Raw genomic sequence first — 99,731 nt, forward strand, 5'->3', positions numbered from 1 at the left:
TTCTTGGACGGCTTCGACGACTCGCCGCCGAAGGTCTTCCTGGGCTTTTCCCGGCAGCGAACGAGCATCTTGTTTTCTCATGACGACACAATAACATAACTTTGCTTACTTGTCATCTATATTATGCTCTGATTAATAATTGGCAGGCGGAGGAATACTCGGGATAGGATTGTCGACTTCCTCCTTGGTTACATCCCACAGCTTGCTGTTGTAAACGGCCCGCACCGTCCACGAGAGTTTTCCACCGGCAATCGGAGGCAGAGACGCCAGGGGAATGGAAAGGTTCACATTCCCATTGCTCAAGTTGATATTCTCAATGTCTGAGATGGCATAGGTCCCCAGCGGGACGATCCCGCGATCAGGACGGGCCGGCGCCTGAGCAAAAGTGGGCACAACGGTGCTCAATAATAAGGCGAGAATTGAAAGTACAGGCCCGCCACGCTGGAGGCATCTCAGAACAAGGACGTTAAGAAGGCGATTGCGGTTCATGGTCGTCCGCTCCTTTCACTGCTCAAACCCAATCCGGTATCATTGGTCAGTCCTATATCGAGAAATCAGCGGCTCGACCCCTACGCGCCGTTGAATTCAACCCCATATGCCGCTTGACTCATACCACCCACAGAGAATGCCTCGATGCGATCCTGGATGGAGACAACCCCAGGCAAGTTCCATCCGATCGGGCGGGAAAACTTGCATACACAGATCTCGTCTCATTGCCTGGGACCATGTCCAATATTATTCAGGCTCAATTCCATGACCAGCTGGCCGCCCCTCATCCAGCGGATCACGGTGGGGTCCTGCTCATCGCCATTGTTTGCCCAGCCGCTGAACTCGGCAACGATGGGGCCGTCCTGATCACTCGATGCGACCTTATCGATCAGCCCCGTCCGGGTGTTGATGTAATATAGCCGCCATCGGCTTTGGACGCTCCTGGCATCTGTCCCTAGCGCTTCTCCAACGCGGACGACGTCCCAGAGAGGACCCGCGTATCCAGGATCAGCGCCCACCTCCTTGGGTCTTACAGATCGGGCCACTACGTAATAGCTGGCCCCTCGCAATTGAGCCAACACGAACTGATCCGGGCTGTCCATCACAATTCTCTCGACAAGGGCGCGGTCATTGCCCGTCGCTGCGGCGGCGCCCAATGCTGCCCCGCTCGCAACAGACCAGGATAAGTCCGCCCCTGGCCCCCCGAAGGAAATCGACACTTGTTCTCCCGTGTCATCCTGCGTCCGGGTGATCTGAACGTGCCGCCGGTCTGACCCTACCGTGAGAAACCCGTTGAGGGTGGTCTTCTCGCGCCCGGCCCCCATAAATCGGTTTCCCAGACGATGGCGAATCTTGTTGGCTTCGGGTTGGAGCGAGAGTCGGGAATGCAAAGAATTACTGTTGTTGGAGCTGCCTTGGGCATAGAAGGGTTGAGGGACTTGGAGGATGCCGAGCAGGAGGAACCCAGCCGCGAACAACCCAACATAGGCTTTTAGGGAGCGAATGTTCTTCGGCCCATGTAAAGCAACCCATTGGTCAATGACAGGTGCAGGTCTGTGTGATTCCGCCCTCTCTCCCACCAAGAATTGCAAACAATCTGTGCCATTATAATTTCGCATTACCTACCTCCCCGACGTGTTATCTCTCGATGAATCTCATTGTTAAGAACCCGCAAATATCCTTCTCCCGTGGTTCCACTGTAAGGTGACTGGATGATGACTTGTCCACGGCGATTCGTACCTCCACCAAAGTTGACTCTGCCATTTTCTCCGGCGAACCCCAAGAATCAATCACGGATACAACCGGTTCTGCGGGATGATCTGCTTGGGTGTGGACGGGCTGCTCCAGGAGAGTTGGGCCTGAGCAGTTCCTGTCGTTTCGTGATACTCCAACTTGATGCTGTACCTCTGATTGGCCGTCAGGGTGATGGTCCCGGTCCATTCCTGTGTCGTTGTGCTGGTCCAGTGGTTGATGATCTGTTGGCCGTTTACCCACAGCCTTGGCCCATCATTCGTCTTGGCGTAAAAGGTGTAAGTCTCAGAGAACTGAGGCTCCACCTGCCCCGTCCAGCGAATGCTGAAATGGTCGGCAGGCAAGTAAGTGGGACTACCTGTGCCCCAATTGAAATTGATTGTCGGATCGACTTGGACATTGACCGCAGGGTCCACCAGATAGTCATTGTCAAAATACTTCCCGGTCAGGCCAATTCCTGTCCCGGGGACAAGGGCGCCCAGAGTCGACGTGAGCGCGCTTTGCGGCACTATCTGATACGGTGTGGAGGGGCTCATCCAGGAAAGTTGAGCCGATGCACCCCCTGCGTGTTCGTAATACTCCATGATGATGTTGTACTTCTGATTGGCTGCGAGAGTTATACTCCGACTCCACGCCGTGGGACCCTGATCAATCCACTCGTCAATCATCAAGACGCCGTTCACCCACAGTCTCACACCATCATCGGTTATGGCGTAGAAGGTGTAGGCCTCAGAGAACTGCGCCTGCACCTGTCCGCTCCAACGCACGCTGAAATTATCATTGGGGATAGCAGGATCCGGACTGCCATTGCCCCAATTGAAGTTGACCGCAGGATCGGTGCGCGTCAGTGTGGGGGTTCCTGAGAGGCTCATGTTGTTAAAGTACTCACCCTTCAATCCTCCTCCCGGAGGAGTCACGGTGAGTGTTGCCGAGTTCGAGGTACCGCCGCCGGGCGCCGGGTTGAATACAGTGATAATCAGGGAGCCTGTTATAGTCACATCGGAACTTGGGATCTGAGCGCTGATTTGACTGGAGCTGGCAAAAGTTGTGGTCCGAGTGTTCCCGTTGACCTGAACCATCGAGGCACCAATGAAATTGGAGCCATTGACGGTCAGGGTAAAGGTGGCACTGCCCGCCGAGACACTTGGGGGTGAAATGCTTGAAATCGAAGGGACAGGGTTGGGCGGTGGAGGGGAATTAACCGTGAATCCACCAGCGCGTGTCCCCGACTGCCCATCGGGGTCGGTCACCACAACATCCCATTGGCCGGGAACTGCGCCGCTGATATTAAGGCTGCCGGTTGAAAGTTGGGTGGAGTTTGAGAGAGTAAAACCTGTACCTCCAATGTCACTCTGTCCGCTCTTGGAGAGTTTCACCCCCCCGGGCCCCGCCGCGGCCATCAGCTGGGTAATCTCGGCCGGAGATAGGGCACGATTATAAAAACGCACCTCATCCAACACCCCGCTGAAAGCATTCATGCCTGGAGACGCCCCAAAATGAAGGCTTGCGGGGTTCACCACCGGGGTGCCATTGATGACTGTAGCAGCAACATCCTGTATGCCATTTACGTACATGGTGAGATTCGGCGCCTCAAAGACCACCGTGATGTAATACCATGTATTGAGACTCAGATTGGTGTTTGGGCAGGCGGTGCCTTGATTGGCGCCACCGGTGGCGTCAAAGCTCGCATACAATTTATTGACGGCGCCGCAGTAGTTGGTGGAAGCAAGCCAGATTCCAGGAGTTCGGGAAACTCCATCCCCCTTCAGAAAAATTTGCGGCCAAAGAGCATTGGCGTTTGCTGAAAGGTTAATCCAAAATCCCACCGTGAAATTCCCCGTCACGTTCAAACCGGGCGCGTCGGGGATTTCCACAGAATCCCCAAGGGTCCCACTAAAACCCCTGGCATTGCTCAGTCCGGATTTCGCGCCGGCAGAGATCGTCGTGCCTGTGACAATCCCTGTATTGTTGTTTCCACTGGAGTCGGCGACCGAGCTTCCACTGCTCTCGTCCATCCGCCAGTTCCCCACCAGGCCATTCTCTTTGTCCCATCCCAGGGCGAAGTTCGAACCGGTGATGGAGGCGATGCTCACCGGGGCATTATTTGTCCCGCTTGATGGGTTGATGGCAGTCACTGTCGGCGGGGAGAGGGCTGCTGTGTATGTATAGGAGACGCTTTGCCAGGAGTGATTTGGGAGCGTCGAGTCGGTCGCTGTTATTGTGAAGTTGAAGCTTCCGCTTGATGTGGGAATGCCGCTGATAATTCCGTCAGCAGAAAGAGATATCTCAGGAGGCAGTGCCCCCGAGGTGATTGCGAACGTATAAGGTGCTGTCCCGCCACTTGCTGTGAGCGTCTGACTGTAAGGGGTTAGAAGGGTAGCACCCGGGAGCGCTGTCGGACTGATCGAAATATACGGGGAGATGTTCAGAGAGAAACTCTGAAAGCCGGTATATGCTGGCGTGCTCGAATCCGTCGCCTGCAACGTGAACTGGAAATTTCCCGCTTGGGTCGGCGTCCCGTACAATCTCCCGCCGCTTGAGAAATGCATGCCATCAGGCAAACTCCCATTTATCATCGTAAAGGTGTACGGAGAGCTGCCGCCCTGGCCACTTATGTACTGGCTATAGTATACATTGCCTATCCCTGTCGTGAGCGTTGGGGGTGTCATCCAAATGGTCCCCCCATTCACAGTCAATGAGTACGCCTTCGTTCCAAAGTTGTTATTTTGATCCGTGGCCTTTACGGTAAAGTTGAAACCCCCGGCAGTGCTCGGTGTGCCGCTCAGTAGTCCTCCATTTGAGAGATTCAAACCGGCAGGCAGAGTCCCTCCGGATATCGTGAAACGATAGGGCGCAGTACCGCCCGCGGCGGTGACGGTTTGATTTAATTGGTGTCGAGTTGTGCAATGGGCAACGACGAGGGACTTAGCGTAATGGTAGAGCTGATAATCGTGATGGTGTAACTTATTTCACTGCTGTATGGGCCCGGCACGGTGGTCGAATCGGTGACTGTTACGGTGAAGCTGAAGTTTCCCCCTGTGTTGGGGGTGCCGCTGATCGTTCCCCCTGAGAGTGACAAACCAGTCGGCAATGTCCCCAAGGTGACGGCAAAGGTGTAGGGTGCTGTGCCGCCACTGGCCGCCAGCGTCTGGGTGTAAAAGACCCCAACGGTCCCGCTGGGGAGGTCGGTTGGAGTAATAGTGATCGGCGAGTTCGTTACACTTAATGTGTAGCTATGTGAACCACTCTTCGCTGATGGTGTGCTTGAATCGGTCGCCTGCACCACAAAGCTCGGACTACCTGTTGCTGTCGGAGTTCCGGTTATGGTCCCCGCGGGTGACAAACTCAACCCTGAGGGGAGGGTGCCTGTTGTGACGGTGAACGTATACGGGTCCGTCCCTCCACTGGCAGAGAGAGCTTGGTTGTACGGGATTCCCAGTCTCGCGTTCGGCAATGTCGAAGGGCCGATAGCGAGGGTTTGTGCGACCGGGCCTTCGATTGCGATGAGCCGTCCGCCGATGTAGATATATTCCTTTGAGGGCTGACTGGGAGACTGGGCGGACAAAACCATCGGCAGGCATAGCCCTGCCAGTGCGCACAACAGGATTAGCCATACCCCCGAGCAATAGAGGATTTCCCTGGCTCTTCTTGCACTCAAAGGAAATCCCTTTGGGTCAGCGCCGAAAAGCCAATGCTGTGTAAGAAAGTCACCGCCAGGTGCATATTTTGTGAAAAATAGTGCAATCTGAGACCGCCGCATGAAAGCCTCCGTCGGTGCGCATCACTCGTTCACATTTCTTGTATTGGCTTATGTTTAGTACTTAGAGAAAGGAGCGTCACGACTCACACAACTGCTGGACCGACCCCGGGGGATGTAAACGCCGCCTTCTCGTTCTTCATTTCTGTGTAGAAGGCTTCAACTGCAGTGGCGCAATCTCTCCCCTTCATCTCATAAAGCGGGACCAGACGAAAATTGGCCCCTCCGCAAAAAATATTTGTCTAATGCTTACGTAGGGTTCGTGTTTTAGAATCAAAATAGGAGGATTGGCGGCGGACCTATTCTTTGTTTCTATTGTGCAGACACGTCGTCAAGTCGGCCGGATGGGAAGAAAGGCCGGACATAGGACAAAGCGGGGCTGTAGGGTGGCGGACACATGCGTTCTCGGCCCGCCGCGGCGGGCGGCCTTCCCTGAGAGAGATCTTGTCAATACGGGAGAGAGCAGATGGGGTCTTCTGCGCACACAGCCCGCCAACGCGGGCGATGTATGCGCCACCCCGTCCCTCCCGGTCTCAGTGAGCAAAAAAATAACCCTCGATAAGCGCCGCCGCTCCAGGAATCTGGAGACCGCTTCTCGAGGGTTCGGAAGGCTGTTTGGATTGGTTCGAATCAATTGCCAGCCCTACAATCTCCCTGCCTGACAATCAACTCGCCATGAGCAGTTCCGCTCGCGGTTCATCGCACCAACGACGCGGATGATCCGCCCTGTGACTGTTCAACTGCTGCTTATGGTAAACGAATCAACCCAAAACTAATCAATGGATGCCCGTCTTCCCTAAGGATTCACATCCCAGAGGATTGGAGGTATCCATCCGCAACGATCTACACATGTGATCGCTGCTAGATTTCAGGCGATTCGGTTTAAACCGCAGTCACCTCACATGGGTCATGGTTGGTACTACATAAATCTTCTTGCAACATGGACCACCTCCTTTCCTGTGTACGCTGACAATACACAATCCAAAAAAGCAAAGTCAAGAAAAAACCCATTAGTTGCGGTGAAATCCCGGGGTTCCCCCAGATGTTCCCCTGGGGGGAGAGCTTGGCGGGCGCCGCAAAACCGGGGTATCTCTGGAAGGAAACCTATCGCAGAAGGGCCAACATTTCCCGCACCGCCTGGTCGAGGCCGACGAGCGTGGCGCGGGCAATGATGTTGTGACCAATGTTGAGTTCCTCGATCTCCTCGACGGCCACGATCGAACGGACGTTCCGGTACGTCAGGCCATGGCCGGCGAGCACCTCGAGACCGGCCTCCGCCGCCATTTCCGCGGCCGCGCGCACCTTCCGGAGTTCTGCTTCAATCGCCCTTTCGTTGGCCGGGGTAATGTAAAGCGATGCCTCCGAATATCGCGCTGTGTTCAATTCAACCATCTTGACCTTCAGGTCGCGCGCCGCTTCGATCTGCTCCCCTTCCGGGTCAATGAACAAGCTGACGGCCATCGCGCCCTCATGTAATTTTCGAAGGGCATCCTTGAGCGGATCAAAGTGGGCCACGCAATTCAGTCCGCCCTGGGTGGTAATTTCATTGGGCTGCTCCGGAACCAGGGTGCACACGTCGGGCCTCACCTCGAGGGCAAACGCGATCATTTCCGTTGTTGCCGCCATCTCCAGGTTCAAGCGCGTCTTGACCACTTCTCGCAGAAGCTCCACATCGCGGTCCTGGATGTGCCGCCGGTCTGCGCGTAAATGGACCGTAATCTGATCGGCGCCGGCATTTTCAGCCACCAAGGCCGCCGTCACGGGATCCGGCTCGTTCGTCTTCCGGGCCTCGCGGAGCGTAGCCATGTGATCCACATTGACACCCAATCGCGTCATGTCACTCCTCCCAGCGGTATTTTCCGCTCAGATGGTTCCAGCGGATCCTCACCAAATCGAAAAACATGGAGATGGCATCCGACAGAAAATGCACCTTGGATCCTTGCACGTGATTCCAGCGGACCGGAATTTCACCCGCCCGAAGGCCCCGGAGCCTGGCCAGGTAGAGCATCTCGGGATCAAATCCAAAACCAAAAATCCTCTGGCGTTCAAACACGGGGATCATGAGATGACGCCGAAAGGCCTTGAAACCGCACTGGGTATCGCTATACGGCAGATGCAGGATGGTCCGGACGAATGCATTAAACACCTTTCCCGATTGCTCGCGCAACCAGGATTGGCGAACCCCGATCAAGCTCCGGTCGAGCGCCCGTGAGCCAATGGCCAGATCGAGGAGTCCCTGGCGAATGGGATCCAGAATCTTCTTCGATTCTTCAATCGGCGACGACAGGTCGGCATCGCTGAACAGCACGATTTCTCCCCTGGCCTCTAACACGCCATGCCGAACGCTGAATCCCTTGCCCCGGTTGCGATCGTTGCGCACCAGCCGCACCCGTGGATCCTTCGCGGCCGTTTCTTTGATCACGTCAACCGTCTGGTCGCTCGAGCCGTCATCCACCACGACGATTTCGACGGAGGATTGTTCGTTGTTGAAGTAAGCCCCGATACGTTCCAGCGAAAGGGAGATCCTTTGGGCTTCATTGTAAGCCGGGATGACAACCGAGATTTCCACAGCGCCTGGGGACATGGGTTTAGGAAGGCTATTGGGTCGGGAGCGCAGGTTTCCCGGCATTCACCCACGCGGTATACCAGTAGGATCCGACATTCTGAATGGCTTCAGAAATCTCGCGCGAGATGATGGAACCGATGTCGTTGTACAATTTCTCATAATACTCGTCGTTGAATCCGCCCGCAGCGGTGAACGCACGCCGGTCGGCCAAGAGGTAATTATCCACCCAAACGTAGTTCTGAAGGGCGAGCTGAAACGCATTTTCGGTGGGGTCTTTGAGATATCCGACCTGTCCCGGCCGCAGCAGCAGAAAGTTCGCATAGCGGTCGAACAAACCCATTCCAATCCGGTCGTCAATCCCATTCTGTCCAGAAAGCTGGCCGTTGAAGTTCTCGGTCAAATGAAACGGGTCGGTGGTATCGGCGACGTAATGGGCCAACCAGGCCGAGGCTTCACGCACGGCGTCCCAGTTATGCGACCGGAAGGCCTGGGTCAGACGCAGATGGTACTCCCCGATGTACCACGGCAGGATCCCGTTCTTGTTGAGCTTGAAGCCGCCGTAAGTTTGCAGGGCAAGGTTGTAATTGTGAGGTAGAAGGGGGAAAGGATACTTGCCGTACCGATCGAAATAGATGAAATGCCGGACCGCTTCTGCCCGGTTCGTCTGCGACACCTTCTTGGCGTCAAAGGAATGCTCTCCGAGGTAGGTCCGGTTTGCGGTGTAGAAAGCCTTGATTTCGGCGGGGAGTTCGTCGACCGCCTTCTCAGAAATGATGCGGTGTGCCCGGGGACCCCACGCGAAAAGAGTCGACGCTGCGGCGAAAACCAGCACTCCAAGCAATAGTGGCGTTTTTTTCATCCAGCGAGCAGTTTCAACAGACGGGGAGTGGACAGGCATTCATCTCTCTTGGATGTATGGCTTTGTCGTCGGACCTCAAGCTTTACCGCTTGGAGCAACAAGCGCCCTTCCTTGGTTCGTGCCTTTAAGGATTGGCCCCAGCCTCAGTTCGTTCCTGCTCTCGGAGTTTACTATTTTTTTGGCTGTATAGGAAATAGATTACGATCCCCAGGAGGAACCAGCCGACAAAGCGGAGCCACGTGACCAGGGGCAAATAGCCCATCAGGACGATGCAGGAAATAATGGCGAGCACCGGAATCACAGGCACCCAGGGGCAGCGGAACGGTCGGACTCGGTCCGGGTCGCTGTAACGCAGAACCATGACCCCCGTCGCCACCAGAATAAACGCAAACAAGGTCCCGATATTGGTGAACTCCACTGCCGAATTGATGTCTACAAACGCCGCAAAGGTCGCCACCGCAATCCCCGTGATGATGGTTGGCACATGGGGAGTTCGAAAGCGGGGATGGACGGTCGAAAACTTACGGGGTAACAGGCCGTCCCGGGACATGGAGAAGAAGATGCGGGGTTGACCCATTTGAAAAACCAATAACACCGCGGTCATGGCAATCACAGCCCCGAACGACAAGATCCCTGAAGCCCAATTCAGATGGATCAAGCGCAAGGCGGTGGAGAGCGGTTCCGCCGTCCCCAGTTCCTGATAGGGAACGATCCCCGTCAGGACCGCGGTCACGGCCACATAGAGGATCGTACAGACGATCAAAGACGCAATCATCCCAATCGGTAGATCGCGCTGTGGATTCCGGCACTCCTCCGCCGTCGTGGAAACGGCGTCAAACCCAATGTAAGCAAAAAACACGAGGGAAGCGCCCGTCAACACGCCGGTCCAGCCGTTGGGCATAAACGGCTGCCAGTGGGCCGGCTTCACATATTTCGCACCAACCACAATGAACCCGACCACAACGACCAATTTAATGGCAACAATGACGGAGTTGAAATTGGAGGACTCCCTGATGCCGACCACGAGCAGCGTGGTAATCGCAGCGACAATCGCAACCGCCGGCAAGTTGATGAATAGGGGGATGCCAAAAATGTGAGGGGCAGAAGAAAGGATCTCCGGGGATCCCATGGCGTTGTTGTAATTGGTGGCCAGCCACTTCGGGAGTTCAATCCCCATCCCGCGGAGCAAATCCTGGAAGTAACCGGACCAGCTCACCGCGACGGCGACGTTTCCCACGGCGTACTCGAGGATTAAATCCCAGCCAATGACCCAGGCGACAAATTCCCCCAGCGTGGCGTAAGCATAAGTGTAGGCACTGCCCGAGATGGGAATCATTGACGCCAGTTCGGCGTAACAGAGGGCGCAAAACCCGCAGGCAACGGCAGTCAAAAAATAAGAGAGGATCAGGCCCGGCCCGGCCCCGACACGCAGTGAATCGCCTGCCGCCGCAGTCCCCGTGGTGGCAAAAATTCCCGCTCCAATGATGGCGCCAATGCCCAAGGCGGTCAGGCTGAGAGGACCCAACACCCGTTTTAATTGATGCTCGGGCTTGTCCGCTTCGCGCAGTATTCGATCGACCGTTTTCTTGTGAAAGAGTGGTGAGGCCACGATCCTCCTTGGTCACATCAAATATTCATGCTCACATTTACTGACAGCACTGCTGCTTGCAAGCCCTGCCGGTCCCGGGCGCCGCGCGGGCAATCTCATGAAGGGCCGCCGTCCGCCGGAGGTGCCTCAAGACTCCGCATTTTCCAAGCCGGCAAATTTCTCTATCAGCTTTTTCAACCCGTACTGTCGAAAGTTGACGCTCAGCTTGAGGGTGTCACCTTCCCCCTCGCTCCGGAGCACTGTTCCAATTCCATACTTGGGATGTCGGACCTGACTGCCGAGCTGGAATTTTGATTTCCACTTGCTTGCGCCCGGCTTGGATAGGGATGAAAACGAGGGAAGGCCCACCGCCCTCCCCGCAGAAGTGTCCTTGCCGCGCCCGCGGAGCGCCTGTCGGATATGGTCAACGGTGTTATAGGTCGGTCCCTCGTAAACTCGCCGAGACCTGGATGACGGAAGCAACGCGGAGAAGTCTTCCACCAGGGAAGGCGGAATCTCGCCCAGAAAGCGCGACGGCTCCGTGACGTCAAAGGACTCCGCTCCATAGAACCTTCTCATCCGGACGCGAGACAGAGACAACAGGTTCTGGGCCCGCGTCATCGCCACGTAGAAAAGGCGCCGCTCCTCCTCCAGTTCTTCCTGAGTCACCATGGAGCGGCTGTGCGGGAACAGGCCCTCCTCCAGCCCCACGACGAAAACCACAGGAAATTCGAGGCCCTTCGCGCTGTGGATGGTCATGAGCGAAACCCCCGCCTTCTCGTCAAAACTATCCTGATCGGACACCAGAGCGGCGCGGTCCAAAAACTCACGCAGCGTCTCCCCCCGCTCCGCCGCATCCGCCGCGGCATTCATTAATTCGTTCAGGTTCTCAATCCTGGATCGAGCCTCATCCGTGTCCTCATCCTGGAGCATCTGCCGATAGCCTGACGCCTCCAGGATGAACCGGATCAAATCAGGCAAGGCACGCTCTTCCACCTTTTCCTGGATCTCTCCGACCAGGCCCTGGAACTTCTTCAGCGCATTCTGGCCCCGCTCGGACAGGGTTTGCCGTTCCATCCGCAGCCCGAGGGCCTTCCACAAGCTGACCGCCTGATCGCGCGCGGCCTGCCCGATCCCCTCCCAGGTCGAGCGGCCGATCCCACGCGCCGGGGTGTTGATAATCCGCTCCAGGCTGACGGAGTCCTCGGTATTCACCGAAAACCGGAGATAGGAGAGGATGTCTTTGATCTCCGCGCGATCGTAGAAACTGAACCCTCCCACCATGTGATAGGGGATCCCCAACCGTCGAAATGCCTCTTCAAAGGAACGCGACTGAGCGTTAGTCCGGTATAGGACGGCGCACTTTGTCTCACCGCGCTTCTCCCGCAAGAGCTGCATCCGACTAGCCACAAACAGGGCCTCGTTTTCAGCGTCCGGAGCCTCAAAAAAACCCAGACGTTCCCCCTCCTTGCGCTCGGTCCACAGGGATTTTCCCTTGCGGGCGACGTTATTGGAGACGACGGCACTTGCGGCGTCCAGAATGACCTGGGTGGAGCGGTAGTTTTGCTCCAGCTTGATGAGCGCAGCGTTGGGATAATCCTGCTCGAAGTTAAGAATATTCTGAATATCCGCGCCCCGCCAGCGGTAGATCGACTGGTCTTCGTCCCCCACCACGCAGAGGTTCTGCCGGGCCCGGGTCAGATGGCGGATGATCCGGTATTGGGACTGGTTCGTGTCTTGATACTCGTCCACCAGGATGTACTGAAATTTTTCGTTGTATCGATCGCGCACCTCAGGAAACTCGCCCAGAAGCTCAACCGTCCGCAACAGGAGATCATCAAAGTCAAGGGCATTGGCCCTTCTCAGCTTCTTCTCGTAGAGTTCGTACAGGATGGCGACCTGCTCCCGCCGTGCATCCGACGCCATCGCGTAAAACCGCTCCGGGGTGATCGATTGATTCTTGGCATAACTCACCTGCGCCAACACAGACCGGGGCGTCAGGAACTTGCTGTCCAGGCCTACCTCCTTGATACACGCCTTCATGAGGCTCTCCTGGTCGGCCTCATCATAAATAGTGAAATTCCTCGAATAGTTCAGCTTTTCGATCTCCCGGCGGAGTATCCGGACGCACAACGAATGGAAGGTGCAGATGAGCGGGCTGCTGGAGTGCCTTCCCTGCATCAGGCGGTAGACGCGCTCCTTCATCTGGTCGGCCGCCTTGTTGGTGAAAGTCACGGCCAGAATGTTCTCGGGTCGTACGCCACACCCTTCAATCAGGTGGGAAATTCGGCAGGTGATGACCCGGGTCTTCCCGCTGCCGGCCCCTGCAAGGATCAACAGGGGCCCGTCGACAATTTCGACAGCCTTCCGCTGGTCGGGATTCAAATCCTCGGATGCCGACAAAGAGGTTTTGGAGGCACTCATCGAAATTCATCTTAACGGAATTCTTAAGACCACGCAATTGCGGAATGGGCGTCTCCCGTCACGCAGGAGCCAATGGAAACACCGGCCCTTGTGAGATCCCAGGCATCCCTCCGGTTCCTCGGCCGACCGAAGGTTGAGCCCATCCAGTTAGATTTTCAAATGGAATGACTTTAAAGGTGGGGGAATCGAAATATCGCCCTGAGGAAGACCCTGCAACCATGCGATCATCAGTTTCACTGACCGAGCAGGCTTCCTTTTTCAGGGAGGGTTCTCTGGCGGATTTCCGACCACTCCCCGGGAGCGATCCTGAGGAAGTGTTTCACGACATACGGATCAAACTGGGTTCCCGAACAACGTACGATCTCCTCCCGTGCGGTCTCGTAGCCAGCCGCTTTTCGATAGGGGCGGTCGGACGTGATGGCGTCAAAGCAATCGATCACCGCAAAAATGCGCGCTCCCGGAGTGATGTCTTCCCCTTTCAGTTTCCGGGGATACCCGGACCCGTCGAATTTCTCTTGGTGTGCCAGCACAATTTCACTTGCCGCTTTGAGTCCCTGAATGCCATCAAGAATCCAGTATCCGGTCTGGGGGTGCTTTCGCATTTCGGTCCATTCAGGCTCTGTCAGCTTTCCGGGTTTGAGGAGGATGTTGTCCGACACGCCGATCTTGCCCACATCGTGGAGCATGGCCCCTCGCGAGACATCCGGAAGCAGGGCGGCGTCCACGCCCATGGTCCGCGCCAAATGGAGGGTGTACTCCCGCACCCGCATGGAGTGTGCCTGCGTCTCGTGTTCCCTCGCGTCGAGGGCGGCGACCAGGGCTTCCAGGGCCGTCTCGGACGAGTCCTGCAAATGTTCAAACGTCTTGCGGAGTTCAAAAGTCTGCTCTTTGACAACCTCTTCCAGCCGCATGATATAGCGGCGCTCTTCCAATTCCTTCTGATGACGATCCAGGGCCCGCTGGATCGTGCTGTTGATTTCATGAAGACGCAAGGGCTTGACAACGTAGTCGAGCGCCCCCATCTTCATGGCCCGGACTGCCATCGAAACATCCTCGCAAGCCGTCAACAGAAGCACCCCCACGTCCTCATGCCTTTTGCCGATCTCGGCCAACAGTCCGAGTCCGTCCATTCCGGGCATTCGCACATCGGAGAGGACGAGATCAAAGTGTTTCAAGGATAGCGCTGTAAGCGCTTCGTCGGCGTTGCTGGCTGCCCTTGTCCGGTAGCCCTGGGTACTCAGCGCCTCTTCTAACAGCAGACGAATGGCTTCCTCGTCGTCGACAATCAAAATCTGTTCTTTCGGTGCTGTATCCATAGCGGTCAAAATCCCAAGTCTCTATGAGTCCTTTCCCGCGGAGGCCAGGACGCCGTTCCCCGCGGATTGTCTTCCTGATTCCTTCTGGGTGCCGGATTCAACTCCCTCATCCGGTGCTCGGGCCATCGCTGCTGGTCCGCCAGGTGCCCGGGGTTCTGCCGGCGGTAAGGTCCGGGAGCTTCCTCTAGCCGGTGACAGGCCACCCCTTGGCCGCTCCAGGATCCATCGGGTTCATATCTCCCGTTATTTCTGGTCATCGGTTCATCCCCTGGATTCGCGCCTGCACCAACCCCCGGCTCGCCCGGGGGTTTCTTAGACCGGCTGGCAGACGTGCGATTCGATGGGCGTCTTCGAGAGATGAAAATCGGCACTCACCACCCGGTTGCGCCCTGCCTGTTTTGCCTGGTACAAGGCGGCGTCGGCGGCGCGCTGCAACTGCTCGATCGTCCTCCCATGGTTCGGGAAACAGGCCACTCCGATACTGACGCTGATACTCGGGAGATCCGGGAGGAATTGCGCCAGGTTCACGTCCGTAGTGACGACGCGTATTTTTTCAGCCAGTTCCATAGCGCCTTTCAAGCTCGTGTTGGGAAGGACGGCCACAAACTCCTCCCCGCCATAGCGCGCAGCGATGTCGCTGATGCGCAAGCTCTCCTTCAACCGGAGCGCGAAAAGCTTCAAGACGATGTCGCCGGACTCATGGCCATAGGTGTCGTTGACCCGCTTGAAATGGTCGAGGTCCAGCATCAAGATGGAGAGCGGATTATGGTAGCGCCGCGACTGCACGATCTGCTGCTGCATGAACTCGAAGAGGAATCTCCGGTTGTACAGGCTCGTCAATGAATCAATGATGGCCCGCTGCTCCGCCTGCCGCAAGGAGTTGAGGCTGGAGAGGATGGGGGCGGTTTGATCAACAAAAGTCTCCGCAAACGTAATCTGGTCGAGGGTCCAATAATGCTCCTTCCGGCTGTTGAGGTGAACGACCCCGGTCACAACGCCCCCGATGATGAGCGGCAAGCAGAGATAGCTTCCCGTCAACTCATTGTGGCAGTTGTGAGGGCACGGGTTGTCCTGGGACATATCATTGACCAGGAGACGACGACTGGAGCGCAGGGCCCGACAGCCATCCGGTTCTCCCAGCACGGAAAAGGTGAAATCCGGCGGGGTGGGTGTTCGCAGATTTCTCAGTTCAAGCTGGCGGCCGGCGGAGGTCTTTTTCATCACGAGGATTTGACTGAGGTCGAACTCCCGGTCCAGGACATGGGTGAGCGCTTTGGTCACCGCACTCTCCTCCTCCGCCATCTGAATCGCGTCGCGGTACTTCTTTAGACCGGCCAGCCGGCGCACACGCTCATTTTCCTGGGCGAACAGCCGGCTGTTGTTCAAAGCAATCGCACTTTGTGCGGCAAACGAGCGGCACAAAGATATCTCATCACCGGTAAATCGGCGGGGATGCATGGTGGCGATCTCGAGGACACCGAGCAGCCTTTCCCCAAAGAGCAATGGAAAGGCCATGTAGGAGACGATTCCCTGCTGCCGCGCGATGTCGCGGAACTGGATGCGTGAGTCCTCCATCACATCCTCCAACACCACCATCTCGCGTCGGGCTGCCACCCAACCGACCAAGCCCTCCCCGACCCTCAGCCGACAGGCCTCCTCGGGCAAGGGGGCAGGAGTCCGGATCGCCCGGGCCGTGAGGTCGTTGGAGGCTTCACCGACCGTCCAGAGAAAGCACATCGGGACATTTAACAGCTGGCAAATCGAGTCCACGACGTGTTCGAGGATCTTCCCGTCCTCGAGTGTCGAAGTAAGCTTTTGAGTCAGGGTATTGAGTGCGGAGAACTTCTCGGCCTTGGAGCGGGCCAGTCTCCCCCGCTCCTTAATCAACTGGGCCAGGACCGATCCAAAGCTCGCCATCAACACCAAGCCCGCCATGTTGACCAGCTGCACAAAACCACCGGTCGTGAGAGAAAAGAGCGAATGATCCGCATACTTGGCCATGAACAGGTAGCAGGCCGCAATTAAAGCCGAAAACATAATGGTTTCGCGGGGACCCAGATAAAGAACGCTGGTCACGATCGCCAGATAATAAAGAAAGAAAAATGGACTTTGATCAAACCCCGAATACCACAAGGCTACGTTAATGAAGAAGACAGCAAAGAGGGTCCCGAGAAGAGTCTTATTGCGGCCGGTGAACCGACTGGGAATCAAGAAATAAAAGATGATGTTGTAGATGACCGCAACAATTCCCCATTTGTAGAAGCCGGCAATATTCAGCACCCGGGATCCGGGAAAATGCGCCATGATCAGAATCAATGCGATGGCAATCGCATAAGCGAAGACGAAGACCGTTTCATATCGCCGGTAGATCCCTTGTTTATTGGTCATCAGCGGCTCTCCTCTGTCACCTTTCAGACGACCGTAAGGACATCCTTTTAAATCCTCTATAAGCTACTGCCAAATCTTCACAAGATGTTTACACTGGCGCAGATGAAAACCTGGAGGGGCTGACCGCATATCGGCACAAAATAACCGCCCTGTCTCGGATTCATCCAAATGTATTCAAATGATCCGAAATTGACTTTGGCTGGATTCGTGTCTAAACTGGCGCGACTTTTGGGAGAGACGGCCACGGAGGTGCAGCCGCGCATGGGTCCCCGGATGTTGGAGCTGAAATGCCCGCAATGCGGGCGGGGGTATACAATTTGTCCGCGCCCCGAGGTGTTCCTTCAGATAGTCCAGACACGAAGGTTTCTGATGGAGTGTGAATTCTGCGAGAAGGAATTGGAATTTGGACTGTCTTCCCTTGAGAAGAAACCGGCGTATTTCTGAATCTCGACTATGCCAAACGATCGGAACGTGACCGCTCAGAAGTTTATGGTGGGAATCACCGGCGGGAGGATCGCGCGGAATCTATTGCTTCTCGGAGAAGAAACCTACTTCCACGATCGGGTCCTCGCCTCACTGAAAGCGACCTTGCTGGGTGCTGAAAAAGCCCCGTTCTCCACGTTTACCTTCAATCTGACGGAAACGCGACTGGAGGATGCCCTCGATGCTGCGGCGACGAGCTCGCTCCTGGCTCCCTGCAAGATCATCGTGGTGCGCGAAATCGATCGGCTGCGGGAGAACCAGATCAAGGAAAAGGATGAAGATTCCCTCGAACATTATCTCCAGGATCCCAATCCTCAGACCTACTTCGTCATCTCGGCAGAAAAACTGGACCGCCGAAAACGGGTCACGCAACTCATTCAAAGGCACTCCTTGACCATCGACTGCGCCCCCCTCCCACGGGATGAGGTGTTCCGGTGGATCGTTGAGACGCTGAAACCGGAGGGTGTGACCATCGAGCCCTATGCGGTCCAGGAAGTGATCGATGCGGTTGGAAATAGCCTGACCTTGCTGGAGCAGGAGATCCGAAAACTCCTCAACTTCATCGGTTCCCGTCGTCGCATCACGGTCGATGACGTGGGGATGTTGATGTTTCGCGCCCGGGTCAACAGCGTGTTTGATCTGGTCGACGCCATTAATCGTCGCGACCGAGTGGGCTCCCTGGTGATTCTCAATAACCTTTTTGAAAACGATATCGAAGGCCCGCAGGTTCTTTTCTGGTTGGCCCGACTGTACCGCCAGCTTCTAGTGCTGAAGGACCAGAAACATCGACTTAATGCCTGGGCGGCCGCTGGGCGGTTGCGAGTCCCTCGTGAGTTTGCCGAACGACTCATCCAGCAGGAACGGAAATTCTCCCGCCAGGAAATCATCGAGGGATTCAGCAAATTCGCTTCCCTGGATCGCTCCATCAAGAGTACCTCTGTGGATCCCCGCCTGTGGTGCGAATTCTTTGTGTTTGAACTTATCCCCGACCAGCCCCCGCCGCAGCCTTCATGACCCGCGCGGTTTCGACGGCAAGCAATGGAGACTTTCAGGCCGCAAGGCCCCTGCGCGATGATTTCAAGGCGGAGGCGGGCCCGGAAGGAGTGTTTTCAAAAACACGGCTCCCCTTCCCCCACTCTCATGGGGTTCCGTGTGTCCGGTGGAAGGTATGGTCTGAAAACAGAGGAGATTTGACCCGGGAGGAGTGTGCAGGCTAGCTCATCATGCCGCGGACGGAGCTTTCTGACGAAGTGCGTTGACCCTCTTGGTCAGGCGTGATTTATAGCGATTCGCCGCATTTCGATGAATCACACCCTTGGTCACAGAAGCATCGATCAGTGCGATGGTCGCCTTCAAATTCTTGCTGGCATCGTCCGCTTTACCCGAGGCCAGGGTCTTGCGTAAAGATTTAATCTGTGTCCGCAGCCGGCTCTGGTTGCGACGATTGACCTGTGTTCGACGCAGGGTCTGTCTGACCCTTTTCAAGGCAGATTTGTGAGTTGCCATTTCCCAGCTTTATCCTTTCATTATTCAGCGACTTAGAGATATCGTTCGTTCCACATCCGTTGAGGCTCGATAACCTACAATAGAATTAAACTAAAGTCAAATGAACACATCTTCGAACACATTTTCGTTGACACTCCCAGTGCCGTGGTGTAGCCTCGATTGACGACTGGTTGACGCGCATTTCAACTGAAACCAAGAGAAGCTTTGCGGTCCGCCGACCTTCCAGTTTCAGCGAAGAAGTATGTTGACCAGCGAGGTGCCGCGCGTCTGATTCGATGAAGAAAAGCATTACTATCACGCAAGGACTTCAGTCCTTGTTCGGCACATTCGATCGCAATATTCGCTTCCTCGAAAAGTCCTTCGGCGTTCAAATTCAAACCCTGGATGGCAATCTTGAGATTGTCGGCGACAACGGGGGCGTGGCTGCCGCCGAGGAGATTCTCCGCGGGTACGCCCAGCTCGCCACCGACGGGATTCGTCTTGACAACGGAGAGGTCGAATCCCTGCTCAAGATTGCAGTGGACGATCCGACGCGTTCCCTGCGCGAAATCGCTTCCAGCCTTCGGACCCGCGCCTTTGGAAAAAAGCAAGTAACCCCGAAGAGTTTGAACCAGCGGCTCTACGTGGAAGCGATCGAGGGCCATGACATCGTGTTTGGCGTTGGGCCCGCAGGCACAGGCAAGACGTATCTGGCCGTGGCCTTGGCCCTGGCAGCCCTTCAGAACCACACCGTCAGCCGGATCGTTCTCGCCCGGCCCGCCGTGGAGGCGGGAGAGCGCCTGGGATTTCTGCCCGGGACTCTGCAGGAAAAAGTCGATCCCTACCTCCAGCCCCTCTACGATGCGCTCTACGATCTATCCGAGCGCGACAAGGTGGACCGGCTCCTGGAAAAGAACGTCATCGAAGTGGCGCCGATTGCATTCATGCGCGGCCGCACCTTGAACGAATCATTCGTCATCCTGGATGAGGCCCAGAACACCACCCATGAACAGATGAAGATGTTTCTCACCCGCATCGGGTTTAATTCCAAAGCCGTCATCACCGGTGACATCACTCAGATTGACCTGCCGAGCGGCAAACGATCGGGTTTGGTCGAAGCCATTGACGTGGTTTCCAATATTGCCGGAATCGCCTTCGTCTGGTTTAACGAAAAGGACGTCGTCCGCCACGCCCTGGTCCAGGAAATCATCAAGGCCTATGAAGCCTATAATCTCTCGCGGGCCCTGACCGGGGTGGGGAGTCATGCCCAACCCGGGGAGGGCGCCCACAACGAGTCAGGCGAGCCTTCCGATCATCCGGTTTCCCCGAGACGCATCCATGAGTGATCCCCCGTCCAACCCTGCCGACAAGAAAAGGGACCCGGCAGGGAATGAATTCCCCTTCCCCACAAGCCTCTCGGCCTTGCAGAAGCAATCCCGGGCGCGCTCGCCGTTCCCGGCCCGGATTCTGCAAAGCCTATCCATCCCGATTACTTTGCGGGACGCCATCGTCGCGATGCTGCTGATCGGTCTGGTTGTTCTCTTGCTTGCAAAGATCTCTCTGACTCCTATCCCCCACTATCAGGTTGGGGAACTGGCCACCAGCGATCTTGTGACATCGGATGAGCTGATCATTACCAACCAGGATCTCACCCGCTTGCAGCGGGATGAGGCCGTATCAAAAGTGCCGGTGGTTTTTGATTATGATCCGACCGTATTGAACGCCACGCTCCTCCGTCTTCATGAATTTTTCAGGGAATCTCGTAGGACTCTGGCGGCCTCCAATCCGGAGGCGAACAAGCGGCCGATCCTCGCCCAAGCCTTCGAAGCCGAATTCGGACGGCCGTCGTCCGCGGCCCTGCTCGCCGCCTTATCGGCGCGTCACTATGATGAGGCATTGGAACAGCAATTGAGCGGTGCACTCCAGCAACTCCTGCATGAGAGCGTCTTGAACAACACTGAAATCCTGGAGATGGCCTCCCCCACCACCCGGATCGCCTTGCTCAACATCGACAAGAGCGGTGAGACGATCCTCCCGGGCCTGCCTCCCCACGCTTCTCTCACGCGCTCCCGGCAGTGGCTCCGCGAGCAACTGCTTCAATCGAATCTCTTGCCGCGCGAAGTGAGGGAGGAGTTTTCTGCCGCCGCGGAGAATCTGATTGCCATCAACGGCCTGTACAACGCCCGCGAGACCCTGGCCCGGCAGAGGGCGGCCGTTGAAGAGGTGCGCCCCGTTCAAATTCACATTCCCGGCCGAACCCGACTGTTGCGCTCCGGCCAGGCGGTCACCCCTGACGTCGTCGAGGCCCTTCAGGCGATGCGGGAAATGGAATCGCGCCGGCGCCGACCTGAGTACTTCGCCGGCCTCTACATGGCCGTCGTGCTGTTGTCATTTTTCCTCTGGCATTTCCTCACCCAGCGGCGCAGTGACGGGCTGAGCCCGCAGCGGCAGTTTCTGCTGGTCATGGTGTCCTTTGCGGTTCTGCTCATCCTCACCCGGGTCCTTCTGTTTACGTTCGATGTGATCAATCAGAATTTTGCCCTTCCGCCCTTCAATGATCTCCTTTCGTCAAAGTTCTCCATCCCCTTTGCCGCGGGGGCGATGCTCGTCACGCTGCTGCTGGACGGCGGCGTCGGCATGATTTACGCAGTCGTCTTTTCGATGTTCGTGGGGTACCTGGGACGCTCCCCGCTGCTGGCGATCTACGCCCTGGGCTCCAGTCTCGCGGCGATCTACGCGGTGCGCCAGTACCGTGACCGGAGCGCCGTCCTCAAAGCCAGCGTGATTGTCGGCGCCTCCAATTTTGTGATCGTGGCCGGATTGACGCTGCTCGGAGAACGGCCGAATGGCTGGGAGATGCTGCTCTTTGATTTTGGAAACGCCATGGTGGGGGGATTCTTCGTTGCCGGGCTGGTTTCCCTGCTGTTACCCATATTCGAGAATGCCTTCGATATTTGCACCGACGTCCGCCTGCTGGAACTTTCGAATCTGAATCTGCCCATCTTACGCAAGCTTGCCGCCGAGGCCCCCGGGACATACCACCACAGTATCCTCGTCGGCATTCTCGCCGAGGCGGCGGCTGAAACCATCGGCGCCAATCCTCTTCTGGCCCGAGTGGCCTGCCTTTACCATGACATCGGCAAGATGGGGAAGTCCGCGTACTACATCGAGAACTCCAAGGAGGCGACGCTGCGGCATTCAAAGCTGGCCCCGAACATGTCGAGCCTGGTAATCATTGACCACGTCAAGGAGGGTTTGGCGATCGCCAAACAGCTCCACCTCCCGCGACGTGTGACGGATATCATCCCGCAACATCATGGGACCAGCCTGGTCGCTTATTTTTACCACAAGGCCAAGACGGACCAGGATGCCGACGAAGTCGGAATCTCGGAGGAACAATTCCGATACCCGGGACCTCGTCCGCGATCCAAAGAGGCGGCCCTGATCATGCTGGCCGATTCCATTGAGGCGGCGGCACGGACCGTTGAGAGCCCGAACCCGAAGCGGTTGCAGAATGTAGTGGACCGCATCGTTGATCGATTTTTGAGTGACCATCAACTCGACGAGTCCCAGCTCACTTTGAATGAGATCGCCGTGGCGAAGCAGGCATTCACTCGGACTCTGTCGGGGATTTACCATGAGCGGATCGCCTATCCCGGATTCGACTTCAGCCAGGTGGCTATTGATGATGCTTCGTCGGGGTAGAGGACTCTCGAAGGGGCCCAATAGCCTTTACGGGGTCAGACGGATAGCCGCAACCCGCGTGCCCCGGGATGGAGGCGGAAGGCCCTGCACCGGGCGGCCGGTTTCATGATGTCTTTCCTCTCCCCGAGAACCCCAAACTCCAATCTATGAGATAATGTGGCGGCAGGTTCTGGGTTCCGCCACTAAAGACGGATCATGCCTCTTTTTAACCGACAAAGACGCGTTCGAATTGATGTGCGGCCTTTCGATCCATTCTTAGAACGGCTTGCGGAGGCCCTCGGACATCAGGAAACCGAATTCATGATTACTCTGGTCAGCGATCGTGCGATGCAGGAGCTCAATCGACGCTTTCGAGGAACGGATCGGCCGACCGATGTGCTTTCATTCCCCGCGGAGGAGGACAGCCGTCTCTGGAAGCACCTTCCCGGAGAAGAGACCCCCGGACTCGGAGAGATCATCATTTCGGCGGAGACGGCCCGGCGCCAGGCCGATGAAGAAGGACATTCCCTTCAGGAAGAGATCAAGTTACTCATCATCCATGGCGCCCTCCACCTGAAGGGATTCGACCATGAATCGGATGGCGGAGTGATGAACCGAAAAGAATATGCGCTCCGGGCGCGACTCCTATGAATGTCTTGCAGATTATTCTGTTTCTCCTCGTGTTGATGCTGTGGTCTCTGATCGCCGTGATGGAGGTGGCACTGGCCTCTTTCGGGAAGATCAGCGCCCGGCTCCTGGCCGAAGAGGAAAAGAACCCCCGCACGGCCTTCCTTCTGCAATTGGTTGAACAACGCGAGCAGCGGCGAATAGCGCTTTCCATGGGATCGCAGACCTGCCTGGTGCTCATTGTGTACCTGCTCGCCTCGCTCTATTTTACCCACCAACGCCTCTTCCACCTGGCCTTCCTGGAGACCTTTGGCACGCTGGTTTTTTTAATCGCAATTTTCCACCAGTTCCTCCCCCGACTCGTCGCCACGCGGCATCCCGACCGGGTCCTGTTGAGGCTCTTCCCTCTCCTCCAGGGCTTCTTCGCGCTTACCCTTCCCATCTCGGAGCTTCTCCTGAAGACCCTGAGCGTGTTTGAAGAACCCGAGATGCCCGGCGAAAAACCGACCGAAGCTGCCAACCCCGGGGAGATTCAAGCACTGCTGGATGTCGGCGAGGAAGAAGGGATCATCGAAGAATCGGATGGCGCGCTCATCCAATCCGTCGTGGAGTTTGGCGATAAGCTGGCAAAGGATTGTATGACGCCTCGGACCGAGATTGTAGCCATTGAGGATACCGCCACCCTCGAGCAGGTTCAGGAACTCATGGTCGCCCGGAAACACTCCCGCATCCCGGTTTATCACGAGAACATCGACAACATTTGGGGGATCGTTTTTGTCCGGGACCTGCTTGTGGAGCTGGAAAAGGGAGATTCACATCGCCTCGTGAAATCCGTCGTGCGCCCCGTCCTCTTTGTGCCCGAGACCAAACCGGTGGCCGATCTTCTGAAGGAGCTGCAGAACGAAACGGTCAAAATGGTGATTGTCATAGATGAGTTTGGCGGCGTGGCCGGATTGGTCACCGTTGAAGACCTCGTTGAAGAGATCGTGGGCGAGATTCATGACGAGGACGAAGACCGGACGGAAGCCTATGTTCGAATCACCGACGACAAATATATTTTTTCCGGGAACCTCTCGATCGGACGAGTGGAAGAGTTGCTCAGCATGGAGATCAGTGACGAGGACTACTCCACCATCGCCGGCTTTGTGATCTCGAAGCTTGGCCGCGTTCCTCAGGCCGGCGAGCGCCTTGATCTGGACGGGCTGCACGTCGAAATCCTCGATTCCACCTCGAAACAAATCCAGAAACTGCGCGTTGAAAAGAGACAGCAACAGACCGCATCCGAGTAACTCTCTATGGCAAAGTCGGGATTTGTGGCCATCGTTGGAAGACCTAATGCGGGCAAATCAACCCTGTTGAACCGCCTGGTCGGAGAAAAGGTGGCCATCGTTTCCGCAGTCCCGCAGACGACCCGCAACCAGATCCGCGGGATCGTCAACGGTCCCGAGGGTCAGATCGTCTTCATTGATACCCCCGGCATCCACCGCCCCCTTCATCGATTGAATCAACGCATGATGAAGATGGTCCATGCAGCGCTGGAAGGCCTCGATCTGGTGCTGCTGATCGTCGATGCCACGTTGCCCTTCGGCAAGGGGGATCGCTTCGTCTTGAACCTGCTGCAGGAGAAGGGCCTGCCTTCATTCCTTCTGCTGAACAAGATCGACCGGATTGAGAAGACGGACCTCCTCCCCTTGATCACCCGGTACGCCCATGAATTGAGCTGGATCGAAGTCATTCCCGTCAGCGCCCAGAGCGGCGAGAATGTGGACCTCCTTCTGAAACGCATCTTTGCGGCCTTGAAAGAGGGTCCGTCCTATTTTACCCAGGACGAGTACACCGACCAACCCGAACGAATCCTCGCCGCCGAGTTCATACGGGAGAAGATCCTGCATCACACGAGAGAAGAGGTTCCGCATTCGGTGGCCGTCGTCCTTGAGAAATTCGAGGAGGGTGAGCGATTGGTGCGGATTTATGCCTCCATCATCGTGGAACGCGATTCCCAGAAGGGGATCTTGATCGGCCAGAAAGGAAGAATGCTCAAGCAGATCGGTACCGATGCGCGGTGGGAGCTGGAGCGCCTTTTGAATACCAAGGTCTACCTGGAGCTGTTTGTGAAAGTCCGCCCGCATTGGCGGGATAACGAGGCCATCCTGGATGAAATTGGCATTACCAGGATCAGATCTTAAGGAACAAATCCAAGCGATGACAGCCATCAGTCCGGATACGGAAACTTCCGCCACCTCTACCGCAGCGACAGGACCGGGATCTGGAGGGAGCACGAGCAAACCAACCGTTCAGCGGATGATCTCGCTGGACGTCTTCCGCGGCCTCACCATTGCCGCCATGATCCTGGTCAACAATCCCGGGACCTGGAAGAGTATCTATGGCCCCTTGCGGCATGCCGATTGGAACGGGTGGACCCCGACGGATTTGGTTTTCCCCTTCTTCCTGTTCATCGTGGGTGTCTCGCTCACCCTCTCTTTTGCGCGCCGCCGGGCCCTGGGCGCCTCCCAATCCGATCTGCTGAAGCAAGTCGTCCGCCGGACCTTGATCATCTTCGCCCTGGGGCTTTTGCTGAACGGCTTTCCCTACTATGACCTCTCCAGGATTCGGATTCCCGGGGTGCTTCAGCGCATCGCCCTTTGTTACTTTTTTGCCGCTCTCATCTACCTGACCACGAGGATCCGGGGCCAGATCCTTGCGACGGTCGGATTGCTGGGAGGATACTGGGTCGTGATGACGGCGGTTCCAATTCCCGGCACGGGTTACAGCGCACTGACGATGCAATCGAATCTGGCCGCCCACATCGACAATGCCCTGCTCCACGGCCACATCTACCGGCCCACCTGGGATCCCGAAGGATTGCTGAGTACTCTGCCGGCCATCGCATCGGTCCTGCTCGGCATCCTCACGGCTCACTGGCTGCGTGTAGCAAAGTCACCGCTCTCTCGCACTCGTGGCCTGTTGCTGGGGGGAGCGATGGGAATCCTCATCGGCCAGCTCATGAGCCTCTGGTTTCCCATCAACAAGAATCTCTGGACCAGTTCCTACACCGTGTTTACGGCGGGAATGGCGCTGGTCCTTTTCGGGATCTGTTACTGGATCATCGACGTCCAGGGATACCGGAAGTGGGCCGTTCCCTTGGAGGTCTATGGAACAAACGCCATCGCCGTGTACGTCCTCTCGGGATTGGCGGCAAAGGCGTCCGTTACCTGGAAGGTCGCCCAGGCTGACGGAAGCAGGGTTTTGATTCAAACGTTTCTCTACACCAAGTTCTTCGCTCCCCTCGCCTCGCCGATTAACGCTTCCCTGTTGTGGGCGCTCGCATATGTGGTCTTCTGGCTGGGTGTGATGTGGGTGTTTTACTGGAAAAGGATCTTCATTAAGATTTGAAATCCCGACAAACGTCGTGAACTCCCAACCCTGCGAGCACTTGCCTTCGGATGATGTGACCCCAACACTGCTTGTTTATTCGTGGGCTGCGCATGTTGGAGCCCGCCTTCCCCAACCGGCTGTCGCTTTTCGGGTTTGATTCGCATTGCCGTTGGAAGCTGCATGTAGCAATCAAATTGAACGTTTTCTCGCTAGGGTGTTTCAACGAAGCCTAACGCTGGGTGGATTGGTGAGCACGGACTGTGGGGACAGTTGCATCTACGCGCTCTTTAGCTGATTGAAGGAAGTATAAAGAATGGAGAAATCACACGCTCCAAGTCGTTACAAACGCAGCCCGTCGTCACCAGGCCTAATAGCTTAAATCATTGGGTCACCGAACCGTGGTATCATATTTTGATATAGGAAAACAACAAACCTTTATGATAAGAGACATGAAAAAGATTGTGCTAGAAAAGGCGAGCGCCAGTGCAATCCTTGCAGGACTTAGCATCGGTCCCGCCGAGGAGCGTCGCGCCAAGGCCGCCGTTTGTTCCGCAAATGGTACCGTGATGCATGGCCCCTCATTCCGAAAAAGACGGCGAACGACCCGCAAATCACGGTCGGCTGCCAAGCGCCGATCGGTCTCGAGGCGAGGTTGAATGGCCACGCCAGATCCGAAGGCGGTCTTTGTCAATGTGCCCTTCGATCCCCGATATGAACCTTTGTTCGTTACATTGGTCGGGGTGCTTGTTTTTCTCGGTCAGAAACCGCATTGTGTTCTTGAAGTCACCGAGAAAGGGGAGGGTCGGCTGATACGCATCCATGATCTCATTCGGAGGTGCCGACTGTCGATTCACGATCTCAGCCGGACAGGTATGCCTGTTCGATTCAATATGCCCTTCGAACTGGGCCTTGCCTGTTCACTTAAACTCCAGCGGCCGAGGCAGTACGAGATTTTTGTGCTGGAAGCTAAGCCGTACCGCATTGACCGGACATTAAGTGATTACAAGGGGCGCGACCCGCTCGTTCACGGCGGTACGTGTGATGGCATGCTCGCGTGCTTGCTTGATACGTTTGAGACAGACCTTGAGAACGCTGCTATTGAGTTTCGGAAGATGTTGCGTATCCTTCGAAAGTCGGTTGCACTAATGAGATATCAAGTCAAAAGTGAATCATTATTTCGTCCGTCGCTATTTCGCTTGTTAATCGCAGCCGCGACCGAGATCGCCATCGAGCGGCGCCTCATCACACCATAGATCCCCTAGCAAGATCAACTGGAGCCAAAACCGGATTTCATTAGGCACCCAGAAAACCAGAGGATCCACATTTCTTCGGACACGATTTGGCGAAATCCAGGGGATCAAGAAGGGGGGCAAGCTCTTACCTCCCCGCAGTTGCAGCTCCCTTCTACCGGGCCTTCATGATGACCAGCGTCTGATCATCCCGCTGTGGAGTTCCGGCGGCGAATTCACGAACGGCTTCAAACAGCACGGTTTTCAGTGCATCCGGGTCCAGGTGGCACTGGCTCTTCACTGCCTCGAGCAGGCGCTCGGTTCCAAACTCTTCGCTTTCATGGTTCATCGCTTCCGAAATGCCATCGGAGTAGAATACGATCGTGTCTCCCGACGCAAAATTCAGTTTCCTCTCGTCATAAACCACGTCCTGAAATAGCCCCAGCGGAACCCCAGATACCTCCACCAGTTCGGCGGCCCCCTCGTGGCAGAAGATCGGTTTGGGAAGCCCTGCATTGGAGATGACCATCGTCCGGGCCGCTTCATCCCAGACCGCATAACACAAAGTCATGTAACGGCCTTCGATGCGGCGCTGGCAAAGCGACCAATTGACCCGAACCAGCATCTCCGCCGGAGAATACTGCCGCGTCGCGCGCGTTCGAATGATCCCGCTCGTCATGGCGCTGTAGAGCGCCGCCGGGGCGCCTTTGCCCGAGCCGTCTCCCACCGCGATCGCGAGCTTCGAGCCGTCGTACGGGAGAAAGTCGTAGAGGTCTCCTCCGAGGATATGGGCCGGCTTGAACTCCGCCGCAATCTCCATTCCCTCGAGATGAGGGAGTTCATCGCTGACGAGATGGTACTGGATTTCGCGGGCAAATTGCATCTCCCGTTCCATCCTTGCTTCCTGCTTCGCGACACGTTCATAGAGCCGGGCATTTTCAATCGCCGTGGCAATCTGGCTGGCGAGCAGCGTCAGAATCCGCTCGTGCTCTTCTGTGAAATATCCCGGCTTGCGACTCTCCAAATCCAGGACGCCGATGGCCCGATCCTTATGGATCAGGGGAATGACGAGTTCGGACCGGGTTTCTGAATTGCAGCTGAGATAACGAGGATCCTGGAGCACGTCGTCGATCCGGATCGACCTTTTTTCGGCTGCGGCCGCTCCGACCAGGCCTTCTCCCAGGGGCACCCTCAGTTTCTCCTGGGTCCGTTGGTCAAACTTGAACGACATGCGGGTCTTGAGCACGTTCTGTCGCTCATCCATCAACATGATGGCAAACATTTCGAAATCGATCACCTGCTTGATGACTTCCGCCACTTTCTTGAGCAAGCTCTCCAGGTTCAGGATCGCGATCATCTGCTCACTGATTGAATGGAGCGTGCTGAGCATTTCGGCCTGTTTGCGGGTCCGCTCGTATAACCTCGCGTTTTCAATCGCCGTGGCAATCTGACTTCCCAACAGTTCAAAGACGTGGCTGTGGTACGACGAGAAAAAGTGCGGCTTCGGGCTTTCGATATCCAGGACCCCGATGACCCTCCCCTGGGCAATCAACGGAACGGCCAATTCCGATTTCACCTTCTCGTAGGCCTTGATGTACCGGGGGTCCCGGGAAACGTCTCCCACCAATAGAACCCGGCGTTCAACCGCCGAACTTCCGATCAATCCCTCCCCCATCTTAACGCGGAGATGGTTGACTACTTCCGGCGAATGACCAATTGCAAATCGGATAAAGAACTCCTGCGTTTTTTCTTCGAGCAGAAAAATGGCAAAGATCTGGTAATCGACAACGCTCTTGAGGAGCTGCGCGATTTTGGGAAGCAGCTGATCAAGATCCAGAAGTGCATTGATCTCTCTGCCGATCTCCACCATCACCGTCAGGATGCGCGTGCGCTCCTCCAACTCGCGCCTGATGGTCGGAGAAGTCGTCCGGATCTTATAAATGGTTTCCATCTGATCTTTTTGATCTTTCATGACGACTCGTCAAGCATCCCGGCCGCGGGAAAACCTTCGAAATGGAATTGCCCCCGCGCGCCGTTGTGGAGCCGGGACCGGCTCCGCTCTCACACCGATTACAAAAATATAGGCAGGATGGCTCCTGCCTCGATTCCTGCCGGGAATTATCCTGGAAGGGCTACCCCTGGATTTTCAGTTCGGGACTGTGCCGCGATCCCTCGACAATCTTCACGCTGGCGCTCGCACCGATCCGCGTTGCACCGGCTTCCACCATCTGCCGGGCGTCTTCGAAGGTCCGGACTCCTCCGGAAGCCTTGACGCCGATGTCCGGACCCACGACTCTTCGCATCAATTCAATATCCTTCGCGGTCGCCCCGCCCCCCGAAAATCCGGTCGACGTTTTGACAAAATCCGCCCGGGCCGCCTTTGCCAGCGTGCAGGCCTTGATCTTCTCCTCATCATTCAGGAGAAACGTTTCAATAATCACCTTGGTGAGCGCCCCGTAGCGGTGACAGACATCGACCACGCCGGCGATATCTTCTTCCACCACCGTAAAGTGCCGCGATTTCAGGGCCCCGACATTCATCACCATGTCCACTTCGTCCGCCCCCAGACAGATCGCCTGTTTGGCTTCGTAGGCCTTCACGCTGGGCAGCGTGGCCCCCAGGGGAAATCCCACGACGGTCGCCACCTTCACGCAGGAATCTTTCAACAACCGCGCGCACAATTTAACCCAGTTCGGATTGATGCAAACGCTGGCAAACTGAAAAGTCCGGGCCTCTTCGCAAAGCTGAAGGATCTGTTCCTCCGTGGCGTCGGGCTTCAACAGCGTGTGATCGATCAGGTGGGCGATCCCCTGGTCGATGCAGGAGAGGCCCGAGCAGGTCGAAATCCGGTCCGCGCCGCACTCGAGCATCTTGTGCGTCTTCACGGAGCAATCGCCGCGACATTCGGTGGTGCATTCGTGGCTGATGCGGTCATCGATCCCTCCGCTTTCGGTTCGCCCGGCAAACCCACCCGCGTGCATGCGCGACCAGAGCTCGGCGGCAATCGATTCAATCAGCTTCTCAAGGTCCGTTGGGGCCATGTTCCTGTCACGACAACTGCGCGAGGAGTCTCCGCTCGCGGTCCCGCTCCGATCCGGTCCGGTGCGAGGGATCTCCTGCGTGAAATGAGAAAACGGCGTGCACCCTATTCCTTCCTCAGATACCTCTTTTCGATCTCCATGATCTTGTCGACGCGCTTCTGGTGGCGTCCGCCGGCAAACTTCGTGGTCAGCCAGGTCGTGACGATGTCTTTCAACGCCTCGAAAGACTGTAACTTGCCTCCCAGCGACAGCACGTTGGCATCGTTATGCTCGCGCGAATTCCGCGCGGTGGCTTTATCGTAACACAACGCCGCACGAATTCCAGGCACCTTATTGGCGGCCATAGCCGATCCGATCCCGGCGCCGTCAATCACTATTCCCTGCCGGCATTCCCCCTTGGCCACCGCCTGCGCCACGAGGTAGGCATAATCGGGGTAATCGACCGGCTCGGTGTCATGGCTCCCATAGTCTTTGACCGTGAAATGAAGTTCCTCGATAAGAAACCTCTTCAGCTGCTCCTTCATGACAAAACCGCCATGGTCGCCTCCGAGCGCAATCGAGCGGTCAGCGGAGGCTGGCGAGCCGATTGCGTCTTTGGGCAGAAGGACTATCGTCACCCCGCGCGCGGCCGCTTCCTCCCGCGCGCTGTCGGTAATGATACCTCCCGCGGCGACTTCAATGCGGCCTCCCCGCTCCAGGGGGAGGATGTCCTGCCGGGTCAAAACTTTGAGTGGGTTCATTGCAGAATGAAGGCGGCTATTGGACGTCCGCGTTGGGATCGATCACGACACAGATGTCGGGGAGATTCCGGTACTTCTGCCCGACATCCAGACCATATCCCACCACAAACTTGTCCGGAATATCGAAGCCAATGTAATCGGCGTGGACTTCTTTGATGCGCCTGGCCGGCTTGTTCAGGAGCGCACAAATCTTCAAGGAGGCCGGCCGCCGGTTCACCAGATAGTCCTGAAGGTAGCTGAGTGTCAATCCGGTATCCAGAATATCTTCGATCAGGATGACATCGCGCCCTTCAATCGAGGAGTCAAGATCCTTCGTAATGCGAACCACGCCGGAACTCTTGGTGCTTGCTCCATAACTCGAGACGGCGATGAAATCCAGAGACAAGGGAAGGGGGATATTACGAACCAGATCCGAAAGAAAGATACAGGCCCCCTTCAGGATGGCGATTAAATGAGGCGTTCGCCCTTGATATTCGGCGGTGATCTGCTGTCCCAGTTCCCGAACCCGTTTTTGGATCATTTCATGAGACAACAGAAGCTCGAGATTGCTTCGAAACGACGCCGGCGCAGACATTTGTTTTTCCTCAAAAGAGCGGTGAGATGCAGTGGAACAGTAGCCGGCAATTTACACCATTTGTGCTAGGTTGGCAAGGCGCCCATACAAAATATTTGGTAGGACGACTTGACCTCCCGACAAATTCGAGCTACATTCGGCTCAGATTTCGGGTTGGATGTCGGGGGCTCAATGTTTTTCCGCACGCGCATTCCAGAATCACCATTCACAGCCGTATTGGGGTGACCCCCCGGGCATCAGAATTTTTCCGGGCAAGAGAATCCTATGGATACACACCCCGTCGGGGAGGCTGCTCATTTCGCTTTCTGAAGGCGAATAGACGGGAAGCAGGACAAGCTGGACCGGAGGCGCTGTCCCAATTCAAATCTCGGCATCATTGAATCATCTGAACTTATGTTATTTCATCCCTAGATCTGCGAGTGCGTTCGATGGGTTGCTGCTCTCGCCGGGGGACTGCCCAGTACTCGAAATCAGGATGAATCCCCGCTCCGGATTCTGAAGTTCGAGAACCTACTAATTGCAAGGAATCATCTCTTAAGGAGGAACCATGAGAACCAGAATCTCTCTCCGCTTATGGGCCATTTTCTCAATACTCTTGTTTTTGGCTGCGACACCGGTTCTTGCCCAATCCCAGGGAAGCACCGGCCAGATTGCCGGGATTGTTACGGACCAGACGGGCGCAGCGATTCCCAGCGCTAAAGTCACCGTCGTCAATCCGGCTACGGGCCTGACCCGAGAGTTGTTGACGAATGATGTCGGACAATATCGGGCCCTGTCCCTGCCTCCCGCCAAGTATACGGTGACGGTTGAGAAGCAGGGATTCAGCACCGCCAAAGAACCGGATGTGGTGGTGACGGTCGGCAGTGCCATCGACCTCAACATCACGTTGCAAGTGGGAGGCCTCAGCCAAGTGGTTGAAGTCTCCGCGGCTCAACTTGAAGTCACCCGCTCCGAGGCGGGGGCGACGCTGAACGACGACTATATTTCGAACCTGCCGATCAATGGCCGCCGATTCCATGACTTTGTGACGATCACCCCCACGGTTCAGGTGGAACCTCAGCGCCAACAACTTTCCTTCGTGGGCCAGCGTGGAATCAATGGCAACGTCAACATCGATGGGGCTGATTATAATGAGCCCTTCTTTGGAGGTCTCCGGGGAGGAGAACGGTCGAATCTCGCCTTCACGATTCCTCAGGAGTCCATCCAGGAATTCCAGGTCGTGGCGCAAGGCTATTCCGCCGAATTTGGACGGTCCACCGGTGGACTGGTCAATGCCGTCACGAAATCGGGCACCAATGAAATTCATGGGACCATCTTTTCACTCACCCGGCTGAAAGGGTTGGGGGCGAACAACGCCTTTGGCCAGCGCGCCGTGACGAACCAATGGCAGGAAGGCGGATCGGCAGGCGGGCCCATCCGCAAGGATAAGACCTTCTTCTTTGGATCCATTGAGCGGCAAGACCAGAGAATTCCCCGCCAGGTGGGATTTACAGCGTTGAATAACGTTGTCCGGGACGCCACCAACTCCGAGGCCTTCGATTTCTTTAAGACCTTGGAAGGACCCTACACCGCGACCAACGACGCGACGGCATTTCTGGTCAAAATCGATAACAACTTCGGGATCAAGAATCGACTGTCGGTCCGTTACAACTATTCTAGAAATACCGGATTGAACGCCGTCAATGCCGGCACACAAATCGACCCCACCACCAACACCGCGCTCACGAACAACGGCACGGAAGGCGATCGAATCCATACCATCGCAGGCCAGTTGACGACGGTCTTCTCGTCGAATCTCCTGAATGAACTCCGGATGCAGTATTCCCGTGAAGAGCGTCCCCGCGATGCCAATGCCATCGCCACCACAGTCGAGGCGAGCGGGGTCGGAAGCTTCGGAACCGTGAGCTTCCTGCCGACGACGGCGACCGACTACCGGATCCAGCTCTCCAACTCGATTGCCTGGACCAAGGGCGGCCACAGCATCCGCGTCGGTGGTGAATACAATTACACGAACATCTTCCAGCTCTTTGCGTTCGACCAGAGCGGGGCCTTCCGCTTTACGGGGAGCAACCCGACGACGAATCTTCAGATCATGTCGCTCAATGCGGCCCAGCCTACCAAGAACCGGTTTGATAACACGACGGCATTTTATCAACATGCCTTGGGCAACGGGACGCTGGGAGCGGGGGCCAACGGTCTGGCGTTCTTTGCGCAGGACAATTGGAGAATCAGCCGCCGGTTCACTTTGAATTATGGTTTGCGCTGGGAGGCGGCCTTGAATCCCCCTCCGGAGGCCAACAACACCTCCATGATCAACAAGGTTCAAAACCTCACGTTCCCGGTGGGCCTTTCGTTCGATCCCAACTTCATTCCGGACCAGACCAAGCAGTTTGCACCCCGCCTGGGGTTTGCGTTTGATCCGAAGGGAGACGGGACCACGGTGATTCGCGGGAATGCGGGAGTCTTCTATGCGCCGACTCCCCTGCTGGTGTTTTCCAATCCTCTGAACAATTTCCGGATCCCTCCCGGAGACCTGCGCATCCGCTTGCCTCTTGCAGTCCCGGCCGGCAATCCGAATAACACGGTGTACAAACAGTTGCTCGCGATCGGGATCGACCTCAACAAGTTCACCCTGGGCAACCTGCCGATCCTGACGGTCCAGCAAGTCCAGAGTATCGCCACGGCACTCGGTTTGACCTTCGATCCGTTTGCGGGGGCAGGACCTCTGGGCATGGCCCGCGATTTCGAGAATCCGCGATCCTTCCAGTGGGCATTGGGCGTCGAACACGAACTCGCCAAGGGGATCACGGCGGGCGCTGACTTTTATTACGTCAACACCGTGCACCTCGAGCGAAACCACGAACTCGACCTGCCGGCACCGACCCTTCGGGCCGCCGACGGTCGATTCGTCTACAACGTGCCCTCGCTCATCCGCCCCGTCTCATCGCTCAGCAGTGTTCAGATCCGCGAGTCCTCGGCCCGCTCCCTGTACAAAGGGCTGGTCTTCCGGTTGAACTATGCTCGCACCAAGCTCCAGATGAAGGCCTTTTACACGCTTTCGTGGAACTATTCCGATGACGACAATGAGAGAAGTTCCGGCGGCTCGGATGCGGTCGATCAATTCCACCTGAACCTGGACTATGGCTTCTCCCGCCTTGATCGCCGGCACCAGTTCAGCTGGATTACAAATTACACCCTGCCCTGGGGATTCGAGATCAGTTCGAATGCTCGCATCTACTCAGGAATTTCCTTGAACGCCGCGGCCGGCAGCGACATGAACGGCGACGCGATCAGTACCGACCGTCCGTACTCGGCTCCCGGGGTCATCTTCCCTCGAAATTCCTTCCGCAACCAGCCGATATACAATGTGGATATGCGCCTCTCCAAGACCTTCAAGTTCAAAGGAGATCGCTTTGGGCTTCAGTTCCTGGCAGACTTCTTCAACGTGTTCAACTTTGATAATGTCCAGATTGGAAGCACCAACTCCCGCTACGGGGTTGGAATTGATGCGACCGGTGCCACGGTGGCGCCCCTCACTTCGTTCCAGCGTATCTTCCTGGCGGACGGAACCTACGACAAGAACAATAGCCCGGGTCCGCCGTTCCAGACACAGTTGGGAATCCGTTTCACCTTCTAATGAGGCATCAGGTATGACAAATCGCCAGTCCGCCTCGGCGGACTGGCGATTTTTGTTTTGTACAGGTGAGGGGTTAGGCGTCTCGAAAAAAAGGGCGGGTCACTTTGTTTAGTGACCCGCCTTCAAACCTGCCCGTAGGGCGACGAGCCTCGTCACCCCGCTATGCATTCAACTAGAACGTGATCTTTACCGCCAACTGCAAGATCCGCGAACCCGCCGTCGAGAGTGGTGTCCCGAAATTGGATTGCCGGACGAGGGTCAGCGGGGTGGGCTGTTGCGGCGTACCCGTCGACAAAGACCACTGCGTCGTTCGCACGCTGTTGAAGTTGGTCCGGTTGAAGATGTTGAACCCTTCAAAGATCAACTGCATCCGGGCCCGTTCGTAAATCGGAATCTCGCGAGTCACGCGGGGATCCAGGGACACGAAATTCGGGAGTGTGAAGGTATCACGACCCACCCCGGGGAATCGATCCGTCTGTTGGTTCGAATCCCCGTTTAAATCTCCACCTCCCACCTTCGCGGTATAGGGTTGGCCGGACTGCGCCGTCAAAATACCGCTGAGCGACCACCCGCCGGCCAGGGCTCGAGCGAGCGGGTTCGCCAGACCTTTCGCATAGTTGGCTAAATCCCAAACACCGCTCACCACAAAACGATGCCGCTGGTCATTGATTCCCAGTGCCCGATCCGAACGGACATCAAAGGTATTGAATATCTGCTTTCCGTCATCCCCGCTGCTAAACGGAACGACGGACGTGGCGTCAGGAACATCATCGATGACCTTGCTATATGTGTAAGCCATCATGAGCTGATAGTTCTGAGAGAATCGCTTGTTCAGGGAAATCGTCATCCCGTGGTAGATGGAGTTGGCATCACTTTCAAAAGTCGCGATGCGGAGAAAGTGGCTGAGAGGCCTGGGATTGCCAAAGAAGGGGAAGGTCACCTGTGGACCGTCCTTTGTGGGCAGGGTCTTGAGCACGGGCGGCGCCAGGTTGCGATCAATAGTGCGCTGCAATTTGACTCCCCGAACGCCCAGATACGAGACAGTGAGGGAAGTGTCTTTCATGATCTGATACTCCACTCCGAAACTTCCCTGCTGAACGTACGGCTGCACATAATCCTTCGAAAAAACAAAGATGGTCGCTGGAGGAGGGGCAGCCCCGGTAGGAATTGCCGAAAGAATATTCGGATAGGTGGGAACCCCGGTACCGGTGAAGGTCAGGGTTTGGACGTTGATCCCGTTATTGGAGTGGGCTGTTCCCACCATGATCGACGGCGTGCGCCCATAGAAAATGCCATATCCTCCGCGCACCACCAGCCTGTCCGACCCCTTGGGCTTCCAGGCAAATCCAAATCGGGGTCCAAAGTTGTTCTTATCGGTATTCAGAAAGCTGGTATCAATCCCCGCCGCGGCCAGTTGTGGGTCCGGATTCTTGGTGGCGGGTTGATTGAAATCCTGGATGTCGTAACGCAATCCAAAATTCAAGGTCAGATTGGACGCGGCATGGAATTCATCCTGAACGAACCATCCCAATTCCCAGAAATCCGGGAATGTGGAAGGCCCTGAAGTGCCGTTCCCGGGAAAGGCTTGAACGTATTTCTCTCCCGACCCGTTCGGAACTCCACCGGCAAAGCTGGCCAGGCTGTTGAACGTGTACGCGCCGAAAAAGTTGCCGGGAAAAAAGTTAAGGATGCGATCGATGTTGACGTCGAATCCCGCTTTGAAGTTATGGCGGCCAAAGGTGTGTGCCACATTGTCGACGAACTGAATGCGCTTTATCGTCGTTTCCCGCGGGCTAAAAGAATTGCGACCGATGGTTAAAACGGTTTGTCCCCCTTCATTGATCACTGCTTCGGGTTTATCGCTGTTGGCCAGCCCCGGCTCCTTGTCGCGCGCAAACTGGAAGCGGGCTTCATTGACAGTATTCTTCCACAGGACTGAGGTGAGACCGGCACTCACGGTGTCGGTGAAAACATTGGAAGCTCCGGTATGTTGAGACGAATTCTGTGCTCCGCCGTTCTCAAAGCCCTCGCCATTGAATTTCTGATGGTTGAAACGGCCGGTCAGGTGATTGTTCTGAGTCATCTGCCAATCGACCTTCCACAGGAAAACGTCCTGGTTCTGGGTCCGATTCCAGCTGTTGGCAAGGGGGGTGAGTAGGGCCAGGCCCTGTTGCGTCGCGGCATCGGTCAGGAACGGCTGCTTCCCGCCCAGGAATACCACGTTCGGTTGCGTGTTCCGTTGTCCGTCGTAGTCAAAAAAGAAGAACGCCTTGTTTTTCACGATGGGACCGCCGATGTTGCCGCCGAACTGATTGAAGTGAAAAGGCGACTTGGGGCGGTTCAGTGAATTGTTGAAAAAGTCGTTGGCGTTGAGCGATTTGTCGCGGTAAAACTCAAAGGCAGTCCCATGGAAAGCGTTTGTGCCCGACTTCGTGACGACATTGATGACGGCGCCACCGGCGCGGCCGAATTCCGCGGAGTAGGAATTCGAGTTCACCTGGAATTCCTTGACCGAATCCTCGCTGAATTGGTAGGGAGCGCGGCCGGACCCGGTGCGGCCGAGGGTCTGACCGAAGAACGTATTGTTGTTGTCGGTGCCATCAATCTGCAAGCTGTTCAAGGTCCCGCGCTGGCCCGCGAAACTGATATCCCCGAGGCGGTTGTCCCGCGTCACTCCCGGAGTCAGCAAGACGAAATCGATGAAATTCCGGCCATTGACGGGCAGATCGGCGATCGAGACGTCACCGACCGTATTCGACACGCTGCTCCGCGTTGTTTCCACCACCGGCGCCTGCTCCGTGACCGTAATGGTTTGCTTTTGACCCGCCACCGCCGCCGTGAAATTCACCGTGAGGACCTGACCGACGGTCAGTTTCACCGAGGAGGCCTTCGAAGTGCTGAAACCCGCCGCCTGAACCGTGACCTCATACTCACCCACGGGGAGCGCCGAAATGCGGAAGTAGCCGGCGGTGTCGGTGGTCATCGAACGGGTCAATCCGGTGGCCAGATTTTTTGCGGTCACCTGGGCCCCGGGAACCACGCCGCCCGACGGGTCCACCACGGTCCCTTCGATGGTCCCTCCGGTCGATTCCGCCTGTGCAAATGAAACACACGCACTCCCTGCAATCATGAGCAGCGCAGCCATCACGACGCAAAATATTCTGCAGAAATTTTCAGTTCTTGTTGTCATTGGACCTGCCTCCTGTCGGCGAGTTGAAATTACGTTTCGGGTCTTGAAGTCGTCGTGCATAACCGGGCTCTCCATCCGGGTTACACGATGACCCCCTCAAAACATGGGGTAGTCTCCGGTTGAAAATTCGAAATTTCTTTAGTCAGACTGGCTTGAAGTATTCGCAGGAAAAGGTAAAGGAATTCCCGAAAATTTTCAATCAATTTTCGGATGTTCATATACCGGTTCCCATAGTGCTTTGAGTCAAGGAAGGTCTGCAATTCATCCTGCAGAAAATCTGCGTCCAAGAATCCGCTGAGATGTCACCGCGCATCAGGACTGGCAATTGCAGCGAAATCTCATCTTTACGTCACCGATAGCTTCGGAAGACGATTTCATCCTTATAAGAAATTGTTTCTCTTTGGACTCGAATCCTCCAAATTCCCAGAAACCATAGTGGCCTTCCAAAAGTTGGAATTCAGCACCGCCACCCTTGGGCACTGAGATCTTCATGCACGGTAACTGTTGAATGTTCAGATTTTACTAGGCCCCTAAAATTCAATAAATTTGGCCATCTAGATGCACGTTGGTAGATCTAGGCATTGGAGGCTTTGCCACTCTCTCGCAGTACGTATCCCAACCTAGTGTTATGACAACCGAAACCGGCGGCATACTTACCAGAAACCGGTCACAAGTGTGCAACACCAAGCAGTCTTACCATGTAATCCTAAAACCAAAAGGAGCTACGCAATGATTAAAAGGCTTTTAATATGCGCCCTGTTTGTGATTCTCGCTGGGCTGATGACATCGACCCTCTGGGCGCAGGGTCAAGGTACAGGATCGATCGAAGGAGTCATTTCGGATACCACGGGCGCCGTGATGCCGGGTGTCAAGGTGGTTGTCCGAAACCTCGGCACCAACGCCATCCGCGAACTTATGACGGACGGCTCGGGACATTACCGCGCCGACTTGCTGCCGCCGGGGGAGTATGAAGTCACGGCGACGATGACAGGCTTTGCAACGGCGAAGATCGAGCGGTTGACCCTGGTCGTAGGGTCATCGCATGCAGCGGATCTCAAGATGCAAGTCGCAGGTGGTCAGGTCACCGTCGAAGTGACCAGTGAAGCGGCCGTAACCGACCCCGAACGAATTGAAATGACTTCGACCGTCGGGGAGCGGGCCGTTCAAGATCTTCCCATCAATGGACGTCGCTGGGAGAACTTTGTCCTCCTTACGCCCGGAGTCACGCCGGATGGCGATTATGGTCTGGTGAGCTATCGCGGGGTTTCGGGACTTTACAACAACAACTCGATTGATGGCGCCGACAACAATCAGGCGTTCTTCTCCGAAGCGCGGGGACGCACGCGCATCTCTTACACCATCAGCCAGGCTGCCGTGAAGGAATTTCAAGTTGGCCTGAGCAATTTCTCGGCAGAATTTGGTCGAGCAGCCGGCGGTACCGTGAATGCCGTGACCAAGTCCGGCACCAACGATATCCATGGCGAGGGTTTCTACTTTCTCCGCGATGGATCGTTCATGGCCAAGAATCCACGCGTCAATGCTTTGTCGACCCTGACTGAAGACCAGAAGAAACCGCCGGAACGGCGACAGCAGTTCGGAGGCTCAGTGGGTGGGCCCCTGGTGAAGGACAAGGTGTTTTTCTTTGCCAACTATGACCAGCAGAAGCGACACTTCCCGGGGTTCGTCATTCCCGACACCCCTTACAACCTCGTCGCCTGCACTGTCCCCGGATGTGCCGCCACGATCGCCTTTCTCAACACCCAGAGCGGCCTGTTCGAACGCTCGGGCGACAATTATGTTCTGCTGGGAAAGCTCGACTGGATGATTAATCAGAATAACACGTTAACAAGTGCGTACAATTTCCAGAAATGGAACTCGCCCAATGGAATCCAGACTCAATCCACGATCACCGTTTCCCCGTCTGCCAATGGATTGGATCGCGTCCGGACCGACATGCTCAATCTGCGTCTCACCTCGGTCCTGACCGCCAACACGGTCAATGAATTCCGTTTTCAATTTGGGCGTGATTTCGAGTCTCAGATTCCGAACTCCCCCGGCCCGTCGGTTTCCTTCACCGGAGGCATCAGCACCGGCATGCCCAACTACCTGCCGCGAGCCGCATATCCGAATGAAAAGCGATTTCAATTCGCAGACAATTACTCGTTCATCCATGGAAACCACTCCTTCAAGGCGGGAGCGGACATTAACTACGTCCGGGAACTCCAAATCAACCTCTACAACGGAGGCGGGACGTACAGCTATACGAGCTTGAACAATCTGGCTTCCGATTGCCCGGCTCAAGCCAGCGGCTGCGTCCCGGTCAGCAGCGGCGCCACCACGGGAAAGCATTACAGCAACTTCCAGCAGGCCTTTGATCTAACGGGCCAGAACGGGCTCCTCTTCTTCCCCACTACCGACTGGAACCTCTACCTCCAGGATAATTACCGTTTCCGTCCCTCGTTTACTTTGTATTTTGGAATACGGTATGAATACTCGCAGCTGCCACAACCCACCAATGGAAATTCGGCCTTCCCCCTCACACAGACGTTCAACAAGGACACCAATAATTTTGGTCCGCGTTTTGGATTTTCGTGGGACGTGGGTGGAACGCACAAGACTGTTCTGCGAGGCGGCTATGGAATGTACTATGGACGCACCTCCAACAGTGCCATCGCCAATGGCCTGCTCAACAATGGGATCGTGAATTCCAGCTACTACATTACTCCGACCTCTCCCGTCTCCCCTGTGTTCCCGAATGTGCTCACCGGACCGCCCTCGGGTGCGGCGGCATCAACGCAGACCATCAACGAGTTTGCGCCTGATTATGTCCGGCCGGTCATTCACTCGGTGGACCTGGTGCTCGAACGTGAACTCTCTCACGGGGTGACCGTTTCCGGATCCTATCTCATGAGCCGCGGCCAGCGCCTCCCCACCTTCCGGGACACCAATCTCCCGACGCCGACCGGAACGATCACTTACACCCTCCCCGATGGCTCTGCTCAAGGACCATTCCCGGTCTACCTCGGGTCCCGGCCAAACTCGGGAGCGGGCGCCATCATCATGACGGAGAGCGTATTGAACTCCAGTTACAATGCCTTCGTGATGAATATATCCAAGCGAATGAGTCACGGGGTTCAGTTGCAGTCCAACTTCACCATCGCCAAGGCGATTGACAACGGCCAGAGTTCGCAGACCAACTTTGCGAGCTACAGCCAGCAGTTTGATCCCAACAACTTGAGCCTTGAAAAGGGACTCTCCCGATTCGATGTGCGCAAACGTTGGGTCACCAACTTCATCTTGGCCCCGTCGGTCAGCCGTTACACCGACAATGCTTTTGTCAAGGCGGTCTTTAATGATTGGCAGTTCGGCGGCATTATGACCTTCTCCGATGGCAAGCCCCAGACGGCAACCATCAGCGGCGGACTTTCGGGAACGACAGTGACCTCCACGACCAACGGGACGGGAGGCAGTTATCGCGTTCCGTTCGTGGCGCCGGGATCCTATACCGGTACGGGTCAGGCCACCGTGGATATGCGGTTCACTCGTACCTTCAAGGTCAGTGAAAAGGCGAAGTTCCAGTTTATCTGGGAAGGATTCAACCTGTTCAACCGGGTCAATTACACCAGCTTCAATCTGATCCAGTTTCAAACCGGGACCGTCCAGAAGACCGGAACCAACTTTGTACTGCCGCTGGCGCCCTACTCCAAGCAGGCATTCCTTGCACCTATCAACGTGGGAAATACCATCTTTGGCCCGCGTGAGTTTCAGATGGGCTTGAAGTTCATCTGGTAAATCCGTAGAGGATTCAAATGGGGCAGGAAGGATCATCCGATCCGACCTGCCCTTTTTTTGTTTCGTTAAGGGCCCCGGGTTCCCTCTCCCCCTTCCAACACTGAACATAAATTCCGAACTCAGTGACGAGTGATCTTCTCTTCAAAAGCATACAGAATGGATCAGTTGATTCATTTTGAGATGGGACAATGTCTCCAGGAGAACCAGGAACGCGTACTGACCGACCTCAGTAGGGACTCGAGAGTTCCACCATCCGGACGGGATGCCCCTTCCCCTGGATGGGAGACTTTAACTGGACTTCGAGATCTTCATTCTTTTGTCATGCGCTTGTAACATCACTCCTCCATACTGATCCTCCACCTGAAATTGAACTGCGCATGAGGTCGACCCGGAGTCATCCCGCGGGTTCAAGCGGCTCCTGATTTAATAAACCATAGGAGGATTCCCAATATTTGTATAAAGTGGATAAGCTTAGTCTGGATTCGCCTGTGATGTTTGCAAAGTCCTGAATTATCAATAACTTTTTTACCTGAAAACCTTGTGACTTTGGCTGAGTACTTGCATGAAATTCCAGTAGATGTCGCAGCTTACGTTTAAGATTTTTCATACCCGGAACTCATCTGACCAAGCCGACCATTATGATTGATGGTTTAGAGAGGGGATTCTCTTCTGCCCTGGGCTCAGGAAGTGGTCGTCGGTTTTATGATCTGCCAAAACCAACCAATCCGCCAATTCCAACAAAAAGGAGTTGCTCAATGAAAAAAAGCACCATGCTTCGTGTTATGTTTTTTATGCTGTGCAGTATCGTGGCAGCTTGCCTCTGGGCGCAAGGCCAGGGTACGGGATCGATTGAAGGAACCGTAACCGACTCGTCCGGTGCTGTGATTCCGGGCGTCAAGATTGTGATTCAAAACCTGGGAACCAATGCGACGCGGGAGATGACGACCGACGCCTCGGGTCATTATCGCGCGGATATTCTTACTTCCGGCGAGTACTCCATCACCGCGAGCCAATCCGGCTTTGCGACCGCGAAGCTTGAGAAGGTGACGGTGTTCGTTGGAACCTTAACCTCTGGCGATTTGAAAATGGGGGTCGCCGGGACCCAGCAAACGGTCGAGGTCACAGCGGAAGCTCCGCTGACTGACGCCGAAAAAATCGCCGTCGGGGGCTCCGTGGGCGAACGCGCCATTGAGGACCTTCCGGTGAATGGCCGCCGATGGTCTAATTTCGTCCTTTTAACACCCGGCACGATTCCGGATGGGACCTTCGGCTTGGTCAGCTATCGCGGGATATCGGGACTTTATAACAACAACTCCATTGATGGGGCGGACGACAACCAGGCCTTTTTCTCGGAAGCCAATGGCCGCACCCGAACGCCCTATGCCATCAGTCAGGCTACCATCAAGGAATTTCAGGTGGGGTTGAGCAATTATTCGGCAGAATTTGGCCGTGCCGCGGGCGGGACAGTCAATGCCGTCACAAAATCCGGCACCAACCAGTTCCACGGAGAAGGCTTCTACTTCTTGCGAACGAAGGCCTTCATTGCCATGGACCCTTTCATCAAGGCCCAAGGCAAACCCCAACCCGATGAAAGACGCCAGCAGTTCGGAGGCGCCGTGGGCGGTCCCCTCGTCAAGGACAAGCTTTTCGTCTTCGGAAACTATGACGAGCAACTCCGCAACTTCCCTATCACGACGCTCCCGAATGTTCCTCTGGCATCACAGGCCTGCACCGTGCCCGGGTGCGCCGCAACACTGGCATTCCTCAATAGCCAGGTCGGCACCTTCCCGCGCCAGGGGAATAACTATATTTTTCTAGTCAAAATGGACTGGATCATCAACCAGAACAACACCCTGACGGGCGAGTACAATTATCACAAGTGGCACTCCCCCAACGGCATTCAGACAGCCGCGACGGTCACCGTCTCACCCTCCGCGAATGGCAGCGATGATGTGCGGACCGATCTCCTGACCACCCGGCTGACTTCGGTGTTGTCCGGCAGCAAGGTCAACGAATTCAGGTTCCAGTTTGGCCGTGATTTTGAATTCGAGTTTCCCAATGCGCCGGGACCCAGTGTTTCCTTTACCAACGGCATTAGTTTTGGTCAGCCCAATTTCCTGCCTCGGGCGGCTTTCCCGGATGAAAAGAAATTCCAGTTTGCCGACAACTACTCTTTTGTCCATGGAAACCATTCCTTCAAGGCGGGCATGGACATCGTGCATTACAACGAATTGCTCATCAACCTGTTCAGCGGGGGTGGCGTCTACACCTATGGAAACGCATTTTCATTCAACGGGGGAAGCAGTCAATTGAATGCCCTGGCAGCAGACTGCCCGCCTCAGGCCACCGGTTGTGTACCTCTCGCCTCAGGGGCGACCACTGGAAAGCATTACTCTTCGTTCGTTCAAGCGTTTGACCTGACGGGCCAAGCGGGCCGGTCCAGTTTTGCCACAACCAACTGGAACTTCTATTTCCAGGACAATTGGCGAGTCCGCCCGAGTCTCACGCTGTACCTCGGAATTCGATATGAATTTCAGCATCTGCCCCAGCCAGGAGCCGCCAACCCAGCAGTTCCGCTAACAGGCCAAATCAACCAGGACACGAACAATTGGTCCCCCCGGATTGGCTTCTCTTGGGATGTGTTTGGAAACCACAAGACAGTTCTTCGCGGCGGGTATGGCATCTATTACGGTGTGACCTCAAGCAGCTATGTGTCAAGTTCCATAACCGGAAATGGAATGATTCAGACCAGCCTCTCTTTGAACCCGACCCGGGCGACCGATTTACCGCTCGCTCCCGTTTTCCCGAACATCCTGACGACCGCGGGAGGAGTTCCTGGCGCCATCACGCTCTTTGATCCGAATTTTGTGGAACCTGTGATCCACTCCGCTGATCTGGCTATCGAGCGTGAGTTGGGGAACGGCTTGACGATTTCCGGATCGTACCTGTTCAGTCGCGGGCTCCACCTTTTTGCGACCTCAGACCTTAACCTTCCCCCCCAGACGGGAACCGTAACCTACATTCTTCCCAATGGGACCCCCGCGGGAGCGTTTCCGTTCTATAGTGGGGCACGACCCAATACGGCAGTCGGGGCTGTGATTGCGGCCCAGAGTGTCGCCAATTCGACCTACCACGGATTCGTCTTCTCCTTGAACAAGCGGTTTAGCCATGGGGTCCAGGTCCAATCCAATTTCACACTCTCCAAGGCCATCGACACAGGGCAAACCTCATCAACCTTCATTCCCACGTTTCCCTCGGCCTTCGACCAGAACAATCGGAGTTTGGAGAAGGGCCTTTCGCAATTTGACGCCCGTAAGCGGTGGGTAACGAACTTCCTCTTGTCACCCTCCGTGAGTCGATATACGGACAATGCCTTTGCGCATGCATTGTTCAACGATTGGCAGTTCAGCGGGGTCTTGACTCTTTCAGATGGCAAGGCGTTCACTCCGAATTTCAGTGGCGGAAGCGTCGGCCTGGGTGCGACGAACGGAAGCAACGGAAGCTTCAGGGTGCCCTTTTTGGCGCCTGGATCCTTCACGACGCCGGGTTTCGCTGCGCTGGATATGCGGTTCACTCGTAATTTCAGGGTCGGTGAGAAGGCCCACTTCCAGTTCATTTGGGAAGGGTTCAACCTTTTCAACCGGGTGAACTACACCGGCTTCCTGGGCAACCTGTTTAATGCAAGCACGAAGGTTACAGGGGGCAATGCGGTCGTCACCTTGAGCAACCCCAGTGCCTCGTCTACTTTCCTGGCTCCGACCGCGGACACCAGCTTCTTCAACGGACCGCGTGAATTCCAGCTGGGGTTGAAGTTCATCTGGTAGTAACGAATTCATTCGTTACTACATTTTGGGCAGGAAGGGTAGCAAGTCCCTTCCTGCTTTTTTGTTTCGAGAACGGCATTCCAGGTCTTCTCAAGGGTGGTCCTGCGATCCGGCGAATTTATCCATCGCGGATGACGGTTCAGATTGCATTTTCATCGGGGCCAGCTTAGAATGCGGTTCTACCCTCTGGAATCGCTCACAACAGGTTTCGACATGGCACAGGCATCAATGAACAGAAGCAGTGCCACACTCCTACGAGCCCTGGCTTGCGGGCTGATTTTCCTCCTCACGAATTCTTTTGCCGCCAGTAAAAAGACAAAGCCTGCGACCGACACCCCGGACGCAGTTGGCAAGTTCAAGGTCGCTGTAGACCTGGTGTCGGTCAATGCCGCGGTGACCGACAAGAAAGGAAACCCGGTCACCAGTCTCACTCAGAACGACTTCCAAGTCCTGGAGGAAGGCGTCCCTCAAACGATTACTGTTTTTCGCGTGCAAGCAGCGCCCGGCGCTGTGGTCGCCGGCCCCGCCTCAAGTGAGAGCCCCGCTGCGGCCGATGCCATCAATCTTCTCTCGCGCAAAGTCATCCTCTTCGTGGATGACTATCACTTGAATTTCGAGACCCTGGCCCAGTTGAAAAAAGCGGGCGAGAAGTTCATTGAGAGCGGGCTCACTCCGACGGACCTGGTGGCCCTGATCACCGCCTCCGGCAAGAATTCCACCGAGTTTACCAAGTACCGGGATTACGTGGTGGCCAACCTGAAGAATGTCTCTCCTATTGAGACAATGCATCGTCAAACCTCCGACTGCCCTCCCCTGACGGATTACCAGGTCACGCTGATCAGCGCGCAGGAGGAACATGCGGGCGAAGCTTTTGACGTGGCGGTGAATGACACCATTCATTGTGCCAACCTGGAGGGTCTACCGAATGCCGCCGACATCGCAGCCAATATGGTGAAGGCCGCCGCCCGGTCGAGGAATGCAGAAATCGTCGAGGACTCCCGTCGCACCTTGTACGCCCTTCAGGCGCTGGCGCGACGGCTGCGCGCCATCGAAGGCCCCAAGCTGGTGGTGTTCCTCTCAGGGGGATTACTGACCCGGGAGATTGTCTCGCAACTCCAGGACGTCATCGACGCCGCGATCCGCGCCAATACCATCATCGATTCAATCGATGCCAAGGGTCTGGTGGCAACCCCCCCGGGAGGCGACGCTTCCAGTTCCCTTCCCATTTCCCCCCAAGCCGCTATTATGCGGTCCCGACTGGATTCCGACGAGCGGTACGCCAAGGAGGACGCTCTCAATGCCCTGGCCGCTGACACCGGGGGCACCTTTTTCCACAACAGCAATGATTTGTTGGGGCAAATGAAGGCGGCGATCTCTCGAACCCAGGTGAGTTACCTGTTGGGTTATTACTCCACCAACCCAAAACGTGATGGGACCTTCCGCAAGATCGTGGTCAAAGTGAATCAGCCCGGTGTCACTGTGTCCGCGCGCAAAGGTTACTTTGCCCCCAAGGGAGAAGAAGCCTTTGAGGTGGCCAAGAACGAAGATATCCGGGAGGCGCTGCGGACCGCCGAAGATCTGAAAGAGATCCCGGTGACCGTCGGATTCAACGTCACTCATCCGGATCCCGTTCATACCCTGGTCTCCATCCAAACGCGGATTGACGTCCGAAAGATTCGCTTTCAAAAGCGCGAGAACCGCAACCGCAATATCTTTACGATTGTCACGGTGGTCTATGACTCCAATGACCACTACGTCGAAGGCCGGGAAACGCGGATCGATTTCAACCTCACGGATCCGAGTTACCGGAACGTCATGGAAGAAGGGCTGCTCGCACAGGCGAGTTTTCGATTGGAACCCGGCAGTTACAGACTCAAGACCGTCGTGCGCGAGGCCGGGGAGACAAAGCTGGGTAGCGCCACTAAAACGATTGAGATCATGAACTGAACCCGGTGGGTTGCCAGAATGTTCCGGACGGCTCGCCGACAAAGGGAGAGAAATTCATGAGAATCAAGAATTGGCTCATTTGGTCGGCCCTGTGCCTTTTCGTCATGGGGGGATTCATTGGTGCGGGCGCGGCCCTCAAGGCCTCAGCGCCCCAGGCCCCTTCCCCGCAGACCGCCCCTGCGGCCCCCTCGGCTCCAGCTCCGCAGACAAACAATCAGCCCTCCCTTTCCAATCAGAATGTGATTCGCATTGAAGTTCCCGTCGTTACGGTCGACGTGGTGGTCACCGACAAGAAAGGAAAGCCGGTGAAAGGACTGGCCAAGGGGGATTTCAAGCTCCTCGAAGACGGCGTGGCGCAAAATCTCACCAACTTCGAATATCTCAGTGAAGAGGAACCCACTGGAGAACTGGCTTCCATCACCACGGATCGCCCCCTCGGCGGCGAACGGCAAAACTATATCCTGTTCCTGTTTGACAACACGTCGATGGATCCCAGCAGCCAGGAGCGTTCTCGCCATGCTGCCGCGAAGTTCATCGACGAAAATCTACGCACCGGGGACCTGGTCGCCATTGCCAACTATCGAAATTCCATGCAGATTGTTCAGAATTTCTCCGGCAATAAAACGCGTCTCGCCCGGGCATTGGGCGTCCTCGTGACTGGGGAGTCCATTGATAAAACGGATACCGGCGCCAATGCCCCGTCCAACACGCCCTTTGATCGCGCGCAGCAGAGCCTCCGATCCCTGGGCGCTCAGTTCGACGCGCGCAATCTCATGATTGCGATGCGGGGATTGTTCAATTCAATGCGTCCCATCAAAGGCCGGAAATCCTTGATTGTGTTTTCGGGAGGGATTTCCCTCTCCGCGGACAATCATGTGGACCTGATCGCGGCCATTGATGCTGCCAACAAGGCCAACGTGACGGTGTACACCATCGATGCGAAGGGCTTGAGTGTGGACATGCCCACCCCCAACACCCCGAACCCGCGCCGTATGAGTTCCAATTCCTCAACCTCCACGCCGGCTCTCGGTTCTTTCGTGAATTCCTTCCAGGGATCCCCTCGAGGCGGTGGAGGAGCCCCCGGGGGGGGCAGCGGCCGGCCGGGCGGTGGAGCGCCCGGAGGAGCACCCGGCGGAGGAGCCCCAGGAGGTAATCCGGGCGGCTTTCCAGGCGGCAATCCCGGCGGGTTCCCGGGAAGCAACACGGGCAACCCCAGGGGGAATACCGGCAACTTCCCGGGCAATGACCCCATGGACCCCAATAGCAATAACCCGTTCGGAAATCGAAATCCGCTGGACCGAAGACTCGACCAGATGACTTTGAGCGACCTCAAGGATGTGTTGCTCAGCATGGCCACAGAAACCGGTGGGTTTTACATCCGGAATTCAAACGATTTTAATCGCGGCCTTCAGGAAATCAAATCCGAGATGAGAAACTTCTATTCACTCGGATATGAATCGAATAACCAGGTGCACGACGGGAAATTCCGAGCGATCAAAGTGGAAATGGTGAAGAAGGGCTTCAACATCAAGTACCGAAAAGGTTATTTTGACAAGAAATCCCAGGACGCGCTGGCCGGAACACCGGCAGAAAAGCCTTTGAATAAGGCCATCGAGGAAAGCAGCCCCTTGACCGCCCTTCCGGTGCAACTCGTCTCCGACTACTTCTATGAGGGTCCCAGCCAGGCTCGCGCCCCGGTGAGCGTGCGTCTCCCCATTTCCAAGTTGAGGATGAAAAAAGACAAGGGTCTGCGCAGTGATGCGATCGACATTCTGGGGGTGGCGCTTCGCGAAGACGGGACGAAGGCGGCCCGGTTCAGCGACACCATGAATCTGAGGATGGAGAACGATCAATGGAAGAAACTGCCCGAAAATGCGACCGTCACATTCCCCAATTACTTTCGCCTGCCCCCCGGTAAGTACCGGCTGAAGGTGGCTGTACATGATGAGGGGGACCTGGTGGGCACGGTCGAACAGCCTGTCGAAATCCCGCCTTACGCCGGCGGTCAGTTTACTACGAGCAGCCTCGTCCTAAGCAGCGAGGTCCGGCCGCTTTCCGGGTTGATCAGCAGCCTCGAATCGGAACTGCTCGACGATAAGAACCCCCTCATATCCAATGGAATGAAGGTGTACCAATCCGTCGACAAGAGGTTCTATGCGGGCACGGCGGTGTGCATCTATTTCAGTCTTTACAATCTGACAGTCGATCCGAATCAGAAGAAACCGTCCTTGCTGTTGAGTTATTCGCTGATCTCCAACGACAAGCTGGTCTTTCAGATGCCTCTGTCCAGCATCACTCAGCTTCCCGCCATCGAAAACGGCGTGCTTCCGGTGGGGATGTGGGTACCTCTCAAGGACTTGACTCCCGGGCACTACACCATCCAGGTCATGGTCCGTGACGGGCTGACCAATGTCACGCATTACTTGCGCGACCAATTTGATGTCGAGGCCGCCCAAGAGAGTGTGGCCAAGAAATAGCTGGGGTCCACGTACTGAAGTCGAAACGCCTTCCGCAGAGCGCATGCGGGAGGCGTTTTTTTGTGCCTGAGAGGAACCTGCCTGCTCAGCGTAGGAACGAATTCATTCGTTGCTCAAATTCGTCAATTGCCACCCCCTGAACGTCCCTCAGGAGCTGCGCTCGTAGGAACGAATGAATTCGTTACTACAATTTGAAGTTCATTACTTGCGCGACCAATTGGATGTAGAGGCCGCTCAAGAGAGTGTGGCCAAGAAATAGCTGGGGTCTACGTACTGAAGTCGAAACGCCTTCCGCAGAGCGCATGCGGGAGGCGTTTTTTTTTGCGCCTGAGAGGAACCTGCCTGCTCAGCGTAGGAACGAATTCATTCGTTGCTCCAACTCGTCAATTGCCACCCCCTGAACGTCCCTCAGGAGCTACGCTCGTAGGAACGAATGAATTCGTTACTACAATTTGAGGTTCATTACTTGCGCGACCAATTGGATGTCGAGGCCGCCCAAGAGAGTGTGGCCAAGAAATGGCTGGGGTCCACGTCCTGAAGTTGAAACGCCTTCCGCAGAGCGCATGCGGGAGGCGTTTTTTTGCGCCTGAGAGGAACCTGCCTGCTCAGCGTAGTAACGAATTCATTCGTTGCTCCAACTCGTCAATTGCCCCCCCCTGAACGTCCCTCAGGAGCTACGCTCGTAGGAACGAATGAATTCGTTACTACAATTTGAGGTTTATTACTTGCGCGACCAATTGGATGTAGAGGCCGCTCAAGAGAGTGTGGCCGAGAAATAGCGGGGGTCCACGTACTGAAGTCGAAACGCCTTCCGCAGAGCGCATGCGGGAGGCGTTGTTTTGTGCCTGAGAGGAACCTGCCTGCTCAGCGTAGTAACGAATTCATTCGTTGCTCCAACTCGTCAATTGCCACCCCCTGAACGTCCCTCAGGTGCTACGCTCGTAGGAACGAATGAATTCGTTACTACAATTTGAGGTTTATTCCTTTTCCGGGCGCTCTTTCATCTGCTCCGACAGGGCGTCGAGCCGCCGCGCCAACTCTCGAACGCTTTTCTGAAGCTCCGGCAATTTTGCGAAAACGGCGGTCGCCTTGAGCCATTGATAATTCTCTATGGCAGGAGACCCTGAAATCACCTGCCCGGCGGGCACATCGCGCGGAATCCCGGACTGGGCCGTGACCACGACGCCATCCCCGATGGTGAGGTGTCCCGCCACGCCCACTTGACCTGTTAACACAACGTCCTTCCCCACCACGGTGCTGCCCGCCAATCCCACCTGCGCGCAAAGCAGCGAATTCTCCCCCACCGTGGAGGCATGTCCCACCTGCACCAGGTTGTCGATCTTTGCGCCTTTCTTGACCCGGGTCTCTCCGATCGTTCCGCGATCAATCGTCGAATTGGCGCCGATTTCGACATCATCTTCAAGGATTACAATTCCCGACTGCACCATCTTGTAATAGCTTCCATCCGATTGCTTGGCAAACCCGAAGCCGTCCCCTCCCACGACGACACCATTCTGAAGGATGACGTTGTTCCCCAGAAGACAGTATTCGCGGACCACCACATTCGCATGCGCGAAGAAATGATCGCCAATCCGCACTCCTCGGTAAATCGTAGCCGGCCCCACCAGGACGGCATCATTGCCGATCACTACATCTTCGTGTATCACCACATAGGGACCCACATGGGCGCGTGCTCCGATGCGGGACGTCGGGTCGATGCAGGCGGTGGTGTGAATGCCCGGGGAGTATTGCGGAGGGGAGTAGAATAACTCGATAGCTTTGGCGAAGGTCAGATAGGGATTTTCGCAGCGCAACGTTGCCTGGGGCAAAGGGGCGAAATCCTCCGAGACAATGAGGGCGGAGGCGCGGGTGGTTTTTGCGGCCGCCACGTACTTGGGATTCGAAATGAAGGTCAAATCTCCTTCGCCGGCGGTTTCAATCCCAAGCACCCGGCGAATTTCGATGCCGCTGTCCCCCTCCAGGCGGCAGTTCAACCGTTTTGCAATCTCTCCAAGGCGCATTCATCCGTCTCCATGGATAACAACGAGGTGAACTCCAGCGTAAATTCGCAGGTGGGTCCGATTGCCAGTTAACTTCGGCGTATGCTAGTATACGCGGGTTTTTCATGCCGAACAATTCTCCAATGCACGAGCCGCCATCCCAGACCCAGCAGAACAAGCTGCATATCCTGAAGCACGCCGGAATCATTACTTCGATCACCCTGGTGAGCCGTATCCTGGGTTACGTCCGCGATCAGAGGATCACGTTTCTCCTGGGGACCCTTCCTGCAAGTGATGCTTATACGGTCGCTTATCGTATTCCCAACCTCCTTCGCCGCCTGGTCGCCGAGGGGGCCATGACCGCCTCGTTCATTCCCGTGTTTACTCACCTGCTCAAAGAGGAAGGCCGGGAAAAGGTCTGGGAATTTGCCAACAAGTTCTTTTGGACCATGGCGTTCGTGTTGACGGGTCTGGCCGTGGTCGGGGTCATTTTTTCACCATTTTTCATCGATCTCGTGGCTTCAGGGTTCAGGCATAAGCCCAGTTATGACCTGACCGTTTATCTCAATCGCATCATCTTTCCCTATGTGTTCTTCATCGGACTGGCGGCGCTGGCCTCCGCCATCCTGAACTCGTTCCATAGCTTTGCCGTTCCTGCCGCGACTCCCATTGCCCTGAATATCTCCATCATCACCCTTTCATTCTTTGCCTTTCGATTTCAGGAACCTGCGGTGTCGCTTGCCATAGGGGTCGTTCTGGGGGGGCTGCTGCAACTGCTCATCCAGATACCGCAACTGCGGAAGCACGGGATGACGTTCCATTTTGGAGTGTCGCTGACCCATCCCTCCATTCGGAAGGTAGCCCGGCTGATGTTTCCGGTGTTCTTTGGAGTCGGGGTGGCGCAGTTGGGACTCATCATTGATACGCAGTTTGCTTCGTACCTCTTTGCCGGCGCTCAGGCTTCGCTGTATGTAGCGGACCGCGTGATGGAACTGATTCTAGGCGGGTATGCCATTTCCGTGGCGACGGTCATTCTGCCCATGCTCTCTCAACAAGCGGCGGAAAATCAGATTGCCGACATGCGGAAGACACTCGCCTTCTCCCTGCGCATTGTCTCTTTCATTGCCATTCCCTCGACGGTGGGATTGAATTCAATGCGCAATCGACGATGATCACGGCGCCCCCCCTGATGTTTTTTGCCTTTGGCCTCTGCGCATTCGCTTTGATCAAAGTCGTCGTCCCTGCCTTCTACTCCCTGCACGACACCAAGACCCCAGTTAAGATTGCCGCCACCGCCTTGAGTTTCAATCTCATTTCAAACTTTCTAGTCAGCCGCCCTGAACACGTGGAAGGGTCTTTGAGGCATGTTTTCGGTTTCTTTGCGGGAATTGCCAATACCTTCCATATCCCCTCGCTTCAGAACGGCGGTCTGGCCCTCTCTACCTCGCTCGCTGCTTACATCAATCTTTCCATCCTCGTTTATGTTTTCCAAAAGAACCACGGACGCTTTGTGACCCGCGAGGTCTTGATCTCAGTCTTCAAGGCCGCCCTCTCCTCGCTGGCCATGGGGCTGGTCTGCTGGTATGTCATTCGGATTCCGGGCTGGTACACCGGCCAGCACTTTGCCAAGCAGGTCGTGGCGTTCACCATCACCCTGGGCCTCGGGACCGCGGCCTACTTTGGTCTGGCCATGATCATGCGTTGTCCTGAACTCGAAGAAGTCTGGGGTATCGCAACGCGACGCAAGGTCAAAGAATAAGAACCATCTTTGCAACGGGCAGAAGAATGCAGCGTCGTCTGCCTTTTCGCGGTGGACTCCATGGGCGCACCCCGCAAAGAGATCTCTTCCTGCAACGCTGATCCCCCCTCCTGAATTTTTTCTTTTCCGTTTTCAGTTCATTCGTTCTACTCTTCTCTCATGCAGCGGCACATTGATGCCTATCTCAACTATATTCGCGTTGAAAAGGGCCTGGCGAGTAACACCCTGGAGGCATACGGGCGAGATCTTGCCCTTTGGAAAAGATTTTTTGCGGACCGGAAGGAGAATCCGTCCCTGGAGTCGGTATCTCGCAAGGAGGTGGTGGAGTTTCTCCAGTGGCTTTACCAGCGGGGGTTGAATAGCCGGTCTGTCGCACGCGCGCTGACTGCACTTCGAAACTTCTTCAAGTTCTTGGAACTGGATGGAATTGTACAGAGCAACCCCACCGCTCAGGTGGAATCGCCGAAACTCTGGAAGAAACTGCCCAAATACCTCTCCATCGCCGAAGTCGAACAGCTTTTGAATGCTCCTGACCTGGAAACACCTATCGGATTGCGCGACAAGGCGATGCTTGAGCTTCTCTATGCGACGGGTTTGCGGGTCACCGAGCTGGTCAGCTTGAAGTTTACCAATCTCCATCTGGACCCGGGCTACGTCCAGTGCCTTGGAAAAGGAGATAAAGAACGGATTGTCCCCCTGGGCAAGTCGGCGGCTGCATGTATCGAACGATACATTGCCAAGGCACGCGAGGAACTCCTGAAGCCGCGCCGGTGCGACTTCCTGTTCGTCACCCATCGCGGTGACCGCATGACCCGGCAGTCCTTCTGGATCATCATTTCCAACTATGGGCGCAAAGCCGGATTGAAGACTAAGCTGACCCCACACCTGCTGCGCCATTCCTTCGCCACCCATCTGCTGGAGCGAGGTGCCGACCTGCGCTCAGTCCAGACCATGCTGGGCCACGCCGATATATCCACGACCCAGATCTACACTCATGTGATCAACACCCGCTTGAGAGAGATCTATCAGAAGCATCATCCAAGGGCGTGAGGGGCGGAGGTAGGTGGTAGGTAATAGGTGGTAGGTGATAGGAGAGCGAAGGCGGAAGTTAGAGGTCAGAAGTCGGATCGAACCGCAGGGGCGGACAGCGGTGCGCCCACGCCCATACTTGGGGAAATAATTACTAGCTCTTTAACAGAATTCGTGCGGAGTGGCGCAATAAAGAGTTCACCATTAGGAGGCCAGGAATACAGGAGAATAAAAACCTTCAATCCGAACTAAATTTGATGTTCCTGCTGGGGAGGACTTCCCATCGACTCCCTAGTGTCGTGTTTCTTGGCCTCCTAATGAAATCTGTCATTGGTCCCGGCTTGTTCGGGTAAGGTTTCAGGACAATAGCAATTGCAGAAAGCTGGTCCCCCGGGAAAGAGTAAAATCGAAGTTCTCGGCCACGGTCTGGCCCAGGTCGGAGAGCGAGGAGCGGGTCCCCAGATTGAGATTCCCCCGGGACGTCTTCGAATAGGCGAGCAGCGGAACATATTCACGGGTGTGGTCGGTGGTCTTCATATAGGTCGGATCACAGCCATGGTCGGCGGTAATCATCAACAGATCATCGGACCGCATCACCTCCAGCAATAGCCCTAACTGCCGGTCAAACTCTTCCAGCGCATTGGCATAGCCGGCGACGTCGCGGCGGTGGCCGAACAGCATGTCGAAATCCACAAGGTTGGTAAAGATCATGTCGACCGTCATTGACCGGGTGGCTTCGATCGTGCGTTCCATCCCCTCCGCATTGTTTTTCATTTTGACGTGTTCGGAGATCCCGCGTCCGCTATAAATGTCGAAGATCTTCCCCACGGCATAAACCGTTCGTCCCTTTTCAGCCATCAAATCCAGCAGCATCGGCCTGGGCGGATCGATCGCATAATCATGCCGCCGCTCGGTGCGGGTGAAACTACCCGGCTTTCCGATAAACGGCCGGGCGATGACGCGCGCGACGCGATCCTTTCCAACGAGCAGTTTCCGGGCGATCTCGCACATGTGGTAAAGCTCCGCGACCGGGATGATCTCTTCGTGGGTCGCAATCTGAAAGACGCTGTCTCCCGATGTGTACACAATCGGAGACCCGGTACGCAGATGCTCTTCGCCGAGATCCTTGATGATTTCAGTGCCGGAGGCAGGGATATTCCCAAGGGTTTTTCGTCCAATGGCCTTTTCGAAAGCCTCAATGAGGTAGGGTGGAAACCCGTGCGGATAGGTCGGGAATGCAACCTCGGTCAAAATGCCGGCCATTTCCCAGTGCCCGGCGGTCGTATCCTTCCCTTTCGAAGCAAGGGCCATCTTCCCATAAGCGCCAATGGGAGGGCCATTCGGGGAGACATTCGGCAGGGGGCGGATGGCGCCCAGCCCCAATCGACCCAGATTCGGCAACGTCAGCGGGCGGGATTGACAAACGTGGCCGAGCGTATCGGTCCCGGCATCCCCCCAGTCGGCAGCATCCGGCATAGCGCCGATGCCGACACTGTCGAGCACGATGGTGAGAATTCGTTTGAAGGGTGACATGCCGGATGAATGGTCCCTGTGTTGAGTCTTCCCGATGCCCTTCCCGGGGCGACCGGATTCGTCCTAATTGGTTGCTTTCAAGCTGGCCAAAATCTTAGCACGGAACTCCCGGGCCTTCTGGAAAATCTGGTCTTCACTCAGTGTGAGAACGCGCCGGTGCCGCATGACAATCCGCCCGTCAATGATCGAGGTATCCACATCGCAAGCCTTGATGGAATACGCGAGTCCCGCGTAAAAGTCGTACAGCGGAACAGCATTGGCGCGGTTCAGGTCGATGACAATCACATCGGCCTTCTTTCCAGCTTCGAGCGATCCGATCTCCTTCTCCATGTTTAAGACTCGAGCCCCGCCGAGGGTGGCCATCTCGACCGACTGACGCGCCGGAAGCGCCTTCGGATCCATCAGGGAGATTTTCTGCAGCTTGGAGGCAAGGTCGATCTCTTCGAACAGGTTGAAATCATTGTTGCTCCCCGCCGGTCCGTCGGTCCCCAGACCCACATCCAGTCCCGCCTGAATCATCTTCATGACCGGCGCCACACCGCTGGCCAGCATCATATTGCTGGACGGGTTATGGGCGCATCCGACCTTGAACGCTTTCAAGGTCGCGATATCCTGATCGTCCACCCACACGCAATGGGCGGCCACGACGGAATCCTCCAGGAATCCGATGTTCTTGAGATGCTGGACCGGGCTGGCATGGTACCGCGCCTTGATGTCCTCGTCCTCGGTCTTGGTCTCGGCGACGTGGATCAAGATCGGGGCATGATACTGGTCCGCCAATTCCTTCGCGGCCATGAGATGCGCCGGTGACACCGTAAAGGGCGCGTGAGGAGCCACGGCGGGGGTGATCAGAGAATCCTTCTGGTATTGTTTCAAGAACTGGGCCGTGTAGCTGACCATGGCATCGAAGCTCTTATTGTCGGGAGCCGGGAAATCGAGCCAGGTCTCCCCGAGCACGGCCCGAAGCCCCGCCTGCTTGGTCGCCCGCGCCACCTGATCCTCAAAATAGTACATATCGGCGAACGTGGTGACGCCCGACTGGATCATCTCCATGTCCCCCAGCAGCGAACCCCAATAGACGAACTCCGGGGTCACGTTCTTCGCTTCTGCCGGGAAGATGAATTTCTCCAGCCACTCTTTCAGTGGCAGATCGTCGGCGATGCCCCGTAACAAAGACATCGGCACGTGTGTGTGGGTATTGATCAGGCCGGGCATCACTAACTGGCCCGAAGCCTGGATTGTACGGAGTGAGCGGTATTCTTTTTCCAGCTGCGACCGTGGCCCGACCGCAACGATCCGGTCCTTTGCGATCGCCACGTATCCGTCCTCGACAATCTCCCGGGACGCGTTCATAGTCAGGACCGTCCCGCCGGAAATTACGAGGTCGACCGTTTTCTGACCCAAAAGTGTCGAAGACAGCACCAGCAGGATGACGAGAAACCATAACAATCGTGGGGCCCGCATAATCATAACTTGGCCTGCTATTTCTTTTTCTTCAGAAAACTTTGATCGAAGGGTCGCGGGAACAATTTCGACATTCGGAATTGTTCGGTCTTCCCCTCCAGGTTGGAAAGGACTACGGGGATATCGCCGCAAAATTCCCAGATGATCTGGCGACACGCCCCGCAAGGCGGGGTCAAATGCTTCGTCGCGGTGACAACCGCGATTTGCTGGAATCGATCGGCTCCCTCTGAGACGGCCTTGAAGATGGCCACGCGTTCGGCACAAATCGTCAGCCCGTAAGTCGCATTTTCAACGTTGCAGCCGGTAAAAACGCGCCCGTCCCCGGCCACAAGCGCCGCCCCCACCTTGAATCGGGAAAAGGGGGCATGCGCCCGCTCCCGCGCCTTCCGGGCTATTTCGACGAGTTGCTTAACGGGAATTGGTTTTCTCATTGGTGGTGTGAATCCAGCTCGTGCAGGCGAGGGATAATCGCTCGCAGCAATCGAATGAAATCGCCCTTGACCCGCTCGCCTGTGAGCATCACTTCCTCATGATTGACCTTTTGCTTGCTCACGCCTGCCGCCATGTTCGTGATGCAGGAGATTCCGAGACACTTTACCCCCATGTGATTGGCCACAATCACTTCCGGGACAGTGGACATTCCCACCGCGTCGGCGCCTAAGGCCCGGAGCATCCGGATCTCCGCCGGAGTTTCATAACTCGGTCCAGTGAGGCCTGCGTAAATCCCTCGGTGGACCGACAAGGTGAGCTTGCGTGCCGCGGCCGAGGCCACTTTCCGCATCTCCCGGTCATATGCGTCCGACATGTCAAAGAACCGCAAACCAAACCGGTCTTCGTTGGGACCCATCAATGGGTTCGTGGACTGCAGGTTGAGGTGATCTTCGATGATCATCAGACGTCCGGGCCTGAACCTCTTGCTGATCCCCCCGGCGGCATTGGTGAGAATCAGGCGCTTGACCCCCATTCGGGCCAGCACCTTTGTGGGAAAGGTGACTTCCTGCATCGAATAACCTTCGTAGAAGTGGACCCTTCCCTGCATAACCGCAATGGGTATCTTTCCAATTTCCCCCAGGACCAGGTTGCCGGAGTGACCCTGCACGGTCGATCTCGGAAAGTGCGGAATCTCCTGGTAAGGAACCACCTGGCGGTTCGCGACCTGATCCGCAAAGGCCCCCAGCCCTGACCCTAGCACGACGGCAATCCTGGGCTGCAACTCGGACCGGTGCCGCAAAAACTCAACGGCGGTCTGCACCTTGTCAAATTCGCTCATTAGGACGTACTCATCCTTTCAATAATTCTACAGGAGAATCCCGGCGATGGAGGCTGTCAAGAAATTAGCCAGCGTCCCGGCGAGCACCGCCTTCAGTCCAAGACGCGCCAGGTCATGCCGGCGGCTGGGGGCCAGGGCCCCGATGCCGCCGATCTGAATTCCAATCGACGAAAAGTTGGCAAATCCGCACAGGGCAAAGGTCGCGATGGTGAACGAGCGCGGGTCGAGAACGGCCCGTTGGGCGCCCAAACCGCTGTAGGCAATGAATTCATTCAACACGAGTCGGGTCCCCAACAGATTTCCTACATTCACGCAATCCTTCCACGGAATCCCCAACGCCCAGGCCACCGGGGCAAACACTGCACCGAAGATTCTCTCCATGCTCAGCGGGTGACCGCGAAACGGAACCAATCCCAGCAGGCCATTCATAAGGTAGATGAGGGCGATGAACGAAATCAACATGGCGGCCACGTTAAGGGCCAGGCTGAGCCCCTCACCGGTGCCGCGCGAAGCGGCATCCAGGATGTTCACGTCCGTCCTCTCCACTTCCAGTTTTACCTTTCCCGCGGTCTTGGGCTCCCCGGTTTCCGGAACGAGCATCTTGGCCATCATGATGGTCCCCGGGGCTGTCATGATGACCGCCGTCAACAGGTTTTCGGCGCGGGCCCCGAAAGCGATGTAGGCCGCCATGATCCCGCCTGAAATATGGGCCATGCCCGAGGTCATAACACACATCAATTCGGACTCCGTCATATCATTCAGATATGGCCGGATCGTCAGGGGCGCTTCGGTCTGTCCCATGAAGATCGAGGCGGCCACATTCAAGGATTCCGCGCCGCTGGCGCCCATCAACCACGTCATGACCTTGGCAAAAATGCGGACGATGACCTGCATGACGCCCAGGTAATAGAGGATGGCAAACAGGGCCGCGATGAAGATGATGGTGGGCAGGACCTGGAGCGCAAAAATACTCACAAAATTCAGGGCCGGGTCGCCTTCCTGGAGGGGATGGCCCACGACGGCCTCGATGAAATGGATCATCGCGGCCCGGGAGCCGAGGGGTCCAAAAACAAAATTCGACCCAAATTGCGAATACGAGAGCAGCTTATTGATGGCGTCGCCGAGCCTCTTGAATAAATAAACACCGGGGGTCCATTTAAGAACGATTAAAGCGAAGGTGATCTGCAGACCAAGCCCCCACCCCACCGTCTTCCAGCGGATGGCCTTGCGATTGGTCGAGAGCAGGTAAACCAGCAGGGGGATCGTCACCAATCCCACGAGCCCAGTGAAATGATGCATCGAGGCGCCTCCGAAATTTTATTCCAGGACTTCGTAAATGAGAGGTGGAGCTTTGTCGGCAGTGGGAGAGATCAAGTAGGCCGAGTTGAGCAGTTCGAGGGCCGCCGCCAATCGAGACTCATCATTGTAGAGAACGGTGCAGAGGGGATCCCCCGCCTTCACCGGATCTCCGACTTTCTTATGAAGCTCAAAACCGACGGCATGGTCGATCTTGGAGTCCAGGCGCTCCCGTCCCGCCCCCAGCAGCATCGCCGCGATGCCCATTCTCTCGGCGTGGATTCCCTCGACGTACCCGGAAGAAATGGAAGAGAATCGGAATCGTTTCTGGGCTGTGGGAAGCAAGCTGTAATCGTCCACGACGCGCGGGTTGCCCCCCTGAAGTTGAATGATCTTCCGGAAGGTCTCCAGCCCCGCCCCGCTTTTCAGCAGGGACAAGATTTTCTGCCGGGAGTCGTCCAGGGTCCGCGCCGGCTCCCCCAGCATGAGCATATGGGCCGCGAGTTCCACCGACAGGAAGGTCAGGTCTTCCGGCCCCTTGCCCTTCAGGGTTTCCACCGCCTCGATGATTTCGAGTGAATTCCCGACTTTATTCCCAAGGGGTTGATTCATGTCGGTAATGAGGGCCACCACCCGCTTTCCCATCCCTTTTCCGATCTCGATCATCGTTTGGGCCAGCCGCCGGGAGTCCTCCAGCGTCTTCATGAAGGCCCCCACCCCGGTCTTGACATCGAGCACCAGGCCGTCAATTCCCTCCGCCAGCTTTTTGCTCATGATGGAGGCGGAGATCAGGGGATAGCTTTCCACGGTTGAGGTCACATCCCGGAGGGCGTACAACTTCTTGTCCGCGGGAGCGATATCTTTCGTTTGCCCGATCAAACCGCAACGGACCTCCTTCAGCATCGATTTGAACTGGGAGAGCGACAGGTTGACGTTGAATCCCGGAATTGACTCCAGCTTATCGAGAGTCCCCCCGGTGTGCCCCAATCCCCGGCCCGAGATCATGGGCACATACACTCCCCCCGCGGCCGCCAGGGCGGCCAGAATAAAGGACGTCTTATCGCCCACCCCCCCGGTGGAATGTTTATCCACTTTCGGGCCCGGCAGATCGGACAAATCCATGGTGGCGCCGGACTGGATCATGGCGTGAGTCAGGGCGACGGTTTCCTCCACGTTGCAGCCGTTGAGGAACATCGCCATCAACAGGGCGGACGCCTGATAATCAGGGATGATTTCCTTCGTGTAGTTGGAGACAAAAAATGAGATTTCGCTTTCGGAGAGGATCTCGTGGTCACGCTTTTTTCGGATTATATCGACAGCTCGCATGGGGCAGGCGGAAGTCCCGTTCAATTCATCCGTAAAGAGCGCTCAGACTATTCGAACTGATACCCAATGTCAAGCGCTTCTCGACATCTTCCCCGCAATCCCCGGGGCCGGCGAAGCCGATCGACCCCGCTGTTTCAACCCCCCGCTCCGGCCCGTTTCCGGCGGCCTTTCCCCCCTCGGCCTTTCCCCCGCGGCCCTCACCGAGCCGGGGCTCCGGGGTTCGCCGCAACGCCGCCTTGAAATTTTCTCTTGACGCCCGCGGCCCGTTTGTATAATTATGCGTCTATGACAATAAATATGCACGACCGCGGCGGCCCGCGATGACCAAACAGCTACGGCACGAAGCCATCCTCCGGCTGGTGCGGTTGAAGCCGATCCCCAACCAGCAGGTGCTGCAACAGGAGTTGCGGAAGGTCGGGCTGGAGGCCACCCAGGCCACGCTCTCACGGGATCTCTCCGAGCTGGGGCTGGTAAAGACCGTGGAGGGCTACAAGCTGCTCGCCCAGGTGGCGGAGCTGCCGCATGCTTCGAACAGCGAGCTGCGCCGGATGTTGCGGGAGTTCATGCGCGAGGCCACGGCGGCCAACAACCTCCTCGTGGTCAAGACGCCCACCGGCAGCGCCAATGCCCTCGGCATCGCCCTGGATAATGCCGCGCTTTCGGAGATTGTCGGAACCGTCGCGGGCGACGACACCATTCTCGTCGTCACGCGGTCGGCAGCCACCGCACGGAGCCTTCGCAAGAAATTCTTTCATCTGGTGTCTTCGAATTGAAATCGCACCCGAACCAGAAAACGCAGGGCATTCATGCCTCGGTGATCGGCGCCACAGGCTACTCCGGAATGGAACTGGCCCGCCTCTTGACCCGGCACCCGCACGTTCGCCGCCTGAGCCTTTTTTCGTCCCCTGTGGCCCATTCCGCCGGCGGACCCCATGGAACGAAAGGGTCTCACTCCACTTCTCACGACCCGGAGTTTCTCGTTCGAAAGGACACCCGGCTCCAGGTCCGGCCATTTGATGAAGCGGAGTTGGTGGAGTCAAATCCCGACTTGGTTTTCTTCGCGACGCCGAATGAGATTTCGCACGAACTGATCCCCCGCTACATGGCTCAGCCCTTCCGGATGATTGATTTGAGCGGGAGTTTTCGTCTGCACGATGCCTCCCTCTATCCGCGATGGTACGGGTTCACTCATGTGGCGCCGGACATGCTTTCCCGGTTTGTCTATGGCCTCGCGGAGGACAATGCGGCGGCCATCGCCAGGGCCCAATGGGTGGCCAATCCGGGATGCTACGCCACCTCCGTCCTTTTGCCGTTGCTGCCGTTGATGAAAGACGGATGGATTGACTGGAGTTCCCCGGTCATTTGTGACTCCAAATCGGGGGTCAGCGGCGCCGGGAAACAGCCCACCCACAACACCCATTTCTGTGAAGTCTCCGACTCCTTCCGGGCTTATTCCGTGTTCACCCATCGCCATCTCCCCGAGATCGAACAACACCTCGGTTTGAATGCCGGTGACAAGCTCATTTTTACGCCGCACCTCCTGCCCATCAACCGGGGGATCCTTTCGACGTTGTATTTCAAAACACGGACCCTCCGGACGGAGGAAGAGCTGAGAACGCACCTCGTCAAGGGGTACGAAAAGGCCCCCTTTGTCCGCGTTTTCCCGGCCGGCGAATTGCCTCAAGTCAAGTGGGTGACGCATACGAACTATTGCGACATCGGAGTCCGGGCGGAGGAGAACTCCACCTGGGTCGTCATGGTCTCCTGCCTCGACAACCTGGTGAAAGGAGCAGCGGGCCAAGCCGTTCAAAACATGAACCTGATGTTCAACTACGCGGAACAGTCCGGCTTGGAATAGACCATGGCGACTCGAATCCTCGTGAAGATCGGCGGAAGCTTGTTGAATACAGAGTCGCACCAAAAGGTCATTGCCCGACAGATTGCGGAACTCATTCAAGAAGACACCCAGGTCATTGTCGTGCATGGGGGTGGAAAGCACCTGACTTCCCTGTTGAACCGGCTCGATATCCCTTCCCATTTTCACGAGGGGCTGCGCCTCACAAGCGCGGAAGCCCTGGAAGCTGCCCTGATGGTGCTGGCGGGCCTGGTGAATAAAAGACTCGTGGCCGCCTTTGTCTCGGTCGGCAGCCGGGCGGTCGGCGTATGTGGTGGCGACGGGGGCGCGATCAGTGCCGAAAAATTTCGGCACACCGCAGTGGACTATGGCTTCGTCGGGAGCGTCTCAAAGATCCGTCCCGATCTGATAGAACTGCTGCTTCGAAATGATTTTCTGCCGGTCATCGCTTGCATCGCCCTCGGGGCCGACCATCATTATTACAACGTGAACGCGGATCAGATGGCCGCGGCCTGCGCCGTCGCCTTGCAGGCCGACCAGCTGGTGTTCCTGACCGACGTCGACGGCGTCCTGAATGAACATAAGGCCGTTATCCCCAGCATCAGCCCGCGGAAGATCAACCGCCTGATGGCCCGAAAGATCGTTTCCGGAGGCATGTTGCCCAAGCTGAAGGCATGCCTTACGGCACTGGAGGGCGGGGTGAGCGGCATCAACATTCTAAATGGTTCCGAAGAGGGTTGCCTGATCCGTCTGATCGCCCACGGCGAGCCCCTCGGAACAGTGATTCGAACGGAGGCCTAAGCCTTGAACACTGCCAGTTCTGCTGTAATCCCACTCGACCAACAGTACGTATTCCCCACTTATGACCGGGCGCCGGTGGTCTTCGTCCGTGGAGAAGGGGCCGAGTTGTTTGATGAAAAAGGGACACGGTATCTGGATTGTCTGAGTGGAATTGCGGTCAACGCGCTGGGTTACAATCACCCCCGCCTTGTTGCCACGCTCGCCGACCAGGCTGCAAAAATCCTTCATGTCTGCAACCTCTTTCATAACGAGTACCAGGCGCCGCTGGCCCGGAAGCTTTGCTCCATTTCGGGCCTCCAGTCCGCGTTCTTCTGCAACAGCGGGACCGAGGCGATCGAAGCGGCCATCAAGGTGGCGAGGAACCATGCGTTTCGTGCCTCCGGGGGATCCAGCCACCAGAAATGTGAGATCGTCGCTTTAGAAGATTCCTTCCATGGGCGCACGCTCGGCGCCCTGTCGCTCACCGGGCAGAAGAAATACCGCGAGCCCTTTGAGCCTCTCATCCCGGGCATCCGGTTCGTCCCGGCAAATGAAACGGCGGCATTGCATGCAGCCGTGAACGAGAAGACCTGCGCCCTCATCATGGAGCCCATCCAGGGCGAGGGAGGCATTCGGGTTCTCTCCCGGGAATTCCTCAGCGCCGCGCGCGCCTTGTGCGACCGTCATGGGGCCCTGTTGATTTTCGATGAAGTTCAATGCGGTCTGGGAAGGACCGGATTTTACCTCTCTTATCAAGGAAAAGGCGTGCAGCCGGACCTGGTGACCCTCGCGAAGCCGCTCGGACTCGGGATCCCCATGGGAGCACTCCTGGGGACCACAGCGACGCGGGACGATCTGACGGCCGGGACCCACGGATCAACCTTTGGCGGGGGTCCGCTGGCCTGCCGGATGAGTCTCGAGTTTTTCCGGATCATGGAGGAGGAGGGGCTGCTGGAGCGAATCCGCACGCTCGGAATCCATTTCGCCGAGGGGTTAAACCAACTGAAGAGAAAATTCTCGTTCGTGAAAGAGGTCCGGGGCGAGGGATTAATCTTGGGTATGGAATTGGACTTCCCGGGAAGGGATCTCGTTCGCACGTTGCTCCAGCGCGGCTATGTCATCAACTGCGCTCACGAAAGGGTCTTGCGTTTTCTACCGCCCTACATCATTACCGAAGCCCAACTGGATCGCCTGGTAAAGGCACTGGACGGGGCTTTCGCGGCGCTTTGATTCACACCGGGCGATGATCGAGGATCACCCGACGAATAAGGATTTGTTTTTTGCAGCTCATCAGGTCAGAAAGGCCAAATCGATGCCAAGAACAGCAAAAAAGGTAGTGCTCGCCTATTCCGGCGGGCTTGACACTTCCATCATTATCCCCTGGCTGAAAGAAAACTATGGTTGCGAGATCATCGCCATGGCAGCCGACGTGGGCCAGGTAGAAGAACTGGATGGCGTGCAGGAAAAGGCGCTCTCGACGGGTGCCTCGAAGGTCTACATTGAAGACCTTCGGGAAGAGTTTGTGAGGGAGTATATCTGGCCCACCCTGCGTGCCGGCGCCGTCTACGAATCCAAGTACCTGCTGGGGACCTCCTTTGCCCGGCCGGTTATTGCCAAACGCCAGGTGGAAATTGCCCTGATCGAAGGGGCCGACGCCGTGGCCCATGGGTGCACGGGCAAAGGCAATGACCAGGTGCGCTTCGAACTCACCTACAAAGCCCTCGCCCCGCAGCTCAAGGTGATCGCCCCATGGCGCGAATGGTCGATCCAATCGAGAGAGGATGCGATCGATTATGCGGAAGCGCGGAAGATTCCGATCACAGTCTCGAAGGAGAAGATTTACAGCCGTGACCGAAATCTTTGGCACGTGTCCCATGAGGGAGGACGCCTTGAGAGCCTGAAAAACGACCCGGAAGACTCCATGTGGATGATTACGTTGTCCCCGCAAGAGGCCCCCGACCGGCCGGCACGGGTGACCATGGGGTTCGAGCGCGGGACCCCCGTGAGCGTCAATGGCGATCGGTTGGGTCCCGTCGCGCTGCTGGAGACCCTCAATGCCATCGGCGGGGAGAACGCCGTCGGCCGCATTGATCTGGTCGAGAACCGCCTGGTGGGAATCAAGTCCCGGGGCTGCTACGAGACGCCCGGCGGGACCCTCTTGCACTGCGCCCACCACGAGCTCGAGTCTCTGTGTCTTGACCGCGAGTCTCTACACCTTAAGGAGCAACTGGCGATTCGGTATGCGGAACTGGTTTACTACGGCCAGTGGTTTACTCCTTTGAGGGAAGCCCTGGATGGGTTTGTGAATGAAACCCAGAGGACGGTGACCGGCGAGGTGACCCTCGAACTTTTCAAGGGGAATGTCAGGGTGATCCGACGCTCGTCTCCTAATTCGCTCTATCGGGAAGACCTTTCTTCTTTCACGATGGGCGACGCCTACAATCAGAAAGACGCCGAGGGCTTCATCAACTGCATGGGCCTTCCAATCAAAGTGAAAGCGATGCTGGATGGAAAATCGGAAGCAGTCAAAACGACCAATTAGGCGTGGGGTCTCGCTGTCGAGGGCCTTGTGGGGAGGCCGTTTCCGGGAGTCGGCCGCGCCGGAGTTTTCCCGGCTGAACAACTCGTTTCCCTTCGACCACCGGCTGCTCCCTTTTGACATCGAGGGAAGCGTCGCCTATTCGAAAGCACTTCAACGGGCCGGCGTCCTCAAAACGACGGAGGCCGTGGCGATTCGCAGGGCCCTTCGGTCGCTCGCGAGGAATTGCTCCATCCATCCCCGGCTGGTCCACAATGCGCTCGCGCATTACGAGGATGTGCATTCCTTCGTCGAAGCCAAGTTGATCGAGCGGGTCGGAAAGATCGGGAAGAAAATTCATACAGGACGAAGTCGAAATGATCAGGTGGCCTTGGACCTTCGCCTGTACTTGCGACACCATTGCGGGCAACTGCGCCGTCAGCTCGTCCTCTTGATGAAAACCCTGACCGCCAATGCTCAAAGAGATTTGACGACGGTTCTGCCGGGTTACACTCACCTGCAACGAGGCCAGCCCGTGCTGTTGGCGCATTACTGGATGGCTTATTTCGAAATGTTTTCGCGCGACTGGGAGCGGATGACGTCGACCCTGGGGCATATCGATGTGATGCCGCTCGGCTCCGGCGCGCTGGCCGGAAGCGGTTTTCCAATCGATCGACGGCTCCTGGCGAGGGAGTTGGGTTTTGAGTCGATTTCCAGGAACAGCCTCGATGCCGTCAGCGACCGGGATTTTGCAGTGGAATTCCTTTGTAGCGGCTCCCTCTTGATGACGCATCTGAGCCGGCTCGCCGAGGACTTGATCTTATACTCCACGGCGGAATTCGATTTTGTCGAGCTGAGCGATGCCGTCACGACCGGCAGTAGCCTGATGCCACAGAAGAAGAATCCGGACGCCCTGGAGCTGATCCGGGGGAAAACCGGCCGCGTCTTTGGAAACTTGCTGCAGCTGCTCGTCACCCTGAAGGCATTGCCCCTTGCTTACAACAAAGATCTTCAAGAAGACAAGGAGTGTATCTTCGACACTGTGGATACCCTCGATGTGGCGCTGGAGGCGATCCCCGTGGTCCTCCGGACGCTCAAGGTCAAAACAGAGAGAATGAAGCAGGCTGCAGAATCGGGATACCTGAATGCCACGGAGTGTGCGGACTATCTGGTCCGGAAGGGCCTCCCGTTCCGTGCCGCTCACGAAGCGGTTGGAAAGGTCGTTCTCCACGCGCTTGAACGCGGGCTTTCCCTGGAACGATTGAGCCTGCGGGAATTCAAGTCCTTCTCACCGCTGTATGGTCCCGACCTCTTTGACGCTATTAACTTGAAACATTGTATCGAGAGCAAATCTTTGGAGGGAGGTACGGCAACCATCCATGTCAAGAGAGCCATTAAGAATGCACAACGACGCATCGCCCAGATTCAGTAGCCAGAAACCACCCCAGGCGTTACCCGAATTCGCAATCCGCGGCGCCCGGCTGTCGGATGCGGCAGCCATACAATCGATCATCGAAACCTATGCCCGTCAGCGGCTGATGCTCCCGCGTTCCCTGATGCAGATCTACGAAAACGTGCGCGACTACTGGGTGGCGGTGGACGATGGAAGCGTCGTGGGGGTGGGAGCCCTGCATTGTTTCTGGGAGGACCTCGTGGAGCTGCGGGCGCTTGCGGTGGCCCCTGTGTACAAAGACCTGGGTCTCGGTCGCCATATTGTCCTTCACCTGATCGCCGAGGCCCGGACAATGGGGGCCTCCACAGTCTTCGCATTCACCTACATTCCCCAGTTCTTCTCGAAGTTCGGGTTTGAACAAGTGCCGCATCACAGCCTTCCGCTGAAGGTCTGGAAGGACTGTATCAATTGCTCCTTCTTCAACAACTGCAACGAGATCGCAATGATCAAGAGGCTCTGAGGGCTGGCGTGGTTCCGTCCAAGGTCCATCGGCGGGTTTTGTCCATTCCTCTCGTTTTCTCTTTACAAATACAAATTCCTCGCCATAATTCATTCTCTCGTGCCAGTATGAAAGCAATCATTTCCCAATTTGTGTTAACCGGGTTGTTCCTGGCGTTTTTGTTGTGCCCCACCAGCTCCTCCGCGCAATGGCGGTCTTTGGGACCATTCGGGGGGGATGTGCGGTCGCTCGCGCAGGATCCCATCCAGCCCCAACGCCTCTACCTCGGCACGGCAGACAGTCAGATTTACGTCTCAACAGATGATGGGGACCGCTGGGAGCGGTTGGCGGCGGTGGCACCACGGTCGGATTTCATTGTGGATCACATTGTGATCGATCCCGCCCACCCCAGTCGAATCTTTGCCGGGGTCTGGTCAGTGACCGATAATGACCAAGGCGGGATATTCGTCAGCCTCGACTCCGGACTCTCCTGGAAAGAATTACCGGGCATGAGAGGGCAATCCGTGCGCGCGCTGGCGATGGCCCCCTCCAACCCTGAAATCCTCGTTGCCGGCACTCTCGAGGGGGTATTTGAAACCGCCGATGCCGGGCAGTCCTGGAAACAGATCTCTCCTCCCCACCACGGGGAGATCCGGAATGTCGAATCTATTGCCGTCGATCCCCGAAACCCGGAGATCATCTATGCCGGGACCTGGCACCTGCCTTGGAAAACAACGGACGGTGGAAAGAGCTGGATCCAAATCCATCGCGGGATGGTCGAGGATTCTGATGTCTTCGCCATCTTCATTCATCCGACGCTGCCGGACAGCGTTCTACTCAGCGCCTGCAGTGGAATTTACGAGACCTCCAACGGAGGCAATCTGTGGTCAAAGTTCAAGGGGATCCCTTCATCCAGCCGCCGCACTCGTTCCATCGTGGCGGATCCCGGCGATCCCAGAGTCATTTATGCCGGTACGACCGAGGGTTTGTGGAAGACCGTCGATGGGGGCGCCGCATGGAATCGGATGACCTCCCCGTTGCTGACTGTGAATTCAATTGTCATCGATTCCCGGGATCACTCCCGAATCCTCCTGGGTACTGATGACTCAGGCGTTTTGATGAGCAGCAACGGGGGACGGGGGTTCACGCCTCTGAACGAAGGCTTTACCAGCCGCGCTGTCTCCACCGTGCTTTTCGACCGTCGCACGGCGGGAAGTTTTTACGTCGCGGTTCTCTATGACTCCGAAAAGGGCGGCGTCTTCCGGACCGAAAATGGAGGAATCACATGGAGGCAACTGATCGATGGCTTGACTTCCACCGATGTGCATACCCTTTTCCAATCGCCCACTGATTATTCGCTTTGGGCCGGAACTTCGGATGGGGCGTTTGTCTTGAGCGCTTCGACGGGCCGATGGCGACGGGCAGATTTAAATGTCGGACTTCCGGCCGCTTCTTCGACCCCGGTCCGGCCAGGTTCCGGGGCCGCGAGAGGGTTGGGCGGCGTGATGGGGTTCTCGGGAGACCCGCGGTCTGGCCACTTTTTTTATGCCGCCGCGCGGCGAGGGCTCTTTGTCTCTCGCGATTCGGGCGCAAGCTGGAGGCGGCTCACGCCTCCTTCGGGAAACAGCGTTGGAACAGCCGTTCTTGCTTCAACGGACGGGCGGATTGTTTACGCCACATCCGCCGGTCTGTTCTTCTCGAGGGATCGGGGGGGGCATTGGAATGCGATCCCTTTGGAAGACGGACCGGGAATCGTCCATTCCATTGTGGCTTTCCCGGATAATGAAGAGGTTCTCTTAATGGCAACAGGGCGGGGTGTCTACCGGTCCACCGATGGGGGCGCCACCTGGACCCGCTCGGGGATAGGCCTTCCGCGCTCCGAAATTGCGGATATTCGCTTCGACACCCAACACGGGATCGAAGTGTATGTGACGGAATCTCACGTGGGATCGATCTATCATTCCCCCGATCGGGGGGAGACTTGGGAATGGATCAAGCCCTTCCCGGACACAGGACTGAAGTGCCGGTCGATTCTCCCGGATCCTTTCGATCCATCGCATGTTTACGCATTGTTCTTCCGCGAAGGGTTGTATTCATTGGATGTTGGGACTTTTTCAAAACTGAAAAACGCGCCGCCGGACGGCCGCTCCCGAAGCCCGCTGAACATTAATGACCAAGCCAAGTGAACATTGGACGGAAATCCAGGGTGGAGTGACGACACCGCTGAAGTATCAGGCGGCTGCCATCTCTGCCGGAATTAAGCCTGGCTCGACGAAGAAGGATTTGGCCATCCTGTTCAGTGAATCGGCTTCCTTGTCGGCCGCCCTCTTCACGCAGAACCGTGTTGCGGCAGCGCCGGTGCTGGTTTCCCGCAGGCTCCTGGCAGAAGCGCGCGGCAGTGTGCGTGCCCTCATTGTGAATTCCGGGAATGCCAATGCCTGCACGGGAAGGCGTGGAATTCGTGACGCCGAGAGCATGGCCAGGCTGACGGCGGATGCCTTGAAAATCCCCGCCGGGTCTGCCCTGGTGGCGTCGACGGGGGTGATCGGGGTGACGCTCCCCATGGACCGAATCATGCGAGGTATCCCGGCCGTTCTCGAGAAGCTCTCGAACCAGGGAGGATCTGATTTCTCCGAGGCCATTCTGACCACCGATACCCGGAAGAAAAGCTGCGTGGTGCAGTCCTCGATCGGGGGCCGAATGGTCACCATTGCGGGCGTTGCAAAAGGGTCCGGGATGATTCAGCCCCGGCTGGCGACGATGTTGGCTTTTGCTACTACGGATGCAAACCTGTCGCTTCCGCTCTTGAAGAAAGCGTTGCACCATGCCGCGAAGGTATCATTCAACCGGGTCACCGTTGACGGCGATACTTCAACCAACGATTCCCTCTTTCTACTGGCAAACGGGGCGAGCGGGGCTCGCGCCATTGCGAAGGAAGACAGATGGTTTGACCATTTCCAGCAGGGGCTCACCCAGGTGTGCACCTCGCTTGCCCGGCAAATTGCACAGGATGGCGAGGGAGCGAAAAAATTCATTGAAGTCAACGTCCGGGAGGGCCGGACGGCCAAGGAGTGTGAGCAGGTCGCCCGGGCCATTGCCAATTCACCCCTTGTCAAGACAGCGATCGCCGGGGCCGATGCCAACTGGGGACGGATTATTTGCGCCGCGGGGTACTCCGGAGTTCCTTTCGATCCGGAGCGCTTGAACATCGCCCTGAATGGCCTCCAGGTCTGCCGTCACGGCCAGCCCATGGGCTTCGACGAGAGGCGGGCCAAGGAGTTGCTCCAGGAACCGGAGGTCCAGATTGATGTTTCGCTGGGCCGCGGGCGCCAGGCGGCTACAGTTTGGACTTGCGATTTGACCGAGGACTACATCAAAATAAACGCCTTGTATCGAACCTGATCAATCTTGGCCTGCGCTGCACACCTGCGGTGATGGGCGATTTTTCTGATTCATCTAAATCATGAGGGTGGCCATGATAGAAAGCGAAGTGTCCGTATCATGCCGAAATCAAAAATACTGAACTCGAAAAAGCTCTTCACAGGGCAATCCATCGAGCTGGTCCAGGATTATGTCGTGGAACCCAGCGGCCGCTCGACCACGCGGGAGGTGGTTCGCCATCCCCCGGCCGTGGTAGTCCTTCCCATGATTAACAAGAGCGAAATCGTGCTGATCCGCCAGTACCGTTACGCGGTGGACGATTTCCTCTGGGAACTGCCCGCGGGGAGCGTTGAGAATGGCGAGTCGATTCTCCAGGCCGGAGGCCGTGAGTTGGAAGAGGAAACCGGTTATCATGCGGGGACCGTGTCGGAACTGGCCAAGTTTTACTCCGCCCCCGGATTTACCGATGAACAAATGCATTTGATCCTGGCATCCCAACTGACCAAGACGGAGGCGCATCCCGACAGCGACGAGAGCATCGAGTGTCATGCCATCTCGCGGGAAAAGGTATTTGCCATGTTGTTCGGCGGCGACATTATTGATGCCAAGACGATTGCCGGACTCCTGCTGGCAAAATCCAAGTTGAATCTATGAGCAGCAAAGCCGGTCGCCGGCGTCCGAATTCCTCCCGGGGGACGAGGAAGCCGACCAGGACATCAGGGACTCGTTCGGGGATTAAGGAGGCCCGGCCCGCCCAACCTTCCTATAGCGATGAGGGAGTGGATCTGACGTTGATTCGATGGATGCCTTCCCTCACTCCGGCGGAGCGCTTGGAGGTCCTGCAGCAGAATGTGCAATCTCTTCTGAGGCTGCGTGACAACAAACCGAAGGCCGTGATCGCCATCCTGCAACAAACCTTGAAGGAAAAATCCTCGGCATAAGGGTAGTGATTGGAGCGAGGGATCCGTCTGGGCTTCAAGAGCCTTTCAACCGCTAAGAGAATCACCTCATCGACCGGTTTTCCACGCGACTGTACATATCTGCCGTGAGGACCGGGTTTTGACAAGGGCGTAAGGTTCAGGCTATAATCGCCAGTTTATGAGGGTGGCCGGGCGGGATACCATGAGGCCGCCACTTTAATTGCGGAGCGGGTAGAGCCTTCGGATGGAGTCGAACAGCAACCTTATAGTTCGGGGCGCACGCGTCAACAATCTCAAGAATATTTCCTTTGAGCTGCCGTTCAACCGCCTCACGGTTGTGACCGGGGTAAGCGGTTCAGGAAAATCGTCGCTGGCGTTCGACCTGCTTTATGCCGAGGGCCAGCGACGATACATTGAGTCCCTCTCAGCCTACGCCAGACAGTTTCTGGAACGCATCGAGAAGCCCGATGTGGACAGCATTGACGGCATCATGCCGGCAATCGCCATCCGCCAAAAGACGTCCTCCCGAAATCCACGGTCTACCGTCGCCACAACCACCGAGGTTTATGATTTTCTCCGGTTGCTGTTCGCCCGCATCGGCGAGACCTACTGTCACCGCTGTGGGGAACAGATTCAGAAGGACTCTCCGGAACAGATTGCCGAAAGGATTCTCAAGCTTCCCGAAGGCACAAGGTTCTACGTCTTGTTCCCGGTGAGCGCCGCGGCGACAACGGCCCCGCCCTCCGACCCCAAAGCGGTCCGGGTGAGAAAACCAAAGTCCGGGCCCGTCGCACCCTCCCCGGCCGCCAAGGAAATCCTGGGCGGGATTCGCAAGGGAGGCTTTGGTCGACTGGTTCAAGGCGGGCGGGTCTTCGAATTCTCCACGCCCGAGTCCCTCATCGACTTGAATTTGAACGCCCCTGTTTATGTGCTGGTCGACCGCCTCTCAGTGAACCCGGACGTGCGTCAGCGTCTCATCGATTCTCTGGAGACTTGTTTCAAAGAGGGGAAGGGGCAGGCCATCATCCAGGTGTTGGATGATCGGGGGAGCAATTCAATTTCTCCTCCTGAATTATCTCCAGAAGTTTCCGCCGGAACCTCTGAGGCCGGGAAGGAAGAATCCCTTCTTTTCTTCAGCGACCAATTTGAATGCAAGCGATGCAGAATTCCCTATCCTCAACCGGAACCTCAACTTTTCTCTTTTAATAATCCTTACGGCGCCTGCCCGCGGTGTCAAGGGTTTGGAAACACCATTGATTTTGACCTCGATTTGGTGATCCCGGACAAGAACAAGTCCCTCGAAGACGGGGCCATTGAGCCGTGGACAAAGCTCCAATATCGACACCCGTTGGTGGAATTGAGAAAACTGGCCCGCGAAGAGTCTATTCCCCTCAACATTCCCTACTCACAACTTTCCGAGGGCCACAAGAAAATCATCCTGGAAGGAAAGGGACGGTTTCCCGGCCTGAAAGGCTTCTTTCAATATCTCGAAAGGAAAAAATACAAACTTCACGTACGGGTGTTCCTGAGCCGGTATCGGGGATACTCCCTCTGTCCGGACTGTCAGGGGACCCGTCTCCGTGTCGAGGCGCGGGACGTTAAGGTCGGAGGCAAGGCGGTTACGGAAATCAATGCGATGACGATCGCAGAGGCCCACGCCTTCTTTGAACGGCTTTCCCTCACCCCGAGCCAGGAGGCGATTGCGAGCAAGCTTCTTGAAGAGATCCGGCTGCGACTCAAGTTTCTTTATGAGGTGGGACTCCATTACATTTCACTGGACCGGCTGGCTTCCACCCTCTCCGGAGGCGAATCACAGCGCATTCAACTCGCCTCGTCGCTGGGCTCTTCCCTTGTGGGAACCTTGTATATCCTCGATGAACCGTCCATCGGCCTTCACCCCCGCGATTCGCAGAAGCTCATCGGACTCTTGAAGAATTTGCGCGAGATGGGAAACACGGTCGTGGTGGTCGAGCATGATGCCGAAATGATGAAGGCCGCGGATTACATCCTTGATCTCGGTCCCGGCGCGGGAGAAATGGGGGGGACGGTGGTTTTCTCGGGCCCCTTTGATCGGCTCACCCAGGACAGCCATTCGCTGACCGGTCGCTATCTCAGCGGGGACCTGCGAATCAACGTCCCCCGCCAGCGAGCCCGACAGACCGGAAAATACCTGAAGGTCTTTGGGGCTCAAATACATAATCTAAAAAACATCGACCTTTCGATCCCCCTCGGTTTGATGGTCACCATAACGGGAGTGTCCGGGTCCGGCAAATCCACCCTGGTCCACAATGTCATTTATGACGCCTACCGCGAACACCGGGGCGAAAAGGTGGGTCATCGGGCTTACTCCCGAATCGAGGGATGGCAGCATATTAAAGAGGTCATCCTGGTCGACCAATCCCCGATCGGCCGCAGCCCGCGTTCGAATCCCGTCACTTACATCAAGGCATTCGACGCCATCCGCGACGTTTTTGCATCCACCCCCGAGGCCCAAAAGCACGGGATGCACGCTGGACATTTCTCCTTCAACATCCCCGGGGGACGCTGCGTAACGTGCGAGGGCGATGGCCGAGTCACCGTGGAGATGCAGTTCCTTGCGGACGTGGAGTTGATTTGCGAAGATTGCAAGGGTTGTCGTTTCAAACCATCAGTGCTGGAGGTCAGGTACAGGGGAAAAAATATCCACGACGTCCTCCAGATGACCGTCCGGGAGGCATTGTCTTTCTTCTCGAACTTTCCCAAAATCGTCAAGAAGCTCAAGGTCCTCGATGAAGTGGGCCTGGGCTACATTCGCCTGGGGCAATCGGCAACGACCCTCTCCGGAGGAGAGGCCCAACGCGTGAAACTGGCCACGCACCTCGCCCAGGCAACCAGCGACTCAGTGTTGTACATTTTTGATGAACCAACCACCGGCCTTCACTTTGACGACATCAATAAGCTTCTTCACGCCTTTCACAAGCTCATTGAAGCGAAGGCGTCTCTCCTGATCATTGAACACAATCTGGACGTGATTAAGTCTTCAGACTGGGTAATCGACCTGGGACCTGAGGGAGGGGATGCGGGAGGCCAAGTGGTGGCTTACGGAACACCCGAACAGGTGGCAAGGATTGATAAGTCGTATACCGGGAAATATTTGAAGGGAGTCCTCTCAAACAACGGAAACCATGATAACGGAGGTGGAATCAGGACCTTGATCTCCAAAAAATGAACCCTCAAAAGACCCTTCGGGAACGCCTCCCCAGCACCCCCACCTCATGATCAAAACCCAGCCTGTCCGCTGGTCCGCAGTGGATTCATTACATTAACTTCTTTGTTTCATCTGTTGATTTTGTGGATTTCATCATGTCCTTGAATCCCAGGACCTTCGCCACGGCCCCTTCATCCTCGGCTTCTTTCTTCATCCCTTTCTTCATGTAAAGCATGGAAAGACTCGAGTGGGCGAGGATGTCATCGGGATCGATGGCGATAAGCTGCTTGGCCGCCTCAATGCCTTGGTCCAGTTCGTTAATGGCGTTATAGGCATTAATCAAGGCATGCCACACGTCGGTGTAGCGGGGGTCCATCTCAAGGGACTGCCTATAGCAGGCGATGGCTTCGGCAAAATTATCTTCCAGGGCGAACATTACTCCCTTTTCGTACAAGTCCTCTTTGGATTCCATTCCTTCACCCTCTTTTTTGGCGGGATTTTTACTTTGCGAAGGACGAGTTATACCATACCCGGGATGGAAGGGCAAAAAGCGGGCGTCCCGTCACATCCCACATCCCTATTCCGACTTTACCTTTTTCGCTTGAGCTGTGGACGGTGGAGAAATATCCGAATTGTTAGGCCCGAAGACATCAGAATGTAGCCCGGGCGGCGCGGCCTGCGTCAAGAAAGCAGATTGGAGGGGATAGAGGAGGCCCGATGAATCGGAAGTATGGATCCCGATAACTCTCCGACATCCGTCTGGATGGAATCAGAATGGATCCTCGGCCCAGGCGAAGGAGGCCAGGCGCCAGGTTGAATTCTGCCTCACAAAGACCCACGTGCCTCGTCCTTTGTACCCGTGGATGTTCTTATCGGCGTAAGCATTGGACGTTTTCTTGTAACTGGCCTGGGCCACAATCGCATTGGGAGAAGGAGCGAGCTGGAGGTTTTCAAATGCCAGGCTGACGGCCTGTCCCTCCCGGAAGTACTGATGATAGTAAAGCCGGGCGCGAGCCAGGTCCATCGATTCGCCGGTGTTGCCATTGACCTCGGTATAATCGGAAAGACACTCATTCAGGAGCTGGTCGGCATCATGATTCTGATAAGCGGCCTTCTCCCTGTCCAACAGCTCCTGCAGGGCGGCGTTCAAATCCTCCGTCTTTGCAACGGGGCTCTGGGTGGCGCTTCTTGCCCCGCGCCATTCATCGAATTTCTGGCCCGCGAGATAGCCGCCAATGGCGCCAACCAAAAGAATGCCCAGTAAATACATCGTTCCTTTCACCGAATCACTCTCCCTCTGATGGGTTAGATATGGATGCCCAATCGGTAAGCAAAATAAACCAGGACCTCCCGCAGGGAGTGCCAAAACCGGGCGACGGGCGAGTTCTCAATGGGGCTGCCCGGCGCGGGAGAAGGATACACGAGGATCCCTTCATGCGCAAAAATCGCCTTGCTGCGGAAAAGGTGAAATCCGTCGCTGACCACAATGCACGAACGGACCCCCTCGTGCTGCAACCGCTCTTTCACGGAACGAACGCTTTGTAAAGTGGTTTCCCCGTTCGGATCGACCTCAATCGAGGCTGCGGGCACACCGCGTTTCACCAGATACTCCCGGGCAGCTCCCGCCTCCGTAAATTTCTTATCAAGACCGTACCCGCCGGTCGTAATGATTCGCGGGGCCAGCTTCCTATTGAACAGGTCGACCGAGTGATCCAACCGCGCCTTCAGGACCGGAGAGGGACGTCCATTGTATTGGGCCGCGCCGAGGACGACAATGCAATCGGATAACTGCGCCTCATCCCGGCTCGCCTGGCGCCGAATCGCGGAATAAATCGACACCCCATAGGCCACGGTCACGATCGCGAGCAATCCCAGCAAAACCCGCACCACCAGACGTTTTGATTGCCCTGTCATGGTTAACAAGCTATAGCCACTTCTTCAACTTGCTCTTGCCGATGACGCCTTCGCGGATGATCTTGATGGAAGGCCCAGTCAAATCCACAACCGTTGAGGGCTTATCGGCAAGGACCGTACCCCCATCGATCAGCATGTCCACGCGACCGCCAATCTGTCCGAGGACCTGGCTGGCGGTGGTACATGAAGGGAGCGTCGAAAGGTTGGCGCTCGTGGCCGTTAAGGGAACCCCCGCGGAGTGGATTAGCGCCCGGGCCAACTTGGAATTGGGCATCCGCAAGCCGATATTTCCAGTCCCCCCAGTCACTTTGAGAGGAAGGCGGTGCGAGGCGCGCATGACGATCGTCAGGGGGCCCGGCCAAAACTCCCGGGCGAGCTCATCAAACGAGTCGGGAAGCTCAGCCGTCAACATGGTGGTTTGTTCCACATCGTCAATGAGCAACAACAAGGGCTTTGAGCGCGGGCGTCCTTTGATCTGATAGACCCGCTCCACCGCGGCCAGATTGAAAGGATCGGCCCCGAGCCCGTAAAAGGTGTCGGTCGGAAAGGCAACCACCAGACCCGCCCGGATCGCTATGCCTGCGGGGGTCAACTCCGATTCCTTGAATTTCTTTTGATCCACACTGATGATTTCAGTATCGATGTGCATGACGGGGAGCGGCCTCAGGTCTTGAATACGAAGGACAGAGCAGGCACCTGCAAATCATCAAAGCGGTCGCATTATCGCATACTTGAAGGGAATTTTGAACGCCCCATCCGATGCGACTTCCCATTGCTTTTTTCAGCCCCAGACTTTATCATTACCCCGCGATTCAACCTAATCGGCGAAATCTGAATCTAATGTTCTGAGTTCCGATAGGTCATGGAACCGCACACCCCACTCGGCAGGAGCAGATGACTTCAAATAAATTGCGTTTTTGGGTCTACTTAGCCCTCCTTTTATCCTCCTTTGCAGGCTCCACAGTTCTTTTATTCGGTCAGCTGAACCCGCTCGCGCTTCCCCAGGCCAAACTGACCGCTGCGATCTCCGCTTCGGATACCACCCTGAGCGTGGACAACGCGATTGGGTTCCCGTCCTCGGGAGAGGTGGCCATCGGCACGGAGGTGCTGGCGTACAGTTCATTGACGACGACCTCGTTCGTCATCTCCGCACGGGCCCAGGCTTCAACCACCGCGGCCGCTCATGACGTGGGTTCAGCGGTCACTTTTTTCCCGGTCCACGCAGGAATGCTGACCTCGTCGATTGATGCCGCAGCCACAACGTTGAACCTCAATTCCACCACTACCTTTCCGGGGGGGAGCGGTTCGATGCTCATCGATCAGGAAATTCTGACCTACGGGGGTGGAACCGCGAACACGCTCACGAACCTGGTCCGCGCCCAGCAGGGAACCACAGCTGCCGCTCACAACGCAGGTGCATTGATCATCGGCCGGGCCGCGCCGGCCCCGATCCAGACCCTGATCATCCCCCGATTGATCTCCGCGACAGACAGCTTTTCAGGGATCGCATTGGCCAATCTGTCGGATGGGCCTGCGAACATCATCCTCAACCCGATCAATTCGGATGGGACCCCTTTGACCTTCATCGACTCCACGGGCACGGTGGTTTCGGCTTCCAATTCCTTTACGCTAGGGGCCCACAAGCAGTTTGTGGGGGGTATTGCCGACATGTTCCCGAACCTCGGGAGCGCCACCGATTTCTACGTTCAAATGACCTCGGGCAATGTCAACGCACTGGGGGTCGTAGACGTGGGGAATGTGGATCCGGCCTTTGGTCTGAATCGACTCGAGCTGGCTCCCATCTCGGTGACTTCTTCAACCGACGTCATTCTTCCGATCGCGCTCCAGAATTCGCAGCAATTCTCGAGTGGTGTGGCATTGGAATTGGGGATCGTGACCTCTTCCATTCCGTTCGACATCACAGCGGATTTTGTTGACGCCAATGGAAATGTCGTCCAATCGACCACCCTGACGTCCCTGGGGGCCAATCAGCGGTTAATCAAAAGCCTCACCGATCTTTTCTCAAATCTGACTGACCAGACGATCGAGTCGGGATACATTCACTTGTCCTCGTTGTCTGCCTTCAACGCTTATGAGATGGTTTTTGTGGGACGAGAGAATGCCTACTTCGACGCCGTGGTGCGTTCGGACGCCGCCCCGGCCCTGAATATTCCTTTTGCCATCTCGGTGGGTCCGTACGAAACCCGCCTGGTGATCACGGATGGAACCGCCGCGGTATCGGGGCAGGTCCCTGTCGGCGTCGTCAATGTGAAAGTCACCGCCTTCAACTCCGATGGAAGCCTCTTCACCGGTAGTGGGGTGACTAACCCTGCGCTGGTCTCCTTTCCGGTCTCCGGACAATCTTCCCAGTTCATCAGCACCCTCTTTGGCCTGGGTCCTGCCCAGGTATTCTCGGGTTATCTCAAGGTAGAGCTTGCGCCCGGCTCTTCATCACCCGGAATTTTGGCCTCCGCGCTTATCCTTCATACGGAACGGAACCAATTGACGGCTGTCCCGGGACAATTCGTGCCGATGCAGAAGTTTGTTTTGACGCCGGCTTTGTTCGATCTTCAAATCACCACTGCCCTGTCGCTGGTGAATCCCAATGACTCACCCACGACGGCACAGCTCCAAATCATCCGTGCGGATGGCAGTCAGCAGGAATCTCAGACGGTCACGATCCCGGCCGCGGGACAATCCATTGTCGTGCTCTCTTCGCTCTTCCCGGATATCAGCGTGGCATCTGATGGATATATTCAGATCACCAGCCCACTCTCCCTCTTCGGCATGCTTGTTTTTGATAACGGGACCTTTCTCGCCTCGGGCTACCCGCTTCGGAGGCCGGATGAATTTGTCGTGTTCCCCAATCCGATGGGCCTGGCTACACCCCTTGACGCCACGGTTCCTCCCGAGGCTTCGTCGTTTGCCCTGACAGTCCAAATTCCCAATCCGGCGCCGACCGGCGGGGTGTCGGTCAGCGTGACGCCTCGAAACGCGAATATTGCGACGTTGTCCAGCAATACCATTGCCATTCCTGAGGGCCAGACCAGCGGGACGGTTACGGTAAGCGCACGCCTTAGCGGCGCGACCGTCATCGACGTCAAGGCCCCCGGATTCTTTACCGACGCCGTCGTTGTAAATGTGCAGAACACTACAGATTTTACCTTGTCACGAAACTTGACGATATCTCCTATCAACGTGACGGTCCCCAGCGGGGGGACGCTTCAATTCGCCCTGTCCTTTGATACAACCAATAATCCTCCCGTTTTATGGAACGTCAGCGGGGTCTTGAATGGGCAGAACGCTGTGGGGACGATTACCCAGAGCGGTTTTTACACAGCCCCCTTGCTGCTGCCGACCGACCAACCGATTCGGGTCGGTATCAGCGCCACAAACGCCAATACAACGTTTTTTGCCGCCTCCACTACCGTAACCATTCTTCCGCCGCCTCAATGAGGGGTGCGCAGGCCGGCATGAGTTCTGATTTCGCGGAATAATCCAACTCCTTTCATTATCCCGGTTTATCCACAGGGGAGATCCTTTACGCACGCGGTGTGGTGACCTTATGCGAATTCTCTCTGCGGCGGAGATGCGGGAAGTCGATGAACTGACCAGCGAGCGTCATGGCATTCCCAGCTTGACCCTGATGGAGAATGCCGGATCCGGGATCGCGGCGCATTGCGCCTCGCGCGTAAATTCCCTTGGCTCGACACAGATCCTCATCGTTTGTGGAAAAGGCAACAACGGCGGCGACGGCCTGGTGGCGGCCCGGTATCTCATCCAACGCGGCCTGTCCATCCATGTTGTGCTGCTCGCCTCCTACGAGCAGGTGAAAGGCGATGCCCGGGCAAACCTGGATGCGCTCATTCAGACCGGCCTCCGGCCACACTCCATCATGAAGATTGAGGACTGGGTCGAATACGCCTCTTCGATGCCCGCCCTCGATCTGGTCGTGGACGCCATTCTCGGCACCGGGCTCACCCATCCGGTGGAGGGATTCCTGTCACAAGTGATTGAGGACATCAACCGGCGTTTTTCCCCCGAAACGGTTCTTGCGGTCGACCTTCCTTCCGGACTGGTCGCCGATTCCCACGAAGTGGTGGGCCCCGCCATCCGTGCCCATACCACATTGACCATGACGGCTCCCAAGGTCTGCCTCGCCTTCCCTCCCGCGGCCGAGTTGGCGGGAGAGGTCCAAGTGATTCCGATTGGGAGCCCTGACTCATTAGTCGACGAGAGAGCGAAACAAAACCTTTACTGGTTGAAGGAATCTGATTGCCGGTTTGTTGTCGCCCCCCGTCCGGTGGGCTCCAACAAGGGCGCTTACGGCCACGCCCTGATCATTGCGGGCTCTGTGGGAAAAACCGGCGCCGCCGCCCTGGCGGGCCGTTCGGCCCTGCGGGCGGGAGCAGGACTGGTCACCGTGGCGACTGCGGCCAGCGCCCAGCCCCTGGTGGCTCAGTCCATGCCGGAGTTGATGACTATTCCGCTGGCCGAAACACCGGTCGGCAGCGTCGATCTCGCCTGTTTTGACTATGGAGTCCTCGACAACGCGCTGTCCGGAAAGACGGTTCTGGCCATCGGCCCGGGAATGTCGATGTTTCCGGATACCCAGGAATTCATTCGACGCGTGGTGACCCGATACCGGCTTCCCATGATCCTTGATGCGGACGCGGTCAATGCCTTTGTGGATCATACTTCGGACCTGGATGGGAAAGGCCGAACCCTCATCCTGACTCCGCACCCGGGGGAATTCGCGCGCTTGATCCGGACCACTCCGCAAGTCGTTCAGGCCGATCGTAGAGACTTTGCGCGCGAGTTCGCCACGCGACACCAGGTGATCCTGGTGCTGAAGGGGTTCCGCACGGTCGTCGCCACACCGGAGGGCGACATCCTTGTGTCTCCGGCGGGAAATCCGGGAATGGCCAAGGGGGGCTCGGGCGATGCGCTGACCGGAATCATGGCCGGCCTGTTGTCGCAATTCTCAAAGGCGCCCCCTGCCCGGGTCGCGTCCGCCGCTGTGTTTCTTCATGGCCGGGCGGGCGATTATGCGAGAGATCGTTGGGGAGAGACGGCCATGCTGGCAGGCGATCTGATTGATTCTCTGCCGGAGGTTTTGCGGGACCTCGCTCGTTCAACCACACCCCTGTCTGACCGCACCACCCTGTGATATGATTTTCACGATGCCTCGACGAATGGAGCCGACCACCCAGGAAATCTCAACGCACGCTTCCGAGGAGACTTATCAATTTGGCTTCAATCTGGGGCGGTCTCTTTCAACCCCCCGGAATGTCCTCCTGTTTGGCGAGCTCGGCGTCGGAAAGACGGTTCTGGCAAAGGGATTGGTGTGTGGGCTGGGCATCGAGGACCCGAACGATGTGGTGAGCCCTTCCTTCACCCTGATCCAGGAGTATCATATCAACGCCAGGATCATCCATCACGTGGACTTGTACCGGGTCGATGACCCCCGGGAGATTGAGGGGCTCGGGCTCGAGGAGTTGCTCCTCGATGACTCCGCGTATGTTATCGTGGAGTGGGCAGACAAACTGCCGCTCTCAAATATTCCGGGCACCATTCACATTCACATGCGAGATTTGGGCGATGACGACCGCGCCATCCAGGTGGAATACCGATGAAACTCAATATGGAAATCGTGTCTCTGGAAAACGACCACCGACGTATGGTCGAATTCGAACCCAAGCTGCTCATCTGTGCTGAATTCTCCGGCTGGAAGCAGGTCCTGGGCGGGGATCAGAAGGCATCGCTCGAAAAGACGGAGGGGGGCCTTCTGGAAAGAACTCCGCACTTTTTCCCGGTTTCCCCCTACCTGCTGACCAATGACGACAGGATCGTTGTCCAGGGCAAGCATACGTCCGGCGAAGTGGAATACGTCGCGCTCAAATTTGAAGACGAGGTCTATCTCTCGGTCGGAAGCGATCACTGCGACCGCCAGACCGAGACCTTTTCGCTGGGGAAATCCAAGCAACTCTGCCCGAAAGTCATGGCGCGACAGATGATCCTTCACCGGGAAATACGCCCCTACCGGGATGAACTGAAGCTGAGTTCCTTCGTGGCTTCCTATGACCGCAAGGTGCCTTACCAGTCGGCTTTCGTCGCCGACTTGATGCGGCTGGGATCGCTCATCCGCAGTTGCCCGCTGAATATCGACCTGAATGGGGCAGTCATGTTCTCGGGCACCGTCCCCACCATTGCCGATATGCCGGCCTACGCCTCGCATTTTTACTTTCAACTTGAGCTGGCGAGATTCAAACTTTCGATTGCCCACGACTACGCTATTGAAGTGTTGCCCGAGGCGGTGTAACCGGTGTGGGCGATATTTTCTCAGGTCCGTTTCATGTTCCAATTCATCATTTTCAACGGTCAATCAAAACGCCGTCCCATTTCCGCGGGACGACGACCGTCGTCGGGTCACGAATTTTCCATCCACAGGGATCCACACCACAGGGTTTTCCTCTCCTGCCTGATGTTTGCCTGCATGATTATTCCTGCCGGTCTTCCGGGCCAATCCGCCCCGCCACGATTGCGCAAGCCGGGCACCCCCGCGGCCAAGGAACCCGCGCAGCCCACGCCCTCGCGTTTGATCGGGAACTACAAATCACGCGAGGACCACGGCCCCTATTCAAAGGTCATCTACCGCAATGACCTTGTCTTGATCGTCAAGGAGCACCATGCCACACCGTTGGCTTCCCTGACTCTGCTCTTGAAGATTCCAGGTCTTGCGCCGACTGCCGAAAACGAATTATTGCTGAGAGTCGCAGCGCTGACCCTTCTCCCCTCGAATGAACCCCTCGAAACGAACGGCACAGAGTCGTCCTTCTCTTCCCTTGGCGGAATTACCCGTTCAACGGTGACGCCGGACCGAATGGAATGGACAGTCACCTTCCCGGCGGAGGCTATCCAGAAAATATATCCACTGGTCGTCCAGAGACTTCTCAAGACGGAACCTTCCCCGGAATTGGTGACCTCAGCGCTGAAAACCCTGTCGCGGCCGGAAGGAATGAACGATCGCAGTGCCGGGGGACGCGAGTTATTCATCCTGATGGGTTACCCGGCCCCAATTTCGGTCCCTTCGGAAGCGACACCTGACCTCTTGACCTCTCTGAAGCAGTTTCTCACACACTCACTCCAGGCCTCCCAGATGATTGTTTCGGTTGTCGGAGATTTTGACCGCGAGAGGGTGATTCAACAGGTGGGAGAACACTTCCTGAGGCTTCCGGAACAACCGTCGAAACCTAAGGCCACTCCTGTTCCCATAAGCCCCACGCCAGGGCTCCAGTACACCCTGCTCCAATCCACGGATGGATTGGCGGGGGCTGGTTTTTATTTCCATTCAAAGCCCGCCTGGACCCCGACCTTCGCGGTGTTGTCTTCCCTTCTCGCCCGGGGAGAAATGTCTTCGCTGCGCCACGATCTGATGTACCAGCGCGCCCTGATCTCCTCCCTTTCCGCTGAGGGGCTCCAGGTCGACGGTGAAAATTTCTTTGCAGTCCACTTCTCCTGTCCTTCCGAGGCGCTCGACCAAGCGACTGTTTACCTTCTGGCGCGCCTTCGCCAAATTACCAGTGCAGCACCCTCCGATGACGAGATGCTGCGGGCGCGTCGACAGTTTACTCTGGCTTGGGAGCTGGCAAATCGGGCGCCTTCCGCTGTCAGTGAGCGTTTAGCGGAATACGAAGCCGGGCGGGGTTATCTGGCCTACACGACTGTGCTGTCGGATCTCGACAAGGTCACGGCAGAGGAAGTCGCCGGAGCTGCAAACGGACTGTTCACGCTGGATACAGCACATGCCATCGAGCGCTGGCCGATGGCTCTTGCCTCGAGGCCATTTACTCCCGCGAGCTACCGCGATTTTGTCGACCTGGCGGTTCCACGGGCGTTGAACAAGATCGGGAAGAAGGCGGAGCAGGGGAGCGCCAACCTGCCTGCATCCCCGGAACGATCCGCCCCCTATGTAGGCAACCTCGACCGCAGCCAGTTGAAAGCCGAGCCTTGGAACAAGTATTCCATCCTTCGGGGACCGAATGTCTTTGTCAACGAATTCCATCTTTCGCCCCTGGTCACCATCGAGGTCCTCTACCCCGGCGGACAATTCTTCGAATCGAACGACCTTGCGGGCATGACCGCGCTCGCCGTGTGGTCCTCCATTCAGTCAACAAAGGACAAGACCCATGACGAATTGTGGTTCCAGCTCGAGTCTCTGGGCGCGACCCTTGTCCCCCTTGTGAAAAACGATCTATTCGGCTATGCCCTGACCGCCCCTCCTTCGACGGCCCCCGCCTGTATCGACCTCCTCCTGGAGATGCTCCTGGAACCGAGATTCTCAACGGAGGATGTCGCCGCCGTGAAGTTGCAACTGCTCGAACAACTCCAATCTCAACTCGAATCCCCGCGGAGTTTTGCAGCCGACAAACTGAGAACCTCTTTTTTCAGTCATACCGACCTCTACCCTTCCCTCGCTAAGCGGATGGCCACTGTCCGGAAGGCAACGGAGAAGGACATGGCGGCCTGGTGGGAGCGCATCCAGAAGGACATTCAGCCGACCCTGGTCATCCTGGGCGATACTCAGGGAACGGAATACGTCGCGCCCTTCGCCCGAAAACTCAGCAGCTCTAAATGGAAACCCGGTTCGTTTGAGCCGCTCAGTACCATCAAGACACCCAAACTGCCGGCCATGGTCCAGGACTCCGTTCAGACCGCCCTGTCTCCACTTTTGATGATGGGTTTCCATGGTCCCGCGTTCGGCGCCCCGGAGACGGATGTGATTGAGATCGCGAAGTGGCTCTTTAAAGACGTGTTCAATCACCCCCGCGTGACCGAGTTTTTTTACTTGCGGTCGTTCGAGGGCGACCGGGATGAGCGTCCGGGTGACCCCACCGCCCTTGCCAACCAGGCTCTGAGGCAGATGTCGGCCTTGCTTGCGAGCAACTCGGCTGTCCCCGCCGCACAAAAAATGTGGCAGACCGATCGGAAGTTGCAGGATCTGGATTCCGTCTTCAAGGGGCTTTCCTTCTTTCGACGTTCCTTTGGATCCCCTGATGTCGAATCGGCGGGCAAGGCTGAGCAGACCGCCTCCCAGATGACGGCCCCTCAACTCCGGGACGCGCTCACTACCATCTTCCAGCCCCAAAACCTGCTGGCCTGCTACGTGACCCCATCCTCCCATTAATGTTGAGTTGCGAAAGCCCGCCGCGGCGGGCCACGATCCCGTCTTTTGGGATCGCAGGTTCTTCTCTAGCGGTCGCAAAAGCCCGTGATCCAGCAAGGCGGGATCACGGCTACCAGAGCGTAGAGATCAGGGTACAGGCCCGCAGGGCCGACAGATTGTAGCCCCACCTGATGCTCCGCGCTTTTTGCGGAGCGGAGCGCAGACCCCGTGCATTTAGTGAGCCGGAGCTAGGGTGGGGTAAGGACGAGGAGTACCTCAGTTTAGGCCCGTAGGGCTGCCAGATTGTAGCCCCACCTGATGCTCCGCGCTTTTTGCGGAGCGAGGGTGGGGTAGCAATGAGAGAAAATGCGAGAGCCCCGCTTGCGGGGCGAAAGAATGCCCTTCCGGTCCAGTAAACTGATTATCCGATTCTCCTCGGCGTCTCTGCGGTGAACAGGGTTTGCTTTTCAGACCTGGACGAACTCCTCTCATTTACGCCCGTCCCCCTCAATGATAGAATGATCATCGCATCCAGAAAAGGAAAGGACGCCTATCCCCATGTTGATCGTGATGCGGTCGCATGCCACCCCGGAGGAGATTCGCAAGGTCTGTGAAACCATTGAGTCGATGGGACTCAAGGCGCATCCTATCCCGGGCGCGGAACGGACTGCGATTGGAGTAACGGGCAACCAGGGCGAGGTGGATATCGGCGCCCTCGAGGACCTCCCCGGTGTCGTGGAAACCATAGCGGTCTCAAAACCCTACAAACTGGTCAGCCGTGAATTGAAGCCCGAGGACACCATCGTGCGCGTGGGCAATGCGGCCATCGGATGCAAAGCATTGGCGATTATGGCCGGCCCCTGCGCCATTGAAAGTTATGACCAGGCGATGACGGTTGCAGAGACGGTCAAGAAAAGTGGAGCGCGTTTCTTCCGCGGAGGCGCCTACAAGCCCCGGACCTCCCCATACAGCTTTCAAGGCCTCGGGATCGAAGGGCTGAAAATCCTGGCCAAGGTTCGAGAGGCCTTTGGGCTTGCGATTGTGACGGAGGCGGTCGATCCTGAGAGCCTGGCCGCCGTCGAAGAATATGCCGACATGATTCAGATCGGCGCCCGCAACATGCAGAATTTCTCGCTTTTGAAACTCGCGGGAAGGGCCCGCAAACCGGTGCTTCTGAAGCGGGGGATGTCGGCGACTCTCGACGAATTTCTGATGGCGGCGGAATACATCATGTCGGAAGGAAACTATCAGGTGGCCCTGTGCGAACGCGGGGTCCGGACCTTTGCGGACCATACCCGCAATACCCTGGACCTGAGCGTAGTTCCCGCGGTCAAGCGGCTTTCACACCTTCCGATCATCGTCGATCCCAGTCATGGAACCGGCAAACGCGATAAGGTGATCCCGTTGTCGCGGGCTGCCATCGCGGTGGGGGCCGATGGTCTGATCATTGAAGTGCATCCGCAGCCCGACCATGCCCTGTCGGACGGGGCCCAATCACTTTATCCGACGCAATTTGAGCGTTTGATGTCAGAGATCGGCCAAATCGCTCCCGTGGTGGACCGTACCCTCACCTGATTGATTGAATCCATGCTGCAACAAAGATTCCCTATCGGAATGTCGAGGTTCGTCCGCTTTCTCCTCGCCCTGGCGAGCGTGACCGCTCTGCTGCTGCTCTTCGCCTGCGAAGACAGTGATTCTCCGCCATCCACCCCGCCAGAGGGAACACACTTTGCTTACGTTTCAAACGGGCTGGGCAATTCGGTCTCGATCATTGACTTGAAATCCTTTCACGTCGTGAAAGACCTGCGCGTCGGAAAGAGTCCCACGGGCGCGGCCGCGTGTCCGCAATCGAAGTTCGTCTTCATCGTGAATACAGATTCAAACTCCGTTTCGGTGATTGATTCATCGAAGCAGGAGGTGGTCCGGACCATCCCGGTTCATTCCAAACCCTTCTATGTTTTCTTTACACCGGACGGAAGAAGGGCCTTCGTCCCCAACTCCGCATCAAATGATGTCTCGGTGATCGACGTCTCGAGATTGGTGGTCGAGAAAACCATCCGGGTGGGCATGGGGCCGACGCAAGCCCTTATGAGTCCGCATAAATCCACTCTTTTTGTCGCCTGCTACGTCGGGGCTCAAATTGCGGCCATTGACACAACGGAACTTCGGTTAACCAGCACGATTCCTGGAGTGGCGCACCCGACTTCGCTCGCCATTCTTCCGGACGACTCCAAACTCTTCGTCTCAAGCGCCGACACTGGGCAGGTGACCGTGATCGACGCCTTGAAGAAGGAGCGGATTGCGACCCTGTTAACGGGAAAATCCCCGGTGTTTCTCCGCCTGAAGCCGGACGGGGGCGAGTTGTTTGTCAGCGATTTTTTGAACGACACCATTTCCATCATCAACACCGCCGCTAACGACATCTCTGTGACCTTTCCCGTGGGAAAGCAACCCAACCAGACCGTGGTTACGGGCGACAACACTCGGTTGTTTGTCGCAAATTTCGGTTCGGGCTCGGTCCTCGCCTTCAACGTCGACGAGCGCACGGTTCTCAATTCAATCCCCGTAGGGTCCGGGCCGGACGCCATGGTGTTGACGCCCGGCGATCGATATCTGCTGGTCGCCAACTCCCGCTCGAACGACGTGTCTGTTATTGACACCGCCACCAACCAGGTTTTCACGGTCCTTTCGGTCGGTCCCTCTCCCCGCGCCATCGCCATCCAATAAGATTTTTGCTTTCCCCTCGGGTGCCGCAGGCATGCGCTCTTTGCATGCCTGCGATTACCAACGCCCATTTCACGGTCTTGGTGATTGGAATTTGCACTTTGGGTTTTGTTTGGAATTTGGGTTATGGAATTTGGGTTATGGAATTTGGGTTATGGAATTTGGATTTTATTTGGATTTTGGTCTTTGGGATTTGGAATTTAATAAATTGGGGTGCCGCAGGCATGTGCTCTTTGCATGCCTGCGATTGTTAACGTCCATTTCACGGTTTTGGTGATTGGAATTTGCACTTTGGGTTTTGTTTGGAATGTGGGTTTTGGAATTTGGATTGTATTTGGATTTTGGCCTTTGGGATTTGGAATTTAATAAATTGGGGTGCCGCAGGCATGTGCTCTTTGCATGCCTGCGCCTCGCGGTTTCCTTTTTACAGACTCGCTTTTGTTTGGAATGTGGACTTTGGTTTTTGTTTGGAATTTGGATTTTGGACTTTGGAATTTCCGCTTCGGTGATTTCTCCCGCCCGCGTCAGATCTCCCCTTCTCCGATTAATTCCCTTGAAATCTGCCGAAGCGCGTCCTACACTTCGAACTGGCCGGCTTCCCCCCTGTCGGGCCCCTCTTTTCAACACGGTGATTGGCTGGCCGTTGGTGCTCACCTGTTTTTCCTTGTTGCCACTCCAGGACGGATTGGCGCTTGCCCTACGGAGGCTTGATGAGTATTGCCAGGGATACTCTCGTTTACTCCCTCTCCATTAGAACTCCAATGATGATTCAAGGCCGTTTTGGTAACCAGCGACCTTTTCTGTGTCGGGGGGCAACCACATCATGGCCTGGTGGAAGCTTTGGTAGCCCCGCCACGCTTTTTGTGGCGGGGGCGTTTGGTCGCAGTATGCGGAAAGCCTACAGTTATGGTCAGATTCACGAAAGGGCCCCCGCCGGGCAAAAAACCCGCCGCGGCGGGGGGCTACCAAAGCAACACCGGGGTGCCGCATACATGCGTTCTTTGCATGTGTGCGCATGCCTGCGAGAGAGGGTATGCCATGAGGGTAGAGATCATTTCGACTTTTCATCAAGGACCTCGTACGCCGCAGATTCGGAGAGACATTAGTTGGTTGGCGAAACTGAAATCAACTGTTGGTACTGAGGAGGGATGTATGCGGTTTCTTAAGATTGGCACTTTTTTCTTGATACTGTTTGTTACGGCAAATGGCTATTCTCAGGGCTCACAGACGACCAAGCCGGACCCCCAGTCCGCGACTCAAACTCAATCGACTCCACCAGATCAGCGAGTGAAATCGCCGCTTGCTTTTGGTTTGGAAGATGGGACCCCCGTCAAACTGCGTCTCAGTCGAACCATCTCGTCAGCAGACGCCCATGTCGACGACCGAGTCGATTTTGAGGTTCTAGAGGGCATCAAAGTTGGTGAGGTCCTGGTGATACCCAAAGGTGGGATCGCGTGGGGGACGGTGACCGAGGCTCAAGCGAAACGCAGAATGGCGCGTGGTGGAAAACTGAATATTAACATTGATGCCGCTCGACTCCTATCGGGTGAAAAAGCCGCATTGCGTGCGATTAAAGAAGTCAAAGGCGGCGGTCATACCGGAGCGATGACGGGTGGTATCGTCGCCACCAGCATCGTGTTCTTTCCCGCGGCCCCATTCTTCCTATTCATGCACGGGAAGGACATCACAATCCCAAAGGGCACGGAGATAACCGCTTATATCAACGGTGACATGAGCTTGGATCCAAAGAAGTTTGAAACCAAGCCAGCGGGTGAAGCGTCGTCAACACCTGCTGTTCCATCCCCCGCGATGAAACCAATCGATACCAAACCGAGCGCTGAAATATCCGCCGTCTCAATAAAGTCTGTACCTGAGGGGGCTGAGATAACGGTTGATGGTAAGTATGTGGGGAGCACTCCATCCACTTTGCAGCTCACCCCAGGCGATCACACGATTTCCATTGAGAAATCAGGGTTCCAAATGTGGCAGAGAACGATTTCAGTGACAACCGGAAGCTCAGTAACTGTGGAGGCAATGTTGGAAAAGGTTCCCGAAACAAAGCCATTGGTGCCGTGACTAAGTTATTGAGATTGCATGTCCGCAAAGAATCTTCGGACTCGGCAACTTCTCGAAGTCGACTACTGTCCGCATGTTCATAACGACGCACCCGATTTCTTAGTGTTGGCTAACTTCTCGATTTTGGCAACTGTCTTTAGGTTAACAACGAGGTGACAACATGGACCCCCTATCCGCATTCAGGACTGAAGTTCTCAGACCAATAGTAACAATCGTTGTCCCAGGGTCCATAGCGACGGCACCTTTTGTCCTCCTGGCGAGGTATTACTTTCCCCAAACGTATACTCTGTGGGAACAGCACCCTTCGGCCTTCGTGACTATTCTCACCGTTTGTGTATTGGCAGTTGGATTCATTCTCGAAGACTTGGGTGGGCATATAGAGAAGGATCTTTGGGACCACAGAATCAAAAAGAAATATCAACGACATGATGAAGACTGGTACAAATACCTGCAGTTAAGATTGCAGGATGAAATTATCGGGCAGAGGTACATTCAGGATATCAAGACCCGCATGAAGTTTGAACTCTCGATGGTTCCAGCGCTGCTGATTTTCTTAATTGGACTTATATGGACAAACGCAGAATACAAGCTGTGGTCTACGTGCGGAAGTATTGTGAGCTCAATCATCATTCTTATAATTGCGGCGTATCTCGCTTATGAATCTTTCTTGAGCGCTGAGATTCTATCGAAAACAAGAAAGCTGATCTTGGACGCCGCCAGTGGGATGGCCCCCAAAATATGATCCGGCTGCACTCCATAACCCATTGTTCGACCCAAGATAGAAGAAAGTATGCAACAAAGGGGGTCAGCGAATTTCGGTGCCCGACCCGAACAATGCTGGCGGGCGAAGTTCTGGATTCATCAATAAGCACCTGTGGGAGAGAATTTCAATGTGCACCTATACAATCAATCGAATTTTGTTTTTTCGAGCCGCAGTTGGAGTCCTTGCCGCACTGTTATGGTCTTGCACAGTCGCCCAGACGGATTGCGGACAAATTTGTAGAAAATTTGTAGGGTCAGGTCGAAATTTTCAATTTTTCTCATCCGCCATAATCACAATTGAGAATTTAGACTTGACATATGCTTGTTGGTTGGCTGACGCGGTAATAAACCCTCGTATCCCGTAAGTATGCGTACTTCGGGATTGATATTGGGCTGAACTCTATGAGGATACCTTGGATGCTATTGTCGTATGACGTAATGCCACTCCTTGTGTTTTTGTTTACTGTTGTGGCTTTTGCGAGGGTCGCTTGGGGACTGGGGCTGACCTTCGGCAGGACGAGAAACGTCTTCGCGCTAAGCGAGAGTGCCAGGTCTCAAAATTCAACAGGTTGATTGTTGAGACCAAGCACCAACAATAATGTCCGGCTCGTCCAGGTCCGGAAATTGAGAGTCACCACCCGGCATGCCAGTCCCCTTCGAGGGGACTTGTCCTAATACAGCCCGCCGGTTTACCGGCGGGAGACTTGGCAAGCTGGAAGTCGTACCCCGATTCATCGGGGTTGAGTGGGAATGGGTCGGTCGTTAACGGCCGACCGGGGTATGAGGTCAACCCCGATGAATCGGGGTGCAAAACCGAGGGGGGTGGGCTTCCCCGCCGGTAAACCGGCGGGCTGTACGCAATCAAGCCCCCCGAGGGGGACTGGGATCTCTCGCATGGATCGCGCTGTGGCCCGGAAGAATGCGAAGGTGCCAGATCTCTCAATTCAACAAGTTGATGGTTGAGACCCGGGACCTCCAATTCTTATCAGCAACAGGGGGTCAGGCACCGACATTCGCCAACTCTCAAAATTCAACAAGTTGATTATTGAGACTAAGCACCAACAATTAAGTCCGGCTCGTCCGGGTCCGGAAATTGAGAGTCACCGCCCGGGCATGCCAGTCCCCTTTGAGGGGACTTGTCTTAATACAGCCCGCCGGTTTACCGGCGGGAACGGGCGCGTTGGAGGTCGTACCCCGATTCATCGGGGTTGGGAAATGGGTCGGTCGTTAACGGCCGACCCGGAGATAAGGTCAACCCCGATGAATCGGGGTGCAAAACCGAGGGGGGTGGGGTTCCTCGCCGGTAAACCGGCGGGCTGTACGCAATCAAGTCCCCCGAGGGGGACTGGGATCCCGGTCGCGCTGTGCCCGGAAGCGGTGCTGAGCGAGTCGGGAAGCGAAAGTGCCAGGTCTCATATTTCAACAAGTTGATTATTGAGGCCAGGCACGCGCGAAGGTCTCAAAATCAAACCAGTGGAGTATTGAGACCAGGTACCATCGATCTAAGAATCATAAGGAGTCCATTGGCGGCCATGGCCAACGAGCAAATTGAGTATATCGACCCGGATTCACATTTCTATCTTTTTGAAATCCCTTTCGCCCGGTGCTCCTTTGGAGGGATTCTCTACGAGAGAAAATCCGGCGGGTTTGATCTTTATTTGTCCATGGAACCTTCCGACGTCGAGCATCTCGATCTGGCTAAGATTACATGGCTGCGACATCAGGGGGACTCTAACAAAGAAACCTTCATCGATCATTACGAAGACACAAAAATGAGCAAGCAGTTAATGTCACAGGCAAAGGACCGCCTTGAAGACTGGCTGCACACTTCGCTGGGAGCTTGAGCAGAAGAAGGGGCCAGGCACTGACATTCTCGTTGATTTCTTAGAGGGAGGCAGATCAATGACACCACGTTGGGAGAGGGCGCTTCAGCGGTGGGTCGAGGCGGGAGTTCTGGAAGGCGTCGTAGCGGATAGGATTCGGGTATTTGAAGCCGACCGCAGCCGCAAGACCGGCATGCGCTGGCCGGTCATTCTGGCGCTGGCATTCGGAGGACTCATGTTGGGCGCGGGTGTGCTCCTGTTCGTTTCGGCGCACTGGGACAGGCTTTCGCCCGCGTTGCGGCTGGCCGTGGTCCTGTCGATGGTCGCTCTGTTTCATGTCGCGGCTGCTTTCGTCAGGGATCGATTTGAGGTCCTGGGGATTACCCTGAACGCCGTCGGTACCGCGGCCCTGGGTGGCGGCATCTTTCTGACTGCTCAAATTTTTAACTTGCAGGAGAATTGGCCGAGCGGGCTCATGCTGTGGACCTTGGGGGCGTGGCTCGCCTGGATCCTGCTGCGAGATTGGCCTCAACTGACGATGGCCGCGGTGTTGACGCCCGCATGGCTGGTGGGCGAATGGACGGTGAAGACCGAAGGCGTCGGTCTCAGAGCAGATCGCATCATGTTTCTGGGAATTGCCTTTTTGGCCTTTTCTTTCCTTTCGGCCCGGACACGGGAAAGTGACAGCATCTACCGGCGGGCTCTCGTCTGGGTCGGTGGGCTGGCTTTGTTTCCTTCGATCGCGTTCCTCATTGAACAGCGACATCGATTCAAGTACGACTACTTTTACGGCAGCCCTCAATCTGTCTCCACACAGCTTCTCGTCGTGGGGTGGCTGGCGGCAATCGTCCTCCCCCTGGTCGTGGCCTATTTTTTGCGGGGACGGAGCAGTTGGGCAAATCTTCTGGCTGTGGCCTGGGTCTTCCCCCTGGCCTTCATGTTAGATCCGATATGGAACCTCTTTATCTATGTTTGGTGCGCCGTGGGATCGGTCGGGCTCGTCGCCTGGGGTCTGCGGGAAGCCCAGAAAAGCCGCATCAATCTGGGGGTCATAGGATTTGCATTGACGGTGCTTTTCTTCTACTTCTCAAGTGTCATGGATAAATTCGGCCGGTCAATCAGCCTGATCGGCCTTGGAGTGTTGTTCCTGGCTGGTGGGTTGGCCCTTGAACGAACCCGTCGACATCTCGTCGCGCGGATTGTGGAGGTGAAACCATGAAATCCTGGCAGAAGGGATTGCTCCTGGCGGCATTGCACCTGGGCATTGTGCTCAGCCTGGGAGCAAAGTTGCTGATTGACCGGGCCAACTTGCCGCGGGTGTGGGCGAAGACAGTGCCGGTAGATCCCGACCTTCCGATTCGTGGACGCTATGTCAGCTTGCGACTCGAAGTGGATGGTTCGCAAATGCCGGTCGCTCCGAATCCGAAGCATCCAGCCGGAGTCGTGGAATTCACCCCCTACTATGCAGGGTTGGAACGAGTAAGACTTACCATCGAGAACGGCCAGCTGGCGGCTGTCCCGGCGTCGCAGAACACGGGGGTCCGCGCCCGGAAGCGCAAGTCCGAGGATTCGCCCCTGGTGACTCTGCAGGATCCGATCGCGTTTTATATTCCCGAGCACGCCCTTGATCCGTCGCGTCGCTTGAAGGGAGAAGAGCTTTGGGTCGAGGTGACTGTCCCCCGCAAAGGTCCGCCACGGCCGATCCAGCTCGGGGTGAAGAAGGACGGGGTGATCAGTCCCCTTCCAATTCATTGAGGACGGGGTGGCGCACACATGCGCAGTTGGCCCGCCGCGGCGGGCGGCCTTCTGTGGAACCTCGTCACGAGGCTGGAGAGTATGGCGATTCTTTACCGCATACATCGCAAAAAACGCGATGTATGCGCCACCCGGCCAAAGCATCGCCTGGAGGTAGGTTTGGTAGCCTCGCCACGCTTTCTGTGGCGGGGGCATGTGACCGCGGCTTGGATTGAACGAGGGTTGATGACCAAACGCTCGCAAAAGCCCCCGCCGGCACAGAACGCAGGCGGGGCTACCAAAGCATCGCCTGGAGGTAGGTCTGGTAGCCTCGCCACGCTTTTTGTGGCGGGGGCCTGTGACTGCGGCCTGGATTGAATCAGACATGGTGACCGAATGCTCGCAAAAGCCCCCGCCAGCACAGAACGCAGGCGGGGCTACCAAAGCATCGACTGGAGGCAGGTCTGGCAGCCTCGCCACGCTTTTTGTGGCGGGGGCAGGTGACTGTGACCGAACGCTCGCAAAAGCCCCCGCCGGCACAGAACGCAGGCGGGGCTACCAAAGCATCGCCTGGAGGTAGGTTTGGTAGCCTCGCCACGCTTTTTGTGGCGGGGGCCTGTGACTGCGGCCTGGATTGAATTAGACATGGTAACCGAACGCTCGCAAAAGCCCCCGCCGGCACAGAACGCAGGCGGGGCTACCAAAGCGAGCTGGAGAGGTAACATGAAAAAAAGGGTGACATGCTCCGTTTGGGTCGTGCTCTACATTGCGGTGTTTACCGGCACGGCAACCCTGCGGGCGCAAGATACGCGGGACGTCGTCGAGCCCCGTCTACCGCCGGTGTGCATGGCCCTCACGGCGCAACTGTCTGCTCCCGGGGGAGTTTTGCCGGAAACGAGCGAACGGACACCGGACACGGCCCGGATCCAGGAGGCGATCGACCATTGTCCGCCCGGGCGAGCAGTCAAACTGAAGTCAGCTGGCACTAGAAACATCTTCCTTTCCGGGCCGCTGCTGCTGAAGGCCGGTGTAACGCTCCTAGTGGACGCCAATACGGCGCTGTTCGCGTCGCGCAATCCCCGCGATTACGATCTCACGGCCGGAAGCTGCGGCGTCGTCAACGAGAAAGGGCACGGATGCAAGCCCTGGATACTGGCGGAGAACGCCCCCGCAAGCGGCATCATGGGCGACGGGGCGCTGGACGGGCGGGGCGGCGCGAAGCTGCTCGGCCAAGACGTGTCCTGGTGGGACCTGGCTCATACCGCCAAGGTCCTCGATAAGCAGCAGAGTGTCCCGCGGATGTTAGTCGTGCGGAAGTCTGACGATTTTACGTTGTATCGCATCACGCTGCGTAACTCCCCCAACTTTCACGTGGGGGTGGAACGCACCAATGGATTCACTGCCTGGGGCGTCAGGATCCTCACCCCGAAAACCGCGAGAAACACTGACGGCATCGATCCTTCGTCCTCCACCAACGTGACAATCACCCACTGCTTCATCGCAACGGGAGACGACAATATTGCGATCAAGTCGGGGAGCGCGGGTTCAGCTTCGAATATCACCATCGCCGACAACCATTTCTATAGCGGCCACGGGATGTCGATCGGCAGCGGCACCAGCGGCGGTGTAAGCGGTGTTCGCGTGATCGACCTGAGCATCGACGGCGCGGACAACGGGATCCGCATCAAGTCGGATCGCAGCCGTGGGGGGCTGGTGCGCGATGTCGTCTATGAAAATGTGTGCATGCGGAACGTCACCAACCCGATTGTCCTGAATACGAGGTACACCACGTTCCCTGGAAACCTCCTGCCGCTCTATCGCGACATCTTCCTGAAGAACGTGCACAGCGTAACGCCGGGCGCTATCATGCTGCTTGGCCTCGATGAGCAGCACCGAATGGGTGTGGGCCTCGACAACGTCACGGTGGATGGCTTGCAGGCGGATGATATCCGGGCAGAGCATGCCGAGGTGCGTGTCGGCCCGCGGCGCGGCAATGTCGAGCCCCGCGGAAACGACGTCTCGGTGAGCAGTGCCGGTGTCGAGCCTGGCGTTGCGGTGGATTGTGGAAACCGTTTTCCCGCGTTTGCGGACAACACGACTGCCCCCGCGGCGGCGATGACGGTACCTCCAGAGGATCCGACTTTCTACGTGGCGGCATCGGGAACGGGCGACTACTACTCTATCCAGCGCGCGATCGATGTCGCCCCGCCCGACGGCGCCGTCATTTCCATCGCTCCCGGCACGTATCGAGAAGCGCTGACGATAGCAAAACCCAATATCCGGCTGCACAGCCCCTACCCGGACGCCCGGAAGACCGTCATTGTTTCCGACAGCAGTGCCGACACCCCAGGCGGCACCGTGAAGTCGGCCACCATGACTGTACTGGCCGATAATTTCGTCGCCGAAAATCTGACCATTGCCAGCGGAGAAATGGGGACAGCCCCAATACTGTTCATTTAACGATTTTAATCGTGATGGAGCGCTTCTTATAGGACTTGCCCGCTGCGACTCCGTGGCGGCTGTGGTATCGGCACAACAGGCGCTTGACGCCGCGAGGATTGGATCGTCCGCGGCTGGAA

69 protein-coding genes and 1 pseudogene are annotated in these 99,731 nt (G+C 56.5%); 41 read left to right on the forward strand and 29 right to left on the reverse strand.

The features are described 5' to 3' along the window. Positions 1-132 precede the first annotated feature (132 nt). The 12 genes and pseudogenes from LAO21_18440 to LAO21_18495 all read right to left on the reverse strand — a co-directional run bounded on the left by LAO21_18440 (position 133) and on the right by LAO21_18495 (position 16,638). Entirely contained in the window at positions 133-489 is a 357-nt protein-coding gene (locus tag LAO21_18440; protein MBZ5554701.1) for a hypothetical protein, read from the reverse strand. A 221-nt stretch (positions 490-710) separates the two neighbouring features. After that, positions 711-1,607: a hypothetical protein gene (locus LAO21_18445; GenBank protein MBZ5554702.1), complete on the reverse strand. Its 897-nt coding sequence runs from the start codon at positions 1,605-1,607 to the stop codon at positions 711-713. Positions 1,608-1,778: 171 nt separating this feature from the next. After that, positions 1,779-4,409 carry a putative Ig domain-containing protein gene (locus LAO21_18450; protein MBZ5554703.1) on the reverse strand — a complete coding sequence of 877 codons (2,631 nt, stop codon included), beginning with the start codon at positions 4,407-4,409 and terminating at the stop codon, positions 1,779-1,781. A 15-nt stretch (positions 4,410-4,424) separates the two neighbouring features. Continuing rightward, a pseudogene (locus LAO21_18455) lies at positions 4,425-4,628 on the reverse strand (Ig domain-containing protein). Next, positions 4,625-5,398 (reverse strand): Ig domain-containing protein, encoded by a 774-nt coding sequence (locus tag LAO21_18460; protein ID MBZ5554704.1) that lies wholly within the window; start codon positions 5,396-5,398, stop codon positions 4,625-4,627. Before LAO21_18460 ends, LAO21_18455 begins: the two are co-directional and overlap by 4 nt. Before the next feature lie 1,203 nt (positions 5,399-6,601). Then, entirely contained in the window at positions 6,602-7,333 is a 732-nt protein-coding gene (locus tag LAO21_18465; protein MBZ5554705.1) for a pyridoxine 5'-phosphate synthase, read from the reverse strand. Position 7,334: 1 nt separating this feature from the next. Beyond that, positions 7,335-8,081 (reverse strand): glycosyltransferase family 2 protein, encoded by a 747-nt coding sequence (locus LAO21_18470; protein ID MBZ5554706.1) that lies wholly within the window; start codon positions 8,079-8,081, stop codon positions 7,335-7,337. A gap of 13 nt (positions 8,082-8,094) precedes the next feature. After that, on the reverse strand, positions 8,095-8,922 hold the full coding sequence (locus LAO21_18475) for a hypothetical protein (protein ID MBZ5554707.1): 828 nt from the start codon (positions 8,920-8,922) through the stop codon (positions 8,095-8,097). Between the two features lie 124 nt (positions 8,923-9,046). Continuing rightward, positions 9,047-10,531 carry an amino acid permease gene (locus tag LAO21_18480; GenBank protein ID MBZ5554708.1) on the reverse strand — a complete coding sequence of 495 codons (1,485 nt, stop codon included), beginning with the start codon at positions 10,529-10,531 and terminating at the stop codon, positions 9,047-9,049. Positions 10,532-10,657: 126 nt separating this feature from the next. Then, positions 10,658-12,913: a UvrD-helicase domain-containing protein gene (locus LAO21_18485; protein MBZ5554709.1), complete on the reverse strand. Its 2,256-nt coding sequence runs from the start codon at positions 12,911-12,913 to the stop codon at positions 10,658-10,660. A gap of 254 nt (positions 12,914-13,167) precedes the next feature. Next, positions 13,168-14,250: a response regulator gene (locus LAO21_18490; GenBank protein ID MBZ5554710.1), complete on the reverse strand. Its 1,083-nt coding sequence runs from the start codon at positions 14,248-14,250 to the stop codon at positions 13,168-13,170. A 312-nt stretch (positions 14,251-14,562) separates the two neighbouring features. Then, positions 14,563-16,638: a diguanylate cyclase gene (locus LAO21_18495; protein ID MBZ5554711.1), complete on the reverse strand. Its 2,076-nt coding sequence runs from the start codon at positions 16,636-16,638 to the stop codon at positions 14,563-14,565. A 453-nt stretch (positions 16,639-17,091) separates the two neighbouring features. Here LAO21_18495 and holA point away from each other — a divergent pair, with 453 nt between their 5' ends. After that, a complete protein-coding gene (gene holA, locus LAO21_18500) occupies positions 17,092-18,135 on the forward strand; it encodes a DNA polymerase III subunit delta (GenBank protein MBZ5554712.1) in 1,044 nt (347 codons plus the stop codon). 207 nt (positions 18,136-18,342) lie between these two features. Here holA and rpsT read toward each other — a convergent pair whose 3' ends face one another. After that, the gene (gene rpsT / locus LAO21_18505) at positions 18,343-18,627 is read right to left on the reverse strand and encodes a 30S ribosomal protein S20 (protein MBZ5554713.1); all 285 of its coding nucleotides are present in this window, start codon (positions 18,625-18,627) and stop codon (positions 18,343-18,345) included. A 275-nt stretch (positions 18,628-18,902) separates the two neighbouring features. Here rpsT and LAO21_18510 point away from each other — a divergent pair, with 275 nt between their 5' ends. From LAO21_18510 to LAO21_18540, 7 genes are all read left to right on the forward strand, one after another. Beyond that, positions 18,903-19,952 (forward strand): PhoH family protein, encoded by a 1,050-nt coding sequence (locus LAO21_18510; protein MBZ5554714.1) that lies wholly within the window; start codon positions 18,903-18,905, stop codon positions 19,950-19,952. After that, complete coding sequence (locus LAO21_18515) at positions 19,945-22,311, forward strand: HDIG domain-containing protein (protein ID MBZ5554715.1); 2,367 nt, start codon at positions 19,945-19,947, stop codon at positions 22,309-22,311. Before LAO21_18510 ends, LAO21_18515 begins: the two co-directional genes overlap by 8 nt. Before the next feature lie 195 nt (positions 22,312-22,506). Next, positions 22,507-22,941, forward strand: coding sequence for an rRNA maturation RNase YbeY (gene ybeY / locus LAO21_18520; protein MBZ5554716.1), 435 nt, complete (start codon positions 22,507-22,509; stop codon positions 22,939-22,941). Continuing rightward, positions 22,938-24,206 carry a hemolysin family protein gene (locus LAO21_18525; GenBank protein ID MBZ5554717.1) on the forward strand — a complete coding sequence of 423 codons (1,269 nt, stop codon included), beginning with the start codon at positions 22,938-22,940 and terminating at the stop codon, positions 24,204-24,206. Before ybeY ends, LAO21_18525 begins: the two co-directional genes overlap by 4 nt. Positions 24,207-24,212: 6 nt before the next feature. Continuing rightward, complete coding sequence (era, locus tag LAO21_18530) at positions 24,213-25,103, forward strand: GTPase Era (GenBank protein ID MBZ5554718.1); 891 nt, start codon at positions 24,213-24,215, stop codon at positions 25,101-25,103. Positions 25,104-25,119: 16 nt separating this feature from the next. Next, the gene (locus LAO21_18535) at positions 25,120-26,310 is read left to right on the forward strand and encodes a DUF5009 domain-containing protein (GenBank protein ID MBZ5554719.1); all 1,191 of its coding nucleotides are present in this window, start codon (positions 25,120-25,122) and stop codon (positions 26,308-26,310) included. 638 nt (positions 26,311-26,948) lie between these two features. After that, positions 26,949-27,545: a hypothetical protein gene (locus LAO21_18540; GenBank protein ID MBZ5554720.1), complete on the forward strand. Its 597-nt coding sequence runs from the start codon at positions 26,949-26,951 to the stop codon at positions 27,543-27,545. 151 nt (positions 27,546-27,696) lie between these two features. Here the strand turns inward: LAO21_18540 and LAO21_18545 are convergent, their stop codons facing one another. The 4 genes from LAO21_18545 to hpt all read right to left on the reverse strand — a co-directional run bounded on the left by LAO21_18545 (position 27,697) and on the right by hpt (position 31,876). Then, on the reverse strand, positions 27,697-29,493 hold the full coding sequence (locus LAO21_18545) for a GAF domain-containing protein (GenBank protein ID MBZ5554721.1): 1,797 nt from the start codon (positions 29,491-29,493) through the stop codon (positions 27,697-27,699). Between the two features lie 160 nt (positions 29,494-29,653). Beyond that, positions 29,654-30,391 carry a deoxyribose-phosphate aldolase gene (gene deoC, locus LAO21_18550; GenBank protein MBZ5554722.1) on the reverse strand — a complete coding sequence of 246 codons (738 nt, stop codon included), beginning with the start codon at positions 30,389-30,391 and terminating at the stop codon, positions 29,654-29,656. A gap of 275 nt (positions 30,392-30,666) precedes the next feature. Further along, complete coding sequence (gene rpiB / locus LAO21_18555; GenBank protein MBZ5554723.1) at positions 30,667-31,302, reverse strand: ribose 5-phosphate isomerase B; 636 nt, start codon at positions 31,300-31,302, stop codon at positions 30,667-30,669. Between the two features lie 16 nt (positions 31,303-31,318). Continuing rightward, on the reverse strand, positions 31,319-31,876 hold the full coding sequence (gene hpt / locus LAO21_18560) for a hypoxanthine phosphoribosyltransferase (protein MBZ5554724.1): 558 nt from the start codon (positions 31,874-31,876) through the stop codon (positions 31,319-31,321). Between the two features lie 547 nt (positions 31,877-32,423). Between hpt and LAO21_18565 the strand changes: the two genes are divergently transcribed. Then, entirely contained in the window at positions 32,424-35,513 is a 3,090-nt protein-coding gene (locus tag LAO21_18565; GenBank protein MBZ5554725.1) for a carboxypeptidase regulatory-like domain-containing protein, read from the forward strand. Positions 35,514-35,685: 172 nt separating this feature from the next. Here LAO21_18565 and LAO21_18570 read toward each other — a convergent pair whose 3' ends face one another. Further along, positions 35,686-38,703 (reverse strand): carboxypeptidase regulatory-like domain-containing protein, encoded by a 3,018-nt coding sequence (locus tag LAO21_18570; protein MBZ5554726.1) that lies wholly within the window; start codon positions 38,701-38,703, stop codon positions 35,686-35,688. 729 nt (positions 38,704-39,432) lie between these two features. On the opposite strand from LAO21_18570, the gene LAO21_18575 reads away from it, so the two are divergent. From LAO21_18575 to LAO21_18590, 4 genes are all read left to right on the forward strand, one after another. Continuing rightward, the gene (locus LAO21_18575; protein MBZ5554727.1) at positions 39,433-42,495 is read left to right on the forward strand and encodes a TonB-dependent receptor; all 3,063 of its coding nucleotides are present in this window, start codon (positions 39,433-39,435) and stop codon (positions 42,493-42,495) included. A gap of 755 nt (positions 42,496-43,250) precedes the next feature. After that, the gene (locus tag LAO21_18580; GenBank protein ID MBZ5554728.1) at positions 43,251-46,319 is read left to right on the forward strand and encodes a TonB-dependent receptor; all 3,069 of its coding nucleotides are present in this window, start codon (positions 43,251-43,253) and stop codon (positions 46,317-46,319) included. A gap of 228 nt (positions 46,320-46,547) precedes the next feature. Then, entirely contained in the window at positions 46,548-48,266 is a 1,719-nt protein-coding gene (locus LAO21_18585) for a VWA domain-containing protein (protein ID MBZ5554729.1), read from the forward strand. Positions 48,267-48,322: 56 nt separating this feature from the next. After that, the gene (locus tag LAO21_18590; protein MBZ5554730.1) at positions 48,323-50,743 is read left to right on the forward strand and encodes a VWA domain-containing protein; all 2,421 of its coding nucleotides are present in this window, start codon (positions 48,323-48,325) and stop codon (positions 50,741-50,743) included. Positions 50,744-51,720: 977 nt separating this feature from the next. On the opposite strand, the gene lpxD is transcribed toward LAO21_18590, so the two are convergent. After that, on the reverse strand, positions 51,721-52,764 hold the full coding sequence (gene lpxD / locus LAO21_18595) for a UDP-3-O-(3-hydroxymyristoyl)glucosamine N-acyltransferase (protein MBZ5554731.1): 1,044 nt from the start codon (positions 52,762-52,764) through the stop codon (positions 51,721-51,723). A gap of 122 nt (positions 52,765-52,886) precedes the next feature. Here lpxD and murJ point away from each other — a divergent pair, with 122 nt between their 5' ends. The 3 genes from murJ to xerD all read left to right on the forward strand — a co-directional run bounded on the left by murJ (position 52,887) and on the right by xerD (position 55,552). Further along, on the forward strand, positions 52,887-53,915 hold the full coding sequence (gene murJ / locus LAO21_18600) for a murein biosynthesis integral membrane protein MurJ (protein MBZ5554732.1): 1,029 nt from the start codon (positions 52,887-52,889) through the stop codon (positions 53,913-53,915). Then, positions 53,912-54,502 carry a hypothetical protein gene (locus LAO21_18605; protein ID MBZ5554733.1) on the forward strand — a complete coding sequence of 197 codons (591 nt, stop codon included), beginning with the start codon at positions 53,912-53,914 and terminating at the stop codon, positions 54,500-54,502. Before murJ ends, LAO21_18605 begins: the two co-directional genes overlap by 4 nt. Positions 54,503-54,661: 159 nt before the next feature. After that, positions 54,662-55,552: a site-specific tyrosine recombinase XerD gene (gene xerD, locus LAO21_18610; GenBank protein MBZ5554734.1), complete on the forward strand. Its 891-nt coding sequence runs from the start codon at positions 54,662-54,664 to the stop codon at positions 55,550-55,552. 336 nt (positions 55,553-55,888) lie between these two features. Here xerD and LAO21_18615 read toward each other — a convergent pair whose 3' ends face one another. The 6 genes from LAO21_18615 to LAO21_18640 all read right to left on the reverse strand — a co-directional run bounded on the left by LAO21_18615 (position 55,889) and on the right by LAO21_18640 (position 62,420). Next, positions 55,889-57,064 carry a phosphopentomutase gene (locus LAO21_18615; protein MBZ5554735.1) on the reverse strand — a complete coding sequence of 392 codons (1,176 nt, stop codon included), beginning with the start codon at positions 57,062-57,064 and terminating at the stop codon, positions 55,889-55,891. A 63-nt stretch (positions 57,065-57,127) separates the two neighbouring features. Beyond that, complete coding sequence (locus tag LAO21_18620; GenBank protein ID MBZ5554736.1) at positions 57,128-58,417, reverse strand: amidohydrolase; 1,290 nt, start codon at positions 58,415-58,417, stop codon at positions 57,128-57,130. Between the two features lie 128 nt (positions 58,418-58,545). Further along, positions 58,546-58,959, reverse strand: coding sequence for a cytidine deaminase (locus LAO21_18625; protein MBZ5554737.1), 414 nt, complete (start codon positions 58,957-58,959; stop codon positions 58,546-58,548). Further along, the gene (locus tag LAO21_18630; GenBank protein MBZ5554738.1) at positions 58,956-59,798 is read right to left on the reverse strand and encodes a purine-nucleoside phosphorylase; all 843 of its coding nucleotides are present in this window, start codon (positions 59,796-59,798) and stop codon (positions 58,956-58,958) included. The genes LAO21_18625 and LAO21_18630 overlap by 4 nt, the downstream gene beginning before the upstream one ends. A 27-nt stretch (positions 59,799-59,825) precedes the next feature. Then, a complete protein-coding gene (locus LAO21_18635; protein ID MBZ5554739.1) occupies positions 59,826-61,097 on the reverse strand; it encodes a NupC/NupG family nucleoside CNT transporter in 1,272 nt (423 codons plus the stop codon). Between the two features lie 18 nt (positions 61,098-61,115). After that, positions 61,116-62,420, reverse strand: a complete 1,305-nt coding sequence (locus tag LAO21_18640) for a thymidine phosphorylase (protein MBZ5554740.1) — start codon at positions 62,418-62,420, stop codon at positions 61,116-61,118. A gap of 320 nt (positions 62,421-62,740) precedes the next feature. On the opposite strand from LAO21_18640, the gene LAO21_18645 reads away from it, so the two are divergent. The 12 genes from LAO21_18645 (at position 62,741) to uvrA (ending at position 76,974) form a co-directional block, all read left to right on the forward strand. Beyond that, complete coding sequence (locus LAO21_18645) at positions 62,741-63,193, forward strand: ArgR family transcriptional regulator (GenBank protein MBZ5554741.1); 453 nt, start codon at positions 62,741-62,743, stop codon at positions 63,191-63,193. Beyond that, the gene (argC, locus tag LAO21_18650) at positions 63,190-64,278 is read left to right on the forward strand and encodes an N-acetyl-gamma-glutamyl-phosphate reductase (protein ID MBZ5554742.1); all 1,089 of its coding nucleotides are present in this window, start codon (positions 63,190-63,192) and stop codon (positions 64,276-64,278) included. The genes LAO21_18645 and argC overlap by 4 nt, the downstream gene beginning before the upstream one ends. A gap of 3 nt (positions 64,279-64,281) precedes the next feature. Continuing rightward, a complete protein-coding gene (gene argB, locus LAO21_18655; protein MBZ5554743.1) occupies positions 64,282-65,076 on the forward strand; it encodes an acetylglutamate kinase in 795 nt (264 codons plus the stop codon). Between the two features lie 3 nt (positions 65,077-65,079). Next, entirely contained in the window at positions 65,080-66,285 is a 1,206-nt protein-coding gene (locus tag LAO21_18660) for an aspartate aminotransferase family protein (protein ID MBZ5554744.1), read from the forward strand. 82 nt (positions 66,286-66,367) lie between these two features. Continuing rightward, the gene (locus LAO21_18665; GenBank protein MBZ5554745.1) at positions 66,368-67,597 is read left to right on the forward strand and encodes an argininosuccinate synthase; all 1,230 of its coding nucleotides are present in this window, start codon (positions 66,368-66,370) and stop codon (positions 67,595-67,597) included. After that, positions 67,563-69,005 carry an argininosuccinate lyase gene (gene argH / locus LAO21_18670; protein MBZ5554746.1) on the forward strand — a complete coding sequence of 481 codons (1,443 nt, stop codon included), beginning with the start codon at positions 67,563-67,565 and terminating at the stop codon, positions 69,003-69,005. Before LAO21_18665 ends, argH begins: the two co-directional genes overlap by 35 nt. Continuing rightward, complete coding sequence (locus LAO21_18675) at positions 68,974-69,486, forward strand: N-acetyltransferase (GenBank protein MBZ5554747.1); 513 nt, start codon at positions 68,974-68,976, stop codon at positions 69,484-69,486. Before argH ends, LAO21_18675 begins: the two co-directional genes overlap by 32 nt. Before the next feature lie 107 nt (positions 69,487-69,593). Next, the gene (locus LAO21_18680; protein ID MBZ5554748.1) at positions 69,594-71,651 is read left to right on the forward strand and encodes a transcriptional regulator; all 2,058 of its coding nucleotides are present in this window, start codon (positions 69,594-69,596) and stop codon (positions 71,649-71,651) included. Continuing rightward, positions 71,635-72,867, forward strand: a complete 1,233-nt coding sequence (argJ, locus tag LAO21_18685) for a bifunctional glutamate N-acetyltransferase/amino-acid acetyltransferase ArgJ (protein MBZ5554749.1) — start codon at positions 71,635-71,637, stop codon at positions 72,865-72,867. Before LAO21_18680 ends, argJ begins: the two co-directional genes overlap by 17 nt. A gap of 99 nt (positions 72,868-72,966) precedes the next feature. Then, positions 72,967-73,500 carry an NUDIX hydrolase gene (locus tag LAO21_18690; GenBank protein MBZ5554750.1) on the forward strand — a complete coding sequence of 178 codons (534 nt, stop codon included), beginning with the start codon at positions 72,967-72,969 and terminating at the stop codon, positions 73,498-73,500. Continuing rightward, positions 73,497-73,787, forward strand: a complete 291-nt coding sequence (locus LAO21_18695; GenBank protein ID MBZ5554751.1) for a hypothetical protein — start codon at positions 73,497-73,499, stop codon at positions 73,785-73,787. The genes LAO21_18690 and LAO21_18695 overlap by 4 nt, the downstream gene beginning before the upstream one ends. A gap of 223 nt (positions 73,788-74,010) precedes the next feature. Continuing rightward, positions 74,011-76,974 (forward strand): excinuclease ABC subunit UvrA, encoded by a 2,964-nt coding sequence (gene uvrA / locus LAO21_18700; protein ID MBZ5554752.1) that lies wholly within the window; start codon positions 74,011-74,013, stop codon positions 76,972-76,974. A gap of 88 nt (positions 76,975-77,062) precedes the next feature. Here uvrA and LAO21_18705 read toward each other — a convergent pair whose 3' ends face one another. The 4 genes from LAO21_18705 to LAO21_18720 all read right to left on the reverse strand — a co-directional run bounded on the left by LAO21_18705 (position 77,063) and on the right by LAO21_18720 (position 79,516). Beyond that, positions 77,063-77,425 (reverse strand): tetratricopeptide repeat protein, encoded by a 363-nt coding sequence (locus LAO21_18705; protein ID MBZ5554753.1) that lies wholly within the window; start codon positions 77,423-77,425, stop codon positions 77,063-77,065. 297 nt (positions 77,426-77,722) lie between these two features. Further along, entirely contained in the window at positions 77,723-78,235 is a 513-nt protein-coding gene (locus LAO21_18710; GenBank protein ID MBZ5554754.1) for a nuclear transport factor 2 family protein, read from the reverse strand. A gap of 23 nt (positions 78,236-78,258) precedes the next feature. Continuing rightward, entirely contained in the window at positions 78,259-78,867 is a 609-nt protein-coding gene (locus LAO21_18715; GenBank protein ID MBZ5554755.1) for a YdcF family protein, read from the reverse strand. Between the two features lie 10 nt (positions 78,868-78,877). After that, positions 78,878-79,516, reverse strand: coding sequence for a threonylcarbamoyl-AMP synthase (locus LAO21_18720; GenBank protein ID MBZ5554756.1), 639 nt, complete (start codon positions 79,514-79,516; stop codon positions 78,878-78,880). Between the two features lie 245 nt (positions 79,517-79,761). Between LAO21_18720 and LAO21_18725 the strand changes: the two genes are divergently transcribed. The 13 genes from LAO21_18725 (at position 79,762) to LAO21_18785 (ending at position 99,612) form a co-directional block, all read left to right on the forward strand. Continuing rightward, the gene (locus LAO21_18725; protein MBZ5554757.1) at positions 79,762-82,323 is read left to right on the forward strand and encodes a hypothetical protein; all 2,562 of its coding nucleotides are present in this window, start codon (positions 79,762-79,764) and stop codon (positions 82,321-82,323) included. A gap of 109 nt (positions 82,324-82,432) precedes the next feature. Then, a complete protein-coding gene (locus LAO21_18730) occupies positions 82,433-84,037 on the forward strand; it encodes an NAD(P)H-hydrate dehydratase (GenBank protein MBZ5554758.1) in 1,605 nt (534 codons plus the stop codon). Between the two features lie 13 nt (positions 84,038-84,050). Beyond that, on the forward strand, positions 84,051-84,503 hold the full coding sequence (tsaE, locus tag LAO21_18735) for a tRNA (adenosine(37)-N6)-threonylcarbamoyltransferase complex ATPase subunit type 1 TsaE (protein ID MBZ5554759.1): 453 nt from the start codon (positions 84,051-84,053) through the stop codon (positions 84,501-84,503). Next, positions 84,500-85,189 carry a DUF2848 domain-containing protein gene (locus LAO21_18740; GenBank protein ID MBZ5554760.1) on the forward strand — a complete coding sequence of 230 codons (690 nt, stop codon included), beginning with the start codon at positions 84,500-84,502 and terminating at the stop codon, positions 85,187-85,189. Before tsaE ends, LAO21_18740 begins: the two co-directional genes overlap by 4 nt. A 174-nt stretch (positions 85,190-85,363) precedes the next feature. Next, positions 85,364-88,054: an insulinase family protein gene (locus LAO21_18745; protein ID MBZ5554761.1), complete on the forward strand. Its 2,691-nt coding sequence runs from the start codon at positions 85,364-85,366 to the stop codon at positions 88,052-88,054. A 537-nt stretch (positions 88,055-88,591) separates the two neighbouring features. After that, entirely contained in the window at positions 88,592-89,608 is a 1,017-nt protein-coding gene (gene aroF, locus LAO21_18750) for a 3-deoxy-7-phosphoheptulonate synthase (protein MBZ5554762.1), read from the forward strand. Positions 89,609-89,647: 39 nt separating this feature from the next. Then, complete coding sequence (locus LAO21_18755) at positions 89,648-90,760, forward strand: hypothetical protein (GenBank protein ID MBZ5554763.1); 1,113 nt, start codon at positions 89,648-89,650, stop codon at positions 90,758-90,760. A gap of 1,149 nt (positions 90,761-91,909) precedes the next feature. After that, positions 91,910-92,833 carry a PEGA domain-containing protein gene (locus tag LAO21_18760; protein ID MBZ5554764.1) on the forward strand — a complete coding sequence of 308 codons (924 nt, stop codon included), beginning with the start codon at positions 91,910-91,912 and terminating at the stop codon, positions 92,831-92,833. A 160-nt stretch (positions 92,834-92,993) separates the two neighbouring features. Next, positions 92,994-93,575, forward strand: coding sequence for a hypothetical protein (locus LAO21_18765; GenBank protein MBZ5554765.1), 582 nt, complete (start codon positions 92,994-92,996; stop codon positions 93,573-93,575). 1,552 nt (positions 93,576-95,127) lie between these two features. Then, complete coding sequence (locus tag LAO21_18770) at positions 95,128-95,439, forward strand: hypothetical protein (GenBank protein MBZ5554766.1); 312 nt, start codon at positions 95,128-95,130, stop codon at positions 95,437-95,439. Between the two features lie 58 nt (positions 95,440-95,497). Then, positions 95,498-96,637 (forward strand): DUF2157 domain-containing protein, encoded by a 1,140-nt coding sequence (locus LAO21_18775; protein MBZ5554767.1) that lies wholly within the window; start codon positions 95,498-95,500, stop codon positions 96,635-96,637. After that, entirely contained in the window at positions 96,634-97,173 is a 540-nt protein-coding gene (locus LAO21_18780) for a hypothetical protein (GenBank protein MBZ5554768.1), read from the forward strand. The genes LAO21_18775 and LAO21_18780 overlap by 4 nt, the downstream gene beginning before the upstream one ends. Before the next feature lie 702 nt (positions 97,174-97,875). After that, a complete protein-coding gene (locus LAO21_18785) occupies positions 97,876-99,612 on the forward strand; it encodes a glycoside hydrolase (GenBank protein ID MBZ5554769.1) in 1,737 nt (578 codons plus the stop codon). The last annotated feature ends 119 nt before the right edge of the window (positions 99,613-99,731 follow it).

It is taken from the genome of Terriglobia bacterium (assembly GCA_020073085.1).
Taxonomy (GTDB): Bacteria; Acidobacteriota; Terriglobia; order JAIQFV01; family JAIQFV01; genus JAIQFV01.

Excerpts from the sequence above, each read along its gene's own strand:
- LAO21_18440 (MBZ5554701.1), bottom strand. The coding sequence starts at position 489 with ATGAACCGCAATCGCCTTCTTAACGTCCTTGTTCTGAGATGCCTCCAG.
- LAO21_18445 (MBZ5554702.1), bottom strand. The coding sequence starts at position 1,607 with ATGCGAAATTATAATGGCACAGATTGTTTGCAATTCTTGGTGGGAGAG.
- LAO21_18450 (MBZ5554703.1), bottom strand. The coding sequence starts at position 4,409 with ATGACACCCCCAACGCTCACGACAGGGATAGGCAATGTATACTATAGC.
- LAO21_18465 (MBZ5554705.1), bottom strand. The coding sequence starts at position 7,333 with ATGACGCGATTGGGTGTCAATGTGGATCACATGGCTACGCTCCGCGAG.
- LAO21_18470 (MBZ5554706.1), bottom strand. The coding sequence starts at position 8,081 with ATGTCCCCAGGCGCTGTGGAAATCTCGGTTGTCATCCCGGCTTACAAT.
- LAO21_18475 (MBZ5554707.1), bottom strand. The coding sequence starts at position 8,922 with ATGAAAAAAACGCCACTATTGCTTGGAGTGCTGGTTTTCGCCGCAGCG.
- LAO21_18490 (MBZ5554710.1), bottom strand. The coding sequence starts at position 14,250 with ATGGATACAGCACCGAAAGAACAGATTTTGATTGTCGACGACGAGGAA.
- LAO21_18495 (MBZ5554711.1), bottom strand. The coding sequence starts at position 16,638 with ATGACCAATAAACAAGGGATCTACCGGCGATATGAAACGGTCTTCGTC.
- holA (MBZ5554712.1), top strand. The coding sequence starts at position 17,092 with ATGCCAAACGATCGGAACGTGACCGCTCAGAAGTTTATGGTGGGAATC.
- rpsT (MBZ5554713.1), bottom strand. The coding sequence starts at position 18,627 with ATGGCAACTCACAAATCTGCCTTGAAAAGGGTCAGACAGACCCTGCGT.
- LAO21_18510 (MBZ5554714.1), top strand. The coding sequence starts at position 18,903 with ATGAAGAAAAGCATTACTATCACGCAAGGACTTCAGTCCTTGTTCGGC.
- LAO21_18515 (MBZ5554715.1), top strand. The coding sequence starts at position 19,945 with ATGAGTGATCCCCCGTCCAACCCTGCCGACAAGAAAAGGGACCCGGCA.
- ybeY (MBZ5554716.1), top strand. The coding sequence starts at position 22,507 with ATGCCTCTTTTTAACCGACAAAGACGCGTTCGAATTGATGTGCGGCCT.
- LAO21_18525 (MBZ5554717.1), top strand. The coding sequence starts at position 22,938 with ATGAATGTCTTGCAGATTATTCTGTTTCTCCTCGTGTTGATGCTGTGG.
- era (MBZ5554718.1), top strand. The coding sequence starts at position 24,213 with ATGGCAAAGTCGGGATTTGTGGCCATCGTTGGAAGACCTAATGCGGGC.
- LAO21_18535 (MBZ5554719.1), top strand. The coding sequence starts at position 25,120 with ATGACAGCCATCAGTCCGGATACGGAAACTTCCGCCACCTCTACCGCA.
- LAO21_18540 (MBZ5554720.1), top strand. The coding sequence starts at position 26,949 with ATGGCCACGCCAGATCCGAAGGCGGTCTTTGTCAATGTGCCCTTCGAT.
- LAO21_18545 (MBZ5554721.1), bottom strand. The coding sequence starts at position 29,493 with ATGAAAGATCAAAAAGATCAGATGGAAACCATTTATAAGATCCGGACG.
- deoC (MBZ5554722.1), bottom strand. The coding sequence starts at position 30,391 with ATGCTCGAGTGCGGCGCGGACCGGATTTCGACCTGCTCGGGCCTCTCC.
- rpiB (MBZ5554723.1), bottom strand. The coding sequence starts at position 31,302 with ATGAACCCACTCAAAGTTTTGACCCGGCAGGACATCCTCCCCCTGGAG.
- hpt (MBZ5554724.1), bottom strand. The coding sequence starts at position 31,876 with ATGTCTGCGCCGGCGTCGTTTCGAAGCAATCTCGAGCTTCTGTTGTCT.
- LAO21_18565 (MBZ5554725.1), top strand. The coding sequence starts at position 32,424 with ATGAGAACCAGAATCTCTCTCCGCTTATGGGCCATTTTCTCAATACTC.
- LAO21_18570 (MBZ5554726.1), bottom strand. The coding sequence starts at position 38,703 with ATGACAACAAGAACTGAAAATTTCTGCAGAATATTTTGCGTCGTGATG.
- LAO21_18575 (MBZ5554727.1), top strand. The coding sequence starts at position 39,433 with ATGATTAAAAGGCTTTTAATATGCGCCCTGTTTGTGATTCTCGCTGGG.
- LAO21_18580 (MBZ5554728.1), top strand. The coding sequence starts at position 43,251 with ATGAAAAAAAGCACCATGCTTCGTGTTATGTTTTTTATGCTGTGCAGT.
- LAO21_18585 (MBZ5554729.1), top strand. The coding sequence starts at position 46,548 with ATGAACAGAAGCAGTGCCACACTCCTACGAGCCCTGGCTTGCGGGCTG.
- LAO21_18590 (MBZ5554730.1), top strand. The coding sequence starts at position 48,323 with ATGAGAATCAAGAATTGGCTCATTTGGTCGGCCCTGTGCCTTTTCGTC.
- lpxD (MBZ5554731.1), bottom strand. The coding sequence starts at position 52,764 with ATGCGCCTTGGAGAGATTGCAAAACGGTTGAACTGCCGCCTGGAGGGG.
- murJ (MBZ5554732.1), top strand. The coding sequence starts at position 52,887 with ATGCACGAGCCGCCATCCCAGACCCAGCAGAACAAGCTGCATATCCTG.
- LAO21_18605 (MBZ5554733.1), top strand. The coding sequence starts at position 53,912 with ATGATCACGGCGCCCCCCCTGATGTTTTTTGCCTTTGGCCTCTGCGCA.
- xerD (MBZ5554734.1), top strand. The coding sequence starts at position 54,662 with ATGCAGCGGCACATTGATGCCTATCTCAACTATATTCGCGTTGAAAAG.
- LAO21_18615 (MBZ5554735.1), bottom strand. The coding sequence starts at position 57,064 with ATGTCACCCTTCAAACGAATTCTCACCATCGTGCTCGACAGTGTCGGC.
- LAO21_18620 (MBZ5554736.1), bottom strand. The coding sequence starts at position 58,417 with ATGAACGCGTCCCGGGAGATTGTCGAGGACGGATACGTGGCGATCGCA.
- LAO21_18625 (MBZ5554737.1), bottom strand. The coding sequence starts at position 58,959 with ATGAGAAAACCAATTCCCGTTAAGCAACTCGTCGAAATAGCCCGGAAG.
- LAO21_18630 (MBZ5554738.1), bottom strand. The coding sequence starts at position 59,798 with ATGAGCGAATTTGACAAGGTGCAGACCGCCGTTGAGTTTTTGCGGCAC.
- LAO21_18635 (MBZ5554739.1), bottom strand. The coding sequence starts at position 61,097 with ATGCATCATTTCACTGGGCTCGTGGGATTGGTGACGATCCCCCTGCTG.
- LAO21_18640 (MBZ5554740.1), bottom strand. The coding sequence starts at position 62,420 with ATGCGAGCTGTCGATATAATCCGAAAAAAGCGTGACCACGAGATCCTC.
- LAO21_18645 (MBZ5554741.1), top strand. The coding sequence starts at position 62,741 with ATGACCAAACAGCTACGGCACGAAGCCATCCTCCGGCTGGTGCGGTTG.
- argB (MBZ5554743.1), top strand. The coding sequence starts at position 64,282 with ATGGCGACTCGAATCCTCGTGAAGATCGGCGGAAGCTTGTTGAATACA.
- LAO21_18665 (MBZ5554745.1), top strand. The coding sequence starts at position 66,368 with ATGCCAAGAACAGCAAAAAAGGTAGTGCTCGCCTATTCCGGCGGGCTT.
- argH (MBZ5554746.1), top strand. The coding sequence starts at position 67,563 with ATGGAAAATCGGAAGCAGTCAAAACGACCAATTAGGCGTGGGGTCTCG.
- LAO21_18675 (MBZ5554747.1), top strand. The coding sequence starts at position 68,974 with ATGCACAACGACGCATCGCCCAGATTCAGTAGCCAGAAACCACCCCAG.
- LAO21_18680 (MBZ5554748.1), top strand. The coding sequence starts at position 69,594 with ATGAAAGCAATCATTTCCCAATTTGTGTTAACCGGGTTGTTCCTGGCG.
- argJ (MBZ5554749.1), top strand. The coding sequence starts at position 71,635 with ATGACCAAGCCAAGTGAACATTGGACGGAAATCCAGGGTGGAGTGACG.
- LAO21_18690 (MBZ5554750.1), top strand. The coding sequence starts at position 72,967 with ATGCCGAAATCAAAAATACTGAACTCGAAAAAGCTCTTCACAGGGCAA.
- LAO21_18695 (MBZ5554751.1), top strand. The coding sequence starts at position 73,497 with ATGAGCAGCAAAGCCGGTCGCCGGCGTCCGAATTCCTCCCGGGGGACG.
- uvrA (MBZ5554752.1), top strand. The coding sequence starts at position 74,011 with ATGGAGTCGAACAGCAACCTTATAGTTCGGGGCGCACGCGTCAACAAT.
- LAO21_18705 (MBZ5554753.1), bottom strand. The coding sequence starts at position 77,425 with ATGGAATCCAAAGAGGACTTGTACGAAAAGGGAGTAATGTTCGCCCTG.
- LAO21_18715 (MBZ5554755.1), bottom strand. The coding sequence starts at position 78,867 with ATGACAGGGCAATCAAAACGTCTGGTGGTGCGGGTTTTGCTGGGATTG.
- LAO21_18720 (MBZ5554756.1), bottom strand. The coding sequence starts at position 79,516 with ATGCACATCGATACTGAAATCATCAGTGTGGATCAAAAGAAATTCAAG.
- LAO21_18725 (MBZ5554757.1), top strand. The coding sequence starts at position 79,762 with ATGACTTCAAATAAATTGCGTTTTTGGGTCTACTTAGCCCTCCTTTTA.
- LAO21_18730 (MBZ5554758.1), top strand. The coding sequence starts at position 82,433 with ATGCGAATTCTCTCTGCGGCGGAGATGCGGGAAGTCGATGAACTGACC.
- tsaE (MBZ5554759.1), top strand. The coding sequence starts at position 84,051 with ATGCCTCGACGAATGGAGCCGACCACCCAGGAAATCTCAACGCACGCT.
- LAO21_18740 (MBZ5554760.1), top strand. The coding sequence starts at position 84,500 with ATGAAACTCAATATGGAAATCGTGTCTCTGGAAAACGACCACCGACGT.
- LAO21_18745 (MBZ5554761.1), top strand. The coding sequence starts at position 85,364 with ATGATTATTCCTGCCGGTCTTCCGGGCCAATCCGCCCCGCCACGATTG.
- aroF (MBZ5554762.1), top strand. The coding sequence starts at position 88,592 with ATGTTGATCGTGATGCGGTCGCATGCCACCCCGGAGGAGATTCGCAAG.
- LAO21_18755 (MBZ5554763.1), top strand. The coding sequence starts at position 89,648 with ATGTCGAGGTTCGTCCGCTTTCTCCTCGCCCTGGCGAGCGTGACCGCT.
- LAO21_18760 (MBZ5554764.1), top strand. The coding sequence starts at position 91,910 with ATGCGGTTTCTTAAGATTGGCACTTTTTTCTTGATACTGTTTGTTACG.
- LAO21_18765 (MBZ5554765.1), top strand. The coding sequence starts at position 92,994 with ATGGACCCCCTATCCGCATTCAGGACTGAAGTTCTCAGACCAATAGTA.
- LAO21_18770 (MBZ5554766.1), top strand. The coding sequence starts at position 95,128 with ATGGCCAACGAGCAAATTGAGTATATCGACCCGGATTCACATTTCTAT.
- LAO21_18775 (MBZ5554767.1), top strand. The coding sequence starts at position 95,498 with ATGACACCACGTTGGGAGAGGGCGCTTCAGCGGTGGGTCGAGGCGGGA.
- LAO21_18780 (MBZ5554768.1), top strand. The coding sequence starts at position 96,634 with ATGAAATCCTGGCAGAAGGGATTGCTCCTGGCGGCATTGCACCTGGGC.
- LAO21_18785 (MBZ5554769.1), top strand. The coding sequence starts at position 97,876 with ATGAAAAAAAGGGTGACATGCTCCGTTTGGGTCGTGCTCTACATTGCG.